The sequence below is a fragment of the Blautia pseudococcoides genome (assembly GCF_001689125.2).
Lineage (GTDB): Bacteria > Bacillota > Clostridia > Lachnospirales > Lachnospiraceae > Blautia > Blautia pseudococcoides.
In genome coordinates this window covers 1,944,939-2,056,859 of the sequence record NZ_CP015405.2, presented here as the reverse complement: position 1 = coordinate 2,056,859, position 111,921 = coordinate 1,944,939, and the positions used below count along the sequence as shown (strand labels likewise).

General features: G+C 43.5%; 123 protein-coding genes, 12 pseudogenes and 2 riboswitches (1 of these 137 cut by a window edge). Of the genes and pseudogenes, 104 read left to right on the top strand and 31 right to left on the bottom strand.

The window, feature by feature from the left end; genetic code table 11:
• Nucleotides 1-574: 574 nt before the first annotated feature.
• Complete coding sequence (locus A4V09_RS25340; RefSeq protein WP_157123491.1) at nt 575-1,318, bottom strand: hypothetical protein; 744 nt, start codon at nt 1,316-1,318, stop codon at nt 575-577.
• Nucleotides 1,319-1,352: 34 nt separating this feature from the next.
• Between A4V09_RS25340 and A4V09_RS25335 the strand changes: the two genes are divergently transcribed.
• The gene (locus tag A4V09_RS25335) at nt 1,353-1,637 is read left to right on the top strand and encodes a hypothetical protein (protein WP_157123490.1); all 285 of its coding nucleotides are present in this window, start codon (nt 1,353-1,355) and stop codon (nt 1,635-1,637) included.
• Between the two features lie 391 nt (nt 1,638-2,028).
• On the opposite strand, the gene A4V09_RS09850 is transcribed toward A4V09_RS25335, so the two are convergent.
• A complete protein-coding gene (locus A4V09_RS09850) occupies nt 2,029-2,391 on the bottom strand; it encodes a winged helix-turn-helix transcriptional regulator (RefSeq protein ID WP_065542183.1) in 363 nt (120 codons plus the stop codon).
• A gap of 181 nt (nt 2,392-2,572) precedes the next feature.
• On the opposite strand from A4V09_RS09850, the gene A4V09_RS09845 reads away from it, so the two are divergent.
• A complete protein-coding gene (locus A4V09_RS09845; RefSeq protein WP_065542182.1) occupies nt 2,573-3,472 on the top strand; it encodes a radical SAM protein in 900 nt (299 codons plus the stop codon).
• Between the two features lie 736 nt (nt 3,473-4,208).
• Here the strand turns inward: A4V09_RS09845 and A4V09_RS09835 are convergent.
• A complete protein-coding gene (locus A4V09_RS09835) occupies nt 4,209-5,138 on the bottom strand; it encodes an alpha/beta fold hydrolase (protein WP_065542179.1) in 930 nt (309 codons plus the stop codon).
• A gap of 592 nt (nt 5,139-5,730) precedes the next feature.
• Nucleotides 5,731-5,868, top strand: a riboswitch (FMN riboswitch).
• 67 nt (nt 5,869-5,935) lie between these two features.
• Here A4V09_RS09835 and A4V09_RS09830 point away from each other — a divergent pair.
• The 4 genes from A4V09_RS09830 (at nt 5,936) to A4V09_RS09810 (ending at nt 8,752) form a co-directional block, all read left to right on the top strand.
• The gene (locus A4V09_RS09830) at nt 5,936-6,598 is read left to right on the top strand and encodes an ECF transporter S component (protein ID WP_065542178.1); all 663 of its coding nucleotides are present in this window, start codon (nt 5,936-5,938) and stop codon (nt 6,596-6,598) included.
• A 15-nt stretch (nt 6,599-6,613) separates the two neighbouring features.
• A complete protein-coding gene (locus A4V09_RS09825) occupies nt 6,614-7,099 on the top strand; it encodes a pyridoxamine 5'-phosphate oxidase family protein (RefSeq protein ID WP_065542177.1) in 486 nt (161 codons plus the stop codon).
• A 189-nt stretch (nt 7,100-7,288) separates the two neighbouring features.
• Nucleotides 7,289-8,146, top strand: coding sequence for a tyrosine-type recombinase/integrase (locus A4V09_RS09820; RefSeq protein WP_065542176.1), 858 nt, complete (start codon nt 7,289-7,291; stop codon nt 8,144-8,146).
• A 345-nt stretch (nt 8,147-8,491) separates the two neighbouring features.
• A complete protein-coding gene (locus tag A4V09_RS09810) occupies nt 8,492-8,752 on the top strand; it encodes a hypothetical protein (RefSeq protein ID WP_065542174.1) in 261 nt (86 codons plus the stop codon).
• Here A4V09_RS09810 and A4V09_RS09805 read toward each other — a convergent pair.
• Entirely contained in the window at nt 8,749-9,093 is a 345-nt protein-coding gene (locus A4V09_RS09805) for a winged helix-turn-helix transcriptional regulator (RefSeq protein WP_065542173.1), read from the bottom strand. The genes A4V09_RS09810 and A4V09_RS09805 overlap by 4 nt on opposite strands.
• A 167-nt stretch (nt 9,094-9,260) precedes the next feature.
• Here A4V09_RS09805 and A4V09_RS09800 point away from each other — a divergent pair, with 167 nt between their 5' ends.
• The gene (locus tag A4V09_RS09800; protein WP_065544719.1) at nt 9,261-9,779 is read left to right on the top strand and encodes a nitroreductase family protein; all 519 of its coding nucleotides are present in this window, start codon (nt 9,261-9,263) and stop codon (nt 9,777-9,779) included.
• A 20-nt stretch (nt 9,780-9,799) separates the two neighbouring features.
• A complete protein-coding gene (locus A4V09_RS09795; protein ID WP_065542172.1) occupies nt 9,800-10,528 on the top strand; it encodes an L-2-amino-thiazoline-4-carboxylic acid hydrolase in 729 nt (242 codons plus the stop codon).
• Nucleotides 10,529-10,613: 85 nt separating this feature from the next.
• Here the strand turns inward: A4V09_RS09795 and A4V09_RS09790 are convergent, their stop codons facing one another.
• Nucleotides 10,614-11,573 carry an NYN domain-containing protein gene (locus A4V09_RS09790; RefSeq protein ID WP_065542171.1) on the bottom strand — a complete coding sequence of 320 codons (960 nt, stop codon included), beginning with the start codon at nt 11,571-11,573 and terminating at the stop codon, nt 10,614-10,616.
• A gap of 213 nt (nt 11,574-11,786) precedes the next feature.
• On the opposite strand from A4V09_RS09790, the gene A4V09_RS25330 reads away from it, so the two are divergent.
• The 5 genes from A4V09_RS25330 to A4V09_RS09765 all read left to right on the top strand — a co-directional run bounded on the left by A4V09_RS25330 (nt 11,787) and on the right by A4V09_RS09765 (nt 15,361).
• On the top strand, nt 11,787-12,002 hold the full coding sequence (locus tag A4V09_RS25330; protein WP_065542170.1) for a hypothetical protein: 216 nt from the start codon (nt 11,787-11,789) through the stop codon (nt 12,000-12,002).
• The gene (locus tag A4V09_RS09780) at nt 11,975-12,406 is read left to right on the top strand and encodes a DUF2383 domain-containing protein (protein WP_242964059.1); all 432 of its coding nucleotides are present in this window, start codon (nt 11,975-11,977) and stop codon (nt 12,404-12,406) included. Before A4V09_RS25330 ends, A4V09_RS09780 begins: the two co-directional genes overlap by 28 nt.
• 60 nt (nt 12,407-12,466) lie before the next feature.
• Nucleotides 12,467-13,486, top strand: coding sequence for an aromatic acid exporter family protein (locus A4V09_RS09775; RefSeq protein WP_065542168.1), 1,020 nt, complete (start codon nt 12,467-12,469; stop codon nt 13,484-13,486).
• An 85-nt stretch (nt 13,487-13,571) separates the two neighbouring features.
• Complete coding sequence (locus A4V09_RS25740; protein WP_274537197.1) at nt 13,572-13,700, top strand: hypothetical protein; 129 nt, start codon at nt 13,572-13,574, stop codon at nt 13,698-13,700.
• A gap of 371 nt (nt 13,701-14,071) precedes the next feature.
• Complete coding sequence (locus A4V09_RS09765) at nt 14,072-15,361, top strand: sensor histidine kinase (protein WP_065542166.1); 1,290 nt, start codon at nt 14,072-14,074, stop codon at nt 15,359-15,361.
• On the opposite strand, the gene A4V09_RS09760 is transcribed toward A4V09_RS09765, so the two are convergent.
• Nucleotides 15,327-15,899 (bottom strand): accessory gene regulator B family protein, encoded by a 573-nt coding sequence (locus A4V09_RS09760; RefSeq protein ID WP_065542165.1) that lies wholly within the window; start codon nt 15,897-15,899, stop codon nt 15,327-15,329. The two genes, A4V09_RS09765 and A4V09_RS09760, sit on opposite strands and share 35 nt — an antisense overlap.
• Nucleotides 15,900-16,013: 114 nt before the next feature.
• On the opposite strand from A4V09_RS09760, the gene A4V09_RS09755 reads away from it, so the two are divergent.
• From A4V09_RS09755 to A4V09_RS24350, 27 genes and pseudogenes are all read left to right on the top strand, one after another.
• Nucleotides 16,014-16,745, top strand: coding sequence for a LytR/AlgR family response regulator transcription factor (locus A4V09_RS09755; RefSeq protein ID WP_065542164.1), 732 nt, complete (start codon nt 16,014-16,016; stop codon nt 16,743-16,745).
• Between the two features lie 172 nt (nt 16,746-16,917).
• Nucleotides 16,918-16,998: pseudogene (locus A4V09_RS26775) on the top strand (IS200/IS605 family transposase); the annotation flags it as partial.
• A 636-nt stretch (nt 16,999-17,634) separates the two neighbouring features.
• Entirely contained in the window at nt 17,635-17,844 is a 210-nt protein-coding gene (tnpB, locus tag A4V09_RS26770) for an IS66 family insertion sequence element accessory protein TnpB (protein WP_084043526.1), read from the top strand.
• 637 nt (nt 17,845-18,481) lie between these two features.
• Nucleotides 18,482-18,646, top strand: a complete 165-nt coding sequence (locus A4V09_RS24360; RefSeq protein ID WP_157123489.1) for a hypothetical protein — start codon at nt 18,482-18,484, stop codon at nt 18,644-18,646.
• A gap of 149 nt (nt 18,647-18,795) precedes the next feature.
• Entirely contained in the window at nt 18,796-18,942 is a 147-nt protein-coding gene (locus A4V09_RS24355) for a hypothetical protein (RefSeq protein WP_157123488.1), read from the top strand.
• Between the two features lie 44 nt (nt 18,943-18,986).
• Nucleotides 18,987-19,133 (top strand): hypothetical protein, encoded by a 147-nt coding sequence (locus A4V09_RS09735; protein ID WP_157123487.1) that lies wholly within the window; start codon nt 18,987-18,989, stop codon nt 19,131-19,133.
• A gap of 109 nt (nt 19,134-19,242) precedes the next feature.
• Nucleotides 19,243-19,872 carry an ATP-binding cassette domain-containing protein gene (locus A4V09_RS09730; protein ID WP_065542162.1) on the top strand — a complete coding sequence of 210 codons (630 nt, stop codon included), beginning with the start codon at nt 19,243-19,245 and terminating at the stop codon, nt 19,870-19,872.
• A gap of 3 nt (nt 19,873-19,875) precedes the next feature.
• A complete protein-coding gene (locus A4V09_RS09725) occupies nt 19,876-20,583 on the top strand; it encodes an ABC transporter permease (protein WP_065542161.1) in 708 nt (235 codons plus the stop codon).
• A complete protein-coding gene (locus A4V09_RS09720) occupies nt 20,573-21,508 on the top strand; it encodes a radical SAM/SPASM domain-containing protein (protein WP_065542160.1) in 936 nt (311 codons plus the stop codon). The genes A4V09_RS09725 and A4V09_RS09720 overlap by 11 nt, the downstream gene beginning before the upstream one ends.
• Nucleotides 21,495-22,211 carry a zinc metalloprotease gene (locus A4V09_RS09715; RefSeq protein ID WP_065542159.1) on the top strand — a complete coding sequence of 239 codons (717 nt, stop codon included), beginning with the start codon at nt 21,495-21,497 and terminating at the stop codon, nt 22,209-22,211. The genes A4V09_RS09720 and A4V09_RS09715 overlap by 14 nt, the downstream gene beginning before the upstream one ends.
• A 14-nt stretch (nt 22,212-22,225) precedes the next feature.
• Nucleotides 22,226-22,996, top strand: coding sequence for an ABC transporter ATP-binding protein (locus A4V09_RS09710; RefSeq protein WP_084043524.1), 771 nt, complete (start codon nt 22,226-22,228; stop codon nt 22,994-22,996).
• A 138-nt stretch (nt 22,997-23,134) separates the two neighbouring features.
• Nucleotides 23,135-23,791, top strand: a complete 657-nt coding sequence (locus tag A4V09_RS09705) for a hypothetical protein (protein ID WP_065542158.1) — start codon at nt 23,135-23,137, stop codon at nt 23,789-23,791.
• 15 nt (nt 23,792-23,806) lie between these two features.
• On the top strand, nt 23,807-25,003 hold the full coding sequence (gene metK, locus A4V09_RS09700) for a methionine adenosyltransferase (protein ID WP_065542157.1): 1,197 nt from the start codon (nt 23,807-23,809) through the stop codon (nt 25,001-25,003).
• Between the two features lie 33 nt (nt 25,004-25,036).
• Nucleotides 25,037-27,166 carry a peptidase domain-containing ABC transporter gene (locus tag A4V09_RS09695; RefSeq protein ID WP_065542156.1) on the top strand — a complete coding sequence of 710 codons (2,130 nt, stop codon included), beginning with the start codon at nt 25,037-25,039 and terminating at the stop codon, nt 27,164-27,166.
• A gap of 58 nt (nt 27,167-27,224) precedes the next feature.
• Nucleotides 27,225-27,413: a hypothetical protein gene (locus tag A4V09_RS09690; protein WP_065542155.1), complete on the top strand. Its 189-nt coding sequence runs from the start codon at nt 27,225-27,227 to the stop codon at nt 27,411-27,413.
• Between the two features lie 46 nt (nt 27,414-27,459).
• Nucleotides 27,460-27,648 carry a hypothetical protein gene (locus A4V09_RS09685; protein WP_065542154.1) on the top strand — a complete coding sequence of 63 codons (189 nt, stop codon included), beginning with the start codon at nt 27,460-27,462 and terminating at the stop codon, nt 27,646-27,648.
• Nucleotides 27,649-27,730: 82 nt separating this feature from the next.
• Nucleotides 27,731-28,006 (top strand): hypothetical protein, encoded by a 276-nt coding sequence (locus A4V09_RS09680; RefSeq protein WP_065542153.1) that lies wholly within the window; start codon nt 27,731-27,733, stop codon nt 28,004-28,006.
• Between the two features lie 12 nt (nt 28,007-28,018).
• Nucleotides 28,019-29,314 carry a B12-binding domain-containing radical SAM protein gene (locus A4V09_RS09675; protein WP_065542152.1) on the top strand — a complete coding sequence of 432 codons (1,296 nt, stop codon included), beginning with the start codon at nt 28,019-28,021 and terminating at the stop codon, nt 29,312-29,314.
• A gap of 16 nt (nt 29,315-29,330) precedes the next feature.
• A complete protein-coding gene (locus A4V09_RS09670) occupies nt 29,331-30,584 on the top strand; it encodes a PqqD family peptide modification chaperone (RefSeq protein WP_065542151.1) in 1,254 nt (417 codons plus the stop codon).
• Nucleotides 30,585-30,600: 16 nt separating this feature from the next.
• Entirely contained in the window at nt 30,601-31,929 is a 1,329-nt protein-coding gene (locus tag A4V09_RS09665; RefSeq protein ID WP_065542150.1) for a B12-binding domain-containing radical SAM protein, read from the top strand.
• A 16-nt stretch (nt 31,930-31,945) separates the two neighbouring features.
• On the top strand, nt 31,946-32,794 hold the full coding sequence (locus tag A4V09_RS09660) for an ABC transporter ATP-binding protein (RefSeq protein WP_065542149.1): 849 nt from the start codon (nt 31,946-31,948) through the stop codon (nt 32,792-32,794).
• Between the two features lie 2 nt (nt 32,795-32,796).
• Nucleotides 32,797-33,450, top strand: coding sequence for an ABC-2 transporter permease (locus tag A4V09_RS09655; RefSeq protein WP_242964058.1), 654 nt, complete (start codon nt 32,797-32,799; stop codon nt 33,448-33,450).
• 47 nt (nt 33,451-33,497) lie between these two features.
• On the top strand, nt 33,498-33,683 hold the full coding sequence (locus tag A4V09_RS09650; protein WP_065542148.1) for a DUF4177 domain-containing protein: 186 nt from the start codon (nt 33,498-33,500) through the stop codon (nt 33,681-33,683).
• 471 nt (nt 33,684-34,154) lie between these two features.
• Nucleotides 34,155-36,752, top strand: a complete 2,598-nt coding sequence (locus A4V09_RS09645) for a lipocalin-like domain-containing protein (RefSeq protein ID WP_065542147.1) — start codon at nt 34,155-34,157, stop codon at nt 36,750-36,752.
• A 42-nt stretch (nt 36,753-36,794) separates the two neighbouring features.
• A pseudogene (locus A4V09_RS26995) lies at nt 36,795-36,944 on the top strand (YobI family P-loop NTPase); the annotation flags it as partial.
• A gap of 30 nt (nt 36,945-36,974) precedes the next feature.
• Nucleotides 36,975-37,196, top strand: coding sequence for a hypothetical protein (locus A4V09_RS26990; protein ID WP_242964056.1), 222 nt, complete (start codon nt 36,975-36,977; stop codon nt 37,194-37,196).
• On the top strand, nt 37,193-37,570 hold the full coding sequence (locus A4V09_RS24350) for a hypothetical protein (RefSeq protein WP_157123486.1): 378 nt from the start codon (nt 37,193-37,195) through the stop codon (nt 37,568-37,570). The genes A4V09_RS26990 and A4V09_RS24350 overlap by 4 nt, the downstream gene beginning before the upstream one ends.
• A 50-nt stretch (nt 37,571-37,620) precedes the next feature.
• Here A4V09_RS24350 and A4V09_RS09635 read toward each other — a convergent pair whose 3' ends face one another.
• Nucleotides 37,621-37,833, bottom strand: coding sequence for a cold-shock protein (locus A4V09_RS09635; RefSeq protein ID WP_018594431.1), 213 nt, complete (start codon nt 37,831-37,833; stop codon nt 37,621-37,623).
• A gap of 424 nt (nt 37,834-38,257) precedes the next feature.
• Here A4V09_RS09635 and A4V09_RS09630 point away from each other — a divergent pair, with 424 nt between their 5' ends.
• On the top strand, nt 38,258-38,668 hold the full coding sequence (locus tag A4V09_RS09630; RefSeq protein ID WP_065542145.1) for a hypothetical protein: 411 nt from the start codon (nt 38,258-38,260) through the stop codon (nt 38,666-38,668).
• A 108-nt stretch (nt 38,669-38,776) separates the two neighbouring features.
• Here the strand turns inward: A4V09_RS09630 and A4V09_RS09625 are convergent, their stop codons facing one another.
• On the bottom strand, nt 38,777-39,010 hold the full coding sequence (locus tag A4V09_RS09625; protein ID WP_065542144.1) for a kinase: 234 nt from the start codon (nt 39,008-39,010) through the stop codon (nt 38,777-38,779).
• A 176-nt stretch (nt 39,011-39,186) separates the two neighbouring features.
• On the opposite strand from A4V09_RS09625, the gene A4V09_RS09620 reads away from it, so the two are divergent.
• A complete protein-coding gene (locus A4V09_RS09620; protein WP_065542143.1) occupies nt 39,187-40,086 on the top strand; it encodes a DUF2935 domain-containing protein in 900 nt (299 codons plus the stop codon).
• Nucleotides 40,087-40,435: 349 nt separating this feature from the next.
• On the opposite strand, the gene A4V09_RS09610 is transcribed toward A4V09_RS09620, so the two are convergent.
• A complete protein-coding gene (locus tag A4V09_RS09610; RefSeq protein ID WP_065542141.1) occupies nt 40,436-41,431 on the bottom strand; it encodes an SPL family radical SAM protein in 996 nt (331 codons plus the stop codon).
• 28 nt (nt 41,432-41,459) lie between these two features.
• Complete coding sequence (locus A4V09_RS09605; RefSeq protein WP_065542140.1) at nt 41,460-42,317, bottom strand: AraC family transcriptional regulator; 858 nt, start codon at nt 42,315-42,317, stop codon at nt 41,460-41,462.
• 244 nt (nt 42,318-42,561) lie between these two features.
• Here A4V09_RS09605 and A4V09_RS09600 point away from each other — a divergent pair, with 244 nt between their 5' ends.
• A complete protein-coding gene (locus tag A4V09_RS09600; protein WP_065542139.1) occupies nt 42,562-45,144 on the top strand; it encodes a glycoside hydrolase family 3 protein in 2,583 nt (860 codons plus the stop codon).
• A gap of 149 nt (nt 45,145-45,293) precedes the next feature.
• The gene (locus A4V09_RS09595) at nt 45,294-45,803 is read left to right on the top strand and encodes a GyrI-like domain-containing protein (protein WP_065542138.1); all 510 of its coding nucleotides are present in this window, start codon (nt 45,294-45,296) and stop codon (nt 45,801-45,803) included.
• Between the two features lie 50 nt (nt 45,804-45,853).
• Here A4V09_RS09595 and A4V09_RS09590 read toward each other — a convergent pair whose 3' ends face one another.
• Nucleotides 45,854-46,819 carry a helix-turn-helix transcriptional regulator gene (locus tag A4V09_RS09590; protein ID WP_065542137.1) on the bottom strand — a complete coding sequence of 322 codons (966 nt, stop codon included), beginning with the start codon at nt 46,817-46,819 and terminating at the stop codon, nt 45,854-45,856.
• 203 nt (nt 46,820-47,022) lie between these two features.
• Between A4V09_RS09590 and A4V09_RS09585 the strand changes: the two genes are divergently transcribed.
• The 6 genes and pseudogenes from A4V09_RS09585 (at nt 47,023) to A4V09_RS25320 (ending at nt 50,286) form a co-directional block, all read left to right on the top strand.
• A complete protein-coding gene (locus tag A4V09_RS09585) occupies nt 47,023-47,367 on the top strand; it encodes a TIGR04076 family protein (RefSeq protein WP_065542136.1) in 345 nt (114 codons plus the stop codon).
• Between the two features lie 147 nt (nt 47,368-47,514).
• Nucleotides 47,515-48,066, top strand: a complete 552-nt coding sequence (locus A4V09_RS09580) for a hypothetical protein (RefSeq protein ID WP_065542135.1) — start codon at nt 47,515-47,517, stop codon at nt 48,064-48,066.
• Between the two features lie 43 nt (nt 48,067-48,109).
• Nucleotides 48,110-48,586, top strand: coding sequence for an RNA polymerase sigma factor (locus tag A4V09_RS09575; protein ID WP_065542134.1), 477 nt, complete (start codon nt 48,110-48,112; stop codon nt 48,584-48,586).
• Nucleotides 48,583-49,290, top strand: coding sequence for an anti-sigma-I factor RsgI family protein (locus tag A4V09_RS09570; protein WP_065542133.1), 708 nt, complete (start codon nt 48,583-48,585; stop codon nt 49,288-49,290). Before A4V09_RS09575 ends, A4V09_RS09570 begins: the two co-directional genes overlap by 4 nt.
• Before the next feature lie 102 nt (nt 49,291-49,392).
• A pseudogene (locus A4V09_RS26025) lies at nt 49,393-49,587 on the top strand (MerR family transcriptional regulator); the annotation flags it as partial.
• A gap of 132 nt (nt 49,588-49,719) precedes the next feature.
• A complete protein-coding gene (locus tag A4V09_RS25320; protein WP_242964055.1) occupies nt 49,720-50,286 on the top strand; it encodes a TipAS antibiotic-recognition domain-containing protein in 567 nt (188 codons plus the stop codon).
• Between the two features lie 100 nt (nt 50,287-50,386).
• Here the strand turns inward: A4V09_RS25320 and A4V09_RS09560 are convergent, their stop codons facing one another.
• A complete protein-coding gene (locus A4V09_RS09560; RefSeq protein ID WP_065542131.1) occupies nt 50,387-50,629 on the bottom strand; it encodes a hypothetical protein in 243 nt (80 codons plus the stop codon).
• Between the two features lie 175 nt (nt 50,630-50,804).
• On the opposite strand from A4V09_RS09560, the gene A4V09_RS26985 reads away from it, so the two are divergent.
• The 4 genes and pseudogenes from A4V09_RS26985 (at nt 50,805) to A4V09_RS09540 (ending at nt 51,733) form a co-directional block, all read left to right on the top strand.
• Nucleotides 50,805-50,969: a hypothetical protein gene (locus A4V09_RS26985; RefSeq protein ID WP_330396547.1), complete on the top strand. Its 165-nt coding sequence runs from the start codon at nt 50,805-50,807 to the stop codon at nt 50,967-50,969.
• A gap of 134 nt (nt 50,970-51,103) precedes the next feature.
• Nucleotides 51,104-51,406 carry a helix-turn-helix domain-containing protein gene (locus A4V09_RS26980; protein ID WP_440132451.1) on the top strand — a complete coding sequence of 101 codons (303 nt, stop codon included), beginning with the start codon at nt 51,104-51,106 and terminating at the stop codon, nt 51,404-51,406.
• A gap of 85 nt (nt 51,407-51,491) precedes the next feature.
• Nucleotides 51,492-51,584 (top strand): annotated as a pseudogene (locus A4V09_RS09545) (ATP-binding protein); the annotation flags it as partial.
• 8 nt (nt 51,585-51,592) lie between these two features.
• On the top strand, nt 51,593-51,733 hold the full coding sequence (locus A4V09_RS09540) for a transposon-encoded TnpW family protein (protein ID WP_084043523.1): 141 nt from the start codon (nt 51,593-51,595) through the stop codon (nt 51,731-51,733).
• A gap of 48 nt (nt 51,734-51,781) precedes the next feature.
• Here the strand turns inward: A4V09_RS09540 and A4V09_RS09535 are convergent, their stop codons facing one another.
• Complete coding sequence (locus A4V09_RS09535) at nt 51,782-52,003, bottom strand: hypothetical protein (protein WP_084043522.1); 222 nt, start codon at nt 52,001-52,003, stop codon at nt 51,782-51,784.
• 378 nt (nt 52,004-52,381) lie between these two features.
• On the opposite strand from A4V09_RS09535, the pseudogene A4V09_RS09530 reads away from it, so the two are divergent.
• Nucleotides 52,382-52,936: pseudogene (locus tag A4V09_RS09530) on the top strand (recombinase family protein); the annotation flags it as partial.
• A gap of 217 nt (nt 52,937-53,153) precedes the next feature.
• On the opposite strand, the pseudogene A4V09_RS26440 reads toward A4V09_RS09530, so the two are convergent.
• A pseudogene (locus A4V09_RS26440) lies at nt 53,154-53,772 on the bottom strand (response regulator transcription factor).
• Between the two features lie 231 nt (nt 53,773-54,003).
• Between A4V09_RS26440 and A4V09_RS09520 the strand changes: the two are divergent.
• The 13 genes and pseudogenes from A4V09_RS09520 to A4V09_RS25305 all read left to right on the top strand — a co-directional run bounded on the left by A4V09_RS09520 (nt 54,004) and on the right by A4V09_RS25305 (nt 63,749).
• Nucleotides 54,004-55,404, top strand: a complete 1,401-nt coding sequence (locus tag A4V09_RS09520) for an MATE family efflux transporter (protein WP_065542130.1) — start codon at nt 54,004-54,006, stop codon at nt 55,402-55,404.
• 89 nt (nt 55,405-55,493) lie between these two features.
• Nucleotides 55,494-55,943, top strand: a complete 450-nt coding sequence (locus tag A4V09_RS09515) for a DUF5058 family protein (protein WP_242964053.1) — start codon at nt 55,494-55,496, stop codon at nt 55,941-55,943.
• Between the two features lie 95 nt (nt 55,944-56,038).
• On the top strand, nt 56,039-56,323 hold the full coding sequence (locus tag A4V09_RS25315) for a hypothetical protein (protein WP_242964051.1): 285 nt from the start codon (nt 56,039-56,041) through the stop codon (nt 56,321-56,323).
• 2 nt (nt 56,324-56,325) lie between these two features.
• Nucleotides 56,326-56,705 (top strand): annotated as a pseudogene (locus A4V09_RS09505) (TnpV protein).
• Nucleotides 56,706-56,877: 172 nt separating this feature from the next.
• Nucleotides 56,878-57,063, top strand: a complete 186-nt coding sequence (locus A4V09_RS09500; protein WP_065542128.1) for a helix-turn-helix domain-containing protein — start codon at nt 56,878-56,880, stop codon at nt 57,061-57,063.
• 2 nt (nt 57,064-57,065) lie between these two features.
• The gene (locus A4V09_RS09495; protein WP_065542127.1) at nt 57,066-57,776 is read left to right on the top strand and encodes a LytR/AlgR family response regulator transcription factor; all 711 of its coding nucleotides are present in this window, start codon (nt 57,066-57,068) and stop codon (nt 57,774-57,776) included.
• Nucleotides 57,777-57,778: 2 nt separating this feature from the next.
• The gene (locus A4V09_RS09490) at nt 57,779-59,092 is read left to right on the top strand and encodes a sensor histidine kinase (protein WP_065542126.1); all 1,314 of its coding nucleotides are present in this window, start codon (nt 57,779-57,781) and stop codon (nt 59,090-59,092) included.
• A 371-nt stretch (nt 59,093-59,463) separates the two neighbouring features.
• Nucleotides 59,464-60,009 (top strand): hypothetical protein, encoded by a 546-nt coding sequence (locus tag A4V09_RS09485; protein ID WP_242964049.1) that lies wholly within the window; start codon nt 59,464-59,466, stop codon nt 60,007-60,009.
• Nucleotides 60,010-60,013: 4 nt separating this feature from the next.
• On the top strand, nt 60,014-61,513 hold the full coding sequence (locus A4V09_RS09480; RefSeq protein ID WP_065542124.1) for a hypothetical protein: 1,500 nt from the start codon (nt 60,014-60,016) through the stop codon (nt 61,511-61,513).
• A gap of 14 nt (nt 61,514-61,527) precedes the next feature.
• Entirely contained in the window at nt 61,528-62,217 is a 690-nt protein-coding gene (locus tag A4V09_RS09475; protein ID WP_065542123.1) for an ABC transporter ATP-binding protein, read from the top strand.
• A gap of 60 nt (nt 62,218-62,277) precedes the next feature.
• Nucleotides 62,278-62,448, top strand: a complete 171-nt coding sequence (locus A4V09_RS09470) for a hypothetical protein (protein ID WP_242964047.1) — start codon at nt 62,278-62,280, stop codon at nt 62,446-62,448.
• Between the two features lie 12 nt (nt 62,449-62,460).
• Nucleotides 62,461-63,279 carry a M20/M25/M40 family metallo-hydrolase gene (locus tag A4V09_RS25310; protein ID WP_242964044.1) on the top strand — a complete coding sequence of 273 codons (819 nt, stop codon included), beginning with the start codon at nt 62,461-62,463 and terminating at the stop codon, nt 63,277-63,279.
• A 5-nt stretch (nt 63,280-63,284) separates the two neighbouring features.
• The gene (locus A4V09_RS25305) at nt 63,285-63,749 is read left to right on the top strand and encodes a peptidase dimerization domain-containing protein (RefSeq protein WP_242964043.1); all 465 of its coding nucleotides are present in this window, start codon (nt 63,285-63,287) and stop codon (nt 63,747-63,749) included.
• Nucleotides 63,750-63,864: 115 nt separating this feature from the next.
• On the opposite strand, the gene A4V09_RS09460 is transcribed toward A4V09_RS25305, so the two are convergent.
• The 3 genes from A4V09_RS09460 to A4V09_RS09450 are packed head-to-tail and all read right to left on the bottom strand — an operon-like array spanning nt 63,865 to nt 66,583.
• Entirely contained in the window at nt 63,865-64,542 is a 678-nt protein-coding gene (locus tag A4V09_RS09460; RefSeq protein ID WP_065542122.1) for a methyltransferase family protein, read from the bottom strand.
• A 47-nt stretch (nt 64,543-64,589) separates the two neighbouring features.
• Entirely contained in the window at nt 64,590-65,453 is an 864-nt protein-coding gene (locus A4V09_RS09455) for an AraC family transcriptional regulator (RefSeq protein ID WP_065542121.1), read from the bottom strand.
• 23 nt (nt 65,454-65,476) lie between these two features.
• A complete protein-coding gene (locus A4V09_RS09450) occupies nt 65,477-66,583 on the bottom strand; it encodes a C45 family autoproteolytic acyltransferase/hydrolase (RefSeq protein WP_065544715.1) in 1,107 nt (368 codons plus the stop codon).
• Nucleotides 66,584-66,818: 235 nt separating this feature from the next.
• On the opposite strand from A4V09_RS09450, the gene A4V09_RS09445 reads away from it, so the two are divergent.
• The 5 genes from A4V09_RS09445 (at nt 66,819) to A4V09_RS25300 (ending at nt 69,709) form a co-directional block, all read left to right on the top strand.
• A complete protein-coding gene (locus A4V09_RS09445; RefSeq protein ID WP_065542120.1) occupies nt 66,819-67,259 on the top strand; it encodes a LytTR family DNA-binding domain-containing protein in 441 nt (146 codons plus the stop codon).
• A gap of 3 nt (nt 67,260-67,262) precedes the next feature.
• On the top strand, nt 67,263-67,760 hold the full coding sequence (locus A4V09_RS09440; RefSeq protein WP_065542119.1) for a hypothetical protein: 498 nt from the start codon (nt 67,263-67,265) through the stop codon (nt 67,758-67,760).
• Between the two features lies 1 nt (nt 67,761).
• Nucleotides 67,762-68,616 (top strand): ABC transporter ATP-binding protein, encoded by an 855-nt coding sequence (locus A4V09_RS09435; protein WP_242964042.1) that lies wholly within the window; start codon nt 67,762-67,764, stop codon nt 68,614-68,616.
• A 2-nt stretch (nt 68,617-68,618) separates the two neighbouring features.
• Nucleotides 68,619-69,317 (top strand): ABC transporter permease, encoded by a 699-nt coding sequence (locus tag A4V09_RS09430; RefSeq protein WP_065542118.1) that lies wholly within the window; start codon nt 68,619-68,621, stop codon nt 69,315-69,317.
• A gap of 62 nt (nt 69,318-69,379) precedes the next feature.
• On the top strand, nt 69,380-69,709 hold the full coding sequence (locus A4V09_RS25300; RefSeq protein ID WP_242964040.1) for a hypothetical protein: 330 nt from the start codon (nt 69,380-69,382) through the stop codon (nt 69,707-69,709).
• A 57-nt stretch (nt 69,710-69,766) separates the two neighbouring features.
• Here the strand turns inward: A4V09_RS25300 and A4V09_RS09420 are convergent, their stop codons facing one another.
• A complete protein-coding gene (locus A4V09_RS09420; protein ID WP_065544713.1) occupies nt 69,767-70,714 on the bottom strand; it encodes a LysR family transcriptional regulator in 948 nt (315 codons plus the stop codon).
• A 226-nt stretch (nt 70,715-70,940) separates the two neighbouring features.
• Here A4V09_RS09420 and A4V09_RS09415 point away from each other — a divergent pair, with 226 nt between their 5' ends.
• The 3 genes from A4V09_RS09415 (at nt 70,941) to A4V09_RS09405 (ending at nt 73,737) form a co-directional block, all read left to right on the top strand.
• On the top strand, nt 70,941-72,377 hold the full coding sequence (locus A4V09_RS09415; RefSeq protein ID WP_065542116.1) for an aspartate ammonia-lyase: 1,437 nt from the start codon (nt 70,941-70,943) through the stop codon (nt 72,375-72,377).
• A gap of 210 nt (nt 72,378-72,587) precedes the next feature.
• A complete protein-coding gene (locus tag A4V09_RS09410) occupies nt 72,588-73,475 on the top strand; it encodes a fructose bisphosphate aldolase (RefSeq protein ID WP_065542115.1) in 888 nt (295 codons plus the stop codon).
• Nucleotides 73,476-73,557: 82 nt separating this feature from the next.
• The gene (locus A4V09_RS09405) at nt 73,558-73,737 is read left to right on the top strand and encodes a hypothetical protein (protein WP_065542114.1); all 180 of its coding nucleotides are present in this window, start codon (nt 73,558-73,560) and stop codon (nt 73,735-73,737) included.
• Nucleotides 73,738-73,974: 237 nt separating this feature from the next.
• Here the strand turns inward: A4V09_RS09405 and A4V09_RS09400 are convergent, their stop codons facing one another.
• On the bottom strand, nt 73,975-74,505 hold the full coding sequence (locus A4V09_RS09400) for a hypothetical protein (RefSeq protein WP_065542113.1): 531 nt from the start codon (nt 74,503-74,505) through the stop codon (nt 73,975-73,977).
• A 205-nt stretch (nt 74,506-74,710) separates the two neighbouring features.
• Here A4V09_RS09400 and A4V09_RS09395 point away from each other — a divergent pair, with 205 nt between their 5' ends.
• From A4V09_RS09395 to A4V09_RS09370, 8 genes are all read left to right on the top strand, one after another.
• Complete coding sequence (locus A4V09_RS09395; protein WP_157766932.1) at nt 74,711-75,391, top strand: alpha/beta hydrolase-fold protein; 681 nt, start codon at nt 74,711-74,713, stop codon at nt 75,389-75,391.
• Between the two features lie 67 nt (nt 75,392-75,458).
• On the top strand, nt 75,459-76,133 hold the full coding sequence (locus A4V09_RS09390; protein WP_065542111.1) for a YkgJ family cysteine cluster protein: 675 nt from the start codon (nt 75,459-75,461) through the stop codon (nt 76,131-76,133).
• Nucleotides 76,134-76,246: 113 nt separating this feature from the next.
• Nucleotides 76,247-78,334 carry a glycogen debranching protein GlgX gene (gene glgX / locus A4V09_RS09385; protein WP_065542110.1) on the top strand — a complete coding sequence of 696 codons (2,088 nt, stop codon included), beginning with the start codon at nt 76,247-76,249 and terminating at the stop codon, nt 78,332-78,334.
• A gap of 17 nt (nt 78,335-78,351) precedes the next feature.
• The gene (locus A4V09_RS09380; protein WP_065542109.1) at nt 78,352-78,654 is read left to right on the top strand and encodes a hypothetical protein; all 303 of its coding nucleotides are present in this window, start codon (nt 78,352-78,354) and stop codon (nt 78,652-78,654) included.
• Nucleotides 78,555-78,788 (top strand): hypothetical protein, encoded by a 234-nt coding sequence (locus A4V09_RS27050; RefSeq protein WP_508297284.1) that lies wholly within the window; start codon nt 78,555-78,557, stop codon nt 78,786-78,788. Before A4V09_RS09380 ends, A4V09_RS27050 begins: the two co-directional genes overlap by 100 nt.
• A 56-nt stretch (nt 78,789-78,844) precedes the next feature.
• Nucleotides 78,845-79,801 (top strand): tRNA dihydrouridine synthase, encoded by a 957-nt coding sequence (locus A4V09_RS09375; protein WP_065542108.1) that lies wholly within the window; start codon nt 78,845-78,847, stop codon nt 79,799-79,801.
• A 2-nt stretch (nt 79,802-79,803) separates the two neighbouring features.
• Complete coding sequence (locus tag A4V09_RS24885) at nt 79,804-80,187, top strand: hypothetical protein (RefSeq protein WP_162291109.1); 384 nt, start codon at nt 79,804-79,806, stop codon at nt 80,185-80,187.
• 79 nt (nt 80,188-80,266) lie between these two features.
• Complete coding sequence (locus tag A4V09_RS09370) at nt 80,267-82,165, top strand: sensor domain-containing diguanylate cyclase (RefSeq protein WP_065542106.1); 1,899 nt, start codon at nt 80,267-80,269, stop codon at nt 82,163-82,165.
• A gap of 52 nt (nt 82,166-82,217) precedes the next feature.
• On the opposite strand, the gene A4V09_RS09365 is transcribed toward A4V09_RS09370, so the two are convergent.
• On the bottom strand, nt 82,218-84,068 hold the full coding sequence (locus A4V09_RS09365) for an ATP-dependent nuclease (protein WP_065542105.1): 1,851 nt from the start codon (nt 84,066-84,068) through the stop codon (nt 82,218-82,220).
• Between the two features lie 215 nt (nt 84,069-84,283).
• Between A4V09_RS09365 and A4V09_RS09360 the strand changes: the two genes are divergently transcribed.
• Together A4V09_RS09360 and A4V09_RS24880 are read left to right on the top strand one after the other, a co-directional pair.
• Nucleotides 84,284-85,186, top strand: a complete 903-nt coding sequence (locus A4V09_RS09360) for an RluA family pseudouridine synthase (RefSeq protein ID WP_162291108.1) — start codon at nt 84,284-84,286, stop codon at nt 85,184-85,186.
• Nucleotides 85,183-85,488, top strand: a complete 306-nt coding sequence (locus tag A4V09_RS24880) for a hypothetical protein (protein WP_065542103.1) — start codon at nt 85,183-85,185, stop codon at nt 85,486-85,488. The genes A4V09_RS09360 and A4V09_RS24880 overlap by 4 nt, the downstream gene beginning before the upstream one ends.
• Before the next feature lie 2 nt (nt 85,489-85,490).
• Here A4V09_RS24880 and A4V09_RS09350 read toward each other — a convergent pair whose 3' ends face one another.
• Nucleotides 85,491-86,378 (bottom strand): LysR family transcriptional regulator, encoded by an 888-nt coding sequence (locus tag A4V09_RS09350; protein WP_065542102.1) that lies wholly within the window; start codon nt 86,376-86,378, stop codon nt 85,491-85,493.
• Between the two features lie 305 nt (nt 86,379-86,683).
• Here A4V09_RS09350 and A4V09_RS09345 point away from each other — a divergent pair, with 305 nt between their 5' ends.
• From A4V09_RS09345 to A4V09_RS09335, 3 genes are read left to right on the top strand one after another with little or no spacing between them, the layout of a single operon-like run.
• Nucleotides 86,684-87,145, top strand: a complete 462-nt coding sequence (locus tag A4V09_RS09345; protein ID WP_065542101.1) for a MarR family winged helix-turn-helix transcriptional regulator — start codon at nt 86,684-86,686, stop codon at nt 87,143-87,145.
• Nucleotides 87,138-88,901, top strand: coding sequence for an ABC transporter ATP-binding protein (locus A4V09_RS09340; protein WP_065542100.1), 1,764 nt, complete (start codon nt 87,138-87,140; stop codon nt 88,899-88,901). The genes A4V09_RS09345 and A4V09_RS09340 overlap by 8 nt, the downstream gene beginning before the upstream one ends.
• The gene (locus tag A4V09_RS09335) at nt 88,901-90,832 is read left to right on the top strand and encodes an ABC transporter ATP-binding protein (RefSeq protein ID WP_065542099.1); all 1,932 of its coding nucleotides are present in this window, start codon (nt 88,901-88,903) and stop codon (nt 90,830-90,832) included. Before A4V09_RS09340 ends, A4V09_RS09335 begins: the two co-directional genes overlap by 1 nt.
• A gap of 60 nt (nt 90,833-90,892) precedes the next feature.
• Here the strand turns inward: A4V09_RS09335 and A4V09_RS26435 are convergent.
• Nucleotides 90,893-91,066, bottom strand: a pseudogene (locus A4V09_RS26435) (aldo/keto reductase); the annotation flags it as partial.
• A gap of 91 nt (nt 91,067-91,157) precedes the next feature.
• Between A4V09_RS26435 and A4V09_RS09325 the strand changes: the two are divergent.
• Nucleotides 91,158-91,442: pseudogene (locus A4V09_RS09325) on the top strand (DUF2200 family protein); the annotation flags it as partial.
• Here the strand turns inward: A4V09_RS09325 and A4V09_RS09320 are convergent.
• The 3 genes from A4V09_RS09320 to A4V09_RS09310 are packed head-to-tail and all read right to left on the bottom strand — an operon-like array spanning nt 91,422 to nt 93,129.
• Nucleotides 91,422-92,063: a hypothetical protein gene (locus tag A4V09_RS09320; protein ID WP_065542098.1), complete on the bottom strand. Its 642-nt coding sequence runs from the start codon at nt 92,061-92,063 to the stop codon at nt 91,422-91,424. The pseudogene A4V09_RS09325 and the gene A4V09_RS09320 overlap by 21 nt on opposite strands.
• Entirely contained in the window at nt 92,060-92,563 is a 504-nt protein-coding gene (locus A4V09_RS09315) for a flavodoxin family protein (RefSeq protein ID WP_065542097.1), read from the bottom strand. Before A4V09_RS09315 ends, A4V09_RS09320 begins: the two co-directional genes overlap by 4 nt.
• Nucleotides 92,560-93,129, bottom strand: a complete 570-nt coding sequence (locus tag A4V09_RS09310; protein WP_065542096.1) for a TetR/AcrR family transcriptional regulator — start codon at nt 93,127-93,129, stop codon at nt 92,560-92,562. Before A4V09_RS09310 ends, A4V09_RS09315 begins: the two co-directional genes overlap by 4 nt.
• Before the next feature lie 162 nt (nt 93,130-93,291).
• Here A4V09_RS09310 and A4V09_RS09305 point away from each other — a divergent pair, with 162 nt between their 5' ends.
• The 5 genes from A4V09_RS09305 (at nt 93,292) to A4V09_RS09285 (ending at nt 97,353) form a co-directional block, all read left to right on the top strand.
• Nucleotides 93,292-94,611 (top strand): replication-associated recombination protein A, encoded by a 1,320-nt coding sequence (locus A4V09_RS09305; protein WP_065542095.1) that lies wholly within the window; start codon nt 93,292-93,294, stop codon nt 94,609-94,611.
• Between the two features lie 160 nt (nt 94,612-94,771).
• Nucleotides 94,772-94,990, top strand: a complete 219-nt coding sequence (locus A4V09_RS09300) for an acyl-ACP--UDP-N- acetylglucosamine O-acyltransferase (RefSeq protein WP_065542094.1) — start codon at nt 94,772-94,774, stop codon at nt 94,988-94,990.
• 78 nt (nt 94,991-95,068) lie between these two features.
• Nucleotides 95,069-95,656, top strand: coding sequence for an SOS response-associated peptidase (locus tag A4V09_RS09295; protein WP_065542093.1), 588 nt, complete (start codon nt 95,069-95,071; stop codon nt 95,654-95,656).
• A gap of 90 nt (nt 95,657-95,746) precedes the next feature.
• Complete coding sequence (locus A4V09_RS09290; protein ID WP_171285436.1) at nt 95,747-96,994, top strand: Y-family DNA polymerase; 1,248 nt, start codon at nt 95,747-95,749, stop codon at nt 96,992-96,994.
• A 14-nt stretch (nt 96,995-97,008) separates the two neighbouring features.
• Nucleotides 97,009-97,353 carry a hypothetical protein gene (locus A4V09_RS09285; protein WP_065542092.1) on the top strand — a complete coding sequence of 115 codons (345 nt, stop codon included), beginning with the start codon at nt 97,009-97,011 and terminating at the stop codon, nt 97,351-97,353.
• A 1-nt stretch (nt 97,354) separates the two neighbouring features.
• Here the strand turns inward: A4V09_RS09285 and A4V09_RS09280 are convergent.
• Nucleotides 97,355-97,889: pseudogene (locus tag A4V09_RS09280) on the bottom strand (arylamine N-acetyltransferase family protein).
• Nucleotides 97,890-98,149: 260 nt separating this feature from the next.
• Between A4V09_RS09280 and A4V09_RS09270 the strand changes: the two are divergent.
• Complete coding sequence (locus tag A4V09_RS09270; RefSeq protein ID WP_065542089.1) at nt 98,150-99,250, top strand: DUF362 domain-containing protein; 1,101 nt, start codon at nt 98,150-98,152, stop codon at nt 99,248-99,250.
• On the opposite strand, the gene A4V09_RS26765 is transcribed toward A4V09_RS09270, so the two are convergent.
• From A4V09_RS26765 to pflB, 5 genes are all read right to left on the bottom strand, one after another.
• Nucleotides 99,219-99,407: a hypothetical protein gene (locus A4V09_RS26765; RefSeq protein WP_065542088.1), complete on the bottom strand. Its 189-nt coding sequence runs from the start codon at nt 99,405-99,407 to the stop codon at nt 99,219-99,221. The genes A4V09_RS09270 and A4V09_RS26765 overlap by 32 nt on opposite strands.
• Nucleotides 99,408-99,468: 61 nt before the next feature.
• The gene (locus tag A4V09_RS09260) at nt 99,469-100,644 is read right to left on the bottom strand and encodes an MFS transporter (RefSeq protein ID WP_065542087.1); all 1,176 of its coding nucleotides are present in this window, start codon (nt 100,642-100,644) and stop codon (nt 99,469-99,471) included.
• A 334-nt stretch (nt 100,645-100,978) separates the two neighbouring features.
• Nucleotides 100,979-102,406, bottom strand: a complete 1,428-nt coding sequence (locus A4V09_RS09255) for a PucR family transcriptional regulator (RefSeq protein WP_065542086.1) — start codon at nt 102,404-102,406, stop codon at nt 100,979-100,981.
• Between the two features lie 189 nt (nt 102,407-102,595).
• Nucleotides 102,596-103,363, bottom strand: a complete 768-nt coding sequence (gene pflA / locus A4V09_RS09250) for a pyruvate formate-lyase-activating protein (protein WP_065542085.1) — start codon at nt 103,361-103,363, stop codon at nt 102,596-102,598.
• Nucleotides 103,364-103,381: 18 nt separating this feature from the next.
• Nucleotides 103,382-105,607: a formate C-acetyltransferase gene (pflB, locus tag A4V09_RS09245; RefSeq protein ID WP_065542084.1), complete on the bottom strand. Its 2,226-nt coding sequence runs from the start codon at nt 105,605-105,607 to the stop codon at nt 103,382-103,384.
• Between the two features lie 327 nt (nt 105,608-105,934).
• Here pflB and A4V09_RS09240 point away from each other — a divergent pair, with 327 nt between their 5' ends.
• The 8 genes and pseudogenes from A4V09_RS09240 to A4V09_RS09215 form a co-directional block, all read left to right on the top strand.
• A complete protein-coding gene (locus tag A4V09_RS09240) occupies nt 105,935-106,288 on the top strand; it encodes an arsenate reductase family protein (protein ID WP_065542083.1) in 354 nt (117 codons plus the stop codon).
• Nucleotides 106,289-106,303: 15 nt separating this feature from the next.
• Nucleotides 106,304-106,768, top strand: a pseudogene (locus tag A4V09_RS26425) (YbaK/EbsC family protein); the annotation flags it as partial.
• Between the two features lie 105 nt (nt 106,769-106,873).
• Nucleotides 106,874-108,115 carry a sensor domain-containing diguanylate cyclase gene (locus A4V09_RS09235; protein WP_242964126.1) on the top strand — a complete coding sequence of 414 codons (1,242 nt, stop codon included), beginning with the start codon at nt 106,874-106,876 and terminating at the stop codon, nt 108,113-108,115.
• Nucleotides 108,116-108,403: 288 nt separating this feature from the next.
• On the top strand, nt 108,404-109,357 hold the full coding sequence (locus tag A4V09_RS25995; RefSeq protein ID WP_330396544.1) for an ATP-binding cassette domain-containing protein: 954 nt from the start codon (nt 108,404-108,406) through the stop codon (nt 109,355-109,357).
• Entirely contained in the window at nt 109,251-109,940 is a 690-nt protein-coding gene (locus A4V09_RS25990) for an ATP-binding cassette domain-containing protein (protein ID WP_330396575.1), read from the top strand. Before A4V09_RS25995 ends, A4V09_RS25990 begins: the two co-directional genes overlap by 107 nt.
• Nucleotides 109,941-110,061: 121 nt before the next feature.
• Nucleotides 110,062-110,170, top strand: a riboswitch (TPP riboswitch).
• A gap of 51 nt (nt 110,171-110,221) precedes the next feature.
• Nucleotides 110,222-110,999 (top strand): annotated as a pseudogene (gene thiM, locus A4V09_RS09225) (hydroxyethylthiazole kinase).
• Nucleotides 110,986-111,645, top strand: coding sequence for a thiamine phosphate synthase (gene thiE / locus A4V09_RS09220; protein ID WP_065542081.1), 660 nt, complete (start codon nt 110,986-110,988; stop codon nt 111,643-111,645). Before thiM ends, thiE begins: the two are co-directional and overlap by 14 nt.
• On the top strand, nt 111,642-111,921 hold the 5' end (the start) of the coding sequence (locus tag A4V09_RS09215) for an HAD family hydrolase (RefSeq protein ID WP_065542080.1). 371 nt of this gene lie beyond the right edge of the window; 280 of the gene's 651 nt are visible here — the first part of the coding sequence; the start codon lies at nt 111,642-111,644; its stop codon lies beyond the right edge, outside the window. Before thiE ends, A4V09_RS09215 begins: the two co-directional genes overlap by 4 nt.

The window sequence follows — 111,921 nt, the reverse complement described above, 5'->3', positions numbered from 1 at the left end:
GTGGATTCTGAACCTGAACGACCGGTTTTATTACCTTTTTCCAAACCTGGATGCGGCGGTGCAGGTTCTGTGATAAACTGCTGCAATAGAAGCACATTATCTGTAGAACGGGGAGCGCCCTACTTTGTATTTCAGGGATGTCCCGATGAAGTACGGACTGTATGCGGAAGACTTCTTATAGGTCCATTTCGCGTTTTGTCCAGTTTTTCAGGTCAGCCTAAGGTTACAGTTACACCATTCTGTAGCTGTGGAGAAGACTATTCTATGGCCTTTATGGATTTCTGCGGTAATCCCATTCCAAATCCTGTTATTGGACAGGAATTCTATCTTGCACTCCGCACATGCAGAAAATTTGTTTGTTTTACTGTGACGGCATCATTTTCAGGAACCATAACGCGTGTGGTCACAATGGAGGCACAAAGTACAGCACTAAATTATCAGCCCATAGGTACCTCCTTTGATGATGTTCAGGTTAATTTGCAGGCTGAAGTTTGTGTATGTGTGGAATACCCAGTCCCGGAATGCTATACTTCGCAGGAAGAGCGGGGATTACAGGGACAGTTGGGAATTAATATTAATAACAATAACAACAATAATAATTTATCGAATATTTACAGTGGGGGAACAAATGGATATCCACTGCCATTTTCATGTATGATACCATGTTATCCGGGCTGGGGTCCTGGATTATATCCACCATATCCGCCGTGCCCATCAAAACCGTATCCACCATACCCACCATACCCGTCGTATCCACCGAACCCATACCCACCATACCCGCCGTGTCCACGGCCGTGTCCACCGAAGCCATGCCCGCCAGAGCCACCGTGTCCACCGGAACCACCATACCCACCGAACCCATACCCACCATACCCGCCGAACCCGTACCCACCGAAGCCATGCCCGCCAGAGCCACCGTGTCCACCGGAACCACCATACCCACCGAACCCATACCCACCATACCCGCCGAACCCGTACCCACCGAAGCCATGCCCGCCAGAGCCACCGTGTCCACCGGAACCACCGTACCCACCGAACCCATACCCACCATACCTGACGTGTCCACCGAAGCCATACCCGCCAGAGCCGCCGTGTCCGCCGAAACCGTGTCCACCAGACCCATACCCACCGAAGCCATGCCCGCCAGAGCCGCCATGTCCGCCGGAACCGTGTCCACCAGACCCATACCCACCGAAGCCATGCCCGCCAGAGCCGCCATGTCCACCGGAACCACCGTGCCCACCGAAGCCGTGCCCGCCAGAGCCACCGTGTCCACCGGAACCACCGTGTCCACCAAAGCCGTGCCCACCAGAGCCACCGTGTCCACCGAAGCCATGCCCGCCAGAGCCGCCATGTCCACCGGAACCACCGTGCCCACCGAAGCCGTGCCCTTCAGAGCCGCCGTGTCCACCGGAACCACCGTGTCCACCAAAGCCGTGCCCACCAGAGCCACCGTGTCCACCGAGGCCGTGTCCGCCATGCTCATTATGTCCATCGAAGCCATGCCTCCCATGCCCACCGAAGCTGTGTTCCACATGTCCTCCAAAACAGTCATGCCAGCCGGAACATTTTGGAAAACAGGAACACTACTGCCAGCCGTGCTCACCGAAAAATACACCTATGTGATAGAGGAATAGTGGAACAGCAGAAAATCACGTCCTGTAGTGCAGCATGAAATTTGTGATAGTAAAAACAGAACGGGGATATAATTTTGAAAAACAGAACAATTAAAAAGTGATTTTTACAATACCGTTCTGCCCCGTCAGAAATATATCCTGGCATAAACGTGATGGAGAAATTTAAATGAACCCCAGGGGATATCCCAAATAGTATTCAGTTAGGCCACCCCACATCACTATAATGGTGATGTGGGGGTTTTTAATAAAAGTAATGAATTACAAATCGAAAGGAGTACAGAAAAGAAGCTGCCGCAAAACTGTGATAGCATCTTCAAAACCTCTTAACGGAATGCAGTTGGAAATATCCTTCTGGATTTTAACAAACTGTAAAATAAGATAAATTATAATTCTATTTATAAGGATTTTTATATTCAGGACATAGAAACCGTTCGCTCCATGCCATCATGGTCTGGAGTACAGGGATAAAACTTTCACCGAGTGCTGTCAATGCATACTCCACTTTTGGAGGGATTTCCTTATAGACTTCCCGGTGCAGAAAACCATCCTCTTCAAGTTCCCGGAGCTGTTTTGTGAGAGTGGACTGGGTGATGCCGTCAAGCCGGCGGCGCAGTTCACCAAAACGCTGTACTTTATAGAAGTATATATACCATAGAATCAGTATTTTCCATTTCCCTCCAATAACAGATTGCAGCTTACCCATAGGAATGCAACGTGCAATGTTTTCTTCACTGCTGAATTTATTTTCAGACATCTGATCACCTCTTTTCTGAGAGTATATCCCAAATATCAGAGGAAATCAAGTAAGACTCTTTTTCATACATAGTATTAAAAAATGTACTATATGCAAAAAAAGCCCGTACTTGTTTTTCTTCAGCGGTTTCAGTAAGTTAATAAAGAAAGATGCATCAAAATACAGAGAGGAGTCATTTATTATGCATTATACAGGAACCATCTGGAGGCCGCCTTATGAGGCGTCTTCCCTTTTACTTGAAGTTACGGCAGGATGTACTCATCACAGGTGTAAGTTCTGTACACTATATGAAGAGCTTCCCTTCAAATTCCGCATGTCCCCTTTGGCAGATATAGAAGAGGATTTAATGGAATTGAAAGAACAGTCAGAGTTATGGCCGGATCATCATGGGAGACGGGTCTTTTTGACTGGAGCCAATCCATTTGTTTTGAAATATGGCAGGCTGATGGAGATTGCTTCCCTGATTCACAGGTATCATCCCGCCATCGAAACGATAGGCTGTTTTGCCAGAGTTACAGATGTTACTGCAAAAACAGATAAAGAACTATCAAATCTTCGGCAGGCAGGTTATGACGGGATTACCATTGGAATTGAAACCGGAGACGATGAGGCGCTTATTTTTATGGATAAAGGTTATTTAGCTTCTGATATTATTCAGCAGTGCAGCCGTCTGGATAAGGCAGGCATATCTTACAACTTCTTTTATCTTACCAGTATATCAGGAGCCGGGCGGGGGGAAATTGGGGCAAAGGCGACTGCAGAGGTGTGCAATCAACTTCATCCGGTACGGATTGGAGCTAATATGCTTACCGTTTATCCCGAGTCCGGACTTTATCAGGAGATTCAGAAGGGTAATTGGAAAGAGGAGGGAGAGCTGGAAAGATACATGGAACTGCGGACGCTTGTAAAAAATCTCAAAATACCGGTCTATTTTGGTGCATTGGGGGCATCTAATGCATTTCAGTTACAGGGTATTTTGCCACGGGATAAAGAGAAACTGCTTTATACATTGGATCAGATAATAGAGACGGTAAGTGAAGAAGAACTGCAGAGATACCGCAGAAATCTGCCGCATCTGTAAAGGGGGAAGAAAAGCATGCATTTTAACGGAAGAATATGGCGGCCGCCTTATGAGGCTGACTCCTGCTTTATTGAACTGACAGCAGGGTGAACTTATGGTAAATGCAGTTTTTGCAGCTTGTATCAGGATGAACCGTTCCATCTGGCGAAGATGGATATATTTGAACAAGATCTGGAGGAATTAAAGTTATATCAGCCGAATGCCAGAAGGTTTTTTTTCACGGGGGCAGATCCATTTGCATTAAGCTATGAAACGCTGAGACCTTATATACTTACGGTTCGTGATTATTTGATAAAATGCCAGAGTATAGCTATGTTTGCAAGTGTTCGGGATATTAGAAATAAGGAAGTCTGGCAGCTGAAAAAACTTTGGTCAATGGGAGTCAAATCAGAATAAGGAAAAGACAAGGTATTTTTTGGGCATTCATGGGGGACGTTTCTGGGTGGGATTTATTCGGGAGAACACCCGGAAAAGGTATCCGCTTATCGGTCCATAAGTCAAATGCTGGATTAAAAAAATCAGAGCAGGTATCAGCGGAGGAAGCTATACGTTTGGCAGACAGGAAAGTTGCAGGGGATTGTTTTGCCAACATGCAGCTCTTCTCTCAGAATACGGCCTGCTGTTCCTGCAGCAAGCCAGATAAAGTAAAAGAGAATCCACACAGAGTCCGCGGATTCTCTTTTTCAGTTACAGTGAAAATTATGTCAAATCTCACATCTGAATAGGAAAAGTCCGGTCAAATGCTGATGATTCCATCCATAAATGCAATTATGCCGGCCTCGACTTCGTCCTTGATTTCACTGTAATTATGTATCTCGTGGCGGTAGCCGGAGTAGACTTTGGTGATCACATCATGCCCGGTTTCACACAGCCAGTTTGAGACTTCATAGATGCCCTTTCCGTATTCCCCCACAGGGTCCTGATCACCGCCTATATTGTAAAATGGCAGGGATACGGGAACCTTTTCAGCCCACTGCACGCCTTCAATTGCCATCATCATCTGAGTGAAATCATATAAAGAACGATTGCTGGTAGGTCTGGTAAAAGAGTCGAAAGGATCTTCCGCATGGTCACGCTGTACATATGGGTCGGAACAGATCCATTCATTTCCGATGGTAACATCATCACAGCGCTCACACATCCATCCCATCAGGGAACCTGTGAATTCCGGATCAAAATCATTTCCCAGCCCGTGGTCGATTGCTTTCTTTAAGAGCGCAGCAGCTTTGTCTGCTCCCCGAAAGATTCCTGTGGTGCCGCAGATTGTAACACCTGCCAGGTCGTTTCCATAATTCGCCGCAAAATCTCTGGCAATGAAAGAACCCATACTGTGACCGAAGATAAAATAGGGAAGGCCCGGATATTTTTCGCAGACCAGTTCTCTGAGGGTGTGTTCATCTTCCATCATAGTGTGGAATCCTGTATCCCCCCAATCTCCCCATACACCGCTGACCATGGCTGTTTTTCCGTGCCCCACATGGTCATCAGCAGCTACAATGTAACCTGCATCCATGAATTTGACGATCATATGCAGATATCGTCTGGAATGCTCGCCGAAACCATGGATAATCTGTACGATCCCTTTCGGTCTTGCGGCGGGTACATAAATCCACCCCTGTACCTGGTCGCGTTTGTTGTAAGATGAAAAACTTACTTCATGCAGCATAAATAACACCTCCGTTTTTGAAAAAATAGGACTCCATTGGGGGGCGATTCCCCCGTTTCCATGAATCTATAAGTTAATATTATAATTAAGTCAGACAATTTGCAAGGGAAAATAATTTGGACATCCAATGACACTTCCACTTATCTATTTGTTCTAATTAATGATATACTGGATAAGACAAAGATTGAGTGAAGGAAAATAGGACGGTACCAGGCTGCTTTTATACCACGGTGTGATTCCTGGATCAGATGTTTTAGTGGAAGGGGGACTGTTATGAGAGAAAAATTATGCGGTTACGGAGATTGCCGCAGGTACATTGTCAAAGGAGGAGTATGAGCAGCGGAGGGATTTGGCGCGGGTGGCTGGCTTTGAAGAAAGGTTTACAGTGGTTAGTCTCTTTCTGGCTTATCTGAACCGGTCTTTTAGAACATATACGCATATTGACGGAAATTCACACCCTGGCTCATGAATCCCTACACAGATGGGGGTTAAACTTTTATTTTGCATTTTCTGTTTACACATGGGAAAGTCTGGTATATAATCAATTGTAACAGATGATGTTACCTGCATTTCTGATTTCAAAAAAGAATATTGAAGTCTTTGTGGCAGGGTGTAAGTCCCTACCGATGGTATAGTCCATGACCCGCTTTGGCGGCTGAGCCGGTGACTCCTTTTGTATGATAGGGGAATTCCGGCACCGACGGTATAGTCCGGATGAGAAAAGACATTTTCTGTGAAACTACGCCCGGAGCATATATATTGTTCCGGGCTCATTTTTTTGAAGGAGGATACAAACTATGAACCAGACACAAGAAACAACCAATGCAGCTTTTGACAATGGAGTGAGGGCTCAGGCCGGTACGAAAATGCGGGCAAAGAAAATAGCCTTTGTAGGCCTGATGGGGGCAGTTAGTGCTGTTCTTATGCTTTTCAGGTTTCCGCTGCCTTTCATGCCGCCTTTTATGTCCTTTGACTTATCCGGTCTGATGGAGATGCTGGGAGGGTTTATGTTCGGTCCCGGTGCTGCACTTATGATCATTGTGGTCAAAATACTGCTGCAGCTTGTCATGCAGGGCAGCTTCTCTCTGGGAACGGGAGAGATACAGAATTTTATTTTGAGCTGCTGTTATGTTATGCCTGCACTGCTGATCTACCACAGACACAAGACGAAGAAGACGGCATTGGCAGGTATGGGGGTCAGCACGGTACTGGTTGGCATTGTGGCTGTTTTTACGAACCTGTATCTGATCATTCCCTTTTATATGCGGTTGTTTGGTATGACTATGGATGAAATCATTTCACTGTGCAGCGCAGTAAACCCAGCTATGAAAAATGCCTTTTCCATGGCAGTTTTAGGAATCCTGCCGTTTAATCTGATCAAATACGGAGTGACGTCAGTCCTGACATTTCTGCTATATAAAAGGCTGAGCAAAGTAATTAAAAGTATTGTAGAAAAATAAAGGGGGAAATCAAAAATGAAATTTTCACTGGACAAATCCATCAGTTATGAGGACGCTGTGGGGCGTATGTTTGAGATGCTGGGGAACAGCAAGATCATGGCACTGGCATCCAGTCTCAATGACTATGTAATGGTCAGAAATGTGAGCTGTCTCTTTTATGATGACAAGATTTATTTTAAAACGGACAAAAATTTCAGAAAAACAAAACAGCTTTTGGAAAATCCCAAAGTAGCCATGTGCTGGAGCGGCGTTCAGGTAGAAGGAACCGCCCACAATAAAGGACTTGTTGCGGAGGAGCCGGGACACCGGTTTGAGGAGGGATACAAAAAGTATCTGTGGGAGAGCTATAACAAATACAGCCATGAGGATACAGAAATCCTTATTGAGGTTTCACCAAAATATGTGGAAATCTGGGATACCAGTGAGGATGGGTATGCATATCAGCTTTTTATTGATTTTGACAAAAAATCTGTGGAAGTGATACCTTACGATAAAAAATGATAGAAAGCCCGCTCCGCCAACGCCCTATTGTCATGAAAAAAGATGTGGGTATCGCAAAGCCTAAAACTTTGTGATACCCACAATTTTGGCATCTTGGATATGGCTTACTAAATTCCTCCATGGTGATTGCGTTATTTCCTTTAAAAGCTATAATAATGGAATAATACTATATCTACAGGAGGTCTGCCTATGCAGAAAGAAAATACGTTTACCATGAAGACAGAACTGATCGAGGAATTTTCTTATCATTTATACAGCCAGGAAAAGACAGGGTCAACCATCAGAAAATATTCCACGGACTTAAAGACCTTTTTAAAATATCTGGGGCCTGACAGACAAGTCAGCAGAATACGTCTTCTGGAGTACAAAGAATGGTTGAGGCAGAAGTATGCAGTAAGCAGTACCAATTCCATGCTGGCTGCAGTCAACTGCTTTTTAGATTACATGTGTTTTCCGGAGTTAAAAGTAAAGAGCTATAAAGTGCAGAAACGGATGTTTCTGGATTCAGAAAAAGAAATGACAAAGAAAGAATACCGGAGACTGGTAGAGACGGCAAGAAAGAAGGAGAAGAACCAGCTTGCCCTCATACTGGAGGCCATCTGTGCCACGGGTGTCAGGGTCAGTGAACTGAAATATCTGACCGTAAAAAATCTTCAATACGGCCGTCTGGAAGTCTGTAATAAGGGAAAAACACGAATTGTCCTGATACCAGAGAGTCTGCGGAAAAAATTATTGTGCTATGCGGGAAAACAGGGGATCAAAACAGGTCCTGTCTTTGTCACCAGAAACGGAAAACCAAAGGACAGAAGTAACATATGGACAGAAATGAAAGTATTGGCAGAGCAGGCAGGGATTAAACCGAAAAAAGTTTTTCCGCACAATCTGCGTCATCTCTTTGCCCGCTCTTTTTATAAGGCAACAAATAATCTTGCCGCACTGGCAGACGTTCTGGGACACAGCAGTCTTGAAGTGACACGGATTTACACAGCAGATACGCTGAAGAAATTTCAGGGAATGATAGAACAACTGGATTTGATCGTACCATAAATAGAAGGACATTATTACAACATAATAAGAATTATGTAGTTGTTATAGGGGTCCATGCATCTGGTTTATAGAAATTTTAATACATATGGTAAAAAATGTCAACAATATATACTGGGTTTGTCTCCTTTGGGCAGCGAAGTATGGAAATTGTCTGTTATTATCAATTCTTATGCATATCAAAAAGAAGCCTGCGGACAGATAAATGCAGGCTCGAAAGAAAAGACAGCATATTCCGCTGTGCCTCTCATAAGATTCCTTAAGAAGATAATCATATCTTACCACATAATTCTTATTATGTAGTAATAAAACAAAGCAGGAAGGCCAGTGAGCCGGAGGGAGCAGGATATGATTGAGACAGGTCGAAAGAGGTTCCTCAAAAAGAATAAAGAAGTCAAAAGAAGAATGCCGAACCACGTGGAGGAGATGGGGCTTGGCAGAAAGCTGACGGATAAACTTATAAACCACAGGATCGAGTATGTCACGGACATCCTGTCATGCACAGAAACTGAACTGCGGGAAACAGCAGTGCTGAGCGACAGGGAGATGACTCTTCTGAGGGAAAGGATGAGAGAATTCCAGCTTGATTTCTGGGATGAATTGTTTTAGAAGGAACAGTCAGCATCACTTATTTTTTCCAGATATATGGTTCCCCAGTCGCACAAGGATTCCAATACAGGAAGCAGGGTTTGGCCGAATTCGGTAAGGGCGTACTCTGTTTTGGGAGGGACAACCGGATATACCGTGCGGCTGATCAGACCGTCGCTCTCCAATTCCCTTAACTGCTGTGTCAGCATCTTGGTTGTAGCTTTGGGGACAAGCCGATGGAGTTCACTGAATCTAAGCACCTGATTTCTCAGATGCCAGAGGATGACCGCCTTATATTTTCCTCCGATCAGATGAATGGTAGCTTCCACAGGACAGGTATAAGAACTGCTGCATGTTTTCATTCTCGTTTTTCCTTTCTTTTTCATTTGAAGTTTTTTTCTAAGATACCTACGGAACAGTTACTTTTTGGGTACTATATACCAAAAAAGTGCGTTCTTGCCAAAAGTAAAATCAGTGGTAAGATTATAGCATAGACAAAGAAAAATAGAAAGAGAAAGGAATGGATCATATGGAATTTTCAGAACTGGCAAAAAAGAGGTACTCTGTCCGCTCTTATAACGGAAAGAAGGTGGAGAAAGAAAAATTAGAAAAAATACTGGAAGCCGCCCACGTGGCTCCTACAGCCGCAAATCTGCAGCCTGTCCGCCTGTTGGTGATACAGCAGGAGGAAGGACTTGAAAAATTGTCAAAGGCGGCAAATATTTACCATGCACCCCTTGCCATAGTGGTATGTGCGGATCATGATAAAGCATGGGTTCGGCCTTTTGATAAAAAGCAGACTTGCGATATTGATGCGTCCATCCTTACAGACCACATGATGCTTCAGGCGTCTGAACTGGGCCTTGGAAGTGTTTGGATCTGTTATTTTAAACCCGATATCTTAAGGGAAGAATTCTGCATTCCAAAAAATCTGGAACCAGTTAATATACTTGCAGTGGGTTATAGTAAGGAAACGCCCCAGTCACCGGACCGGCATGAGGAAACACGCATAGCGGTTAAAAACCTGGCCTTATTTGAACATTTTTAACCATAGGGGAGAATTATAATATGACAGAAAACTGTGTTTTTAATGAAAAGGTACATGGGTTTTTGATTGGGCTGTTTTATCAGCAGTTGAAAGCCGCAGAAGGTCCGGCAGGAGAGGAATGTTTTATAAAAGCTGTCCAGAGAACAGCGGAACAGCGGGGACATCGCATGGCTTTAAGGGCAATGCGCCACAAAAGGCCTTTAGACTATAATACATATATGGCATACGGGGAGATATATGCCACTATTCCAGGCAAAATGGAAATGGCCGGGGAATATCCCGACGCAGAGATACGGGTTTATACCTGCGCATGGCATGACATTTTTAAAGAGATGGGACTTGAGGCGTGCGGTCTGGTATACTGCAGGGAGATAGACAAGGGGATTGTCAGAGGATTTAATCCGGACCTGCTGTTTGAACAGAAAAGCGTGCTTCACAATGCGCCATGCTGCCGGCTTGTATTCCGAAACGCTGCGCTTGATAACAGCGTGTTGGTCTCCAAAGAAGCGAAAAAGGACTGGGATTACCACTGCGGTCATTATTACAAAACCTTTGGGGAATACATACGGACCGTTTTTTTAGATGGGGAAAATATCATAAAGAGAGTAGACGAAAAATTTGCAGACAGATACGGGGCAGATTTTCTGAACACCCTGCACAGATATCTGGAAACAGATTTTGACCTTATCAAGGAAACTTGCAGCCGCCAATCCACAGAGCATGAGACGATAGGAAATGCAAATCTTTGACACGGGCTGCAGCAGTAAAAATGCGGGTACATGGAAGCGCTTATATCCATGTACCCGCATACTTTTCCATTAGGAAGAACTATACCTATACGTCGTAAACGGCCCAGTTCTGTTCCCCCTCCTCCCGGATATGTATTTCCGGAAAACTCTGTATATACTGCTTAAACTGTGAAAAACCGTAATCCCGCACCTTAAAGTCTCCGAAACGGTTCCGGATTTTGTTGCTGAGAGTTCCCAGTGGTACACCCTGCCGGCCTGCGTTTCTGACAAGCTGGATCACATATTCTTCCAGCATTTCTTTTTTACTCTTGTCCTCGTATAGCGTGACAGACACCTGGGTCCCCTCCTGCCGCAGTTTTAATTTGGGGAAAGATTCTAAAAATTTTGACAAGAGACTGTATCCGTAACGTCTCACATCAAAATCAGGATATAGCTTGACCAGACGGCTGCCAACTTCTCCCAGGCCTGTGATCTTATCATTATTCTGATTCTCGGTAATGATCTTCACCACAGCTTCCTCGATTTCCGTCTTGGAAACCACCTCGGCATTGTTTTGCTTCGTACATTTTTCCATTGCATGGATGGCAGGCTTTTCCTCTTTTTCTATGGCGTTATCCTCAAGCAGCAGTTCCAGTACCGTAAAAATATCACAGGCCTTCCTGAAGGAGGATGGTGTCTTGTCCTCCCCCATACCGATGACATTTTTGCCGCTTTCCCGCAGGCGGCTGGCCAGTTTTGTAAAATCACTGTCACTGGAAACAAGACAAAAACCCTCCAGTTCACTTGTATACAGCATGTCCATGGCATCTATGATCATGGCAGAGTCCGTGGCATTTTTTCCGTGTGTATAGCTGAACTGCTGAATGGGTGTGATGGAATTCTCCAGCAGAACATCCTTCCAACTGGAATTATAAGTGCTGGTCCAGTCACCGTATATTCTCTTGTATGTTACGTTTCCGTATTTGGAGAGTTCATCCAGAATAGGCTTGATGTATTTGGCTGAGACATTATCTGCGTCGATCAGCAGTGCGTATTTATCTTCCATATTTCCCTAACCTCTTATTCCGATGTTTTTTCACACATCATATAAAAAGTATAACATACAAAATTGCTTTTTGGTACAGGAAAAAAGCGCGTAAAATGACACAACTAGTAGTTTTTTGCAAAAATTATCTCCACTTATTGACTTTTTTGTGGGTTAGGAAGTACTAACTAATCTGGAGGCCAAATATCATCAGCAGCATCAGGAGGAGAAGACATGTTTTTGGAAGTGAATGATATGAAAAAAAGTTATGGAGAAAACGGAAGTTACATACAGGTTCTGAAAGGAATCAGCATGGTGGCCAATGTGTCATGCGCCATGGATTTGAGCATTTCCCGGCTGTTCCCGCATAAAATACACATAACTGCCCATACTAAATGGAAAAAGAAAGAAGGGCATGGAACGTGGAGACACATACCAAGAAGCTTTTAGAGGAATGCAACTCCGGATGTAAAATGGGAATCAACAGCATGAAGCAGGTCAGCGATTACATCAAAGATGATAAGCTGAAGGATTTGGTAAATGAATACATCCGCAAACATCAGGATTTGGAGAAGGAAACCTCCCGGCTGCTTCAACAGTCTGGTGAGGAGGAGAAAGACCCGGGCCCTGTGGCTGCTGCTTTTTCCAAGGTTACGACAGAAGTGAAGCTCATGATAAAGGATGACAGCAGCCAGATCGCAAAGCTTCTGACAGACGGCAGTAATATGGGCATCCAGAGTATCAGCAAGGCTGTAAATCAATATTGCCATGCGTCCACAGACAGTATCGCATTGGCAAAACGCCTTGTGAAAGCAGAAGAAAAATTCATGAGAGATTTACAACCGTTTCTATAAAAGGATCAGGGCTGCTGCACAGGAGATTCTGTGTGGGAGCCTTTTTTGTGAGGGTTTGATATGCTGAAAATGAAAGCCGGAAAATATTTGGCAATTGCTCTGAAAACAGCCATAGGAAGCTGTGTTGCCATACTTGCAGCGGAGCAGTTTCACCTGGAATTTGCCAGCTCAGCGGGGATCATCGCGCTGCTGACACTGATCAATACAAGATGGGATACCCTCAGGCTGTCTGCTGTGAGGCTTATCTCTTTTTTTGCTGCCGTGCTTCTGGCCTGGACGATTTTCAGCCATATGAGCAGGGAATGGATCACATACGGCGTGTTCGTATTTCTGCTGGTGGGCATCAGCCTGTTTGTGGGATGGCAGAATACCATGTCTGTCAATGCAGTCATAGGGACGCATTTCTGGACAACGCAGGACTTTGGCGCTGCTGCTATCTGGAATGAATTCTGTCTTGTCTTTATCGGTATAACAGTGGCGGTGGTGTTGAATTTGTTTCAGCGCAACCAGAGCAGGAAAAAACAGATTTTGCAGGATATGCGGTATGTGGAAGCCAGGCTGCAGGATATTCTGGAAATGCTGGCAGATTACCTGATGCAGAGAGAAAACGAGGCGGATGTATGGGAGGAGATCGCTCATCTGGAGGAACATCTGTCCCATTCCAAGGAGCGGGCCTATGAGTACGACAGAAATACATTTCTTCCCCACACGGAGTACTACAACCACTATATCGAAATGCGGACCAGGCAGTGCAGTATGCTGCAGAGCCTTCACTGGGAGATACAGAAGATCCGTACCATGCCCAGCCAGGCCCTGACCATTGCAGAGTACATGACTTATATGAAACGATTCGTGGAGGAAAAAAATGTGCCAAAGAAACAGATAGAAAGACTCCGCCAGGTGGAGAATGAATTTCACAGGGAACCTCTTCCGGTAACCAGGGAGGAATTCGAGGGAAGAGCGGTTTTATATCATATTATGATGGATTTGGAGGAATTTCTGCTCTATAAAAAGCGGTTTGTGGAATCCCTGAGTGAAAAGCAGAAGAAAATTTACTGGGAAACAGAAAAAATAGAATGAATTAGGGTCTTGCGTTGGAGTTAGGTCCATCACTTATGATAGAATAGACGTATGCATAAATATACGCAGAAAGGATGGACCTAATATGAAAAAAATTATATCTGTGGCCTTTTGCTTATTGATAGCATCACTGTCCCTGTCCTCCTGCGGCAAAAAAGAATCGGAAGATACTGCCGGGATGCAGGCATGTCCTGTAGTGGCTTTTAGATTATAATAAAGCAGAAGATTTTGAATATGTAAAGAATTGTGTAAAATTAAGTGGTTTGCCATATGGGGAAAATTCAAAAGATATATAATAATAATCTCCTAAATAAAAAGATACCTGTTCTAAATAGAAGAACAGGTTAAAATTTAAAGTAAAATTTTCTGCTTATGGAGTACTTTTTATGATATCCAAAGTAAATTAATTTTTATAGTTCAGTGTGAATTACAGCAGCATTTCTATGAATCGACTATTGATAGACAAAAGCCTATTTGGTATAATAACTTACTAGGTAAGTGACAATTTGTTGTCTTATATTTTCTGTAAATAGCATATATGAAATGAATTTAATACTATGATCACTTGGGAGTAGGATTAAAAGTATGGAAATTCAAGTAGTAATAACAAGTATCATTACATATTTAGTACTGCTTAACAGTAGTTTGACTTTTCGCTTAAAATTCTTACAAAATATTATAGTTACAATTATATTAGCCCTTAATATGGTGATTGTTGGAAATGAAATAGGAAGCCTATTTGTAATTCCAATGTTTGTGATGATAAGTTTATATATTGTGTATATTAAGAGAGAAGACTGGTTTTGGAACGTATTTCTCATATTGTTTTCATATACATTACTAGTTATAATAGATAATTTTATACATTTTGTCTGGAATATATTAGGACTTAATATGAGCATACATTGGCCCTTATATATGATTATTGCTTATCCTATATTTTGGAAAGTGTGCAGTTTTATATCAAAAAATGTTGTACGAATAAAAAATAAAGAAATACTTAATTTATCTTCAAAAATGATAGCTTTGATTGGCTCTGACTTGATCGTATGCATGCTAATTTTTGTTATACAGATAATGACAACAGAGCAGAAAGGTTATTTAACTCAAATTTTGATGATTGATATAGTGGTTTATATAGCTTATTTTATGCTGACGGCAATAATGATATATACAATCATTAAAGAATCTGAGATGAATGCTAAGATTACACTAAAACAAAATTCATATGACAATTTACAAGAATATATGTCGCAAATTGAAGAACTGTACCAGAATTTAAGGGTTTTTAGACATGATTTTGCAAACATTATGGTTAGTATGTCAGCATATATCGAAGAAAACAATATATCAGGATTAAAAGACTACTATGATAAACATATACTTCCAATAAGTCATTTACTTAATAAGGAAAAAGATGTATTGGCTAGACTACATAATTTGGATATTATAGAGCTTAAGGGATTATTGTCAGTAAAAATAAATTATGCTTTGGCATTGGGAATAAAAATAGAAGTTGAAATAGTTGAAAAAGTAGAAAAAATAAACATGGATAGTATTGATTTAGTAAGAATCATTGGTGTTTTGTTAGATAATGCAATTGAAGCTAGCCAGGACTGTAAAACCCCATTCATTAATGTTAGTATTATAAAAATGAATCAGGATGTTACATTTATCGTGAAAAATTCATATATAAAACAGAATATAGATTATAGTAAATTGGGAAGTTTAGGAGTTACTTCAAAGGGAGAACGACGGGGAATTGGTCTGTATAATATCAGATCCATAATTAATGAGTATGATAATGTAATTATGGATACTGAATATACAGAAGATTATTTCACTCAAGTACTCGAAGTCTATGGATCAAATTAGGTAATACTAATATAGCAGAAGTAATCATGGCAAATACAATTATTGTTCTGATTCCAGGCACGATAATGGCGATGAGTGTAAATAAAAAAGCAATCACTATTAAACGTTTTTTTTGCAGTTTGCTATAACTTTTTGAATATGGATTATTTTTAGTTCCTTTTGGGGTATAAAGGATAAATATTCCAATTGCAATAAAACAAATTAACATGCACAAGGATGCATTTAGGAGTATGTTATGAGAAAGTTTCCCTCCGCCAAGAATAATAATAGAAGTTGCACAAATACATTTGGCTATACTGTCAAAATGAAAGCCGCCGGCTATAATACGAAAAATGCCGAAAATAGATAACAGAAGAGTAGTTTCATATAATGAGTCAATAAGATATGATATAAATAGTATGAGAAGAGTGATAGAAACATTATATATTATTGTTTGTAAAGCAAAACACATTTGAAGTTTTTCCAGATTACTACATTTGTTTTCATCATCTAAAAAAGATATTATCTTTTGAGAAAGAGCATTAAAAATGTTTTCCATGTATAGGCACCTACCTGTTAATATTATTATTTTTATTATAATACAATAGTATTTAAATATTAAAAAAAATCTTAAACGCAAAAAAAAATTGCGTAAGCGTAAGGAGTGTTTGCTATGTTAGATGTATATGTTTGTGAAGATGTCCAAGAACAAAGGGAAGTAATTGCAAGATATATTAATGCAGCTATTCTGATTCAAGAATATGATATGAAACTGGTGATAGACACTGAAGATCCAGAAAAAATAATTGAAAAGCTAAAAAGTTCAAAAAATGTGGGACTGTATTTTTTGGATATAGATTTACATACAAATAAAAATGGATTAACTCTTGCAAAGGAGATTAGAGAGTATGATCCGAGAGGCTTCATTGTATTTATAACATCGCATTCTGAGATGTCCTTTTTGACTTTTAAGTATAAAGTTGAAGCCTTGGATTTCATTCTGAAAGATGAACCTCGACAATTACAACATAGAATTTGTGAGTGTATGGAGCATGTGAATCATAAATATAGTAAAATTACAAGAGGATATGGAAAAACTATAACAATCACAAGAAATGGGAGAAAAATAACATTGGAATATAATTCAATTATGTTTTTTGAAACCTCTGCAAATGAACACAAAATTATCGTTCATACTGAGAATAAAAGTATAGAATTTTTTGGAAAGATGAAAGATATAGAAGAAGAAGTAGGAGATGATTTTATAAGGTGTCATAGAGCGTATTTGGTAAATCGGAATAATATAAAAGAAGCAAATTATACGGATAAATGTATTGTAATGAAAAACCAAGCAATTTGTCCTATTTCACATAGATTACTTGGACAAGTGAAAAAGTATGTTTAATTGTAGCTATAAATATGCAAATATTATTAAAGATTTTTGCAAATAGAATAACAATAATTATGTTTAAGAGTGGGTTATATTATGCCCACTCTTTTTTCTTGTTGGGCCAGGGACCTGTTTCCCAATGTGGAGTTTTTCGTGTTCCGAAAAATGGAGCATTGGGAAACAAATTTTGGAATGCGACCAGATGACACTGAAGGAGTATATAGACCCGTTTACGGGTGAGCCAGTAAAACAAAACAATAAGAGATAAGTCCGTTAGGACTTTGTAAGGAAAAAGAATCTCATATGTACGGAAGTAAATACCGTTGCTTGCTTATTTGTCAGCAAAATGCCCATATTCCGTAAACGCCAAATATTCCTGCGGATTTTCTGATTTCCAAGTTTCGTCTATAATTGTAGCCGATAGATATTTAGACTATTTCACTACAATTATGGAGGATAGATTATGGCAGGTACTCGCAAAGCCCGGGTTCCGATGGCGGAACAGATTAGGCTTATCAATGAATGCCTCCACAGCGGTATGACAGATGCTGACTGTGCCGTGAAAACAACATTGCGGTAAACACCTTTTACAACTGGAACACTAGATGCCGGGAAGCGGTTGAGGGTTAGATTCCAGCAGCGAATTATGGGTGGCTTGAGGTTCCCTGCCTGAAGCAGGACGTGGTTCCCATTGACATTGTTCCGTATTATGTTCCAGAACAACATACAACATCACAAATGCAAAAACGGTATCTTTACAATTCACATACAATTGAAGCTGTTGTGAAGGATATCACGGTCCACATCAGCAATGATGCAAATCCTGTCTTGCTGACGACATTTCGTTTGCTTCTGTAGTTCTCATGTTAGGTGACATTTCTGGGCTTGAGAAGATTTACATTGTTTGCCATTGTCCAGTGCCCTCTTTCTTTTCTGTGGAAGAAGACGGGACAGGATTAAAGCCTTGTTTCGGGAACCTGACGGCTTCACTCAGATCTATAAGCGGTTGTCTGTCTGCGGGGCTATCCATGGGCCAGGAAGGAGTCAAGCATGGTATTCACAAGTTGCAAATCTCTCAACCAAAGAACGGTTCATCTTGTGCTCGAAAATATAGTTAATATTTCCAATATACGCATCTGGCTGGTGGAATTCCGGCATTGCGGATTAGGTGTTTCAGGCTGTTACCCTTACGGTTGCTGTGTTCTATGTTCACTAGCATCCCGAAACGGTCCACAAAAGGAATCTCCTCCATCTGCATTATATCCAGCAATTCTTCTACTACTATCATGTGTGACAATCTTAATATTTTTAGTATTCTTCAGCTATTCCCGTAGTGTATTTCTAGTTCTTCTATCTAATAATGTAATCGGTTCATATATCTTTCCGTTTACAATAATGGTTCCATAAGTATGCTGTTTCTTACACGCAAAATCATCTATCCCTATGGCATTACCCACTTCTAGACTCGGAAGAGATTTAGTCCATTTCAGAAGTAACATTAGGGTCTCCGCTGGTTTTAGTCTCCAATGTACGGCAAATATGTAGAAAACTTGCGTTTATCGGTATATTGGTATAATATGTGGTTTTTCTAAAAACAAGATACGTTTAAGCCATTTATATTTTCTTAAACGTAAAAAAAGGATATTGAAAATACGCTTAATTTGCATATAAGGCTATTTAAGAAAAAAAGAGCTATAGGATACGCTTGAATGATAAAGTTATATCATCAAAAGAGAACAAGGAGAAATAAAATGAAAGATTTGAAAAAAAAGAGTGTTAGTATTTTGTGTAACTTAGGAAAATTTGGAGTTGGAAAATCGCTTACGCTAGGTATGTATGATGTTCCGATTCCTAAAGAGATGAAGAGAACATCAGAAATAAATACAACACGAAATTGTGAAAAGAGTTTAACTTAGATAAGTTTTTAGGATACAGTTGATAAAATCTCCATCAATCCATGAAATGAATAATTAAAAATCATAATGTGGATAAAGGAGTTTTTATAAATACAAAATCTTAATATTAAGATTAAAGAAGATTTCAAAAAAGAAGGGAGGTCAATAAGATGAAAATTAGTGAGTTTAATGAAACCAATGCTTCTAAAAAGGCTGCTATGAATGAAAAACTTAAAGGTTTAAAACTGGAAAATATCAGAAGTTTATGGTATTTTGTACACGCAAAAGCAAAGGTTATTTTGGGCAGCAAAGGTTGAAACACAAAAAAATATTAAAAAAGAAATTAAGAAAGGAATTTATTATGAAAATTAACGATTTTAATGAGAAAAATGAAGTAAGAAAAGCAGAGATGAGTACTAAACTGAATGGGATGAAATTAGAGAATATTAGAAGCCTATGGTATTTTGTGCATGCTAAGGCAAAGGTAATCTTAGGAAGTAAAGGTTAACAACCGTACATAGATGTATAGAAGGGGTGTTGGAAAAATATTATGTGATGCATAAAGGTAGAGGTAGAGGCACCCCTTCTTTACATAAATATAAAGGAGGAATATGGATATGGAATTGAAAAATTTCACATTAAAAGTTGGAAATAAGACTCTATTCCATAATGTTAATATTACTTTTGAAAATCATACTATTAATCATATTTTAGGTGGCAATGGAGTAGGAAAATCGTGCTTGGCAAAAGCCTGTGTTGGGATGTTGAATTGTGGTGGGGATATTATTGGAAACAAGAATACTATTTTAATAGGAAGTAGCAGTAATATTCCGGAGGAGTTTTATATTGAGGATATAGTAGCGATTCTTAAAAAAAAGTATGGAAAAAAGAAGGTAAATGATTTATTTATGCTTTTAAAATTGAACACAGTATCAAATAGATTATGCATAAAAAAAATGAGCGATGGACAAAAACAAAAAATAAAATTACTTGCATTTTTGTGTGAAGATCCGGAAGTCATTATTCTTGACGAATTTACAAATGCTTTAGACAAAAATAGTTCTATCGAAATATATGACTTTATTAATAACTATGTGAAAGACTTTAATATGACTGTTATTAATATAACGCATAATTTATCTGATTTAGAATATATGAATGGAAATTACTATTATGTTTCAGGGAAAAATATATATAGAATCGAATCAAAACAGCAAATTATTCAAAAGTATATTCAAGGAGAATAGATAATGGAACTTAGAAAAAATCTTAGAAACAAAAATATAATTTTTTACACTTTTACTGTAATAATTTGTTTTTTACTTGGATATTTTCTCTTAGCCAGTTTGGATAAAATAATTAACCCTACCATTCAGCAACTTTATAATAGCATTTATACTGTTTATACGGAATTTGGAATGATTATTTTTCCTGTATTAATCTTACAGACTTTTTCTAACGATTATAAAAATAAGAACATATTGTTCTATAAACTTATGGGATATAATTGGTTGAAATATTTTTTAACGAAAGTTATATTGAGTTTTTGCTTGTTAAGTGTACCAACTATATTAGGTTTAGTTTTAGTCGGGGTAATATATAATAATTTCTCATATTTAGGTATTATGATATTTTACTTTGAAAGTGTAATTTGTTTTCAAGTCCTTTTGGAATGCTTATGGGGATTCATGTTTAAGAGCCTGATATTTGGTTATGTTGTTAATTTTGCTTACTGGCTTTTCTCAATCATGTTTGCAACGGCAAGTGAGAAAATGAGTTTTTTAGCAAGATATGATGCTGCAAATATAGTATACAAAGATTTGTCAGAATATTTTACTACTTTAGATGGCAAATATTTGCATATTGCGGGGAATTGTCTATATACTGCTGCTACATTTTGTGTAGTATTTATTATTATTTATTTTAGTAAAAGGAGATGGAGTAAGAATGGAATATAAGTCATGTGGAATTCTTTTAACGGAAAATTGTAATGCAAGATGCAAAATGTGCTGTGATTCTAGAGGTCATGTTAGAGGAAAAACATTATCAAAAGAAGAGTTGACACTTATTTTAGAGAATATTAAAGAGTGTAAAAGTATAAATGTAATTGGAATAACTGGTGGAGAGCCAATGCTTTATCCTGATTTAATTGAATATATTTTTAATTATAATTATGGAAGAAAGATGGATTTTACAATCAAGACAAATGGTTTTTGGGGTAAAGATACAGAAAAAGCTAGAGAATTCATTGTAAAATACAAAGATAAAATTAAGAATTTATCATTTAGCTATGATGAATTTCACAAGGAATTTATTGATATACAAAATATTATAAATATTATTAATATTGCAGATGAATTGGAAGTTTCAACAGAGGTGGTAGGATGTTTTTTGCGGAGTGGGATGACACCTGGAGAGGCATTAGATTTATTGGGAGACTGTGCATATAAAACTACTTTTGCATGGCAACCAGTCATAAAAACAGGCTCTGCATTAACTTCATTTTCAGATGATAAATTTTATAAAATTTTTAATACAGATAAGCATGAAGCAAGATGTATTGGCCTTCTGGATAGAACTCTTTTAATTAATCCACAGCTTAATGTGTATCCATGTTGCTCTCAAGTCATTGAAAACACATTGTTGCTAGTGGGAAATTTAAAAAATGAAAGATTAAAGGATATAATCAATAATATTAATTGTAATAAAGTGTTTTATGAAATATATACTAAAGGATTTGCTCCTTTTTTGGAACTTTTGGATAAAAAAGGAATTGAATATCCGCATCAGGTAACATCTGCATGTGAGTATTGTCAATTATTTTTCCACAATGACTGGTTTTTACATATGTTGAAAGAAGAGAAATACTTTGAAACTATATAAATATGGTGAATATACTATAGCTCAAGAAGAAAGATCAGATGAAGTAATTATTGCAGAAGGTCAGAATTTTTATAAAGTAGATCATAAGACAATGAATGAGCTGTTTGATCGAAATAAATTAGAATATATAACTACAAAAAAAGATAATCCGATATTTGCTATAGCAATGACTGTTGTAATATGCATAACTATATTTTTATATTTTTCCAGCCAAAAATATGTTCTTGTAAATACTGATTTTTTACAGGCAACTATGATTCTAATATTTAATATCGTAATACACGAAGCAGGACACATAGTATTTTTAAAGGGTTTCTATCGAAAAAGTATAGTAAAGGTGGGCTTTAAATTTGTATTTATTTATCCTGCATTTTTTGTAGATACATCCTACAGTTATTTGTTACCCAAATATAAGCGGATAGCTATTTACTTAGCAGGTAATTTTATGAATTGTGTGTTTTTGTTGCTGTGTATATTTTTCTTTTCACATTTATTACCATACTGCTATCTGATTGTCTCTAATATATTGATAAATTTTATACCTATTATCAAAAGTGATGGATATTATGCTTTTATAGCATTGATAAATAAAGTAAATAAAAGCCTCACTTTTAAAGGAGAGGTGGTAGAAGACTTTATCAGAGGTTCAATCATGTTTGCTTTTATGAGTGTTTTATCTTATGTTTCTAATTTTATTTTGTAGAGAGGAGGAACAAAATGGAATATGCTCTGCAAACAATAAATTTATGCAAGACTATTAAAGAAGAAAAAATAATTATAAACTGTGATATGCACATAAGAAAAGGTGAAATTTATACTTTGATTGGACCTAATGGAGCAGGAAAAACAACGATTATAAAATTAATTACAAATTTGTGGAAGCCAACGGATGGTGCGATTCAAATATTTAAGCAACCGCTATCATATAACACGCAGTTGGCATTACAAAGAATGGGAGTAATAGTTGACAAGCCTATTTTTTATGAGGAACTTAGCGGCGAAAATAATTTAAAGATTCATTGCGAGTATATGAACTATGATAACCAACGAAGCATTGAGAATGTATTGGATTTGTTTCAATTATCTGGGGTAGCACAGAAACCCGTAAAAAATTATTCTTTAGGAATGAGGCAACGTCTAGGTGTTGCCAGGGCAGTCTTAACAAAACCGGAATTATTAATACTTGATGAGCCAAATAGTAATTTGGATTCTACTGAGACTAAATACTTATGGGATTTATTACAAATGTTAAGAGAAGAATTGGGAGTTACTATTATGATTACCAGCAGGACTGCTTCAGGTATAGAGGATATAGCGGATTGTGTAGGTATTATCAACCGGGGAAAAGTAATTACAGAAGTTTCCATGAAAGAATTTAGAGAAAAGTCAGTTTCATATATTGATGTAAAGCTGGGAAAAAGACAATGTGTAGAGCCACTGCTAAAGGATGTTTTAAACCATATAGACCATGTTAATAGTGGTGGTTAAATTCATATCTATAATCATGAAGAAGTTCCACAAATTTTACTACAGAAATTGTTGGAGAACAAAATTAAAATAGTTTCTATAGAAAAAAGCAAAAGTTAGAGGAATATTTTATTCGACTCATAAGGGCAGGTGAGGCTGATGTATAAATTAGTTAAGCTGGAATGGAAAAAAAATATAGTAAGAAGAGATATAAAAATTGCCTTTTTATTAATGATATGCCTATTGTTGCTTACCGTAGGAATAGGCGAAATAACGGGGTTAAAGAATCTTTTTGGATATGATGAGAAAAGGTTTTTTGAAACTATCGAGGCATTCTGTAATATGGCATATACCATTATGACGGGTATTATGCTGGAGGAATACATTGTAAATGGATATGAAAATCGAAGGTTGGAATTGATGTATTTGTACCCAATTAAAAGATGGAAAGTCTTATTATCACAGATAATTTCGGTTGTTATCTTTAACGTAGGTGCACTGATTATAGCAAAATTTTTAATATACTTTATTGCTGTCTTTACACAGGGGTTGCCGATTTCTTGTTTTAAAACAGCTTCATTCTATATAAATGAAATAGGGGAGTCGATGATAATGATTAGTGCTTGCCTTTTAGCGCTTGGTATTGGGATGCGTCTGAAATCAGCAAAGGCAGTATCTATAATGACGCTGGTATTGTCTTTAGGCATTTTAAGAGAAATGTTAAACGGTGAGCCGATACATTACATAGTATTATTTATTTTTTCAATTGTAGCGGTTCCACTAATATTCAGCGGAATTGAAAAAGCAGATATTTAGGAAAAGGAGCGAAAAATGAACAGAAAATTATTTACAGCAGAATCAGTAACAGAAGGTCATCCAGATAAAATGTGTGATCAGATTTCGGATGCAATCTTGGATGCAGTTATGGAACAGGATCCTATGGGGCGTGTTGCCTGTGAGGTGTGTTGTACAACGGGATTAGTAATGGTTATGGGAGAAATTACAACGCAAGCTTATGTGGATATCCCTAAAGTTGTACGTGAAACTGTAAGAGAAATCGGCTATACAAGCGGAGAGCTTGGATTCGATGCAGATACTTGTGGTGTAATTACCATGATAGATGAACAGTCTCCAGACATTGCATTAGGTGTTGATCAAGCTTTAGAAGCAAAAGAGGAGAAGTTGTTTGAGAATGATGTTGAGTCGATTGGAGCAGGAGACCAGGGCATGATGTTTGGATATGCTTCTGATGAAACGGAAGACTATATGCCATATCCTATTTCCATAGCACATAAGCTGGCACTTCAGCTGGCCGAGGTGAGAAAAAAGGGAATCTTGTCCTATTTACGTCCAGATGGGAAGACACAGGTAACAGTTGAGTACAATGAAAATGGAATTCCAAAGAGGCTAGATACTATCGTGATTTCTACGCAGCATAATCCAGAAGTGTCACAAGAGCAGATTGAAAAAGATATTAAGAAATATGTATGCGATGCAGTGATTCCAAAAGGAATGACAGATAATCTAACGAAATTTTTTATAAATCCAACAGGACGTTTTGTTATTGGCGGGCCACATGGAGACAGCGGACTGACAGGACGTAAGATTATTGTGGATACTTATGGCGGCATGGCATGTCATGGTGGCGGAGCGTTTTCTGGAAAAGATTGTACAAAGGTAGATCGTTCAGCGGCTTATGCAGCACGCTATGCAGCAAAAAATATTGTGGCAGCAGGGCTGGCAAAACGATGTGAAATTCAGCTGTCTTATGCTATTGGTGTGGCACAGCCGACATCTATTTCTGTAAATACGTTTGGTACAGGAAAGATATCTGATAGTAAACTGGAAAAGATTGTGAAAGAAAATTTTGATTTCCGTCCAGCAGGAATCATTCGTATGCTCGATTTACGCAGACCGATTTACAAACAAACAGCTGCGTATGGGCATTTTGGACGGATTGATTTAGAACTTCCTTGGGAACGTATTGATAGAGTAGATTTATTAAAAAAGGTAGCTGAAAAAGTGTAACCTCATAAATGTTTATGAATAGAGAGAGGAGGAATGGATATAAAAGCAAGGGTATATCTGCAATCGAACCAAAATGAATGCGGGTTATGTGCAATTGCAGCGCTAGCATCTGTTTATGGATTCATTCAGCCGATAGAGTTTTATAGAAAAAAATTTTTCATAGGGAGAGACGGGCTTACACTTGCAAGTTTAAAGGAGATTTTGAAAAGTATTTATTTTATCCCTACAGTCGAAAAGACAGGGAGTTTGCAAGTAGAGGATTTGAAAAAAAAAGCCCCTTGTATTCTTTTTCTGAAGCATCATTATGTAATGTTTGAGAAAATACATAAAGAAATGTGCTATATCATAGATCCAGCTATAGGTAAGCAGAAAATAACGCTGGAAGAGCTTAATCACAAATTTGGCGGATACGTTATTACTGTAAAAAAGGAAACTGGATTTAAACAATATAGAACAAAAGAAAGCGATTTTAGATATATAAAAAAGATGTTCCAGGAACTTGCTATAGTTCTCTCAGGAGTTTCGTTAATCTCTATAATTAGCAATATAATTACCGTTATCATCCCTGTTTTATTACAAAAAATTGTTGATACTTTGCTATATAGCTCTGAAATGAATGCTATTAACCATAGAATTTATTTATGCTTAGTCCTGATGCTCATTGTTTATATAGCTATCATTGAGGCACAAAATCGTTCCTTGGTGTATCTCCAATGTAGAATTATGAGTAAGCTTTCATATGGTGTATCACAGCATCTTTTAAAAATAAAATATGCATTTTTTGATAGTAAAAATTCAGCAGATATTTTATTTCGTCTAAATTTGCTGAAAAATGTAGAGCAGACACTTTCCACAATGATACTTTCCTTGATTATGGGACTGAGTACAGTGTTTGTGATATTTACATATTTTTGTTTTTATGATACTCGTATTGCCTTAATATTAGGAATTACAAGCATAGGAATCGGTCTGTATGTTTATGTTATAAATGAGAAGCTTTCTAAAGTTAATGAAAAGTATATTTTAAAAAGTAGAAAATTTGAAGGGACACAAACAGAAATTATATTAAATTCCTTTCAAATTAAATCTATGGGGATAGAGCAGTACTTTTCAAAGAAAATAGACAGTGATTTTACAAACTATAAGAAAGCATATAAAAGAAATCAAAATGTGGTTATGAGGTTTAATGCGAATATTAATACGTTAGAAATCTTTTTCCCAATTGTATTAATTGCAGCATACGTTTGTACAGGAATGAGGATTAAATCACTAGGGGAATTACTTGTGATTTATATATTAATTAGTTTTTTCGTAAAGCATGAGGCAATCACAATTAATTCTCTTATCCAATTAGCGAGATTGAAACCTAGTTTGTTTTTTATCAATGATATACTGGACGAACATGAAATAGAACTTGGAGGGAATGAAACGATTGAAAAATTTGAAAAATTAGAAGTAAAGAATCTTGAATTCAAATATAATGACAATCAAGAATTAATATTAAAAGATATTAATTTGACAGTGAAAAGAGGTCAAAAAGTTGCGATTGTAGGAATATCGGGAGAAGGTAAGACAACATTGATTAAAATTTTGTGCCGATTATATGATGCCATTTATGGAGATATACAGATAAATGGAAAAGACATATCCGAAATTATTCATAAGTCATATTTTGATATATTTAATATTGTCAGCCAACAGGCAGTCATTTTTAATGCAACAATAAGGGAAAATATTTTATTAGGGTTACCAGACATCACGGATGATAGAATATTAAATATTTTGCAAACTGTAAATTTTTATGATGATGTGAAGAATATGCCGATGGGCCTAGATACAGTTATATCAAATCAAAATAATAATTTGTCAGGTGGGCAAATCCAAAAAATTGCAATAGCAAGATGTTTAATACGAAATCCGCAAATATTGATATTAGACGAAGCAACCAGTTCTTTGGATATACAGAATGAAATGGAAATTCATAGAAATTTGAAAAAATTAGGAATTACTTTGTTGGTTATTTCGCATAGGTTATCCACAATTGTTGACTCAGATATGATTTATTATATGAGAAATGGTAGGATTCAAGAGAGTGGTACACATGAGGAATTGATGTTGGCACAAAGAGGATATTATTCATTATATTGTAAAAGTATAAATTAATTTATGGCATTAATGTAGGCAGCAATAATACACAAATAATTTGGAGGTTAAAAATAATATGGAAAATAAAAATGAAGTGAAAGGAATCTTTGAAACCCCTGAAGCAAAAAAAGTAGGATTAGATGAAATTAATGATGCAGAAGCAGTAGGCGGATCCTATGCAGAAGCGGTAGTTGGTGGAGTTGCCAGTGGTGTGTCTGGAGCGATTGTAACTGTTATGATTCCCGGACCAGGAATTCCAGGTTGATTAAGATTTTAGAATTAGAAAATTTAGATAATAGGGAGGAACGATTATGTTAAAGACAGAAGAAACAAAAGGAATTTTTGAGACGCCAGAAGCAAAAAAGATTGGTGCAGAGGAGATTAATGATACACAAATTACAGGAGGTTCATATGCGGAAACTGTAGTAGGAAGTGTTGCCAGTGGTGTAACTGGAGCGATTGTAACTGTTATGATTCCCGGACCAGGGATTCCAGGATAATAGTTTTGAAGTGATTTAATAATTGTTAGTATATTGCTGCCTATATTAATATATATGAGATAACTATTGAGGTGATAGATAGATGAAGATTATAACGATTGAATGTGCTAGTTGGTATGAGAGAGAAGATGGACTAATTCAGGTGATAACCATACGAGGAAAAACTGTCATATTAAATAAAACCTATTCAAAGATTTGGTTAGCCATTGACGATGAAATATGTATAGAGGAATTAATCCAGAAGGTGGCTGACATCGTACCAAAGGATCGTTTAGTTCATATACTGAGTGAATTAGAAGAACAGGGTATGGTAGGTATAAAAAATGAGTCAGATGAATTTAATACATTGTTTGGCTGATATGGAGGGAAAATGAGTAAGGTAGATGTTTTGTTATTAAATCTTCCTACGGGAACATGGTATAAAAAGAAATTAGCAGAAGGTAATTCAATGCCGCCATTAGGTATTATGTATATTGGAACATATTTAGAGAAGAATAATTATACAGTAAAGTTGATTGATTTGGCGGTCGAATGTTTAAACGAAGAGGAATTTTTTAAAATCATTGAGGAATATAATCCTTCGATTATTGGGATGAGTACATATAACGAAGCATGGAAGGTACAAAAAGTATTATGTAGAAGGATAAAAGAAAAACATCCCAACATAGTGATTGCTGCTGGAGGTGCTTTTGCCACCTTCTGCAACGAGCAGATTTTAAGAGAAAGCATGACGGATTTTGTTTTGCGAGGTGAGGGGGAATACGCATTTTGCCAGTTATGTGATTATGTAATACGAGGAACAGAGGAAAAAGAAAATATAAAGGGATTATGCTATAAAGGTTCAGAAGGAAAGGTAGTTGCTAACCAAAATGTTGACAGAATAAAAGACTTGGATTTATTACCGTTCCCAAATAGAGCACTTATTAAGAGGGAGAAATATGTTTTGCCATATACTATTTCGACATCCAGAGGATGCCCTGGTCAATGTATCTTTTGTTCTTCAAAATCTTTTTGGGGTAAAGGTGTAATTATGCGTTCCGCAAAAAGTGTGTATGATGAAGTAATAGATATTTATAATAGATATGGTTCAAATATCTTTTACATTACAGATGACACATTTACGGCATCAAGAAAGCGTTGCCTAGAATTTTGCAAGATGTTAAGAGAATCTGGTATTTCTTTTGTATGGGGTTGCGAATCAAGAGCAGATGTTATAAATGAGGAATTTATTAAAATTCTTTATGAATCGGGCTGTCATAAGATTCAGTTTGGTATGGAGAGCGCTGATAATGAAATTTTAAGAAAGATAAAAAAACATGTGACAATAGAGCAGATAGAAAATGCTGTTATTTGTGCTGCAAAGTATAATATGCATATTCAGGTGTCATATATTGTAGGCCACGCTTTTGATACAGAGGAAACGGTTAAGAAAACTATTGCGTTTGCAAAACATTTAAGTGATGATTATGGGGCACGTGTAGTATGCAGTGTGAATACACCTTTCCCAGGAACAGAACAATTTGAAAAAAGAAAAGAACTGGGAATTGAAATCAAAACAGACCAATGGGAAAAATATCTTTTGAACTCACCAATTATAAATACAAGTCATTTGTCAATTAATCAGTTAAGATATTACTTAGGTGAAGGGCAGAAATTAGTACAGTAACGGGGGTGAAATATTGATGGATAATAATGAGTTTTATATTTTTGACAAGAATCATTTTAACACGATGCAATTAAAAGACAGAATTTTATTATACAATAATACAGACTGCCAAGTAATATGGGCAAACGAATCTGGTAAATCCATTTTAGATAAATTGGATGGTAATAAATCAATAAGTGAAATTATTTGTGAAATTTCAGAAGAATATGATTTGCCAGAAAATGTGGTCGAAACATACGTCAATGACTTTATTGAACACTTAATTCTAAATAAAATGGTTGTTCTAAAACGTGAATATAAAAGAAATACAGATAGATGTATTCGTGGAATTAACCGACTATACCTTGAAGTGGCTAAGGGGCGTTTGGAAAGAAGTATAAAAGATACAAGAAAAATTCTTGATAAAGTAGCTGCTGCTTCTCAAGAAAAAGAGATTATGTTGTTTCTAAACTGTGAAGAGTTAGACAGTAAAAAAATATACGATATTCTTTCTGTTACGATGGAATACAACCGTTTTTTGGTATATACTAGAATTAAGCCAAATAAGCTATCCCTAGATTTGCTCCGATTGTGTTGCAATAATAAGAAAATTAAATTTATAATTCCATTAGTCCATAGTGATGAATTTCAAAATGATAAATTAACATATCCGGGTTATTATAGAAACTTTCTCGAGTGTATAAAAGATTGTATATCCAATTCCATTACATGTTATCTGGGATTGAAAATAACTGGCGAAAACGTAAAAGTATTAAATGATATGCAGCAGCAGGCTTTTGATCTTGGGATGGCTGGGATTTTTTTAGATGATTATGATATAGACGATGAAGCTTGTTTAGTGGAGCTTTATCAAAATAATACATTTTTAAATTCGTGGAAAAATAACCGAATTAAAAAGCGTAGTAATTATTTTTCTATCATAATGTATAGGGGATTTTGCCAGAATAGTATTAGCAATCTCCAGAAAAAGAAGCATTGTGGAATAGGTCTGGAAGAACTATATATTGATATTAACAATCGGGTATTTCCTTGTCATAGGTTACAGGAAACTGAGTATTACTATCACAGCCTTGACGAATATCTGAAAAGCAGAGAAAAGGACTATTCGGATCAGATTATTTCAGACAAGTGTAGGAATTGTTTTGCATGGTGTATTTGTTTGGGAGGCTGCAGGGCTAAAAATATATTAGAAGGTTCTCATATAAATGCAATTGCTACTGACTGCGCAATAAAGAAAAAGAATATTAAAAAAATTTTCTTTGATGAATAAATAGGGATAAGTGTATATGAAAATTAAAAAAGATTCGGATGTTTTATTAATAAATGTACCTCTTGACAGGACGATAAAATATAGAGAGAAATTATCAACTTTAAGCTCAATGCCACCATTAGGGCAACTGTACATTGCGACCTATTTGGAGCAGCATGGATTTAAAGTGAGTTTTATTGATTTAGCTGTAGAATTGTTTGAGATGGAAGAATTCGTTGAATCTTTATCAATCAGTGCGCCTAAAATCGTTGGCTTTGCAACTTATGTTGAATCCTGGAAAATACAGAATATGCTTATAAAGAAGATAAAAGAGATATTGCCTGGTGTTATCATCATAGGAGGGGGGCATTGCGCAACTTTTGAATATGGCAAGATGCTGGATATAGGGTTTGACTATCTTATTAGAGGAGAGGGAGAAGAGGCATTTCTTAATTTTTGTAACTGGAAAATAAAAAAACAAAAGGTTGCAGTAGAAGATATATCTGGGTTAGTATATAAAAAGAATAACGTCGTTCTAAAAAATAAAATTAAGAGAATCAACAATTTAGATGTGCTGCCCTATCCTGATAGAAGATTCTTAAATTTAAAAAGATATAGTTACCCATTTACAATTTCAACAGCAAGAGGGTGCCCTGGAAGGTGTATATTTTGCTCATCTCATGCATTCTGGGGAAACAAAGTTATCATGAGAAGCGCCCAAGATATATATACTGAAGTGGTTGAACTAAACAAACAATATTCCATGACGGATTTTTTTATTATCGATGATACCTTTACATTGAAACCTCAACGGACAAAAGAATTTTGTGAGCTTATTATAAACTATCAACAGGAAAAAAATATGGAATTTTCATGGGGATGTGAATCAAGGGCAGATATTGTAAAGGAAGAGCTGTTATTAAAAATGAAAGCTGCCGGATGCAGAATGATACAATTTGGCATGGAGAGTGGTAATGACGAAATTCTGAAAACAATTAACAAGCATATTACATTTCAACAGGTATATAATGCAGTAGAAATTGCATATCAGTGTGGAATTAAGACAAATGTATCTGTTATGATTGGACATCATGCAGATACTTGTGAAACAATTGAAGAGACCTTGATGAAAGCAAAGTCATTACAGGATAAGTTTGAAGCAAATATATTATTTGCAATTAATACGCCATATCCAGGAACAGAACTGCGCAAAAAACTGAGAGAATATGGTGCTGAATTGATCGTTTCAGAAAATTCAAAATTGAGGGTTGACCGTCCTAGTATGAGGATTAAACATGTTGAAGTAAATAAAATAAGACAATATTATGATATGGCGGAAAGAATGTTCAAAATGAGAAATCTATAATTGTGGAGTTGGTCAGATGAATAGTACTTTAGTGGTAAATCAATTGTCAAAATCTTATCCAGGATTTGAGCTGAGAAATATTTCCTTTGAAATACCTAAAGGTAAAATTATGGGATTAGTTGGTGAAAATGGGGCTGGTAAAAGTACTACAATTAATTCTATACTTAATTTAATAAAGGCCGATAGTGGAACTGTAACTTTTTGGGGACAGAAATTGACAGAAAATAAAAAGCTTAAAGAAGATATAGGAGTTGTGTTTGATGGAATTAATTTTTATGAAACACTTACCCCTAAAAAAGTTGGAAATATTGCAAAAGCGGCTTATACAAAATGGGATACAGCTGCATATACGGGCTATTTAGAGCGGTTTAATATACCTGCAGATAAAGAAATAAAAACATTGTCAAAAGGAACAAAAATGAAATTGTGTATTGCGGTAGCACTTTCTCATAACCCCAAATTATTAATTTTAGATGAGGCTACCAGTGGTCTTGATCCGATTGTACGTTACGATATTTTGGAAGTGTTTTTAGAATTTGTACAAAACGGCGAGAATTCTATATTGATGTCTTCACATATTACGACGGATTTAGAAAAAGTAGCTGATTATATTACTTTTATCCATGAGGGTAAATTGCTTTTCTGTAAATCCAAAAAGGAATTATTGAATCAGTACGGGATTATAGAATGTGAAACAAAAGATTTTAATTTATTAGCTAAAGAAGATGTCCTTGTTAGTCAAAATAGAGTTTCTAGTTGGAAGGTATTGGTGGCTGATAGAGATAAAATAAAAGATAAATACGGCTTAAAAGTCAAAGATATTACACTAGAAGATATTCTTTTGTTATATGTGAAGGGAGAGTAAAAATGATGAAAAGTCTAATTTTAAAGGATTTGTATAATATTGGTCATAATACCAAATCTATGTTATTTATTCTCATCATTTTTGCAGTTGCTATCATTCCTTTTTCTGGTGTAAGTAGCTATATATTTATATGTTCGATTTTATGTAGCATGATGATTGTAACTACATTTTCATTTGATGATAATTCTAATTGGATAAGGTATGCGTTGATACTACCTATTTCTAAAAAAAATATTGTATTAGCAAAGTTTGTAACTTTATTTATTTTCTCTGCCTGTGGTGCTTTGACTGGATTGGTTATTGGAACTGTAGGAGGGAGAATTACCAAAATTATAGATTTTAGTTTGTCAACCTTATGCGAATTGTTATTTTTAACATTGGCTGCATTAGTGATAGCTATGATTTTTGGGGGAATATCAATTCCGCTTGTATATAAATTTGGAGCAGAAAAGGGAAGAATGCTTCTTTTAGTATCTTTTTTGTTGCCAATCGGTCTTTGTTGGGTGATATATCAGCTTTTAGGGGCATTAGGAATTGAACTGACAGAAAAATCAATTTTTGTATTGCTGTGTTGTTTTCCCATTATAGCGCTTTTGTGGGACTATGTAATGTATAGAATAAGCTACAAGATTTTTTACAATAAAGATAATAATTAGCTTAAAGGCGTTTGTAATAGTAAGCAAGAATAATGAGGTGATTTATAATGAAAAAATATGAGTATGTAAATGTCGATTATTTGGCTAAAGGGGTTGTCTTTTCCTCTATTTCGGAATATCAAGGAATTATTAGCAGATATGCGAGTGATGGATATAGATATGTAGGATTTATTCCTACGGAGGTAGGAGCAAATGGATGTCTGCGAAAGATTGACTTGATTTTTGAAAAATAACTACTGCTTGGTAGAATATTGGATAGAAATACTTCCTATATAAGTTGAAATTCTTAATGAAATGGTATAAGACGAAAATATGAACGGATGGAAGACACAATCGACGAAATTTTAGAAGAAATGTGGATATGAGGAATTTTACAAGAAATGTAAGCCCAAAGAGAGAACAGATACATTATAGTCTATATACGCATTACTCATTAGATAATAAAACTGAAACATATTGTCTTTATAGCTTTATCGACAATATATGACAAAAGTAGACAAAAATGAAGTGAAAAACAATAAGAAAATTATTGAAATTAAACAAAGTTGATTTTATAATAAGGATAGAAGTCACATGCTAGAATTTTATAATATCCGTGATCACAATCCTGCAGGGGATCATCTAGCTGTGCTTCCCTGAAAGCAAATAAAAAAGGAGGACATGCAAAATGATGCTTTCATCGAAATGATTCGCATGACAAATGTATGAAAAAAAGAGAGAAATTGAAAAAAATCTTTTCTGGGATAGTCACAGCAGTATTTGCTGTAACACTCATTCCCGCTTCTTTGCCAGAAACGGTTTCAGCTGCTCCACCGGCTTCCCGTGTCTCTGTACATGACCCTTCTATTTTCAAGGATCCCGTGGATGACACTTATTATGTCTTAGGCTCCCATATCGCCTCCGCCAGTTCTGAAGACTTAATCGACTGGGAACAGATAAGCACAGACTATGGAGATACCTCCGCAGCGCCTTTCTATGGAAACCTTCAGGAAACTTTTGCGGAACCTTTCCAATGGGCCGGATATGATGACGGTGACTGCAGCGGTGGAAATTATGCAGTCTGGGCTCCGGACATTGTCTATAACCCTCAGTATGAGTGGGAAGACGGCAGCAAAGGCGCTTACATGATTTACCTGTGTACCTCCTCCACCTGGAGACGTTCCTGTATCGGCTACATGGTCTCCAAAGAAATGGATGGACCCTATGACTACATAGACACCCTGATTTATTCCGGCTTTACCACCAACGGAAATCCGGATGGAAACAGTACCAGAAACACAAAATGGGATAACGATTATCTAAACCTGAAAGAACTGGTAGAATTAGGCCCGGAAAACGGCGGAATCAGCGAAGTCAGCGACAACTGGTTTACTGACAACGGAGACTGGGACAACAACTATGCACCTAACGCTATTGACCCAACGGTATTTTTTGATGCACAGGGGGAACACCTGTATATGACCTACGGCTCCTGGTCCGGCGGATTATTTATTCTGGAATTAAATCCGGCCACAGGAGAAGCCTATTATCCTGGTGTGGATTCTGTAGATGAAGTATCGGGAAATTACACGGACCGGTATTTCGGAACCCATATTGCGGGAGGGAATCATCAGTCCGGAGAAGCTCCTTATATTCTCTATGATGAGGCAACCGAATATTATTATCTGTACGAAACCTACGGCGGCCTTACCGCAGACGGAGGTTATAACATGCGGCTTTTCCGCTCAGAGAATGTCATGGGTCCCTATCTGGACGCAGCAGGAAACAATGCAGCAAACAGCGGTTCCGGAAATTCCTCCTATGGTATTAAGCTGATGGGCAATTATGAGTTTTATGACCAGTTAGGCAAAAAAGCAGCCGGACATAACTCTGCTCTGATTGATGATGACGGGGCTCATTACCTGGTGCATCACCAGCGCTTCAATATTTCCCCTCAGACAGAGCAGCACGAACTGCGCATCCATCAGCAGTTCCTCAATCAGGACCAGTGGCCGGTAACTGCAGTGTACGAATACACCGGCGAAGAAATTGCCCATTATGAGAATTCTCAGGTAATCGGTTCCTATGAATTTATCAACCACGGAACGGATTCCAGCGGGAACATGCTGACTACACAGTTTGTAAATTTAAACGAAGACGGAACAGTTTCCGGGGACTACACCGGAAACTGGACAAAAACCGGTGCTTCCGACGCTCAGGGGAATGATTTAGGATATGATTATCTCACCTTAAATATAGGAGACATCGTATACAAAGGAGTCTTTTTCCAGCAGACAAACGAGGCTGGTTCTCCCCAGTCTGTTATGACTTTCTCAGCCTTTGGAAATGACAATACTTCTGTATGGGGAAGTATGATGCCCAACTCTGATGAAAACCGGGTAAACGCAGCCGCAGCTTCTCTTGATACCTATATCCCCTCTGCAACAGCAGAAAGTATCACACTGCCCACTTCCGTTATGGGCGCAGAGGTAACCTGGTCTTCCTCCAATTCCTCTGTAATGGATGAAAGCGGCAATGTACAGCCTCCCCAGGAGGAAACCGTTGTGACCCTTACGGCCACCGTATCCTTTGGCACAGCCTCTGTGAACAAAGAGTATAATATTACGGTAAGGGCCAGAGCCTCTTTGATTTACGGCTTTGATTTTGAAACTCCGGCCTCTGAAGGGGGACTTTCTCCCACTGAAGCATCTGCAAAAAGCGGAAATGCTTCCTTAATGGGAACCGCCGCTTTGGTGGACGATTCTGAGAGAGGAAATGTTTTGGAGATTACCAATGAAGCGGGCGCCAAAGGTGTAAACTTCCTGAGACTTCCGGAAGATACTTTCTCCACAGTTACAGAACGGGGCTATTCCGTCAGCATGTGGGCCAAGATCTCCGCAGACTCCTGGGAACACAGTGCTTTGTTTGAAGCAGACAACAGCGCCACTGCTCCCAATTATCCTATGACCCGTATCGGTGTCAACCTGATTGCTCGTATCAACGCCAACGGATACAGCGATGTGCAGGGCGAGCTTCTTACCAGCAACGGTGTCAGAGACCAGTGGGAACACATTGTCTATACAGTCAACCCTGACGGCATTAAAGTTTATCTTAACGGACAATTGGTTGGAGAAGAGAAAAAGAACATCGCCTCCTGCTTTGATGCTTCTAATGCAGCCAGCATACAGAAGGCTGTAAATGTATCTGTAGGAAGCGGATTTATCTGGAATGATGAAGATGTGAGAAATGCAAGATTTGATGATGTTAAGGTATATGATGGAACGCTTACTGCAGAGGAAATCATGAGCGCATATCAAAATTAAGGTTGTTTAAGTTAATAGGAAGAAGATAAACAGATCTAACATATGTTAGTAGTGTTAAGGACGGAGCCTATATGTTGTAGGTCCCGTCCTTACTTGCATTATGATAATTTTGTTTATGCAATCAGGGATGATATATTTACGGATACAGACCGGACGAAATTCTTTGATTTTATTATTCCTGTGATACCAATTATTAATTCTACGAATTCAGGAGAGATTTTTTTGCAGAAACTCCAGAAATCACTGGTCCGTATGGCCAAGGTCACGGCCTGGATAGCGGGGGATGACTTTGTATCCCCTGCGGATGTGTCCGCCCAGTTCATTCCTGTGGTCAATCACAGAGTGAGGCTTGGAACCAGGGCGCGTATGGACGGCGCGGAAAAAGAAAATGTGCAGGCCGAGATACTGGAGCGTGAGGAGCAGCCGTTTTTTAAGGGGAGATGACAGATGAGAAAATTGCTGATAACACTGGTACTTCTTTTGTTTTTTTATCTGGCAGGCCTTTACCGCTCTTCTTCGGTTATGGTATTTATCCTGGCATTTCTGGTTTTTTGGCGTGTATAGAGGCCATGGGGGCAGATTTTCAGAAAGTCTGTCAAATGCAGTACCGTCTGTCACTAAAAAAGAAGCCGGACAGATACAGAGGGCTGCCCTTCAGGAGAGTTTCGGCAATGAGGAATTGTCCGGAATGCAGGGGAGAGATGCACGGCGTGTGTATAAGAAGGTCTGCTCTGCTATTTATGAGAGACTGCCTTGGTATAAGAAGATTTATTTCCGGTATGGGAAAGTGTACAGATAAGGGAAGAAAAGATGGTTAAAAAAGAGGCCGTGCATTTGGCTGCACGGCCTCTTTTCATGCAATCAGGAATTATGCTGCACAAACATTAACTGCTTTCAGTTTTCTGCTGTCTTTCGGATCCTGCTCTGTATCAAATGTTACTCTCTGTCCTTCGTCAAGGCTTTTGAAACCATTGGAAACAATAGCGGAAAAATGTACGAATACATCCTCTCCTGTATTGGAATCAGTAATAAATCCGTATCCCTTCTGAGCGTTAAACCATTTCACTGTACCGTTATTCATAATCAGTACCTCCATATATAATATTTGGTCGTAATAAAATAGAAAAAAGCCAACACAGCAATGAATTAAATGGAATCATTGTCTGGTCGGCTCTAAATTCAAATTAATCACTTTTTGTATCATAGCATGATGGGAGGGAAAAGTCAATAGGGAAAAAAATATTTTTTTGCGTAGGGGACGGGAGAAGCGGAGGTGCCGGGAGGGGCGGCGGGGGTGTATCTGTGGCCGCTCGACGTTGCGGAACCTGTGAGCTGACCAATAACTGCGACTAAGACGTTCGCCAATGGGCTCTCGCCTAAGTCTCTGTAATTGGTGGATCTCACAGAACCCTCCACTTAACCGCGCTGCCACAGATACACCCCCGCCGCCCCTCCCGGCACCTCCGCTTCTCCCTGGTTTTCTCTGGCGGTCCACGGAAAAATTGATGAGTGATTATGCAGTTTCAACAGGCAGCAGGATCAAACAACTACTATCAGAGATTGGTGAATCTCTGCTTGAAGATGGTGCAGCAGTGAAAAAAGAAGGCGGCTTGTTCGGTAATAAAGCCGTATATATTCCTGATAGAAGCTACAAGGATGCATTGGCCGGAATCATGAAGGCGGAGGTGGCGAAAGACGAAATTTCTCCTCACGATATATCTCTTGTGTACATTTTAAGCAAAACAAAGAATTTGAACCAATATTTATCAAAACATGAATTTGATGATTTGAAAGCTAAGCTGAAAGAAATGAAGAAGAATCCCCAAAATAAACAATTGGGGGATATGATAAACTATGTGGTTGACCTGACTACTATGTTGATGGCTTGTATTCTTATTGTAACAAGTGTAAATTAAGCGAATGGAAACAGGGCTGCAGGCCAGTTTGGACTGGACACGGAAAACGGACTCATATGAGCCCGTTTTTTCGTTCATGATAATAGAGATCACGCGGGAGGCTGTTATTCACCAGTCTTTCATGACCTGAAGGATTTCTTCTTCATAGTCACCGGTAAGATCCTCATTGCATCCCCCGTGTTTCACATTCGTCTCCACGCCCCAGCCGTTTTCCTGGTATTCCCAGATGTGATAAGGGACACCTCTGTAATCAAAGTCCAGGCTGCCGCAGCCGCCCACCTCATTATATTGAAACTCCAGGGATTTTTCTTTCAGAAGATTTTGTATTTTTTCCAGACGCATATGCATTTCCTTCCTTTGTGGTTATTTACATGTACTATTGTAACAAACAGAAAGAAAAATAGCCAGCAGTCACCCTAAAAATAAGAGAGAAAATTCATGCAGGGTAGGATATGGATCCAAAAGAGACCATTTGCTGTCTTATTTCATATAATATAAAAAACTTAATGGATATATAGATGAAAGATTATGCAGTAATATCACTGGAACTTCACTTGTTTTTTATTAGGATCATGAAGGAACATTCACTTTTTCTTGAGGCCGGATTTCAGATAAAGGATTCAGCCTGCATAAAAAAAGCCGGATGGTTCAGAGAACAATTTGAGAAGATTTTAGGGGAAGTTGTGCAGTTAAGCGACGGCCTGGTGGGATGCGGAGTGCTGAAATCACAGGAAGTGGTGACAGATTTTACAAGGCAGTCAGAGAAAAAGACATCACAGCTTACAGGAATACCCATTGATACATGTATTACGGTCAGGGAAGAAAAGCTCACCGCCGGAAGCGGATGCAGCAGCAGGCAGACAAGGAACGAGGTAAGGATGCTCAACCAGAAAGTTCTGCATTTGCTAAACGGACTGATCGAGTTTAAAGAAGGGATCCTGGCAGATATGGAAGGGTGCAGATTGTTTGCAGCCAATTATCCGCTGCTGATAAAACACATTATAAGGGAGGCAAAATTATATCGTTCCTTTTTATCGGAACTGGAAAGACGCGGTACGATCAGTGCAAAAAGCATGCGTGAGACCGAAATGTTCTGGAATCAGATCATGATGGAACATGCCTTATTTATCCGTGGATTACTGGACCCGTCGGAGGAAGAGCTGATCGCCACTGCTGATGAGTTTGCAGGAGACTATAAAAAACTTTTGTGCGAAGCCAGGAATAAAAATAACAGGACCATGGGTGATCTGACGAAAAAAACATTACAGGAAACAGAAAAATATAGAGATTTCAAGATGGCAGGCACAAAAGGAATTAACGACTGTGAGATCTCATCTATTATCCTGCCTCTGCTTGCAGACCATGTGCTGCGGGAAGCAAACCATTATCTTAGGATTTTAGAGAATACATGTGATTAAAATATATAAAGGTATTTGACACTGGCATAATGCGAAGTGACAAAGGTTTAGAGCTTTTCAATGTATCACCACTTGTTCGCTTGTTTGCGCATGAATATGCCGCCGATCTCCACCATTTCCATGCGGTCTATGCAGGGAGCTTTGATTTTATGGCTTGTTCGTATGATCGCAGGGGCTAACAGCCGCAAACCTGCAACACCAGAATAAAAACAGCAATCAGTGAGCAGAGAATTTTTCTTTTCCGTCGAGCAGCAGGCAAGAAAAACGCCGTCCATTGTCTCCAATGGCGGCGTTTTGATGTAGGTTGGCACCTGTGTTTTCGTTTGTTTCCGGCAATCATCTGATAGATTCAGCTAAAATACAAAATTTCCATATGCGGAAGTTTTCTGGTAAGCTCAGTCCGGAAAAACAGTTCCCCTTCCTGCCTGGAAGGCTGATCATAACCGTATTTACCCCGGCCCCTGACCTGCATTTTTTCTTTGTCATAAAGGTCTGGAGCATCCGGGAAGGCCTCCTCATTGATTTTTCGGTGGACAAAGCTATAGCTCATAAAAATAATTTCTATAAATGCGGTTTTCTTCACTTTTTCGGAAAGTTTTTCAGAAAGAACCGTGATCAATTGACTGTACATATCCTGCCATCCGGGAAGAAATATGACAGGTGCAATGAGGATTCCGCAGGGATATCCTGCCTCACACATTTGGTTGAGAGCTTCCATCCGTTTGTTCAGAGGTGAAGTGCCCAGTTCAATCTGTCGGATGATTTTATCGGGGTTTACGCTCATGCGGAAAATGACCTTTCCGCCGTGGTGCAGGGTAAGCAGGGGAGCCACACTGGCAAATTTGGTTGGGAAAGTCAGACGGCCTTTTTCACTTTCGGCAAAGCGTTCTATGGTCCATTCCAGGTTGTGGGTGATGGTGTTTTCCAGGACCAAGTCACTGTTGCTGCCAATCTCAAAGGTCAGATTTTGGGATGAACGGTTTGCGGTTTTCATGATCTTGTCAAGCATCTCTTCCCGGTTTACGAAAAGACGGAGATAAGAGCATTTATTATAGTTGCAGACCAGATAACAGTACAGACAGGCAGCAATACAGCCGGATGAGGTATAAGGTACAAGAAAATCCGAGACTTTGGCATTGGGTACATGACGGTGGGTTTTGCGGATGCCGATAATGAGATACTGCTTCATTTCTCTGAAAGCAGAGTTGGGCCTTGTGCGCAGTTCGTCTATTTTATTGTGGCTGTCAATGGGAATCCAGGTTCTGTCCTGGTATTTTTGTTTCAGGTATTTTCCGAGTTCATAGCCCATGGCTGCTTCTTCATAGTAGATTTTGTCTGGAAACATATATGCGGACCTCCATGATAGTATAAACTTAGGATGGCAGTTCCGGAGAAAAATATTCCCTGTTTCCGCTTCGTATTCTCTGAGGTGTATCACCATACAGCTTCTTAAAGGTGCGCATAAAAACTTTATAATTGCTGATTCCGTTTCTTTCCATCAGTACAGTGATACTTTCATCCGTATTTTTCAAATCATCATATAAATGCATGGTGCGGACAGAATTCAGATACTCCAGAAAGGTCTGTCCTGTGTATCTTTTAAACAGACGGCAGAAATATTCACGGCTCACGGCAAGGCTTGCGGCGGCGTCATCCAGTGTCAGCGGTTTTTGAAAATGGTCCCGGACCCAGTCCATAACCTGGGTAACCCGCTCTAAATCTCTGTTAGTTCTTACTTCCGGCGCAGCGGGGGAGAGGGAACAGTAATTCTTATACAAGTGGTACAAAAATTCATAGAGATTGGCAGCAAAGAAGAACTGATAGCCATTTTCCTGATAAGTATAGGCATCCAGCATCTGCTCCAGGCACAGACGGAGGTTTGAAAAGCCTTCCGTATGCGCTCTCGGTGAGATCATTGTCTGAAAGTGCAGGTTTGTGCCGGAGGGCAGGAAATTTTGGAGCTGTTCGGCAGAAATCTGCAGCAGGATATAAGAAACTGAGCCATTGGCCCGGGTCATATGGAGTTCTTTACTGTTGATTATCATCAGATCGCCGGGGGTGAGCAGATAGGAACCCGCCTGCACAACCGCGGTCAGTTCCCCTTCCATCATATATAAAACCTCCAGATAATCATGCCAGTGGGCAGGAATGGTCAGGTCTGTACATTGGGACAGCATAAATTTTGCAGGCAGACCATTTGTCTCCCGGACTTTCTCATATTGGTACGGCATGTTTGCCTCCTTTAGATAACGTTGTTTTATCATCAGTGCCAGTGTTCCATCCGGTTAGAAACAAGACCGACAGCACTAGAGTGCGTTTGTCAATACTGACAGAGAACCTTCGGATAATATTCTAGCAAACCGGGGGAAAAATATCAATATCAGCCTATAAATAGCTAAAAAGAACCGTAGAAATTTTGAGGGTTGTTGGTCATAATAGTACATAAAGAAAGACAAGTTATCTGGGAGGAAAACCATGCAGTTAAAAAAGAAAACATTTACGGGAACAACTTCAAATGAAGTGACGGTAAGAGAGACTGAAAACAGAAAAACGGCCCGCCAGGCAGCAGCAGAAGGATTTGTCCTTCTGAAAAACCAGGAGCATATCCTGCCTTTAAAAAAAGGTATAAAGCTTGGCCTGTACGGGGCAGGTGCTGTGAAGACAATAAAGGGCGGTACAGGCTCCGGTGACGTAAACGAGAGAGAATGCATCAACATCTGCCAGGGCTTAAAAAATGCCGGGTATGAGATTACCAGCGATGCCTGGCTGGAGGCCTATGCATCTCTCTATGAGGAGACACGGCTTAAATGGCGGGATGAAATTTTAGGAAAACTGAAAGCATACCATGACAATTTCTTTGAGGCATACTCCACAACTCCCTTTTTCATGCCCTGCGGAAATCCGGTTGATATGGAGAAGGCTTCTGCAGACGGTGCGGACACGGCAATCTATGTGCTGAGCCGTATTGCAGGTGAAAATGCGGACCGCCATGATACAGAGGGGGATTATTTCATTTCCGCTGAGGAAAAAGCGCTGATCGCCCAGTTGTCAAAAGCATATAACTCCCTGGTGCTGGTCATCAACACAGGAGGCCTTGTGGATCTGGCATTTGCGGAGGAATTTGACAATATTAAAGCTGTTCTCCAGTTTGTACAGGCAGGACAGGAGGGGGGAAACGCTTTCGCGGATGTGATATCCGGCAAAGCAGCACCAAGCGGCAAACTGGCGGATACATGGGCTCTTGCTTATAAAGATTATCCCAACAGTGATACGTTCAGCTTTAAAAACGGGGACGTGAATACAGAAAAATACCAGGAAGGCATTTATGTGGGATACCGTTATTTTGATACTTTTGACGTGCCCGTGCGCTATCCTTTTGGTTATGGACTGTCTTATACAGACTTTTCAATCAGCACAAGGGATGTAAAAGCAATAAATACAGAAAACGGCAAACCGGAGATCGCGGTAACTGTGGAGGTGAACAACACGGGAGATACATACTGTGGAAAGGAAGTTGTGCAGATTTATGTTTCCTGCCCCCAGGGGAAGCTGGAAAAAGAGTACCGCCGCCTTGCCGGATTTGCCAAGACAGAGGAATTAAAACCGGGAGAAACCTGCCGCATGACCATTACCTTCCCAGTCTATCAGCTCGCTTCCTTTAGTGAGGAAAAAGCAGCCTGGATCCTGGAACAAGGAACATATGGTATCTGGGTCGGAAATTCCATTCAGGACGCGGAGCTGGCCTGCAGTCTATGCCTGAACCAGGATGCTCTTCTGGTACAGTGCCAGCATATCTGTCCTCTGAAAGAGGAGTTGACGGAACTGGTACCGGACAGGGAGAAGATGAAAGCGAAGGAGGCCGCCTGGCTTGAGCTGGCAGCAGGACTTCCCTCTGTACAGATTCATGCGGAAAAAATTGCGAAAGAAACGGTGGTATATGCGGAACTGCCCAAACATTTTAATGGCAGGGCAGGCGAAATTGTGGAATCTCTTTCCGAAGAACAGCTTGTGCAGATGGCTTGCGGAGACCCGGGGAAAGGCCAGGACGCTGTTATTGGTTCCGCGGGAATCACTGTACCGGGAGCAGCGGCTGAGACTTCTTCCGCTGCATCCAAAGACCCCTGGAATCTGCCGTCCATGGCTCTGGCAGACGGCCCTGCGGGGCTGCGCCTGAACCAAAAATACCAGGTGGTAGACGGGGAAATTGTGCCCGAGAATTTCATGAAATCCATAGAGAAGGGCTTTTTTGCAGAGCCGTCCGAGGAGAAGGGAACTGCTTACTATCAGTATTGTACAGCAATTCCGGTGGGGACACTGCTTGCCCAGACCTGGAATGCGGAACTTGTAAAAGAAGTGGGCGAGATGATAGGAAAAGAGATGGAGCTTTTCCAGGTGACGTTATGGCTTGCTCCGGGTATGAATATCCACAGAAATCCGCTTTGCGGCAGGAATTTTGAATACTATTCCGAAGATCCGCTGTTGTCAGGCATGATGGCTTCTGCCATGACTCTTGGCGTGCAGAAGGTGCCGGGATGCGGGACTACGATCAAACATTTTGCCTGCAACAATCAGGAGGATAACCGTATGGGGTCTGACTCCGTGCTGTCCGAACGGGCTTTGCGGGAGATTTATCTGAAGGGATTTGAGATTGCAGTGAAGAATTCCCAGCCCATGTCCATTATGACATCTTATAATATGATCAACGGTGTACACGCTGCCAACTGCTATGATATCTGTACCAGGGCAGCCAGGGACGAATGGGGCTTCGCGGGAGCTGTCATGACAGACTGGACAACCACCTTTGCGTCTCCCAGAGGGGAGTGTACAGCCGCCGGCTGTATACGTGCAGGCAATGATATGGTAATGCCGGGGATTCCAAAAGACCATGAGAATATCCGCCAGGAACTGCAGGCAGGGACACTGGATATCCGGGAATTGAGACGCTGTATCTGCAATACAGTGAAGCTGATTCTGCAGTCTAACCAGTATGAGGACGCGGTCAGCTACCTGGAGCAGTTTGAAGGTCTGGATACTTACCTGAAAGCAGAAAAATTTTAAAGCTTCCGTAGATGATCTATTTACGAAAGTCCATGTGGAGTGCCGGAAATAAGGTGGAAACGCATAGGGAAACATGGTATAATAAAGCATCAAAATAAACAGGCCATTTTATGTAATGGGATAAAAATCGAAAAGAATGGAGATTACTTATGGCTGAAATTAAACGTGTATACCGTCAAACAATTCCGGCAGTGAAGCTGGTGGGCAGATGCTACAGGGAAGAGGATAAAGAAAACGGTGTATTTGCAAACAAGTGGGGTGAATGGTTTCAAAACGGCCTGTTTGCACCGCTTCAACTGTCCGATGCGGGGGAGGAGCCATTTGAGGATTGCGATGCCTGCATAGGCTTATGCCGCTGCAAAGAGGGAGAGCCGTTTCAGTATTGGATCGGTGTGTTCATGCCGCTGGATGCCTCAGTACCGGATGGATATGACAGTGTTGTATTAGATGCGGGTGATATTGCTGTATGCTGGGTATACGGCAAGGAGCCGGATATCTATACCCATTGTTGTATGAGCCGGCTTGAAGAGGAAGGTTTTGCGTGGAAAGCAGATAAGAATGGAGTAAAGTGGTGCTTTGAGCGATATAGCTGCCCACGTTTTACTACGCCTGACGAAGAAGGCAATGTAATACTTGATATGTGCTTTTATGTGAAATAAATTGGAGACGGAGCAGGGAGCAGGGGCAGAGGTGTCCCGCTCCCTATTCTTTATTTTCGTACGGGTCTGATGTACTTGAAACATTGTGCCGGATCATAATAAAAGTACATGATTCTGCCGGGCGAGGTATCCATGCAGTGATCCGTCTGAGAAAAATCAAAAGATGCCATTGCATGTTCGATTTTATCCTCTACACTGCGGTTTTCCTGTTCATAATCAAATGGTCCATGTTCAAAAACAATATATTCGGCTTCGGGAACATCAGCCACGTACATTTGCGGCGGCACTTCCCCTTCAAAATCAAAAGGAAGCCGTACCCCCCAACATTCGGAACGTAGAAAACCCCAGTCGCAGAGCCTGCCGTCCGGATCGTTCATGTACGCCATGATCTGACCGCTTTTGCAGTTGGGTTCGCTCCCGCCATCATCATCCAGTTTGCCCTTGATACTATCCAGCAATCCGCAGATTGTGTCATGATCCTGCCCTGGAATAAGACTTTGCTTTTGCCAGAAATCCCAATACCCATTACTTTCACGGTTTCTAATGTACAAAAATTTGTGCCGGGGAATGGTTATGTAATAAATTTTAACGCCGTCTGTTGATTTTATCATACCAATCTCTCCTAATCCGAAAAAGTAGCGGTCAAATGCATTTATCTTTGTACGGAGAACAAGAGGTTTCGGATTTTTCCTATAGTCACTGGGCGTGATGCCGTATGTTCCTTTGAAAGCCCTGGTAAAGGCTTCATGTGAGGAAAAGCCATGATCAAAGGCAATATCCAAAAGACTTTTTGTACTGTCCCGCACCTCTTTCAGAGCAAAGGTTAATCTTCTAAGCCGCAGATAATCCCTAAACGGCATTCCCGATATTTCTTTAAATTTCCTGGTTGTGTAGAATTCGGAATATCCCAGCTTATGGGAGAGATTATGAAGTGTTAAGGCTTCATTATCATAATTTTTGATACAGTTGTCAATTTCATCAACGATTCTTTGAATTTGTTTTTGCCACTGGTACATGCGCTTGCCACCTCATGGATGTCACTCTGCCTGCGTGTTTGTGTTTGTCTTATAATGCTACATTATATCATATAGCAAGGATTGTGGTATAAAAAATAATGACAAGTAAAATCAAGCAGTAATTTACTTGTTCCTTTATAATAGGGATTGTCCCCATATTGTCATATTAAAGTGTTGGGGAAATAAAAAGTTGGAGGCTAAGCATGAAAAAATGGTATAATGAGGAATATGAATGGGAAATTGAGGTAATAGGGTTCCTTCGCGGTGACCATACAGAACGATATTGCCGAAACGGTGAGGAGATCGGGGATAAGTATACCTGTACTTACGGTTGTCCTGTAAATGCAGATGGACAGGGGATTTGCTCTAAGGTCATGATGATGTTGTTTCCGGTCATGGAGGCTGTCAGGAGCGGCGGGGATTTAGAAAACATTGGCGGCAGCAGTAAATACTGCAAGGATATTGTATGTCCGGATGGCTGCGTTTTGTTTCGGATGACGGCTAAGAAACTTGAGAATGAAAATTTTTTTAAGGGAAAGTTTTTTTAATTTTTTTAAATTTTTGAAAGGATTTCTCCATTTCAATCGTTTTATTAATATAACGAGGATTTTTCCACTGACGGATTTTTCGGCTGGCGTGGCGGGAAAAGTAATCGGAGAGAATAAAAGGTATGATAAAGAATCGGAGGAATGAATATGAAATTTAATAAGAGAAGAGTTCTAGGGGTAACTGCAGCAGGTGTGATCTTGGCGGGGACTATGAGTACAATTGTTATGGCCGGCGGGAAGGATGACAACAGCCGGCTGCGGTGCAGGGATACTGTGTGCAGCCAGCATGGAGCGGATTGTCAGAATCGGGAAGACTGTGTATCCGGATATAACTGTCGGAATCAGGAAAATTGTGTAAACAGTTTAACCGGACAAAGCCAGGGAAACGGAATAGATAATACGGGAGACCTCTCAATAGTAGATGCTGTAAAGGAAGCTGACAGCCAAAGTGATGCAGACAGTGTAAATGACGCGTCCGGTCAGAATAAAACACAAGTTATATACGGAACGAATCACTGGAATCATGAAAATTGCGTGAATGGTACCAACTGCGAAAATCGGGAGGCCCATATGGATACAGAAGGCTGTCAGAACCGGGAAGAATGTGTGAATTCCCAGTACAGCGGCTCCGCTTCCGGTACAGCAGGAGGCCATGGTGCGCGTCATGGCGGAAACCGTGGAAGCCACCACGGAAAATAATGTGGATTGCTTGATCATATAAAGCCGAAAGGATTTTATTCACATGATGACAAAATGGGACATCAATCTAATAGTGGAAGAATACGCAGATACCATAACCCGTATCTGCTATTCTTATGGAAAAAATTATGATGATACCCAGGACATTATGCAGAATGTATTTTTAAAACTAATGCGTGCCAATCCGGAATTTGATTCAAAAGAGCATGAAAAGGCCTGGATCATCCGGGTTACCATTAATGAATGTAAAGATTTTTTGAAGAACATTTTCAGAAGGCATGCTTCTTTGGAGGAAATACAGGAAATACCCATAGAGGAGGAAGAGGATTTATCTTACATCCGAGAGGCGGTCCTAAAACTGCCGGACAAATACAAATCGGTCATCTATCTTTTTTATTATGAGGGCTACACGGCAGTGGAAATAGCGGGTATCCTCCATAAAAAAGAGAACACAATTTATACCTGGATGAACCGCGCCAGACAGATGCTGAAAGAAATGGTGGGAGGTGACGTGGAATGAGCAGGAAAATCAGAGATGCATTCGATTCTGTAAAAGCGGATAAACAGATGAAGGAAAAAACCAAAGAAAATCTGACCGCCCAACTGGAGCACTGTTCTAAACGCCGCTTTTATCAAAGACCAGTGTTTTACAGAACGCTGGCCGGAGCTTTGCTGCTGGTCCTGGTGTTTGCGGGGAGTATGAAGGCTTATGAGATAAAAGCTGAGGCAGCTTATATCACTATGGAAGGTCCGGTTGAGATTGGGCTTTCCGTAAACGGGAAGGATACCGTGATCTCAGCAGAAGGGCTGAATGCCGACGGAGAAAATATTGTCTCTCAGGTGGATGTTACAGGAATGCATTACCGGGAAGCCCTGCAGGCTATCATGGGAACAGATTCCTATCAGGAGTGCCAGGGAGGAAGGGCAAAGGTAAAGGTTTCCTGTCGTGATGACAAACAGGAAGCGGATATGCAGCAGAGTGCTGATGAGACGTGTCATTCCTATGGCCGGCAATACCGCGAACATCACGGTCAGGAACATGAGGAAGAGACAGAAGGCCACCGGGATAATCACAGCGGGCAATACGGCAGAAAACATGGGGATACCGTTCAGGAGAATCAGCCGGGAGGTCAGCAGGAGAATCGACAGAGAGTCCGGTCATATGATGCTGCGGGAAAGGAGAATGGGGAGCATGGGCACAGAAAGGGACATCTAATTCCTTAAATTAACCATTGACTCTCACGCTCCGTGATAGTGTATGATAAAATCATCAAAAAAATTTGATACAGAACAGCAAAACATACAAACAGAAGGGAGTGGAACCGTATTAAGACAGTAAAACAGGTTTCTGAGCTTACAGGAATCAGTGTCAGGACCTTACAGTATTATGACGAGATAGGGCTTCTGGCGCCAACGAAGCTGACGGATTCCGGCTATCGGTTATATGATGAGGATGCGCTGGAGACATTACAGCAAATACTTTTTTTCAAAGAGCTGGATTTTTCCTTAAAAGAGATCAAAGGGATAATAGAAAATCCCTGCTATGACAAGATAGCAGCGTATAAGCAGCAGAAACGACTATTGGAAACGAAACGAAAACGGCTGGACAAAATGATTTGTCTGCTGGGGAAATTAGAGCAGGGGGAAACGTGTATGAGTTTTAAAGAATTTGATACAGAAGAATATTTTAACATGTTGTCCGCATTCAGGAAAGAGCATGAAGATTCTGTCATAAAAAGTTTTGGCAGTGTAGAGGCCTTTGATGAGTGGGTGAGTAAATGGAAAGGAAAAGAATCCATACTTGCTGACTCGGCAATGAAAAACTATGGGAGCATGGAAGAATTTATAGAGGCCATGAAAAACAACCTGGAAAAAATGCCTGATTTGATGGAAAAAGGAAAGAAACTCAGAGAAGGCGGGGGACTGGAGCGAAACAAAGAACTGACCCAGGCTTTGATGTCTGATCTGACGAGAGACCCTGGATGTGAGGAAGTACAGGAGATTATAAGGGAATGTGTGGAAATTACGGAAAAACTGTACGAAGGAATGGAGATGGGAAATAATTTCTGGGAAAACATGGTGGACAGTTATCTGCATGAAAAAGCCCTGATAGAAAGTCTGGATAAGATGTACGGTAAGGGAGCCTCCGAATTCACGGGCAAAGCCTACCGGTATTATTTTCAGAACAGAACAGAAAAGCATAGGATCAATATAACATAAAGAAAAAGTTTTGAGGGAAGTCTGATAAAACAGCCTTCCCCCAAATAGCATTCATACGCATAGAAATTTGCGGAGTGTGGGTTCTGTTCTTTACTCCAATTCAGGCGTCTTTTGCGCCGACATGATAAGTAGCAATAAAGTAAATCAGATACACGCCTCCAAACAGCAGCAGTGCAAGCCCGAAATAAGACCAGGAGGGCGCCTGAATACCGGAGTATTTTACGAAGTTATGACTGATAAAGCCAACAATGCCTCCGCTTAGCAGAACGGCTCCTGCAAAGGGACAGATATAGTAAATGACAAGCTGCCGGAATATTACCTGGTTTAACTCCTTTGCGCGCATGCCCAGTTTGCCCAGAAGCTGATTCGGCTCTTACAGAGCCGCCGTTGACAGCCCCGCTTGTTTTCGCTGTTGGGTAATCAAGGGGCGACAGCAAAAAGTGCTGCCGCCCTTTGTCATCATAAAAAAGCAACTATCAACCAGCACAGCCATTTGTGGAGGAAAGGGGGAATTTTCTATGACTTGCACAGAAGAATACAAAGAGCATATCGAGTACACATTCCACGCTTTTTGTAAAATCGTTATTCGCAACGCCAGCTACACAGCGTTAAGGACATGGAGCAGGAAGCACAAAAGAGAAATATCCCTTGACTACATTACAGATAAAAGCACTACCCTTTAGGCACGACAGATGAATATTTCAAAGCCCCAGAGCCGGACGAGGAATACATACTCCACCTTTGCGGCGATGCCGTTATCTTAAACAACGGTCTACTGGTACAAGCCCTCTCCCGTCTGCCAGCGCAGAAGCAGGAAATGCTCTACCTGTCCTTTTTCAAGCGTATGCCGCAGCATGAAATCGGCAGACGGTACGGACGCAGCCGCAGCGCAGCGGGCTACCATATCCGAAAAGCCATACAGCAGCTTTACGAGGAAATGGAGGGACGAATGAGGAATAGCAGGCTTCTCCCCTATGACACAATCGTACAGGCTACCAGCGGCGAGCCGGAAGCGGTCAACACCGTATTGCAGTATTATGGGCAGCGAATACGCCATGCTTCCCGTATCAAGGGTCAAGCCGACAAGGAAGCGAGGACTTCATCACGGAAACGCTGCTGAAAGCATTATTTAAGTTTCGCTTTAGCCGAGTATCCCCGCCCGTTACAACTGAATAACCGCCGCCCATTACAGCGGCACATAGAAGCTTGCCGGTTGCATTGCAAACGCCCTCATGGAGAAAGAAATCTCCGTAAAAATGACGAACTTTGCCCTTATCCTTAATGACCTTGCCGCCACCCGGACTGCGTGACGGAAATCCGCATGGGAAACACCGTCCTTGTTGTGTCCGGCTTTTTCAAGCAGGGCGCAAAGGAAACCGCAGCCGACAAAATGGCGAAGGTGCTGGAAGCGGAGGCTGCTACGCAAAAATCGTCTTATACGGTGTGAGGGCATGGAAAAGCGGTCATGCCCGGAAGCATGACCGCCTTTTCAGTCTTAGATTTTTGATTTTTTACGAAAGACGATGGTCAATACTACGCAAATAACAATCCCAATTAAATATGGAATTGCATAGACGAAAGCTGTACTTGCAGGTGCGCTATATCCAGCAGTTTTAGCTCCCCACAATATATCGCAGTAGTTGAAAGCCACAACAGCGCACATAATGTCGGACAGCATGATTGCCAATGCGCCAAAAATAAAAGATAAAGTTTTCACGTTTGTTCCTCCTGTTTACTTTTTCTTTGAGCCTTTTAGGAGTAAACCCGCACCAACAACGATAGCGTTAAGCATATCCAAAACAACCGTAGAACGCTATATATTTGGATATGCAATCCCGCAACTGCCAGTTGCAGATGTTAATGAACTATATTTTAACAGGAAAAACACTTTTTCCTCTTTGTATTTCTATTTTACCTTATGAACATGAATAAATCTACCATTATAGTTTTACGATAACTCTTATTTTGAAAAATCAGCAATTTGATGGGCGGTAAAGAAGCACTTTTTACACTTTGCCGCTATACAAGCCGCCCCGCTGTATGGTACAATTTAAATACGGAATAGTGGGGCTGGCTGTCGGAAATGGAGGACATTATGTTAAGACAGACAACCCAAACCCTGATTACCGCCCTTTATCCGAGATTATCCCACGAAGAGGAACTGCAAGGGGAAGGCAACTCTATATTCAACCAAAAGCGCATTTTGGAAACCTACGCCAAGCAGAACGGCTATACCAATCTCTGCTGGTACACGGACGACGGTTATAGCGGTGCGAACTTCCAAAGACCCGGCTTTCAAGCCATGCTTGCGGACATTGAAGCCGGGAAAGTCGGCACAGTCATAGGCAAGGATATGCCACGGTTAGGGCGAAATTATCTCCAAGTGGGAATGTACACGGAAATGCTTTTCCCACAGAAAGGCGTCCGCTTTATCGCTATCAATGACGGAGTGGACAGCGCACAGGGGGACAACGATTTTACCCCGCTGCGCAATCTTTTCAACGAATGGATGGTGAGAGATACGAGCAAGAAAATCAAGGCGGTCAAGAAAGCCAAAGGCCTAAGCGGAAAGCCTGTTACCAGCAAGCCCGTGTACGGCTACCTCATGGACGAGGACGAGAATTTCATCATTGACGAGGAAGCCGCCCCAGAACGAAGTACGCCGCCAGCGCATTGATATTTATTACAGCTTTGTCGGCAAGATTGACTTGCCCGAAGAATAAGCCCGACCTATCCGACACCCTGCGCAAGTGCCGGATAGGAACGGCAAAATTTTTTACACTTCTATTGCTTCTTTACACATCAGCAAATGCACAGGATATGCAGCAGTATGGTCAGTGTCTTGTCCTTTAAATAATCCGCAAAATTCATATTCGGTAGCCCTGTCCTCTCTTTGTTTCAATCAGATGTTCCACACCGATTTCACGCAGTTTGCTGCGGATGCGGGTGATATTGACACTCAGTGTATTGTCGTCAATGAAAATCTGATTGTCCCACAAATCATCAATAATGTCCTCCCTGGGTACAATTTCACCGCACCGGGAAAATAAATTCCAGCAGATGCGCAGCTCATTTTTGGTAAGCTCCGCTGTTTTGCCGCCGCAGGTCAGTGTGCTGTTCAAAAGATTAAGTCTGCATCCCCTGCAGGTCAGGATACAGGAATCAGATACCGCATTATCCCGGCCCGAGCGCTTCAGGACTGCCGCGATTCTGGCCAGAAGTATGGGGGGGGTACATATGGTTTGGTGATGTAATCGTCCCCGCCCATCATTATGCCGTTCCGTTCATCCATGGAAGACTGCGGCTTGTCACAAAGATGATAGGCGTGTCTTTTGTTTTACGGATCTCCCTGCACAGGGACAGGCCGTCAAGCCCCGGCAGCCGGATATCCAGAAGGATCAAGTCAGGGGAAAGCACCTCCACCTGGGCGGGAACATCGGTGAAATTTTCTATACTGTCTGCATGATACAGAGCGTTTTCCAGCATCAGTTTCAGTTCACTGCGGATGTCGGTATCGTCTTCAATGATCAATAGATGGTACAAGTTCTGGCCTCCTGCTGTCTTATGTTTTTATTCCTTGTAAAGGTTTGCAATGAAAAGGAAAATCCATTGCGTGAATTGGGAAAAACAGGTATAATGCTTAGAAAAGAAAAACTATGGAAAGTGGAGCATCGGGGCTTAGAGGTTCATGGATAAAAGAGGGATGGAGACAGTGAAATGACTGGAGTACAGAGGACAGAAAACAGAAACCTACATATCAAGGTAAATAAAACATTTTATTACAGCTTTTTTTCTATTTACGCGGCATTGGTGCTGCAGAATGTTATCACCCTCAGCGTAAATCTGGCGGATAATATGATGCTGGGGGCTTACAGTGAGACTTCGCTGGCAGGTGTGGCGGCGGTGAACCAGATTCAGTTTGTATTTCAGCAGATTCTCATGGCACTCGGAGACGGGCTGGTGATTTTCTGCAGCCAGTATTGGGGGAAAAAGCAGACCGGACCTATGAAAAAAATAGCTGCCACAGCCATGCATGCCGGACTTGTAGTGGCAGTCCTTTTGTTTGTGGGGGTCAGCCTTTTTCCGTACCAGGCTGTGGGGATTTTTACCACAGACAGGCATATTATTGAGGAAGGGGTACAATATCTGAATATCATCCGGTTTACTTATTTATTCTTTGCGGTTACCCAGCTTTTGCTGGCAGCCCTTAGAAGCGTGGAGGTGGTAAAAATTGCGTTCTGCCTCTCCATTATGACATTTTTTATCAACTGCGGAATCAATTATGTGCTGATATACGGAAATTTCGGCGCACCGGAGATGGGGACAGCAGGCGCCGCGGTGGGGACGCTGACTGCCAGAATCGTGGAGTGTGCTGTACTGATCGTATACATAATAAATAAGGAAAAGAACCTGAATCTCAGGTTAAAGGATTATCTCCAGTTTGACAAGGTTTTCTGTAAGGATTATTTTAGGATCACAGCCCCTATGGTGGTGGTGCAGAGTCTTTGGGGAGTCAATACTGCGCTGCAGACTGTAATTCTGGGCCATATGACATCAGCGGCGATCGCTGCCAACAGTGCTGCCTCCACTTTATTTCTGATGGTAAAATCCACAGCCGTGGGGGCGGCCTCCACGGCGTCCATTATCATTGGAAAAACCATTGGAACAGGGGATATAGCGCTGACGAAAGTCTATGCAAAAGTAATGCAGAGAATGTTTCTGGTAATTGGGATTTTGTCGGGTATCCTCCTGTTCTTTATCCGTATTCCCATTCTGAACCTTTACGATCTGTCATCTGCCACCAAAGATATGGCAAATACATTTTTGATCATTCTCAGCATAGTCTGCATTGGAATGTCCTATCAGATGCCCACTAACAATGGAATCATAAGAGGCGGGGGCAATGCCATGTTTGTGGTGAAGATGGATTTGATCAGTATATGGCTTATCGTCATACCGTTATCTTTCTTTATGGCGTTTGTTATGAAGGCATCTCCGGCAGTGGTGGTATGCTGCCTGAATGCGGACCAGATATTTAAGTGCATTCCTGCATTTTTAGAATCGCACTATGGGAACTGGATACGAAAACTGACCAGGGATGAAAGCCCTGCATCGTAAAAATTCCCCGCCGGCAAAGGTAGTTCAGGAATCCTGCCTGCGGCTGTGTGGAGACGGAACCAAAATCTTGAAATGAGGGAGGAAAGAGAATGAAATTTCAACCAAACAGTGCATTTTTGTTTACCCTGGCAGGGCTGGTGATATTGTTTGTCATTGTACAGTCCATATTTTTTCTGGTACGGGCTTACAGACGGGGGAAAAGCCTGGGTATCGAGACGGCACAGATGAAGAAAACTATTGTGTCAACAGCCGTTTTTACCCTTGCGCCGGCGGTATCTATACTGCTGGGAGTTATCACTTTGTCAAAGTTTCTGGGACTGCCGCTGCCGTGGCTGAGGCTTAGTGTGATCGGGGCTATTACATATGAACTTCCTGCGGCGACTTCCACAGCAAATGCGCTGCATATTTCCCTGTCGGAGACAATAACAGACCCAAAGGTTTATACAGCCATCTGCTGGGTTATGACTCTCGGTATTTTTCCGGGGCTTATATGGGTACCGCTTTTCATTAAGAAAATCCAGGGCGGTCTTTTGAAATAAAAAACAAGGACAGCAAAGGCTGTTACCACATAAGGAGGTAATTTGAAAAACAACAGTAAATAACCTTATGGGCAACAGCAAAGGCAAAAGATAGCGTGGAAGGCAGAAATGCTTTTTACGCTGTCTTTTTCAAAATAGAAATCGCACATTCGCAAAGAAAAACTTCTGTTGCTACTAAGGCAAAGGGGGGGCAGCCAGATATGCGGAATCAAAAATATTACATAGCAAATGACGAGTATGAGCGAAGAATTATCATTAACAGCTTGAATAATTTGAGAAACAGGCTGATAGCCGATGGAAGATACAGCGATGCTATTGACGAGATTCTTGTTAAATTTTTTAAAGCGTCAATCAAAAAAATAAAAAGAAAGGCGGATTGATTATGAAGAAAACAATTTTTGAAGAAATGGGAGGAACTTATGTACGTTACGTCAAGGAGATTATTTCATTCCCTGCCTTACCTTACCAACCGAAAAAGAAACAGCTATCAACATTTGGGGACAGCGGCACTTGAGGTATCTGAAAGAATACCACAGAATTACATACACAAATCTTCTTACAAGCGGCAGGCTTAATGCTTACCTTGCAGACATTGATAGACAGGCACAGAAACGCTTTGAAACGCTCGCAGAGCAGATGAAACAGGCACAGGGTATCACAGAGCAGTTAAAGGATGAAAACGCCTTAGAATGGGTCGGAAGAATGAATTACATTCGGGCGTGTGCGATGGAGATTGTTGAGAAGGAAATCATCTTTGCATAAGCAGACAAAGACGGCAGGGAGAAATCTCTGCCGTTTTTCTCTTTCGAGGAGTGGTTATAGAACGGTCTAAAAATTCTTAATATATAATCTCTTGCTTGTGAATTATACTTCATAATTCTCCATTTGTATTATTCCGAGAAACGAAGTATAATATAAAAACGAGGTGATTTGGATGGATTTCATTACAACGAAAGAAGTTGCTTCTAAATGGGGCATATCGGATCGAAGAATATTGCAATATTGTACTGCTGGAAGAATTGACGGTGCTGAAAAAATTGGACATGCATGGCTAATACCTAAATCTGCCTCAAAGCCTGTTGATAAAAGATACAAAACCAACAAGAAAGAAGTGAAATAGTTATGGCCGTATTAGTAGTTGAAGATAATCTGCCGGCTGTAAAGCGTATCAAGCAGTTTATTGGTAATATCAATCATGAAATAGAAGTCGTTTCCTGCCCGGAAGCCGGCAAAGCACTTTCTATTGCAAAACAGGAGAAAATAGACCTCTTTATACTGGATATTCAGCTAACGGATTATAAAGGAACAAGCCTTGCCAAGCAAATCCGACGATTGCCACAATATCAGTATACGCCTATTATATTTGAGACTGCTTTAGCAACAGAGGAGCTTGCTGCATACAGGGATGTGAAATGCTATGGTTTCCTTATAAAGCCATATGCTGAGGCGGAATTCAAAAAAACATTTAGCGAAGCTATGGGACTTGCAGATAATTTAATGGAATCTGGCAGAAAAATACAAATAGTACAAAAACAGTTTATCCTGGAGTATGATATAGAAGATATTGTCTATATTGAATCCTGTGGGAAAAAAGCGATTATACATACAAACCGTATCGGCATCGGGGTAAAAGAAGATACCATATCAGGTTATACACTTTACAAATTGGTCGAGATGATTGACAGTCCCGTGTTTATACAGTGTCATAAAAGTTATGTTGTGAATAAATCACATATCTTGAAAATTGACAAAACGGAAAAGCAGATTTATTTAAGGGGATTTCAGAACACGATTCCTATAGGAAACAAATATCAGGCAGAGATCTGGAGTTAGCTATGAACATTGTAATTCAGGCGTTATTAGACGCAGGACTTTTATTCTTGTGCGGAGAAATGATATTTTCGCAAAATAAAGGGATAAAAGCAAAAGACTTAATTTTACTTCCGTTTCAATTTTTGCTGTGCATTGTGTCAAGGATGAGCTTTTCCGTTGGTTCTGCATCTGAACTGATCTTTGAAAAGCAGGGCTTTGAAATCGCTCCCGCAAACAACCTTTTTCTTTTGATTTTTTTCATTTTGTTGGTCATGCTGATAAACAGCGTTTATTATAAACCTCAAAACAATGACTTTGTAATCAGCGGAAGTATGGCAGTCATCTCGATATATTTAGGCGTAAAAGTGTGTTCTGTTCTCTTTCTTTCGGTATGTGGCGCAACAGGCCGGGTTCTCGTATTCGGAAGCAGAATGATGGCATTGATGCCCGCTGTATTCTGTGTGCTGAGCTCCGTGCCAAAATACTTGCGGGAAGTAATTCGGAACGGAGGATTTGCCGCAAAGCTTGTAACCATAAATGTTACAGTTGTTCTTGTGACAGTTCTCACTTTCTTTCGGTTTGAAAGCACCGCTATTATTGAGCATACATGGCTGTGTGCAGGTATTTTGGCTGTTCTGCTGGCTGTGGACGCTGTGCTGTTGGCGGCAAGCTGGCGAAAAATGCAGGAACGGAAAAACATACGAATGATGGAACAGTACATCCCTATCGTTGAGGAGCTTGTATCACAGGTTCGTTCCAGACAGCATGAATTTAACAATCGAATATTTGCAATCGAAACGGCGGTTGCCTGTGCCAATTCGTTAGAAGAGGCAAAGGCGGCGGTTGCAGAGCTGAAAGAGGGCGTACTTATGGATCAGAGCAGCCGGGAGCTGCTGGTCTGCGATAGCAAGGTCATTGCCGGACTTCTCTATGAAAAAAGCAAACAAGCTGAGATGGCAGGAATTAAAGTTGAAATTGAATTGCAGGGGCTTTTCCGAAAGAGCGTAGCGTCCGAAACGGACTGGATAGAAATTTTAGGAATCTATGTGGATAATGCGCTGGAGGCTTCCAAGGCAGGAGACACTGTTTTTATCCAATGTTATCAAAAAGACAGGTTTCTTGAACTTACCGTAAAAAATCCCGCTGATCCCCTGTCGAATACGGAGTTTATGGCGCTTTTCCACAGGGGATATACCACAAAGACGGATAAAGCGGCGCATGGATTTGGACTTTATAATATTTCCCGCATTGCGGAGAGACGGCACGGAAAAATCATAACAAGAAACGAAACAATCCATGAAAGGAATTATGTTGTATTTGGCGTTATATTACCATAGCAAAAAGGTATGAACGAGGGTTTTAAGGGTATGAAATTTGTTTGACGCCCTTAAAACCCTCTCTTGTTTCCAAACCATTGTTTCTCATTTTACGGGCTGTTATAATACAGACAGCAAAAAGAAAGGAGATGTTTCTAATGTTGCATCTTATGAAAATTGAATGGCGAAAAGTCAGAATACCTGTATTTCTTACGATAGCCCTACTCAGTACAGTAACTTGCATTTTAACCTGTACTCTGTATAAAGGATATGCACTGAATTACGATTTGGAGGCATGGGAAATCGGCACAGAAATTTTCGGGATGCTCTATCCGCTGTTCGTTGTGATTCCTCTGTGCTGGAATCTTTATTATGAAAGGAAAAATCACTTTTTGAACTATGTTATTCCGAGGGTTAGCATAGGACGGTATTTGATGAGCAAGTGGACACTTCATGCTGTCTCAGCCTTCTGTATCATTTTTATACCGTGGTTTTTATCCGCAGTTTTTGCATTATATGTGAAAGCTCCCATTGAACCGACTTCGCCTATGATTACAGAAGAAGCCACTAATTTCAGCCATGTTTTTCAGAACGTGTTTACAACAGTGCCCCTTTTGTACGCACTGCTTTTATCTGTATGGAAAGGGTTCTTAGGGGTGCTGGTGATGACGCTGGGCTTTGTGCTGTCGCTGTATGTAAAGAATATCTTTATTATCCTCACCGGACCTTTTATCTATGCTGTGCTTGAAAATTTTGCGCTTGCGATCCTGCGTCTTGAGCAATACCGTCTCGTGACTGCTTTTGAACCAACCTCAATTGCAGGAAACGCTTTTTCTGTATCTTCATTTTACGTTGGTCCTGCAATTTTGCTCCTGTTTATATTGGGATCCATGGTTTACTTTACGAAGGTGAAAAAGATACCGATTGCAGAGGTGTGATATTATGTGTGCTATCATCAGGAAAAATTGGAAACTTGCGAAAATTGGAAACTTTCTGCTCCTGTTTATCGTCTGCCTGTTTTTTTCCGTATCCGCAAAGTCGAGTGGGTGCTTGTCTTTTGAGCAGCATTTGTTATCTGCCGGAACGGATCATTACTACTTGCTTTATGCTATGATTCCAATTACGCTGTTCTGTTTTTTTCCGTTTTTAGAAGACGACAGCGAAATTGTAATCGGCCGTTTCAAAAGCTATTTTGCCTACTTTTTCAGCAGATGGAGCAGTATGGGATTGATAGCAGTTTGTTTGGTTATAACACAGACAATTGCAATTTCAATTTCAGCAATAGGACTTCCTCATCAAAATGATTGGCTGATTCCGGCTGACGCACCGACAGCGGAACTGTTCTCTCATTTTGAAAGCTGCTTTCCAAACCCGTGCATTGCATTTTTAGCCATAATTGCCTATCAATGTTTTGGAAGCTGGTTTGTTTGCGGATTCCTTATGTGGATCTGTCATTTCGGCAAAATCCGTATGACGCTTTGGGTTCTGCTGCCAATCTATGCTTTTTCGGCGCTGTGGATCAAGATTCCAATATTGCAGGCTCTGCCTATTACCGGCTTTAATCATCTTATGATCCTGCATCATAATTTCGGAGATTCTTTTAGAATGATCCTGACCGCAGGAACCGGTGCAATACTCTTTATTGCTGTTATACTGACGTCAAAGTATTGCTGGCGAAAAACATTAGGCTTTCCATCAAAAAGACGATTCGGATTAACAACATACTATTTAAGGCTGCTTTTTTCAAGACGAAATTTGATTGTCGTAGCAGCAGTTGTTGTCTTAATCGTCGCCTATAAGGCTTTGCGTGGTATGGCTGTCTCCTCCATGGATGAATGGATAATAGAAGTTCTTTCGGGACATGGAATCGGTAATTTCCGACCGATTGTATTTTTGGAAATGCTGTTAGTGAACGGAACGCCGTTGTATTTCATGGCAAGCTTTTTGGAAAAGACGGTCAGCGGGCAATCCTTATTTGTTCCAATCCGGGCGGGAAGCCGTATAAAACTTACCGCAAGTACATTGTATGCATGCCTTTCGTTTTTGTTTGTGTATACTCTGTTTTTAGGTGTTATTATTATGGGAAGCGGATACCTTTTCGGGATTCCGTTGGTTGGCAGTCAGTCAATATCTCTATTGTTTAAATTTCTTGCCCTGAAACTGATTGACTGCTGTATTCAATGCTTTGTTCTGATGCTTGTGCATGGCATAACAGGACAGGTGATCGCAGGCTTTATATTGCTCATAGGCGGAAATATGTTGTGTATGCTGCCTGAATGGATATCGTGTTTCCTTCCCTTTGGAATTTCAAGCACTGCAAGACTTATTACTTCATCTGGGAGTAAGTCGTCTATGATATTGGTGTTTATTTTTATGGCGCTATTAGGTGCTTTGCTGATTAGCTCATTATTTTGGGCAAGTAAGAAAAAAGAATTTAATTAAGTGGAGGTATTGTGATGACTGCATTTATTGAAATGAGATCTGTCTCAAAGAGATTTGGAAGTAAAGAGATTTTACAGGACGTTTCGTTCTCTGTAAGGGAAGGAGAAACAGTGGGGATTGTCGGTGCAAACGGCAGTGGCAAGTCGGTACTGTTTAAACTTCTTTGCGGTTTTTTGAAGCCGGACAGCGGAGCCGTTATTTTCCGTGGAAAAGAGCTTGGTAAAGGGCATGATTTCCCTGAAAGTATAGGCGTATTTATTAACTCCCCCGGATTTGTCGGGCTTTACAGTGGTTTCCAAAATTTGAAATATCTTGCGGATATTCAGGGGAAGATTGGAGAACAGGAAATTAGAGAGGCAATGTCCAAGGTTGGGCTTGATCCTGATAATAAGACGAAGGTAGATGCTTACTCGCTCGGTATGAAACAAAAACTGGGTATCGCACAGGCAATTATGGAAAACCAGGATACGATTGTGCTTGACGAGCCGTTTAACGCATTGGATTACAAGACATACAGAGATATAAAAGAGATTATCCGTATGCTGAAAGCAGAAGGGAAAACAATCTTTTTGATTTCCCATAACTACACGGATATTGAGCAGTTGTGTGATAAAATCTACACGATTGAAAACTGTCATTTGATTTCGATGACAGATGATCTCGCCGAGCAATATAAGAAAGCAAATGGCGAAATTAGAGAGTAAATAGAATTATGCGGACAGAATGGATACGATATACTTCCGTCCCTGTTCGGCGGCCTGGCGGTGGTGTATGTAAGCAAAAACTGGAAGATTTCCGTTGCGCCGCTGTTATTTATGGTCATTCTGTTTCTTCTGGTGCCTTCCCTTTCAGGGTCTGTGGGAGTGCTGGTTCCGGTTGGGGCATTGATTGCCATTGGCTCTGCAAGATTTTTATATAAAAATGGGAAATTATAGGAGGGAATGGAAATGCTGGAGATCATATTATGGATTTTGCTGGCAGCCGTGGTGGCATTTTTGGCCGTTATATTTGTGCGGGCTGCTATGTTCAAACCAAAACCGGAGAGAAAGTCTTCCGGAAAACAGGTAATAGTAAATGAAGAAAAAACAGTACAGGATATGGTGGAAATGATACGTTGTAAAACCGTATCTTATAATGACGAAAGCCTGCTTGACAAGGCGGAATTTAAGAAGTTCCAGGAACTGCTCCCTAAAATCTACCCGGAGATCCACAGCCGCTTGAGCCGCCAGTTTATTGGGGTGAACGGTATGCTGTATCACTGGAAAGGAAAAAAGGAGGGGCGCCCGGTTGTGCTTATGTCCCATTATGACGTGGTGCCTGTGGAGGAATCGCAGTGGGAAAAACCTGCTTTTGAAGGAATCGTGGAAGATGGCGTTCTCTGGGGCAGAGGAACTTTGGACACGAAAGGCACTCTCTGCGGAATTATGGAGGCAGCGGAACAGCTTTTGAAGGAGGGGTATGTGCCGGAACATGACATTTATTTTGCTTTTTCCGGTCAGGAGGAGATTAACGGACCAAGCTGTCCATCTATTGTGGACTGGTTTGAGAAAAAGGGGATTTCACCGGCAATGGTAGTGGACGAGGGCGGTGCTGTGGTGGAGAACGTGTTTCCGGGTGTGGCACGGGAATGTGCGCTGATCGGCATAGCAGAGAAAGGGCTTACTAACATTGAATTCCATGCAAAAAGCAATGGCGGTCATGCTTCTATGCCCCCGGTCCACACCATTGTGGGGGAATTGGCCCAGGCAGTGCCGGCGGTGAGCTGAATGCCATGATGCGGACCACCTGTGCCATGACAAAAATGGAAGGGGGAAAGGCCTACAATGTGATTCCGCCGAAAGCTTCCGTGGGCATGAACCTCAGACTGATCGGAAGAGATACTGTGGAATCTGCAAGGGAATATCTGGCGCGCACCATACATAACCCTAATATTGAAGTGTCTGTCGTGGAGGGAAGAAACCCCTCAGCGGAATCTGACACGTCCTGCGAAGAGTGGGAACTGTTATCCCAGGCAGTATGCGATACCTGGCCGGAAGCATTGGTTTCGCCCTATCTCATGATGGCCTGCAGTGATTCCTGGCACTACTGTAGAATTACTGACCGGGTGTACAAATTTTCTGCTATGAAGCTGTCCAAAGAGGAGAGAGGAATGATTGATGGAAATAATGAGAGAGTTCCGTTAAAAACGCTTGTAAAGACAGTAGAATTTTATATCAGGCTTATGAAAAGCTGCTGATAAGCAATTGTTCTGTTAAAGAATCACATATAGATTTTGCAGATGATTCTGGACAGGCGGTATAAATGCCATTGCCATTTCCAGGGGCAATGGCATTTTAAGTTTAAAAATATATTTACCATACAAACGGGATTAACCTGCTGCGTACTTTTTGACAGTAATCCTTATATCCTACCAGTTGAGTCTGCAGCATTCGGTCCTCCAGGGCAGTCCGTATTATAATGATAACTGCCACCGCAAGGGAAGCGATACCTACAAATAAAGTTGGAAAAATCAGTATCATAGCAATACACCAGATGAGAAGCGCTGTATAGACAGGGTGACGGACCAGTTTGTATGGTCCGCTCTGACAGACTGTCTGATGACGTTCCTCTTGTATTCTGGCCGTAGATTCTGCAAATGTATTTACCATCAAAGCCCGCAGTGTGAGTATGGCAGACAGGGTATAGAGAATTATGCCCAGCCAGCCGGGTGAACCAAGAGATTCGCTCCCATGCCCGGACTCCAATCCGGCCAGCAGGTAAATGATGAAATAGGCCAGCAGCCAAAAAAGCCCCAGCAGAATCTTATCCCACAAAGGGGAATCGGTAATCTTTTTGTTCCGCGCGGCAAGTGTCTGCGGTGCAGTGCAAAGCATTACACCACAAGACAGCAGGGAGAGGACAATATAGAAAAGAAAATAAACAGCCGCCCGCTGCTGCAAAATCCATCCTGCACCGAGCAGATAAAAGAACAGACCCAATCCGCGCTGAATAAAAAGATTGATAATGTAAAAAAAGGTTTCTTTTCCCATTGCAACATCCTCCTTTGTATGTCCACAAACTTGGTTTCTGCCTCTCATCATTGAATCGGAAAATAGATATCAATTTCTGAATTCTCATTATCCGGGCCTGTAAATCGTTCTGTATAGCATTCAAAATCATCCCGCCGGGCAAGTTCAAATCCGCTTTTGGGAAACCAGACACCCCAAATGTAATGATATGTCTGGATCAGGGTGTACACAGTTCCTGTATGGATAAATTTTGCATATGTTCCGCCGGATAACTTTTTAACTTCCATATCTTTTACAACAGGATAATTCTCCGGGATCTCAACGCCCACAAATGCGGTAGATTCGCTGTCAATATGAAAAATATCGGAGGCGCAGGTATGGCCGGATTCATAGACGCCATACCGCTTATTTAAATACAGTGCCGGGGGAATCTGCTTATTGAACTGCTGCCATACAGCCAAAGATTCGCTGCCGCTGATCGTTGTGCAAAAGCGGATCCCCATAATATATATGGCAGGTATGGTAACGATGTTTGGACTTAAACCGGCATAAGTGACGATAGTATTATCAGGCATCTGTGCGGACTGCCTGTTTCCGATCAAAACGTCGATCCCGTGTTTTCTGTACTCTGTAGGTGTCATGGAATATCTGTCTTTAAAAGCTCTGGTGAAACCTTCTGCTGACCCAAAATACAGAGAAAGTCCAATATCAATAATCTTTTTTTTACTGTGGGTCAAATCCCATGCGGCCTGTGTTAATCGTCTGCTTCGGATATAACTTCCGATGGTTTCCCCCATGACTGCGCTGAAATAGCGGTGAAAGTGGTAATAAGAATAGGAAACCGCCTCTGCAACATCCCGCGCAGTGATCGTTTCATATAAATGATTCTCAATGAAGACAATAGCCTGCCCAATGATATGCTGGTCTTTCAAAGACGGCTTCTCCTTTCCTTTGATCACAATATTTTATAAAAATCCGGGTTTGCTTTTTCCTGGGGCAAAAGAGCCTGCATTTCCCCGGCATTCAGCATTCCAACTGAAAATATCTGCCATTCATTGGCCTGTGGGGAGCCGAATGTCATCTCAATGGTTTTGTCTGTCACATCAAATACCATAGAGCGCAGTGTGCCGAAAAATTCCTTGTAATAGTGACAGCAAAGTCCATCCGGATAAGAGGCTGACAGTAGTTCCTTTATTTCCTCTTTTGAAATACGTTTATCCTTTTCAAACAGTTCCACTATAGTATCATTGCGGATAACAGAATTTTCAATCACCATTTTTTCGTATGGTTTGATTTCTTCAAACAGGGTATGGTTTGTGGATGTGAGATATTCTTTGCCGTTTTTGCCATCCAGGATCTCATAAGCCTTATGTCCGTCGATGCATTGTAATAATGCTATTTTATCACAGCTGTCAGCTAACATCAAATTAATATTAAAACCGATAGGCGCATCCATGGCCCATTTCACCGCTTCGTCCACTGTCCGGCAGTTTTCCAGTATGCTGCGGATGGCGATCCAGAGCTGAAATCCTGTTACGCCTGCTTTTTGCGCACTCTCAAAATTGCCTACCGGAAGTCCGTTTCCGGCCTGGCACACAGCAAGGCCGTGTTCGTTCATGCCGTCGCCTCTTCCGAACAGATGCAGGGTAGAGCCTATATAACGGTATTTCCCCTTGATATCAGTATAGGCGAAACACATTTCCTCCATTTCATTGTGGAAGTCATAGTTTCTGGCCATCATTGTATGATGATTGTCAGTCTTTGACGGCAGTGCAGCCATCAGACTGCATCCCCGCTCCAGGTAGGTCATTGCATAGAAAATGATCTGCTCTGCATTTACGCCCACAGTGTCCGAAAACCCTCTGATCTCTTGGTTGATCCCCGGACAATAGCTGTCCAGCAGAGCTGTGATCTGTTCAAATTTGTCATGTGGATAAGTATCCGGCGGAAGCAAAGCCCGCTGCAGCAAATCAGGAGAGGATAAAATCCAGTTTCCAATCTGCGTACCCACCTCATAACTTGTGCCAGTAAAATTTTTTAGATATACATTTGTTTTTTCCATATTGATACCATTCCTTTCTTTTGTAAAATGATTATAATAGGAACCAGGAATATAAACTTGATATTTTTTGCTGTTTACCGGACTTGGTTCTGAAAACTGTCTGCGGGTGTATTTTGCGAAGACGGCGCTGTATCCTGGTAACTTAGCTGCCATATCCGGCAACTAAGCTTTCATGCTATTGCGTATCCCCACGGAGTCTGGTAAGGTTTAGGCAGATGGGAAAGGAGCTGGCAGTTTGAAGATAACAGTGCACACGGGCACAGAAGAGAAAGAGATAAAAATCAGCATAACCTGCCAAAGTATGACACCTGAAGTTGAACGGATCCTCTCCATGCTGCACATGCTGAACAAACAACTGACCGGATATAAGGCAGGTGAGATGTATCTGATCGAAGCGGCTGATGTATTGTATATTGATACGGCAGATAAAAGGACATTTCTGTATACGAAAAATGAAATATATGAGACCACACTTAAACTTTATGAACTGGAGGAACAGTTGGAGGACGCTGATTTTTTCAGGGCAAACAAGTCCTGTATCATTAATTTCCGGCACATTGTCTCCCTGAAGTCTGAACTGAACCGGCGGCTTTTAGTGACTATGACAAACGGAGAAAAACTGATTGTATCCAGACAATATGCAGAGTATGTGAAAGAAAAACTGGAGGTTCGGTAGAGTATGGAAAAAGATAAAACGATATTTGATTTTTTGGGAAATGTTTTCTGCATGTATGGAATCACCACAGCATTGCTGATCTTGTTTGCTTTGCTGTTTGGGGAATCTGCAAAAAAAATTTCAGGAATGTTCTGGCTTGGAAATGAGGGGATTCCTTTGGATGTCCTGGCAGAGTTTTTGCTGACTTCATTTTTGATCACAGGTATCCAGTATTTGTTTTTTTCGGAAAAAGTGTTCAGACATATGTCAGTAAATTGGCGGACAATCTGCATGCTGGGATCTATTTTGATCGTAACCAGCTTGGCAATCTGGAGATTTGCATGGTTTCCCATAAATATGTGGCAGCCATGGGTATGTTTTTTGCTGAGTTTCCTCATCAGTGTGGCAGTAAGTATAGGCGTCATGTACCTGAAAACAAAGGATGAGGACCGCAGACTGAAGGAAGGCCTGGAGCGGATGCAGGAAAAGTGGAAAGAGGAAGAGACAGGGGAGGAAGAATAAAGTGAATTATGACAGCAGTATTAAAATGATGGGTATCAGTCAAACGTTTGGTGATAAGACCGTGCTGAAGAATATTGATCTGACGTTGGGAAAAGGGGAGATCTTTGGGCTTCTAGGCCCTTCCGGGGCGGGAAAAACTACGCTGATCAAAATCCTCACAGGCCAGCTTGTGCAGACAGGAGGAAGCGCGGAAGTGCTGGGGACAGACACCAGAAAACTCACCAGCAGCATCTACACAAAAATGGGTATGGTACTGGACAACACCGGCCTTTATGAGCGTTTGAGCTGCCGTGACAATCTGGCATTGTTCGCACAGATTTATAGGCTGCCAAAGGGGAAGATTCGGGAGATCTTAAAGGATGTGGGTCTTTTGGAAGCAGAAAAACGTCCGGTCAGCAAGCTTTCAAAAGGAATGCGGCAGCGTCTTGTCATGGCAAGAGCCCTGATGCACAATCCGGAAATCCTATTCCTGGATGAGCCAGGCAGTGCCCTGGACCCATCCACAGTAAATGAAATCCATAATCTGATCCGCAGGGAGCAGGCAAAAGGTGCTGCCGTTTTTCTGACCACCCATAATATGGAGGAAGCTGCTAAATTGTGTGACCATGTGGCACTTCTTCACGAAGGGAAGATCGTGGAATACGGACAACCGGAAGAAATCTGCAGGAGATACAATCATCAGAACAGAATCAAGATCCTTCTGAAAAACGGCAGGGAAGTGACCCTCCAAAATGAGAGTAATGCTGCGGATAAAATACGGGAATTTTTTGCGTCAGAGCAGGTGGAGAGTATCCATTCCACAGAGCCAAATCTGGAAACGGTATTCCTGGAACTGACCGGAAGGAGGTTTGAATAGATATGGATTGCAGAAAGATTTATGCCATATGGAAAAAGCAGATAAAAGACACGTTGAAGAATAAAGAGATACTGATTCAGTTTATTTTGTTTCCGTTACTGACTGCAGTGATGCAGCGCAGTATGAACATAAAGGGAATGCCTGAGAACTCTTTTATTTTCCTTTTTGCCACCATGTACATCGGTATGGCGCCGCTCACAGCCATGGCTGCCATACTCTCAGAGGAGAAAGAGCGGGGTACACTGCGTGTACTGCTCATGTCCAATGTAAAAGCAGGGGAATACCTGATCGGAACCGGTGGTTATGTACTTATGATATGCACATTAGGGGCTTTGTTTTTCGGTATCCTGGGCGATTACCGGGGAGCGGATCTGGCTGGTTTTGTGCTTGCTATGTGTGTTGGCATTTTGATCTCCCTGCTTCTGGGGGCAGCAATTGGGGTTAGGAGCAAAGGGCAGATGGCAGCCACATCCATTGCGGTTCCGGTTATGATGGTACTTTCTTTCCTTCCCATGCTGGCATCCTTTAATGAAAAAATAGCAAAGGTTTCAAAATTTCTTTTTTCCCAACAGTGCAGCAAGATTATGGAAGGGATCGGATCACATGCGGCAAAGGCGGAGAGTATGGTGATCATAGGCGCTAATTTCCTGGTGGTGATTCTGCTTTTTACATTCTGCTACAGAAGGTACGGGCTGGAATAGAAAGCAGGTATGCAGGTGTAGCGTTAATAACCTTAATGGAGATTGCCATTAAAGAAGAACGAATGGACGATGCTGAAGCTACAAAAAACAGAGTCAAATTTTTGAAACTACTCTTGCCTATGTTGAAATCACTCGCCAAAAATGGGATAGTAACAAATCACCACTATTTCGACATATACAAACAAAAGAAGTTGATAAGGCATTCGGACCCAAACTTCAAAAAGCTATTACTTAGTCAATCAACACAGATGAAGATGGCTTTCCATTTCTCGGAAAGTCCTCATAAATATCTGAACATCGGGATAACCGTCCTCTTTCAGAATATCGGGCAGCTTATCCAGCTTGGGGGAGAACAAGCTAAGGACGGTGTTATCACGCCCACAAGCCTATGAGGACTTATGAAAAGAGTTCCACCTATAAAATCAATAAAAAATAGCGTATTTTTATATCTATACCGAAAAAGCGGAGTCTGCGATCTTTAAGAATTCCTCCATAGCTCTTGTCACATACCGGGAACGTTTGTGGTAAAAATAGATGTTTCTCTGGGAAATTGCTGGCTCCAGTTTATAAAAAACAATATTGGAATCAACAGGCACATGCCGGATCAAGGTATCCGTGACAAAGGCGATTCCCATGCCGTAACAGGCCAGATGGTATGCAGTGACCTGCTGGTCCAGCTTCAGGGGCACACTGGGCGTAAGACCTGCGTTTTTTAGGAGCAGGTCAGAGCGCTCACGTGTGTCATTGCCTGCCCGCAGGAGCAGAAAAGGGGCAGTTGCAAAATGCTGTAAGATAGAAGGGCAGACGGCACTGTTCTCAAAGGAGCCGTCTTTTATGGAAGAAGCATCCAGGCAGAAGGCTTCCGGCTGCTTTCCATGGACAAGTGCAGCCGGAACTGCTAAGAGAAGCTGTTCCCTGCAGAAAAAATGGCGTTCATATATGCTGTCTGAAAAAGGATAGTTGTCAATGACCAAATCCAGGCTGCCGGAAAACATTTGTGTTTCCAAGTCATTGGTTGTGGATTCAGTCATTTTCACATCAACAGAAGGATACTTCCCCATAAATTCGGAGAGCAGAGGCGGCAGGACATAGGAGGCGAAGAGATTGCTCCCTCCCACGGACAGATGCCCTGTGCGCAGCGCTTCAAAGTCATTCAAATAATTCTCAAATTCATTTTCCATATCCATGAGATGTTCCGCGTAATGTATGTATTTTTCCCCACATTCCGTAAGTTGTATGGGGCTGGTACTCCTGTCAAAAATAGGTGTCCCGAGCCGGGTCTCAATTTTCTTAATGGTAGCACTCAGGGAAGGCTGGGAAATATACAGATTCGATGCGGCTTTTGAAAAACTTCTTGTTTTATAAACCTCATAAACATATTTTTTTCCTTCAAACATAGGTTCACCTGCATTTCTTATTTTCATTTATCTTATCATAAATTTTCCTGTATATAAATCGTTGTTTATAATAAATATATACATATATGTATTAGCTTCTAATGAAGGGCCATCTTATAATGTAGATAACAAAAAATGGCTGGTAATTGAAGATGCCGGAAATATACATGGACAAAAGTAAGACAGATAAGATCCCAGGAAAAAGACATAAAGAGGTAAGGAATGTATGGAAACGAAAATAAAGAACCCTAAGACAAGACAGGAACATGATTCAATCGGAACTAAAGACGTGCCGGCAGAGGCTTATTACGGAGTTCAGACAATCCGTGCCGCAGAGAATTTTTACATAACAGGCATGAATATGCATCCGGAATTGATCAACAGTGTGGCGCAGATAAAAAAGGCTGCGGCTATCACTAATTTTGAAGTAGGGCGGCTGGATAAAAAGAGGACGGATGCTATAGTTCGGGCCTGTGATGAAATTATTTCCGGCAGGCTCCATGATCAGTTTATCGTAGACCCGATCCAGGGGGGAGCAGGGACATCCCTGAATATGAATGCCAATGAGGTGATCGCGAACAGGGCGATTGAAATTCTGGGGGGCCGGAAGGGGGATTATTCCATTGTCAATCCCAATGACCATGTGAATTATGGGCAGTCAACCAACGATGTATTTCCCTCCTGTGGAAGGATCACAGCGCTGAAGCTTCTGAATCGGGCAAAAGAACAACTGGAACGGCTTTACAGAGCCCTTATGGAAAAAGCGGAGGAGTTTGATGATGTGATCAAGATGGGAAGGACACAGCTTCAGGATGCAGTGCCCATCCGTCTCGGGCAGGAGTTTCGGGCCTATGCAACGGCGATACGACGGGATATTACCAGATTTGAACATGCAAAAGAGGAGATGAGTTCCCTGAATCTGGGCGGAACCGCCATAGGTACGGGATTAAATGCAGATGTGCAGTATCTTCAGAAAGTGGTGAAGAATATAGCTCTGGTATCCGGCCTGGATCTGGTCCAGTCCTATGATCTGATTGATGCCACACAGAATCTGGATGGATATACATCCGTATCCGGTGCAGTGAAGACCTGCGCAGTGAATCTCTCTAAAATGTCCAATGACCTTCGCCTGATATCATCCGGTCCGAGAGCCGGTCTCGGAGAGATCAATCTTCCGGCAAAACAGAATGGGTCTTCTATTATGCCGGGTAAAGTCAATCCTGTCATTCCGGAGGTGGTCAACCAGGTGGCTTTTAATATCATTGGAAACGATATGACCATTGCTATGGCTACAGAGGCGGGACAACTGGAACTGAATGCGTTTGAACCGATCATCTTCTACAATCTGTTCCAGTCTATTGAGACACTGACCTTTGCTGTATGCACATTGGTTGACAACTGCATCACAGGGATAACGGCAAACAGGGAACACTGCAGGGATATGGTGGAAAACAGTGTGGGTATCATAACAGCCATCTGTCCTCATGTGGGATATGAAAAAGCCGCTGTGATCGCAAAAGAAGCAATTTTGACAGGGGCTTCTGTGCGCAGTCTGATCGTAAGAGACGGTCTTCTGGGGGAAGAGGAATTGAATGTGATATTAAATCCTTATTCCATGACCGAACCTGGAATTTCCGGCGAACAATTATTGGATAACATTTGACAAATCTGATAAAAAGTGATATGTTTTTGTTATGGATTTAGTAAATATTACTATATTCCGGGTATTGCAGACAACATGACAATACTGGCAGCAGCAGTCTGGCTGTCAGAACCGTAAGACCGCGCAGCCAGCCGGTTTGCCTGCGTATGAGGAGAACAGATATCACCGTATGCGGAGCATGGGTACTGACAAACGGCGAAAGGAGGTAGCATGAACACAGAACAGGTAAATCGAATGAGTACAGGCAGAGGATTTATTGCAGCACTGGATCAGAGCGGCGGCAGCACACCCAAAGCGCTGAAGCTTTATGGCATTTCCGAGGACAGCTATCACGGGGATGATGAGATGTTTGACTTGGTACACGCTATGCGGACAAGAATCATGACCAGTCCGGCATTTACTTCAGAGCACATCCTGGCTGCAATTTTGTTTGAGAAAACTATGGAGCGGGAAGTGGAAGGAAAGCTGACTGCAGATTATCTGTGGGAAGAGAAACATATCCTGCCGATTCTGAAGGTAGATAAAGGACTTGCGCCGGCAGAGAGCGGTGTGCAGCTTATGAAACTAATTCCCGGACTGGATGAATTACTGGAACGGGCAAAGAAACGTCATATATTCGGGACCAAGATGCGTTCTGTGATCAAGGAAGCCAATGAGGCGGGAATCCGTGCTGTTGTAAAGCAGCAGTTTGAACTGGGAGTTCAGATCGCAAAAGCCGGTCTGGTTCCCATCCTGGAACCGGAGATTGACATTTTCAGTGTAGATAAAGCGGAATCAGAAAGAATCATGAAAGGATATCTGAAAGAGCATCTGGAAAAACTGGATGACAGTATCCGGATCATGTTCAAGCTTTCCATTCCGGATGTGGATGGGTTTTATTCCGAGATTATGGAGGATGCTCATGTGGTGCGCGTGGTGGCTCTCTCCGGGGGATACAGCAGAGAGGAGGCAAATGAGAAATTAGCCCGTAATCCCGGCCTGATTGCCAGTTTCTCCAGGGCACTTACCCAGGGGCTGCATGTGAACCAGACAGAGGAAACGTTTAATGAGATGCTGAAGGAGTCCATTGATTCCATTTATAGGGCTTCCATTGCCTGAATATAATCATGTGACAGTATTTCCTGCAATTGCAGGGTATATTCTATGATGGGGTGCTGCGTAGTTTGCAGCACCTTTTATAGTGAGCGGTATAGTAAGCCGGGGGCAGTGGCAGTTCATCCCTGGGGACTATGGAAGCGGTGGAAAAAATGCCCTATACTGTGAGGGTACGATCTCAGACGTGAAAGGAAACTCTGTTACCATAAAAGGCAGTGACGGAACTGTCTATATAGAAGGAACCGGGAACTGTAACACCTATTAGTATCGAGTTTAGGGATGGCTGGTTCCTGTTCAGAAAATCTGTGACAGAACAGGCCATGACATTTCGGATAGAGGCGTCGGACAAAGAGGCATTGGGGAGGATAAAAGAGGTGGTGGAGAAGGCAGTACCGGAAATAAAAAAGGCTCAGACAGAATAGGCCAAGAGAGGGAAAAAAGAAAATGGAGACTGGAGTCAGTGGAGATACTCTCCGCTATAACAGTCTCCATTTTGGCATCCTTACATTTTCGCAAGAACCCCAGCCCCCATCACAATTTCAGGGCACCCATCCACCTCATTTTCAGGCATACATAAAAAGATACTTTTCCGCCCCAGAAAGGGCTGCAGATTTCCCCGGGTCCTTTTCTCATCCAATATAACGGCATCCTTACCCAGCAGGCAGATAACCAGTTTGGATCTGGCATGAAACCGTTTCAGGGTATCGGTCAGGGCATCCAGAGATTTTTTTCCGGGCAGGGTTTCATAATCCTCCAGTCCTCTGCCAAGCTGTAGCATAGGGAGGGGGACCGGCTGGTTTGTGAGTACGCTGTCTGCCTTCCAGTGCAGCAGGTTCAGCCGGACATTCTGGAAGACCTGGCTGTGGGAGCGGAGTAAAGCGGCTGTCTCTTTTGTCACAGATACGGCAGTTTCTTTTGGAAGCGCGTGATCCACCGCAAATGTCATCTCCAGAATACCACCCGTATAATTATGCGGAACATGAAGGACACGTTCCACGGCATTTTTCATATTTTTTCGGAATATCAGATCCATTTTCAAGGAACCTCCCATGCAGTTTTCTGTTCTTTGGTCCGGCAGTTGGGAATTTATCCGGACACTCCTTATTATACTACATTTTTCGTGGTCTTCAAGTGGCCTTTAACGGACACACGCTAGCAAGAATAAAAGGATTGCGGTTTTGCATCCCTTCCTTTATAATTAAAATAATCGTTACACACAGAAAGGTATGATGGCTGTCATGAAGAGCTGGAGAGAAGAAGGATATGAAATCTTTCTTTGGGGAGAGGAGACAAAAGAACCGGTTCCAGTGATCTGGTGTCATATTTTTTCCCGGGAGGAAGGGGAAAAAATATGGTGCCGGATCACAGAACCCTGCATTTTTGCCTGTGTATCAGGGAGAGACTGGAACCGTGATTTTTCTCCCTGGAAGGCGGAGAAGATTTATGGGAAGAGTACGGATTTTTCAGGCGGTGCGGGGGAGTATATGCAGTATTTTGAACATGTAATTCTCCCGGAAGCAGAACATGCCCTTTCTTTTGAAGTAAAAGACAGAGGCATGGTGGGGTATTCCATGGCCGGCTTATTTGCCGTATATGCCATGTATCATTCGGAAAAGTTTGGCAGAATCGGAAGTATTTCCGGATCCCTCTGGTTTGATGGCTGGGCGGATTACGCATTGAGCCACACCATGAAAGCGGAAAAGCCGGTCATATATGTATCTCTTGGCAGCCGGGAGCATAAGGTGCGTAATGCGCGTATGGCTTCTGTGAAAAAGAATACAGAACTTCTGGCTGCCCATTGGAAAAAAGCATGTCCGGTTATCCTTGAGAGCAATCCGGGCGGGCATTTTGATGACCCGGAGGGGCGTGTGGCAAGAGGGGTTTCCCGGCTTTTGACATCTAATAAAGCGCTGTACTAGTTCCATGAGACTGCCGGGCAATGGAAGGCTCCAATACAGAAATACATAAGACAGAGAGGTTTTACACATGGAGAGAGAAGTTCTTGCAGAGGACTTAAAAAAATTATATAAAGCAGGAGATATGGTAAAAGCTGACTGCGGAGGCTGCCAGGGCTGTTCCGCATGCTGTCAGGGCATGGGGGATTCCATTAAGCTGGACCCGCTTGATGTATACAGGCTGGAAACGAACCTGGGCCTTACCTTTGAGGAACTGATGAACCGCCATATAGAGCTGCATATAACAGAGGGAAGTATTCTGCCAAATCTGAGGATGCAGGGAACAAAAGAGCGCTGTATCTTTTTGAATGAGGAGGGGAGATGCGTTGTCCATGGGTTCCGCCCGGGGCTTTGCCGCCTTTTTCCTCTGGGAAGGTATTATGAGGAGGGAGAGTTTTCCTATTACCTTCAGAGTCAGGAATGTCCAAAGAAAAATAAGACCAAAATCAAGGTGGGAAAATGGCTGGATATACCGGACTTAAAAAAATACGAGGAGTTCGCCGCAAAATGGCACTTTCTGTTGAAAGATATCCGGAATCTTCTGGAAGAAAAGCAGGATGAGCAGCTTACAAAAGAGCTGAACATGTATGTCCTGAATCTTTTCTATACAAATCCGTATGAAAGCGGAGCGGATTTTTATATACAGTTTGAGGAGCGTCTGGAGCAGATGAGAAAATTGTTGTCAGTGCTGCGGCAGAATGCATGAGACTTCTGGAGCCTGGCTGCTGCCGGGCTTTTTCCTTTCCGTGCAGGAATGGTTTAAGACAGGAGGAACCGCGCTGACTGATGACGTAAGATTATCCGGGGAGGGATGGCAATATGAATGATGAACTGCAAAAGTGGATACCTACAGATGAGGTGGAAGGATTTCAGGTCTGTCCGGGCCTGTATGGCAACTATGGTGCCACGGTCTTCCAGACAGCCGTCAATTTTACAGTGCATTCCAAAGGGGCTGAATTCTGTGAGCTGCTTCTGTTTCACAGGACCCAGGAGGAACCTTATGCGGTCCTTAGATTTCCGGAACACTTTAAAATCGGGGATGTTTATTCTATGATGGTATTTGGCCTGGATATCGGGGAGTTCGAGTATGCTTACCGGCTGGGGGGAGTCTGGGACAGGGAAAAAGGGCTGTTGTTTGATGCAAACCATATTCTTCTTGATCCCTATGCGAAGGCGGTGACCGGCCAGAGTGTATGGGGCAAAAAGGTAAATGAAAACGGCTATCGCGCCAGAGTGGTGAGAAATGATTTTTTCTGGGGCCGGGAAAGGCGTCCCCATGTGCCTATGGATGAGCTGATCATCTATGAAATGCATGTCCGGGGCTTTACGAAAATGGCAGAAGATGTGGAACATCCCGGAACTTTTGCGGGGATTAAAGAGAAAATTCCCTATCTGAAAGATTTGGGCGTCAATGCTGTGGAGCTTATGCCTATCTTTGAGTTCGACGAACTGCGGGAGCGGAGAATGGTGGATAACAAACAGGTTATCAATTACTGGGGGTATAATACAGTGGCATTCTTTGCGCCAAATACCAGTTATGCAGCCACTAAGGAATATAACAGGGAAGGGCTGGAGCTGAAAGAGCTGGTGCATGCGCTGCATGAAAACGGAATGGAAGTCATTTTAGATGTGGTGTTTAACCATACCGCGGAGGGAAATGAGAACGGTCCGTTTATTTCTTTTAAAGGGTTTGACAATAACATTTACTATCTTCTGACCCCGGATGGCCACTATTACAATTTCAGCGGATGCGGCAACACCCTGAACTGCAACCATCCCGTAGTGAGAAGAATGATCCAGGAATGTCTCAGGTATTGGGTGGCGGAATATCATATTGATGGTTTCCGGTTTGATCTGGCATCTATTCTGGGCAGAAATGAGGATGGTTCTCCCATGGATAAACCGCCTCTTGTGGAGGCGCTGGCCTATGATTCCCTTTTAAGCAGCACAAGGCTTATTGCAGAGGCGTGGGATGCCGGGGGATTGTACCAGGTGGGACAGTTCCCTGCCTTCCGCCGCTGGTCAGAGTGGAACGGAAAGTACAGGGATGACCTGCGGGAGTATTTAAAGGGCGGTCTGTGGGCAGCCCAGGCGGCAGCCATGCGTATAGCAGGCTCCACGGATATTTATAACCCCCGGATACGCGGCAAAAATGCCTCCGTCAACTTTCTGACTTGTCATGACGGTTTTACCCTTTATGACCTGTACTCCTATAATTGGAAGCACAATGAGGCGAACGGATGGGAGAACCGGGACGGTTCAGATGACAACAGAAGCTGGAACTGCGGTGCAGAGGGGGAGACGGAGGACCCACAGGTCATTGCTCTGAGAATGCGTCTGATAAAAAATGCCTGCGCGGTACTTATGTGCAGCAGGGGTACCCCCATGTTTTATGCAGGGGATGAATTCTGTAATACCCAGTATGGAAACAATAATGCCTACTGCCAGGACAATGAAATATCCTGGATAGACTGGAACAGGCTGGAGACACACAGGGATGTATATGAATTTTTCCGGTTTATGATCCATTTCAGAAAAGAGCATAAGAGTATCAGCGGTAATCTGGGCAGTAACCGGTTCGGCCTTCCGGAGATCAGTTTCCACGGGGAACATCCGTGGGTGAAGGGCTTTGGAAAGGAATCCAGGGTTACGGCTGTCATGTTCGCGGGTTATGATGAGAAAAAGGGGAAGGATGATATTGTCTATCTCCTGATCAATGTTTATTGGGAGCCGGTTACAATCAGCCTGCCTGAGCTTCCAAAGCCACTGTTCTGGCATGTATCTGTGAATACAGGGGAGGCAGGCGCAGAATGGAAAAAACAGCCGGTCCGTCTGGATGGTGGCAGTGTGCTTGCAGGCCCCAGGAGTGTACTGGTGCTGACCGGATGTGAGTTCTGTACCTTGTAAAGAGAAGGAGACACAAGATGAGATATATAAAACCCCACTACTATGATGCGTTTGTCTGTTTGGCAGGCAGTCGTCCGGCTACCTGCTGTGCGGGATGGCAGATTGTCATTGATGAGGAGTCCTTAGACAGATACGGGAATGTAAAGGGGGATTTTGGCGGCAGGCTGCATCTGACTGTGCCTATGGATATGAGAGCAGCAGACGCGGGGCGTGGGAGCGCATGGGAGATTTCTGCGGAGCCGTATATGATGATGCAGTCTATTCCAAAATGGCGCTGGCTGTATTTTCCACGGAATGGATACAAGAGTTTGTCATGCTGAGATGGCTGAAAAAGAGGAAAAAGCTGGAATATCGGGATGTGACGGAGATTGCTTATCGTTATGCCAGGGAAGTGGAGCATTCCGATTTGAATCTGGAAGTGCTGGAGCGATGGCTGGAGAAAAATAAAACTTGAATCTCCCCTGGGTTTACTTTATGATGAAGTAAGACCAAGAGGAGACAGAACAAATTATGAAATTTTACCTTGCACCAATGGAGGGGATCACAGGGTACATTTACCGAAATGCCCTGCGTTCCTGTTATGATAATATAGACAGATATTTTACACCGTTTATCATGCCAAACCAGAACCGCTGTTTTAATTCCAGGGAGTTAAAGGATGTCCTTCCTGCCAATAACCGGGGAATGGATACGATACCCCAGATTCTCACCAACAACGCAGAAGATTTTGTGAAAACAGCGCTTGAACTTCAGAAAATGGGGTATAAAGAAGTCAACCTGAATCTGGGATGCCCGTCCCGGACCGTTGTAACGAAAATGAGAGGCGCGGGATTTTTGGCGGAACAGCAGCTTCTTGAAAAATTTCTTGATATGATTTTTGACAGGCTGGATATGAAAATTTCGGTAAAGACCAGAATCGGTATGGAGGATGCAAAGGAGTTTTACGAACTGATAGAGATTTACAACAAATATCCTATGGAGGAACTGATCATCCATCCGAGACTGCAGACGGATTATTATAAAAACAAACCGAATCTGGATGTTTTTGCAGATGCCTTGTCCCTGAGCAGGAATAAGATCTGTTACAATGGAGACCTTTTCACCCGGAAGGATTATGAGGCCTTTACTGCCGGGTTTCCCCAGGTGGAGGCTGTGATGCTGGGCAGAGGGGTCCTGACAGACCCGGATCTTGTGGGACATATTACCAGGGGGACACTGCCGGATCAACAGCGGTTTAAAGGATTTCATGATTTACTCTGTTCAGAGTATGAGAAAGTCATGTCAGGGGACAGAAATGTACTTTTTAAGATGAAAGAACTCTGGTTTTACATGATACATATGTTTCCGGACAGTGAAAAATACGCAAAGAAAATAAAAAAAGCCCAGCATCTGAGGGAATACAGAGCAGCGGTAGATGCCCTGCTTCGTGACAGAACCATGCAGATGCCCGGCGGAAGTGAGGGATGACCATGAAACTGAGACTGCAGGAAGCGGTACAGGAAAACGAGTATTATTTCAAAGGGTTTGTCAGCATGGCGGATTTGGCGGTGCTGTTTGCAGAGTATCCTTTTGAGGAGGATACATTGGAAAAGGCAGCCATACACAGGCGCAGTATGGAGCGGGGCGTAACCCCGTTTTCCGTGACACTCCGGGCTATGCCGGATACCGGCTGGTCGGCAGAGGGAGAAGACCTGATCTTTAATGATACCTGGTGGGAGATCAGGGATGGAAAAAGCCGGGTGGCTGCTGTCAGCAAAATGGCAGAGAAAAACCTGGCTGATCACGAGGCGGAGGTCAAGATATTCCTGCTTACAAAGAAAAAAATGGAAAACATGGAGCAGAACCGCATCTGACAGAGGAAAAGACAAAAGAAAAATATGGAATACTAGTTGTACAAGGAAATATGAGCGGAGGAAAGAGTATGGTACATGTATGACGAAGAAAAGAAAACATACACGGGCAGAGTTGACGCTGTGGGTGTTTGTCGTATTGACAGTTTTTCTTGCAGCGGCAGTCATTAATTATAATCAAAAGACAAACCGCCGGGTCAGTGAAGAGATTCACGGGACTCTGGAAAGTTATGCACAGCAGCAGGCAGAGCACGTGGGAACTGTGCTTGCCGGTCAGTTCAATTCCCTGAATGCCTTTGCAAGTTATCTGGGGCAGGAGGGAATGGAGAATACGGAAACTTTTCTGAGTGCAGCCAATGCTATCAGGAGGACCCAGGAATTTGACCGCATCACCATGGCTGATGTGAATGGAAATGGGATGACAAATGATGGGATACAAAGAAATATTCAAGACCTGACAGAGTTTCAGGAGGCTGTAAAAGGGGAGCAGACAATCTCAGAGCCATTTCTCTCCAGTATGGAGGACGGGTATCTTTGTGTCCTTCTGGCGGTTCCCATAAACAATCCCCAGCAAGAGATCATAGGTGTACTCTGCGGGTCTTATACGGCGGAACAGTTCGGAGCCTTGTTTCTGCATGATAATTTTAAACGGAATGATGCCTGTGTGCTTATCAATGGGCAGGGAGATGTCATTGTGGCGTCCCAAGAGGAACGGATCGTTGTGGGGGATAAGAGCCTGGAGAACGTATTTGAGAAAACACAGAAGGAATCCTTTCTGGACGGCCACTCTGTGGAGGATATGCAGCAGGCGGTTCTGAATGGCGAGAAACTGGTATCCCTCATACAGGATGGATCACAGGAATATTATGTGACGCAGACACCGTTTGGGTATAATGGATGGACACTTTTGTCTGCCATAAAGCGAAGCGAGGTGGATTCCGCCTATGCTTTTGTCAGAAGCTATGCCGTAAAGCTTAATATGGCTTTTGCCGTATATTTCCTGTTTTGTTTTCTGTTGATGTTTTATCTCTTCCGGTCAGAGAGAAGTTCTTTGAGGGCACAGACCCAAAAGCTTATGGAAGAAAAGGAGAAGCTGGAGGTTTCGGAGGAGAGATTCCGGCTTTTGGCAAGGGATTCGGATGTACTGGTATTTGAGCTTAATTACCTGGAACATACATTGGAATTCAATGAAAACTTTGAAAAGATACTGGGGATAAAACCAGACTACCAGTCCTTTTTAGACGGAAAATGGGTGTATCCTGAGGATGTCAGTGCATTTTCCAGGATACTGCCCCAGTCCAGTAGCAGAAAAGGGGTTATGACCCGGAATATCCGTTTCTGCAACCTGGATGGTGTTTATATCTGGTTTTCTGTTCTCACCAGTATCTTTGCGGATGACAGGGGAAGAGTTGTCCGCATTCTGGGGAAAATGATGAATATTGACGAGAGTATGAGGGAAAAAGAGGCTCTCAGGCTGCGCGCCCAGACAGATTCCATGACAGGGCTTTATAATAAAATGGCCACAGAGGAACTTGTCACCCATGCGCTCAGAAAATATAAGGACAGTGTCTGCGCACTTCTCATTGTGGATATGGATAACTTAAAACGAATCAATGACACGCTGGGACATACCCAGGGGGACAGGGCAATTGTGGGATTTGCGGATGCCCTGCAACGGACCTTCCGGTCTTCCGACATTGTGGGCAGGATTGGCGGGGATGAATTTATGGTGTTTCTTATCAATGTGCAGAGCAGTCAGCAGCTTACGCTTATTTTAGATGCCATTGTAAAGAAATGGGACTTCCTTTACACGGGGGAGAAAGATGACTACCCGGTACACGGCAGCATAGGTGCTGCCCTGACAAACAGCAGTGAGAATTTCCAGGAGCTGTACCGTAAGGCGGATATGGCCCTTTATAAGGCAAAGCGGGGTGGAAAGGACGGGTATGCTGTCTATTCTCCCGAAATGGAAGAGAAATGAATACAGGCGCCGCGGATATTTGCATCCGTGGCGCCTGTGCGTTTGCCGGGGGCTATATTTTTCTGCTGTCAAAGTAAATAAAATGGTCCACAGCATTCAGGATATCCCGGAAATCGTCCCTGGGAGCCAGGTCAATATAGCGTTTCAGCAATTCCTGTTCCCCCGCTTTATAAGGCCCATAGAAAATGTCGAACAGATTGTGGCCCCGCATGTATATTTTGAATTCTTCCATGTGGTTTTTAAGATCCTCCTCAGTCTGTATTTCAAATCCGAGTATCTCTGTGAGATGACGCCCGCTCTTGATCTTATAGAGATATGCCTTCCATTTTTCCAGAAGGATCCTGTAAAAATCCTCTTCATTTTTTAGGACTCCGATCTGAACCATGACGGCGGGATTGAGAAAATAGTTTTCAAAAGAATAGTATTTGAGGATCAGCACATTTTTCGGCATGACTCTGGGAAGACGGTCCACGTCCTCTAAGCTTCTGGCCTCATAATAGCGGCAGAGCTGGGAGGCCAGTTCGGTCCTGTCCTTACCGTCCCCGTCCCGGATCATCAAAAACTGGTCACGGAGGTAAATTTGGTTCATATATTTCAGATTGGCATAGGTCTTGATATTGGTGCAGCTGTTGGTGGTGATGATGGCAATTCTGGAAAGGCTGCCGTCCGAAGCAGTGATCTCTGAATAGTATTTCCGCAGAAGCAGGGGAAGACGGCTCTTATCCTGCTTGCCTTCCACAATGAAGACAAAGCTCACGTTCATAAGGTCACTGGCATTGAAGCCCAGATCATCTAAAATCCGGTTCATATCTGTCCGTTCCCGCAGTATGGTGTAGTATTGTTCATCCAAAACCACCTGCCGTATCTGGTGGCTGCTGAAATTAAAGATCATATCCGGAGAATGGGTGGAGAACAGAATCTGATTCTTTTTGGACAGGCGGTACAGGATTTCCCCCGCCTTTTTCTGCAGCTCAGGATGGAGGAAGGTCTCAGGGTCTTTGACCAGGATCACACTGGGAATCCGGTTGCTGTCCTGGGTGTAGGCTTCCAGCAGGGAGAGCATGTAAATGCTGCGCATACCTTCCCCCATATGCTCCACCAGAGTGGCAGTGCTGCGCTTCGTGTTGTAGGCCTCTGCCGTGACGGAACACATTTCGTCAATGTTGCAGCGCATGGTATAGCGGATCTCGTCGAAGCCACCGTTCCGGTGAAAGCAGGTGTTTACCCGCCTGGCAAAATCCGTCAGGTTCATCCGGCAGAGCTTATATTCCAAAAGCTTTGCAGTCTCAAAGGCAGTCAGATCTTCCGGGCGTTTCTGGTTGATCAGGCCGATGCACTGGAAACAGCGGCTGCAGTGCTTGCCGCTCTCGAACAGACATACATCCAGACGCATCCTTTTTAACTGTTCATCCTCCTCAAAGGCCAGTAAATCCTTTTGGAGTGCTTCCAGGCGCCTGTCAGTTCCGATGTAATAAATCTGGGGAAGTACCTGCCGGATATATTTGTTGTGCTTTTCATGACCGTCACTCAAACGCTCCTGCCCAAGTACATTGATGGTGTAAGTGAAAGTCAGATTTCCATTCTGGTAGGAGGGGAGCTTTCTGCAGAAATCCTCGTACCAGGCAGTATACCTGCGGTAGACGCTCACACGCCCATGATGGTGGAGCATCTGCAGGTCTTCCCTGGAGATGGACAGAGACATGGAGATCTCCACTCTTTGTTTTTTCTCGTTGAAATCCCTTTCCCGGACTTGGTAAGAACCGTTCACTGCCCGTATGGCGTCCAGAACAGAGGTTTTTCCCGTATTGTTTTTCCCCACCAGGATCAGGGCATTTTCAATGTCCCGGATTTCCATATCCCGTATGTATTTAAAATTTTTGATATGAAGGCTGTTAATGTGCATAAAATATCCCCTTTTGTCAGGACGGCTTTCAGGTCCTGTATTGATATATTTTCATTCTATCACGGTAAGGAAAGTTCTGAAAGTGGTTTTGAACAGTTACTTCTGAATTAGGGGGTAAACAGCAGGGATTTGTCTTTACGCGGTCCGGGCACTCTGCTAGAATGAGAAGAAGACAGACGTGATAGGACAGTAAAAATGATACAGGGATGAGAAATATGGAAAAGATATGGAAAAAAAGAGCGGAAAGAGATGGTATTCTATCGGACTTTCTGCTTCATGATATGGGACTTACCAGGCGGCAGGTAAAGCAGGCTAAATTCAGAGACGGCGGAATCTGCGTGAACGGTGCCAGAGTCAGGATCACCCACAGGCTGGGCGCTGGAGACAGGGTGGAGGTAAAACTGGAGGAGGAGCTGACAGCCTCTATGCAACTTGTACCAAGGAAGGGCGAACTGGATATTTTGTATGAGGATGAGGACCTGCTTTTTGTGAATAAACCGGCAGATCTGGTGGTGCATCCTTCCCACGGGCATTACACGGATTCCCTGTCCAATATGCTGGCCTTTTACTTTCAGGAGGCAGGAGCGCATGTGAAGATCAGAAGTGTGGGGCGGCTGGACAAGGACACCTCAGGTATTGTGGTATTTGCCAAGAACCAGACAGCAGCGGGAAGACTGGCCAGACAGAAACAAGAGGGAACGTTTAAAAAGGAATATCTGGCCCTTGTGGAGGGCATTCCTGAAAAAGAGGAGGGGATCATCACAGAAAAGATAGGTAAAAGGGAGGGGGAACTCATGCGGATGTGTGTGACTTCCCATGGAAAGGCGGCTTTCACCAAATTTCAGGTCCTGGAGAAAATGCAGGACTATGCCCTGGTCAGCCTTGCACTTGCCACAGGGCGGACACATCAGATCCGGGTGCACATGGCATGGATGGGCCATCCCCTTTTGGGTGACAGTCTGTACGGAGGCCATTCAGAACACATAAAGAGGGCTGCCCTGCACGCTTCCTGCGTATCTCTTATCCAGCCCTTTACTGGAAAAGAGATACAGGTGCGTGCAGAACTCCCGGAGGATATGCAGAGGTGCCTTGGAACAGGGCGGAGGGAGACGAGATGAGTGTTACTGTCGAGGATTTGCTGAAGCTGCCTTCTCTTTTGGGAGCCGGTGTGGCGGCGGGAAAATCGGGGCCGATCCTCACAGTGGCCTGCGGGCCTACCAACTCTGTCCGGGGTGCCGGCTATCTGAGCAAGAGCCAGAAGTGTGGGATACCGCATGATATGGTTCCAAGAGAAGAGGCCCTGGCCGGGGCCAGGAAGGAAGCCATAGCTATGGCGGTGGAGGCAGGCGCCATAGAGGAGACTGCGGAGATCATTGATATGGAGGATGTTCCGCTTGCCTGCTATCCGGGAAACACGTAATGTCATTTCAGTTGTTGTGAATAGTCTTTTATGATTCGTATAAAACTGCGCAGCACCGGATTATTCTGGAGGGTTTTGTAATAAAGCCCAAAGGAGGCCGGTGCTGCGTTTTTTACGGGAATATAACACAGCTCATCACTGCGCATAAGGGGCATATCCGGTAAAATAGTAAAGCCAAGGCAGGCCTTCACAAAGGTCAGTGCGCATTCTATGTTCTCACTGAAGAGTATCCGGGAGGGAGGGCGCGTGCTGATGAGCCTGCCCTGCATTTCTGTGATTACGGGGGAGGATTTGTGGGGGTCGCACAGAACCAGGCGGCCCTGGTGCAGTTCTTCCAAAGTGACAGCGCTTTTTTCTGCCAGAGCATGGCAGCGGGCCGCCACACAGACAACCGGTGCCCTGGTCAGCTCCACATAAGTGCCTGTTTTTTTCTTTTCTTTTTCATCACCGAATCCCAGCATCACATCCAGGGTTTCCTCCTGCAGAAGGTTTCGCAGGGCCTGAAAGGGAACCATCTTGATCTCAGGGTGCACCTGAGGATAGTCTTTTGCAAGCTGCTGCAGTACCTCCGGGAGCAGGGTCAGCTCAAAGGGGCTGTGGCATCCGATGACAAAAGGCTGTATCTGATCTTCAAAGTGCCCGGCAAGCCTGTTTTTTGCCTGGGCTGTCTTTGCCAGGATGTCCTTGGCGTATCCCCAAAAGACCCAGCCGGGGGCGGTCAGTTCCACTGTTCGGGTGGTGCGCCGGAACAGTTTTACGTCCAGCTCTGCTTCCAGGGAATTGATTTGATGGGTAACGGCAGGCTGTGTAATGTGAAGCTGTTCGGCAGCTCTGGCAAAATTCAAATTCTCGGCGACCGCCATATAACATTCCAATTGAACGGTATTCATAAATGCTCCTTTCTGCACACTGTTTCTACATATAATAAAAATAGAATAAGGATATTAATTAATATTCTTTATTAATGATAACATTTTTCTAATTCACATTCAAGGTAAATTGGTGTAAAACTAGTTTGTAAGGAAACAGTCTGTAATCGAACTTGTGTGACGGTTCAGTACCCTCAGTTACAGGCAGAAACCATGCAGATCGCCCTGGGTGATGGGATGGCTGCGGAATACTTTTTTATGGTCAGCGCAGCGAATGTGCAGACCTGCTGAATAGTCACAAACTTGTTTCGGATAAGGAGAAAAATATGCAGAAGGAAAAGGATGAAAATGTGATGCGTCTGCTGAAAAAGCTGAATCTGGCTATGGAGTCCATCGGCAATGCCATGATGGTAAAGCACGGGATGTCTGCTTCCCAGTGTAATGTTCTGGGATATCTGACAGACCATGAGGAACAGGATATTTGTGCCAGGGACCTTCATATATCCCTGGGCTTGTCAAAGGCAAATGTGTCATCTCTCCTGAAAAAACTGAAGAATGGAGGATACATAAGCTTTGCCTCTGATTCATTGGATGAGAGGCTGAAGCATATCCATCTTACAGAGAAGGCGGATGAGTTAAAGGGTGAGATAGAACAGGGATTCAGAGACCTGGAAGGCTGTATGTATCAGGGATTTACCGAGGGGGAAAAGCTTCTTCTCACAGAACTGCTGGGAAGAATGATAAAAAATTTAAAGCAACAAGGAACAGGAGGCTTACAACATGATTAAGACATTACTCTCGCAGGTGAAGCAATATAAGAAGGCTTCCCTGCTGACACCGCTTTATGCCGCCCTTGAGGTGGTGATGGAGGTTTTGATCCCATTTATCACAGCGGCTATTATTGATGAGGGGATTGAGGCTGGCAATATAGGAAAGGTGTACCAGTACGGTGCCGTTATGCTGGTATTTGCCATGCTCAGCCTGCTTTTAGGAGTTCTGGCTGGCCGTTATGCGGCAAGCGCATCCTCAGGTCTGGCCTGTAATCTGAGGGAAGCTATGTACGACAATATACAGACCTTTTCTTTTTCCAATATTGACAAATACAGTACCGCAGGTCTGGTGACCCGTATGACAACAGATGTCACCAATGTACAGAATGCGTATCAGATGATTTTAAGGATTGCGGTCCGCGCGCCGTTTACCTTGATCTGCAGTATGTTCATGTGTTTTCTTATTAACGCCAGGCTGAGCCTGATTTTTGTGGCTGCCATTGTGGTCCTGGCCGTGGTTCTGATCTTTGTCATGAGCAGGACTACGAAGATCTTTGATGTTGTGTTCAAAAAATACGATGAGCTGAATGCCAGTGTCCAGGAAAATGTATCCGCCATCCGGGTAGTCAAAGCCTATGTACGGGAAGATTACGAGAATGAGAAATTTACAAAAGCAGCAGGAAACCTGTACCGCCTCTTTGTAAAAGCGGAGAAGCTGCTCTCCCTGAATGGCCCTGTGATGATGTTTGTTATTTACTTCTGCGTCATTGCGCTTTCCTGGTTCGGAGCAAAGTTTATTGTTGTGGGGGATTTGACAACAGGTGAGCTGACTTCCATGTTCAGCTATATTATGGGAATCCTCATGTCTCTGATGATGCTCTCCATGATTTTTGTCATGGTTACCATGAGCGCGGCAAGCGGAAGACGTATTGCTGAGGTTCTGAATGATGAGGCGGATCTGGTCAATCCCAAGAATCCGGATAAGGTCATACCGGATGGCAGGATTGATTTTAACCATGTGAATTTTTCTTACAAACACGGCAGCGGAAAGGCCACTCTGACAGATATTGACCTGCATATCAGAGCAGGAGAGACAATAGGGGTCATCGGGGGGACCGGATGCGGAAAATCAAGTCTAGTGAGTCTCATAAGCCGTCTGTATGATGTGACGGAAGGTTCTGTGGCCGTAGGCGGCAAAGATGTGAGAAGTTATGATATGGAGGAACTGAGAAATCAGGTTGCTGTGGTGCTTCAGAAAAATGTCCTCTTTTCAGGGACTATACTGGATAACCTGAGATGGGGAAATGAGAAGGCTGCCAAAGAGGAGTGTGTGGAGGCATGCCGTCAGGCCTGCGCAGATGAATTTATCGAACAGTTCCCTGACAAATATGAGACCTATATTGAACAGGGAGGAACCAATGTGTCCGGAGGGCAGAAGCAGAGGCTGTGTATTGCAAGGGCGCTGCTTAAGAAACCTAAGGTACTGATTCTGGATGATTCCACCAGTGCCGTGGATACTGCAACGGACGCGAAGATCAGAAGCGCCTTCACAAAGGCCATCCCGGGAACCACCAAGCTGATCATTGCGCAGAGGATTTCCAGTGTGCAGGATGCAGACAGAATCCTGGTTCTGGATGAGGGCAGGGTGAACGGTTTTGACACGCACGAAAATTTGCTTGCCACCAATAAGATTTACAAAGAAATTTATGACACCCAGATCAAGGGCGGCGGTGATTTTGACCAGACCGGAAATAAGACAGGAGGTGCAGCATAATGGCAGAAAATGTAAAAGCTGTAAAAGGCCCGGGCATGAATACCCATGGCCCCAGACCAAAAGTAGACAATGCGGGAAAGGTTCTGAAACGGACACTGGGATACATGATGAAAAATTACAAAGGGCTTTTCGCTGTGGTAGTGGTCTGTATTGTGGCTACAGCGCTGGCTACCTTGTGCGGAACCCTGTTTATGCAGAAATTGATCGACGATTATATTATTCCTATGACGAAAATGTCAGATCCCGATTTCGGGCCTCTTAAAAAGGCACTGCTTACACTTGTTGGGATTTATGCAATAGGTGTATTGTGCGCGTTTGCCTACAACAGGATCATGGTATACATCAGCCAGGGGACTCTCAGGTACCTGCGCGTGGATCTGTTTACACATATGGAATCCCTGCCGATCAAGTTTTTTGACACACACGCCCACGGGGATATTATGTCTGTTTACACCAATGACGTGGATACGCTCCGCCAGTTGATCAGCCAGAGTATTCCACAGGTGGTAAATTCGGCAGTGACCATTGTTATCACGTTTGTCAGCATGATCGTCCTGGATGTTCCGCTGACACTTATGACGCTGGTGATGATAGGTATCATGATGGCGGTCACCAAGAGATTAAGCGCCAAGTCAGGCAGATATTTTGGAGAACAGCAGAAAAACCTGGGCCAGGTAAACGGTTATATAGAGGAAATGATGGAAGGACAGAAGGTAGTAAAAGTGTTCTGTCATGAAGAGAAGAGTGTGGAGGACTTCAGGAAACTGAATGAGAAGCTTCGCGACAGTGCCGATAAGGCCAATACCTTTGCCAATATCATGATGCCTGTGAACGGCAATCTGGGCAATATCAGCTACGTGCTTTGTGCTGTGCTGGGAGCGGTTCTGGCTTTGAAGGGATTGGGAGGCCTGACGCTTGGAACCCTGGTGTCCTTCCTGACACTGAATAAGAACTTTACCCAGCCTGTTACTCAGATCAGCCAGCAGATGAACAGCATTGTTATGGCTATGGCAGGTGCGGACCGTGTCTTCAAGTTTCTGGACGCTGAGCCTGAAGTGGACAATGGTTATGTAGAGCTGGTCAATGCAAAAGAACAGCCGGACGGGAGCCTTGTGGAAAGCGAAGCCAGGACAGGAATGTGGGCTTGGAGGCATCCCCATAAAGCCGATGGAACCGTCACATATCAAAGGCTGGAGGGGGATGTTACCTTCCATGATGTGGACTTTGGATATAATGACGCCAAGATCGTGCTCCATAATATAAAACTATTTGCCACACCCGGACAGAAAATAGCGTTTGTGGGAAGCACCGGTGCGGGCAAGACCACGATCACCAATCTGATCAACCGTTTCTATGATATCCAGGATGGAAAGATCAGATATGACAATATCAATATCAATAAGATCAGAAAATCAGACCTGCGGCGCTCTCTGGGTATGGTGCTTCAGGATACGCATCTGTTCACCGGAACCGTTATGGAAAATATCCGTTACGGCCGGCTGAACGCTGACGATGAAGAGTGCAGAGCAGCCGCAAAGCTGGCAAATGCAGACGGATTTATCCGCCGTCTCCCGGACGGGTATGATACCATGCTTACCGGGGACGGCTCCAACTTAAGCCAAGGACAGAGGCAGCTTCTGGCTATTGCAAGAGCCGCGGTGGCTGACCCTCCGGTGCTGATCCTGGATGAGGCTACCTCCTCCATTGATACCAGGACAGAAACCCTGGTGCAGCAGGGCATGGACCGACTGATGAAGGGAAGGACGACTTTTGTCATTGCCCACCGGCTTTCAACGGTGCGGAATTCTGACTGTATTATGGTTCTGGAGCAGGGAAGGATTATCGAGAGAGGAACCCATGACCAGCTCATGGAGGAGAAAGGCAAGTATTACCAGTTGTATACAGGAAACTTTGCCGAGGAAACTGCATAGGTTATGGGCAGAAACGCCCCGTCTGTCGGTGTCCGCAGTGAGAGAGCAACGTGTGCATTCTCATTGCCGCATACCATCAGGCGGGGCGTAAATGATCCGGTGACGTTTACTCCGCTTTCCTTTCAGGGCTTTGCCCACAATCTCTTCGCTGTGGCCTATGCCGTAGACAGGAGATGTATCGAACCAGCAAGTGCCATAGTCCATGGCCTCTTCAATCGTACGGACAGAGAGGGCGTCATCGTTCTCGCCCTACCAGATACCGCCGCCGATGGCCTAGGTTCCCAGCGTTTTGTCATTACAAGTATTATGAAAATTTGCGGAGGGACTGTCAATGATCATCCGCTGGCTTACAGGTTACAGCCAAAGCGAGATTGAGACCATGGCTGAAAAGACTGTAACCTACGCCGGTTTTTTTGAAAACGCACCTCAAATGAATCCAAAGAGAAAGCTGATCAAAGGCACAATATGCGGTGTCAGAGTGGAGGACATCGAAGAGCCGCTGATGCAGGATATCAGATATCTGGATAAACTGATAGACGAGCTTGCCAAAGGAAAGGCAATGGATGAAATACTGAGGAACATTACGGATTCAGACTTGTTTGTTCCATAAGTCCCGGCGGGCCAGCCCATTATTTTTCACTGCCTGCCGCCAGCCCATCTCACCTGCCAGCTTATATAAAATCCGGGGGAAATTAGGGGAAAAGCATATATTTTCTCCGGTTTCCTTATGGGAAATCCTATCCGACAGTGTATGCAGTGCACAGGAAAAGTTCTTTTTAGGTCCCTGTCCGGCAGTCATACCGCCTATCATGGGAAGCATTCCTCCTGCACCGATCCCAAGGCCTCCGCCCCAGATAACACCGGCTCTGGCACACCAGCTTTTCATGATGTCCAGGGCAAGTGTATTTTGATGTCCTTCGTAAAATCCACAGTTTGCCATGGCATAGACAGTACAGGTTTGAGAAAAGGCGGCATTTTTCAGATATTCCTCCAACGAAATCAGGCATGATAACAGGTGTGAAGGAAGAGAATCTACATAGAGGGGAAATGCATAGACCATCACATCGCAGTCCTGCAGAAGTTCCAAATCATTTCTGCCGGGCTGTTTCTTTGTGAAATGCAGATTTACAATTTCATGTTCAGGGGAAAGAAGAGTCTGCAGCTCTTTTAATATCAGGCCGGATGCGCTGTCCTTCACTTTGGGACTTCCGTTTATCATGGATATTTTCATAGTTTTAATGCCTCCATTTCTTGAATGGAATCCAGAAACGTGACGGACTCCACTGTAGAGTAAAAATTGACTGCATTTGCCTTCACTAATTTTTCCGCGGTTTCTTTTTCTTTGGGAGTGATATCATTTCCATAGAAAATGACCTTCAAGTTAAAGTCTCTTTTATACCGCTGCTGGTGATGCATTTCTCCGTTTTTGACAGTAAAATATGGATGGATATAGGAGATACTCCTGTCCAGAACATTTTTGACAAAGGGGCTGTAGCTGCCGTAAACGCATTGGCTGATGACCAGCATCTCACTGCACATTGCAATGTTTTTTCCCATCTGTCCATAGGTATCCTTGATGATACAGGCTCCGGGTGTCTTCAGCCAGCATCCGAAACATCCGATACAGGGGTGTATGTTTTCCTTGTCCGTTATCACCATATCCTCAGCAGTAGTTTGCGGAAGGACCCTCCTAAGGGTATCTTCGGCCAAATCATGGATGATCAATTTCATTTCAGTTCTTCCTCCTTTATCTCATTGAGAAATGCATAGAATGCCGAGTTGACCAGTTCATGGAGTTCCTCATCCGGAATATCCGCGGCCCCGGTAGCTATCATGGAAGCGATGCCGTGTGTGTACAGCATCATATGCAGATAAAGCCGCTTGGCAGCCGCTTCACTGACCGATAATGTTTTCATGATATCCTTGGTGACATCCTGCCTTGCGCATTGCCTGTAAATACCTTCTACACTGCTGACATACATATATTTCGATAAGAACAGGAAGCAGAACAGATGTTTTTCATCTCTGGCCAATCCAATATGGCATCGTCCAATAGACGCAAAATAATAGCTTTTGTCCGCATTTTTTTCTATATATGCAGTCAAATATTGCTGTGTATACAGAAATAAATCCTGCATAAGCTCCGACATATTGGCATAGCAGCTATATATCGGCTGTACGGAACAGCCGGCCTGGGTGGCAATGCTCCTGGCATTCACAGCTTCATGCCCCTGTGTGCGGAGAAGGGTAAAGGCGGCATCCAGAATCATTTCTTGTGTGATTTTTTGTTTTGGCATCTTTTCACCTCTAATATTACAAATGTTATATAATTCATGTTATACAGTGCTATGGGCAATTTGTCAAGTTGTTATGAAACAAAAAGATTGCCAACCAAACTGATGTTTGGTAAAATGATAAATAGAGTCAAATAGGTTCGTGTACAGGTGGGAGGTACGGATATGGAACAGATGACATTGTTTGATGACAGGGGACAGAGCGCTCCTCTTGCCAGCCGGCTGCGGCCGGAGCGCCTGGAAGATTTTGCAGGGCAGGAACATCTCCTGGGGAAGGGGAAGATGCTGCGCCAGCTTATTGAGCGGGATCAGATCTCATCCATGATCTTCTGGGGACCTCCGGGCGTGGGAAAGACCACTTTGGCAAGTATCATTGCAGGCAGAACAAAAGCTGATTTTATTAATTTCAGTGCCGTGACCAGCGGGATCAAGGAGATTAAAGACGTCATGAGCCATGCGGAGACCAGCAGGCGGATGGGGATACGCACGGTTTTATTTGTGGACGAGATCCACCGTTTCAACAAAGCCCAGCAGGATGCGTTTCTTCCTTATGTGGAGAAGGGCAGTATCACACTGATTGGAGCTACCACGGAGAACCCTTCTTTTGAGATCAATGCGGCGCTGCTGTCAAGGTGCAAGGTTTTTGTGCTGAAGGCCTTGGAGGAAAAGGATTTGGTGAAGCTTTTAAAACATGCCTTAGAGAATCCGGCAGGGTTCGGCGGTCAAAACGTGGATATCACAGAGGACCAGCTCACAGCTATTGCGGCTTTTGCCAACGGTGATGCCAGAACCGCCCTCAATACCCTGGAAATGGCAGTTTTGAACGGAGAGATCACGACAGAGGGCATTACAGTGACCAGGGAAGGGATGGAGCAGTGTATAAGCAGAAAGTCCTTGTTATACGATAAAACGGGGGAGGAGCATTACAATCTCATATCTGCCCTGCACAAATCCATGCGGAACAGTGACCCGGATGCAGCCATTTACTGGATGTGCCGGATGCTGGAGGGAGGGGAAAATCCCCTTTACATTGCCAGAAGGTTAATACGTTTTGCCAGTGAAGATATCGGAATGGCGGACAGCCATGCCCTGCAGGTGGCAGTGGCAGCTTATCAGGCATGTCATTTCCTGGGAATGCCTGAATGTGATGTGCATTTGACACATGTGGTTACATATCTTGCCATGGCACCCAAATCCAATGCCTTATATGCAGCTTGTGAGCAATGTAAGGAAGACGTGAAGAATAAAAGAGCGGAACCGGTACCCTTACAGCTTCGCAATGCGCCCACAAAGCTTATGAAGGAGCTGGATTACGGGCAGGGCTATGTTTATGCCCATGATACACAGGAAAAATTGAGCACCATGCAGTGTATGCCGGATTCTCTGAAGGACAGGCGCTATTATCATCCTACAGAACAGGGGGAGGAGAAAAACGTCAGGGAGCGTTTGGAGTCTGTGCTCCGGTGGAAGAAAGAACATTCGTAAGTGTTCAGCTCCTTTACCGTTACAAAGATTCATACAAATAACGGAAAAACTAAAAAACTGAAAAATAAAAAAGAAGCTTTGTAAAAATCGGCAAATTCGTTTATAATAGAGATATAAAAACTGGTGAATACAAGATTATTATACTAGGAGGTAATTGTGTATGAAACATTATGAACTGATTCATGAGATTTATAACTTGTGTGACGGACATCCGGATTCTCACATCAAAGAAGTGGACACCGATGACCTGGATGTTTACATGGAAGGTATGACCAGCAAAGTTTCCACCTGTGAAAAGACAGAGCGTGAGGAAGGATCCGTTGTGTATGAAGTTGTGACCAACGGCGTAAAGGAGAGATATACCTTTACAGAGGTGTGAGAACAGGGGAGATGCGAGAAATCGCATCTCCTTTTCGCACGGGGAATCAAGAGGAATGGAAATGGTCAGGAGGGCCTTATGTGCGGCAGATACTATATTGATGAGGATACGATCAGGGAAATGGAAAAACTGGTGCGCCAGATTGATAAAAAACTGCTGGAAGATCATAGCCGGGATGTATTTCCCTCCCAGAGCGCACCGGTGGTTACAGGAAGGGCCGGGGAACTGTGCGGCGAGGAACTTGTCTGGGGATTTCCCGGGTTTGAAAAGAGCCGTGTGATCTTTAATGCAAGGCAGGAGACAGCACTGGAAAAGAAAACCTTTCGTGACAGTCTTCTTCTCCGCAGATGTGTGATCCCGGCCAAAAACTTCTATGAGTGGAATAAGAAGAAAGAAAAATATACCTTTACAAGACCTGACGGCAGAATGTTATTTTTGGCCGGCATTTACGATCAGTATGGGGAGGAGGAGCGGTTTGCGATCCTGACCACTGAGGCAAATGACTCTATGAGCCTGATTCACCACCGAATGCCTTTGATCCTGGAGGAACGGCAGATCCAGGACTGGATTTTCAGCAGGCAGAAAGCAGAGGCTATCCTTGGACAGACGCCGGTTTTGCTGGATAAAAGTACAGAATATGAACAACAGACACTGGACCTGCAGTAGCAGGTCCTTTTTCCATGAATCACCTATTTAAATCGGAACATATGTTCTGATATAATTTATCCAGGAATAGAATGTAATGAGGTGATAAAAATGGAGAAGGTCATATTTCATGTGGATGTGAATTCTGCCTATCTGTCCTGGGAGGCGGTTTACAGGAGAAAATACAGAGGTGAGACCCTGGATCTGCGGGATATCCCCTCTGCGGTGGGAGGGGATGTGAACCAGAGACAAGGGATTATCCTGGCAAAATCCATACCTGCAAAGGCATATGGTATCCGTACCGGGGATTCTGTCTGGGAGGCTCGGCAAAAATACGGGCCTCTCACGATCGTGCCTCCGGACTACAGCCTGTATGACAGAAGTTCCCGGGCCCTTTTAAAGCTTTTAAGAGAATACTCTCCGGATGTGGAACAGTATTCCATTGATGAGGCTTATATGGATATGAGCGGAACTGAGAAACTTTTTGGACCTCCAATGCAGGCGGCAGATACCATCCGCCAGAGGATTGGGGAGGAACTGGGATTTACGGTCAATATCGGCATATCAGAGAACAAGCTGCTGGCAAAGATGGCTTCGGACTTCAAAAAGCCGGACAGGACCCACACACTCTCTGTAAATGAAATTCCGCAAAAGCTGTGGCCCCTTCCGGTCAAGGAGCTGTTTTTTGTGGGGAGGGCCTCGGCGAGAAAACTCTATAATCTGGGTATTTACACAATCGGGGATTTGGCACAGACAGATGTGGAGATTCTGAGAAGGCATATGAAAAAACAAGGGGAGCTTATCTGGAATTTTGCCAATGGGAGAGATTTTTCCCTGGTGGAGGCTGTGCCGCCGCCGAACAAAGGATATGGAAATTCCACCACCATTCCCGTAGATGTGACAACATCCTCCCAGGCCTCCCTGGTGCTGCTGGCCCTGGCGGAAACAGTGGGAGCCAGGCTTAGAAAGGATGGGAAGAAGGCGGAAGTGCTTTCTGTGAGTGCCAAGGACTATCTTTTCAGGACGTCCTCCCATCAGTGCAGGCTTCCGGCTCCCACCAATATTACGGAGGAACTGCATTTCCATGCCTGCAGGCTTTTTCTGGAACTCTGGGACGGGTGTCCCGTCCGGCATCTGGGTATACACACTGGCAGGATCCTGGACTGGGATGCCATGCGGCAGATGGAGCTTTTTGACACAAGGGATTACGGAAAATTGGAGCGGCTGGACCGGGCTGTGGATACCATACGCAGGCGGTATGGCATGGATGCGGTAAAGCGGGCCGTGTTCCTTGATTCGCCTATTGACCATATGAGCGGCGGGATATCCAGGGAGAAGCGTTACCGTTGCGACCACTGAAAGGAGAGGAGTTTATGGCATTTGGCACAGATATTCATATGGAAAAAGCCGATGCGGGAAGTATCCGGGGAGAACAGGAGGATATTGCTGTGGGCTGCTGGTTTACCAGCAGAGGGGATACCAGCCTGCAGCTTTTAAAATACCAGGATGAGGAGGGGCAGATCCACACCATCCGCCATATCCGTGTCATGAGCAGAGAAGAAAAGCATTATAATGGCATCCCCACACTGGAGTATATCTGCAGGATAGAGGAAGGGGGATATGAGGCGGAAATAAAACTCCTCTTTTTTTTGGAGGAGCATCGCTGGGCTATGATCAAGCAGACGGAGAAGGGGGCGGCCGGGGGATTTCTGACGTAAATCAGGAGATGCAGAGATGAAAATACTGTTCCAGTATAGGCAGGAATTCTTCCTCTGTGATCTGCCGGACGGTCTTATTCCCATTTTCCAAGAGGGTGAAGGTATCCCCGATCAGAGAGACGCTTCCCTGAAGTGTTCGCAGATTCACCATGCGAAGACGTGGAAAAACGGACTGTTGGTGGGTGGAGGCAAAGGCATATAAAGCCACAAAATCAACAGGCTCACAGGGAACCGGGGAAAACCGCATAACAGTGGAAAAAGTGTCTTTGGAGGGGCCCGCCGTATCCCACGTCGCAGAAATACTGCTGTCCGTCCATTTTAACAAGGTTGATACGGTGGGAGATGGGAGGAACAAACCCGTCATCACATTCCCTTAAGATCCTGGACATACACGGTGTGACTTCATAACCGCAGGCAGTGAGCAGTGAGGCGAAAAGGGCATTCAATTCATAGCAGTATCCGCCCCTTTTTCTCAGTATGATTTTTTCATACAGGGAGGAGATACTTAAGGAGGTCAGCCGCAGGCACTGCGGCAAGTCCCAGACGCTTTAGGTAGGGCTCTTTCTGGGGAAGAGGTTCATACAATTCTTCGTACATAGCGATACGATCCTTTTCTCTTATTGTATTTGCATACCGCGGGCCTGAAGCTGCAGAGCCATTTGGTGACACACCGGGCCGGACTGCAGAAAACAGGTATTTCCAGCGGAAGATCCATAAATCAAGTATAGCATATACGCAGAATATATGATACTATTTTGATGACTGTCAACAGGAGAAAAAAGGAGCTGGATCAGCAATGAGAGACAATGAAATTCTAATGATACATGGAAAAGATCACAAAGACATGACAAAGCGCCTCCTTACAGAGGCGGAGCTTGCTGCGCGGATACCGGACAGGAGATGCCGTATTGGCATTAAGCCTAATCTGGTATCTCCCACGGAGGCTTCTTACGGAGCTACCACACATCCGGAGGTGGTAGCCGGGATCGTGGAATACCTGCAGGAGAGAAAATATGAAAATCTGGTGATCCTGGAGGGCTCCTGGGTGGGGGACCGGACCGCTGAGGCATTCCGGGTGTGCGGATATGATATGCTGGCAGAGAGATACGGAGTGGAGCTTCTGGATACCCAGAAGGACAGTACCACCTCCTGTAACTGTGCAGGAATGGACCTGCAGATCTGTGACAGTGCCCTGGCGCTTGATTTCCTTATCAATGTGCCTGTGCTGAAAGGCCATTGCCAGACAAAGATCACCTGTGCCTTGAAGAATATGAAAGGCCTGATCCCCAATAAAGAGAAACGGCACTTTCATGCTATGGGACTGCACAAACCTATCGCCCACCTGAACACAGCGCTGCACCAGGATTTTATTGTGGTGGACAACATATGCGGGGACCTGGACTTTGAGGACGGCGGCAACCCGGTGGTGATGGACAGGATTCTGGCAGCCGCTGACCCGGTGCTCTGTGATTCTTATGTATGCCATCTGCTGAACTATGAGACGGAGGAGATTCCGTATATAAAAATTGCGGAAGGACTTAGTGTGGGGAGCGCGGACTTCCGAAAGGCAGTGTTCAGAACCTGCAACGAACAGGAGCATTCTGTCCATGTGCCTGCCAAGAGAAAGATCGTGGAGCTTCAGGACGCTGTGGAGGAGGTGGAATCCTGCAGTGCCTGTTATGGCTATCTGATTCCCGCGCTGGATCAACTGAAGGAGGAAGGGCTTTTTGGTAAACTGAAGACAAAAATTTGTATCGGCCAGGGATTCCGGAAAAAATCAGGAGAATTGGGGATAGGCAGCTGTACCGGATGCTTCCGCCACTCCCTGAAGGGATGTCCGCCTACAGAGAAGCAGATCTATGAGTTTATAAAAGAGTATATAGAGAAACAGGAATAAAAGGAGGGGCGCCCTTGCAGACAATACTGCAGGGCGCCCGTTTTATGGATATGCCCCAGTCATCGTGATGGAACAGGGCATCCGGTTTTAAATACATACAGATCTCCTCCGCAAGGGACAGTTCATATTCGGTCAGATAATCAATCAGCTCATGCATATGTTCCGGTTTCCGGGGAATTTTCTCTTTTTGTCAGCATACAAGTTCCTCCTGTAGTGTCTTACTGTTCTGTGTGTTTCGGGAAGGGGTTATAAATCAGGAATACAACGCCAAGAACCGCAATGACCACAGTTTCCACCAGCAGAGGAGAGTAAATATTTTCACCGCAGATGGTTTTCAGCAATGAAAGCCAGAAGCTGCTCAGGAAACCGCCCAGGTTCATCAGTGCCATGATAATAGAGGTTCCGATAGCCACTGTGGAAGGCGGAGTGCGCATACCAACCAGTGTGAAAGCAGCAGGCATAATGACTGAAAATGCAAATCCGATCAAAATAGTACCTGCGGACATAACTGCCATAGTTTTGCCTATGTAGATACAGTAAGCGCCGATCGCCCAAAGGAAGAAGGCAATAGGAAGGCAGAAACGTTTCATCATCTTAAATATAGTACCGAACAGGAAACCAGCCACACATCCGGCAACCGTATAGAGAGACAGGGCAGTTGCAGCCATGGTTGCACCGCCGGCACCCTTCATTTCAAACATCAGAGACATATTCAGCATTACAGGATAGTTCAGTACGTTGAACAGCAGGAACAAAATGGCAATGGCATAAACAAATGGTGATATTTTGTCTTTTGCCGCCGGTTTTCCGTTGGTTTCAGGCTGAACTGGCGCTTTTGCCGGTTCAGGCAGGAAGATCAGACATACGATGGAGATAATTCCCAGAAGGTGTCCGAAAAAAGTGGTTTTCCAGCCCATATCAGCCAGTGCGCCGCCAAGCATCTGCAGGACAATTCCGCCGCCGTTCATGAGCAGTGTGCCGTATCCCAGGTAAGCCGCCTGTTTCTGGCCCTCATACAGGCCGATGATCAGAGCGTTTCCAAGAGGAGCCATAAGGCCAAGGCCGATGCCTACCAGTGCCCGTGTCACTAAGATAAAGGCAAAGGAGCCGCCCACGATCGCGGGAAGTGTACCGGAAACAGTGAAGATGATACAGCCGGTCAATGCCAGGGTGCGGTATTTTACCTTTTTTCCTGCCACAGTACCTGCCCATAAGGTAGCAAATACCACAAAGAGGGTAGGCATGGTGGAGATCAGGGAGAAGTTATTATCAGGAAACGCGGCTGCCAGTTTCGCCATGGCAGGCGTTACCACAGTGAATCCCATGGATATAAAATAAAGAGATAATATGGCTATGGTCTCTTTGAGGCCAACCTGGTTTTTAGAAGTGCTCATATGTAAATCCTCCTTTTTCTTTTCGCTCTCTTATTTTTGTGTTGTGGACAGTTGGTTTCGCATTTTTCCGGAAAGTGCAGCAAAATCGTATTTCTGCAGCTACTGTTTGAAAGTTGTGCAGAATTGCCGTGCAACTACTATACATAGATTATAAGAAAGTGGGAAAAGAAAAACTACGGTTGGAAAATACGAATTTTTATCAAAAAGAGGTAGATTATTCGTACTGTAAAAGAAAAATAGCGGATATGTATAAAAAACTCAAAAAATTGCAGGAGTCCGTTAGAAAAAGATATGGACTCCTGCAAAAATGCCGGCAGATATCCGGTGTGAAAATTCACCCAAAAAGTTTTAAGATACGGATGGAGAGCTTCATATAATCCCTGGTGTAGCCTTCCTCCAGATTACAGCTCAGTTCCTCCGTCATCTTTTTGATCCGGTATACCAGAGTGTTCCTGTGGACAAACAATTCCTCAGAGGTGTGCAGAAGAGAACGTTCATTGTTCAGGTAAGCTTCCATGGTGCGCACCCGGTCCGTGGGCTGCTTCAGATCCAGACGGTGGAACCGGAGGATGTCCGGATGGCAGGCTGCCAGGAGAACATCGGGGGTACTGTTTTTGATAATATAATCAATGGCTCTGGGATAAAAATCATAATAATGTTTGTCAGGCTGCCTCTCTTCCAGGGCAAAGAGTGCCTGTCTGTAATGAAACCGGAGATCTTTTAAAAAACAGGCCGGAAGACTGATGCCTGCTGCCATGTGGTTGTGGCGGACAAGACGGCTCAGGCGGTGCTTCAGGGTATCGGAAGTCTCTTTCTTTTCATTATAGAGAAGCACCACGCCGCCGTCCAGACAGAAAATCTCACAGTGGGGAAGCTGTTGGGATATCATATGGGCAGCCAGAAGAAGTACCTGTTCTTCCAGAACCCCGTTCTCCCCGTGAAAAAACCAGAGTCCGTAGGTGTCCTCAGTGGACCAGTCATTGACTTCCAACTGTCGGTCAAGTTCTCTGTCACTGACCGGTATTCCCTTGATCAAATCACGGAAAACACTGTAGTGGTCACTGTCCGGAGGGGCCGCGGGACCTGTTTTTCCCATGGAAACAGCCAGAAGCCGCGTGATGTGGTCCAGAAGCTGACAGTCCCCGTGATTTAGTCTCCGGTTCCGTTCCACTAAGGTGATGCGTCCGCACTGGGCATGGTCATAATAGATAAAGGAGGAGAGGCAGTCAGAAAGGGCCTTCCGGTCAAAATGGTATTTGGTGGCACCCTGATTAAAGAAATTCTGGTCTGTGCAGTCACGCCGCATGAAACGAATGCTGTCAATGGAACTGCAGCCATATTCCATAAGATGCGCCCACTCCTCATCCACATAGACCTCTTTATATTGTCTGCTGTATGCCAGAACATTGCAGTTGGCATCAAGAAGGACCATAGGATTGTGAAAGCAGTGCCAGCTCTCATCCAGGATCTTCTGATAATCACACTGTTCGGCAGCGGCAGTTATAGAAGCATCCCAATCCTCATAGAAATCAAAAATACCCTGGATAATTTCAAATGCTTCGTCAAATTGTATGTCTTTCAGTTTGATGATGTCATTTTCCCATTGGCAGATCACATCATTTCCGCTGGGAAACACATAGACACAGTTGGTAGCATAGGCACGCCGGGCACTTTTTAAAACAGCAGGCGTGTCGTCACTGATCTGAGATTCCGGATTCAGCGGCTTGAGCCTGTTGGCGATCATCCACATACTTAGTTTCATAATAAAAACCCCCCTGTTCTGCATAGGCCGGTCACACTCTCGCTTATATTACGCGGGAGTTTTCCTGATGAGGTGAAAATGCAGCTTTGTATCAAAGTATAATACAATCTTAAAAGAATGTCGAGAGTTGTCGAAAGAGAAAAGGATAAAAAAGGCCTGCCGGATTTTATTTCTCCGGCAGGCGCAGTGTCAGGTGTAATGAGAGAGGAACCTTGTATGGGTTACATTTTCCATTCCGTCCAGAATGATCTCGTATGCTGTCCGGGCCTCTTCTTTTGTGAGCTGTCTTGTGTCACACAAAGGATATGGAAGTCCCAGGTTATCGTATTTGACTTTTCCCATGGAGTGATAGGGGAGCACTTCCACAGCTTTTAGATTTTTCAGGGAACCGAGAAAACTACCCAGGGCAAATAGAGAGTCCCGGTCAAAGGTAATACCTGGTACAGCTACATGGCGGACCCAGAGAGGAACCCGGTGGGCGTCCAGATACCTGGCGAAATCCAGAATGTTTTTGTTGGAATGTCCGGTCAGGCTTTTGTGCTCATCCTCCCGGATATGTTTAAGGTCCAGCATCACCAGATCGGTGGCTTTTAAAAGCCGCTCCACCTTTTTCAGATAATCCGGACTGTCAGCCCTGAATGTGACGCCGGAGGTATCCAGACAGGTGTGGATACCCTGGGCTTTGGCCTTTTCAAACAGTTCTGTCAGGAAGGGAAGCTGTAAAAGAGGCTCTCCTCCGGTGGCGGTCAGTCCCCCTGTGGCGTAAAAGGCACGGTTCCGTTCCATAGATGCTATGATCTCCTCTGTATCTATGAGGGTGCCTTCCCCGGACTTCCAGGTATCGGGATTGTGGCAGTACAGGCAGCGCATGGGACAGCCCTGGAAAAATACAACATAGCGGACACCCGGCCCGTCCACGGTTCCGAAACTCTCCTGGGAGTGGATATATCCTTTCATGTGGACACCTGCCTTTTCCTATATATTCTGGTGAAAGGTTCTGGAGATCACTTCATCCTGCTGTTCTTTTGTCAGTTTGATAAAGTTTACGGCATAACCGGATACGCGGATCGTGAGCTGGGGATATTTTTCAGGATGTTTCTGCGCATCCAGAAGCGTGTCCCTGTTAAACACATTTACGTTCAGGTGATGCCCGCCCTTTGCTGCGTAGCCGTCCAGCAGTGCCACCAGGTTTTTCGCTGCATTTCCGTTTTTGCCAAGAGCATCCGGTATGATGGAGAAGGTGTTGGAGATGCCGTCCTGGGCATCCATAAAGGGCATCTTAGCCACAGTCGCCATGGAGGCAACCGCACCGTTGGTATCCCGCCCGTGCATGGGGTTGGCTCCCGGTGCGAAAGCTTCTCCGGCTTTTCTTCCGTCCGGGGTGGATCCTGTGTTCTTACCGTAGGACACATTGGAAGTGATAGTCAGGATGGATGTGGTGGGAACACCTCCCCGGTAAGTGTGGTTTCCTTTGATGTACTGCATAAAGGTGTGGAGCACATCCTGGGCAATCAGGTCTGCGCGGTCATCGTCGTTTCCGTATTTCGGAAAATCCCCTTCAATCTCAAAATCAACGGCAATCCCCTGTTCATTGCGCACGGGTTTTACTTTGGCGTAACGGATGGCTGAGAGTGAGTCTGCCACAACGGAAAATCCGGCGATCCCGGTGGCGAACCAGCGGCGGACCTCTTTGTCATGAAGGGCCATCTGCAGGCGTTCATAGCTGTATTTGTCGTGCATGTAATGGATGATGTTCAGGGCATTTACATAGACGCCTGCCAGCCATTTCATCATATCCCTGTATTTTTCCATCACTTCATCATAGTTAAGATATTCGGACGTAATGGGACGGAATTTGGGTCCCACCTGCTGGCCGGAAATCTCATCCACGCCGCCGTTGATGGCATAGAGCAGACATTTGGCCAGGTTGGCACGAGCGCCGAAGAACTGCATCTCTTTGCCAATGCGCATGGAGGATACACAGCAGGCAATACCGTAGTCGTCTCCGTGTACCGGGCGCATCACATCATCGTTTTCATACTGGATAGCAGAGTGGCGGATGGAAATCTCGGCACAGTATTCCTTAAAGCTCTCAGGAAGTCTGGAGGACCATAAAACAGTCAGGTTCGGTTCCGGAGCAGCGCCCAGATTGTCCAGGGTGTGAAGGTATCGAAAAGACATTTTTGTCACCAGGGGACGGCCGTCCAGCCCCATGCCGCCGATGGATTCCGTAACCCAGGTAGGGTCTCCCGCGAAAATCTGGTTGTAGTCAGGTGTGCGGGCAAAGCAGACAAGGCGGAGTTTCATAATAAACTGATCAATGATCTCCTGTATCTGGGACTCTGTATAGGTTCCATCCTTTAAATCCCTCTCTGCATAGATATCCAGGAAGGTGGAAGTACGGCCAAGGCTCATGGCGGCTCCGTTCTGCTCCTTCACGGCTGCCAGGTAAGCAAAATACAGTGCCTGTGTGGCCTCAAGTATGTTCTCGGCAGGCCTGGAGATGTCACAGCCGTAAATGCGGGCCAGTTCCTTCAGCATTTTCAGCGCACGGATCTGCTCTGACAATTCCTCCCGTTCACGGATCACATCAGAATACATGATGCTGCGGGTGGTGGCTTTTTCTTCCTCTTTCTCCTCGATCAGGCGGTCTACCCCGTAGAGGGCAGCCCTTCTGTAATCGCCGATAATGCGCCCTCTGCCATAGGCATCCGGAAGTCCGGTTATAATGTGGTTGGAACGGCAGGCCCGCATTTCAGGGGTGTAGGCATCAAATACACCGGCGTTGTGGGTCTTTCTGTGTGCGGTGAAATACTCCACTACTTCAGGATCCACATGATAGCCATTGTCCTCGCAGGCTTTGACCGCCATTCGGATACCGCCGTATGGCTGCATGGAGCGCTTCAGCGGTTTGTCTGTCTGCAGTCCCACGATCTTTTCCTTGTCTTTATTCAGATAACCGGGGCCGTGGGATGTGATCGTGGATACGATCTTAGTGTCCATATCCAAAACTCCGCCCTTTTCCCGTTCTTCTTTTGTAAGGGCAAGAACCTGCTGCCACAAATCTTTTGTGTCCTCAGTGGCTGATTTGAGAAAGGTTCCGTCCCCCTCGTATGGTGTATAATTCTGCTGGATAAAATCCCGTACATTAATTTCTTTTTCCCAGGCACCGCCTGTAAAGGTTCTCCATTCTGTTCTCATAAAGTATTTACCTCCTGCTGTAATCATGAATCAAAGCTGGCAAAATTATGTGCAGCAGCCTCAAAGAAAAACAAGTTACCAAATATTTCCAAATTGTATATTGTATACAAAATGTAACCTGTGCTATATAAATATCACAGTCGGAAGCCTCTTGTCAATCTGGATTAAAAAAGTATTGAATAAAATACAAAAGGAGGAGGCAAAGAAGGCTTTTTGTAGTTGAAAGCGGCAAAGTATAATGATAAACTAGAACCATGAAAAAGGGTAACCGTTCCGTACCTTCACAGTTACAAGGCAGATGGTTACAAAAAAGGAGGCATTACACATATGTTATTTATAGAGTATCCAAAATGCAGTACCTGCCAGAAAGCAAAGAAATGGCTTACAGAGAAGGGAATAGAGTTTGAAGACCGCCATATCATAGAGGAAAAACCTACGAAGGAGGAACTGGAGACATGGTACCGTGCAAGCGGTCTGCCGCTGAAACGTTTTTTTAACACCAGCGGCATGAAGTATAAAGAGCTGAACCTGAAAGAGAAGCTGCCGGACATGAGTGAGGAGGAGCAGCTTGCGCTGCTTGCCACGGACGGTATGCTGGTAAAGCGTCCGGTACTGGTGGGAGAATCCTTTGTTGTCACAGGATTTAAGGAAAAGGAGTGGATGGAGAAACTCGGTCTGTAAAAATGAGGTGCAGAGATGGCAATTGAAAATGTAAAGGAGTATTTTAGCGGTTTCGGCATAGAGGGACGTATACTGGAATTTTCTCAGTCTTCAGCCACCGTAGAGCTGGCAGCCCAGGCCGCAGGATGTGAACCGGCCCGCATTGCAAAAACCCTGTCCTTTCTGGTGGACGGCAGGACTGTGCTTGTGGTGATGGCAGGAGACGCCAGGGTGGACAATAAAAAATTCAAAGAGTATTTTCACACGAAGGCTAAAATGCTTTCTCCCGATGAAGTGGAAGCCAGTACAGGACATGCAGTGGGCGGGGTATGTCCCTTCGGAATCCCGGAGGATGTCCGGGTGTTCCTGGATCTCTCCATGAAAAGATTTAAGACGGTATTTCCGGCCTGCGGAAGCGCCAACAGTGCCATAGAACTGTCACTGGAGGAGATGGAGCAATACGCAAAAAGCCAGGGATTTATAGATGTATGCCGGGGATGGCAGCCGGAACCCTCGTCTGTTTCGGAGCCGCTGCCTGTTTCGGGGTCCGCGTCCGTTTCCCCGTTCCCGCCCGTTCCAAAGCAGCCGCAAAAGTATCTTGCCCGTATGCCGGGCGGTTTTTTTATCTATGAGGCTGAGGACGGTGAGAAGATCACTTATGTCAATGACAACATATTAAAGCTTTACCGATGCGAAGATATGGAGGCTTTTGTAAAGCTCACCAACGGTTCTTTTAGAGGCATGGTGCATCCCAAGGACCTGGAGCGCGTGGAAAGCGAAATCAAAAGGCAGATCGAATCCGGTACATACGACTACGTGGAATACAGGATCTGCTGTCAGGATGGTACTGTTTTGTGGGTAGAGGATTACGGGCGTCTGGTGGAGGATGAGAGCGGCAGACATTATTTTTATGTTTTTCTTGTGGATGCCACGGAAAAGATCAGGCTGAGAAAGCAGGTGAACCGCAGGGATCACCTGCAGAGAATTCTCACCATACTGGCGAATGACGTGGATTTTGACATCCGCTGCAAAAACTGTACCGTTCATGTCTACGGCTGTTTTGAACAGCGATTCGGAAGACCGCCCCGGAAGAAAGACTTCGTACCTTTCCTGTGTGAGAATTGTGAGAAAAAGGGAGAACTCAAACTGATGGTCCACAATCATCCCATGGAGGAACCGCGTTTTGATAAGGAAGAACAGGATGTGGTCGTGGTGGACGGGGAGGGCAATAATCTGTGGACCAGATGCCAGATCGCCCATTTCAAAGGGCAGGATGACGGTTTTGACAGAAAAATAGGCAGGATGCTGGACACCCATGAACAGACCATGAGGGAAATCTATTACCGCCAGGGAGCGGAAAAGGACTGCCTCACCGGTATCTACAACCGCAGGTCAGGAGAGCGTCTTATCAAACGGCGCCTGAAAAATATGGAGCATACATCCTCCTGCATGATGATCATGCTGGATGTGGATGGATTTAAAATGCTCAATGACACCTACGGGCATCCGTTTGGGGACAACATTCTTCTTCAAGTGGCATGTGCCCTCCAGTCTACCTTCCGGAAAAATGATATCTGTGCCCGTATCGGCGGAGATGAATTTATGGTGTTTTTGGAGGGTGTGAGGGACAAAGGCGTTTGTCTGAAAAGGCTGCAGCAGCTCGTTACCTATACACTGCAGGATGAGAGTGTGGAACAGTATAACGTGACACTCTCCGCAGGGGTATCTTATCAGACAGGAAATAAGCTTTCCTATGAGGAGATGTACCGGCGTGCAGATGAGGCCCTGTATCAGGCAAAGCGTGCAGGAAAACGTTCCTTCAGGGTATATAGTGAAAATGATGCTTGACAGAAAGTTTTGTGTCGTTTAGAATGATATCTGCAGAGTGTTCTGCAAGAGAATGTAAAGAAAAGAGGGATAGGATGATTCAGTAGTTTATGATTCGGAGCATAGAAGACAGAGAGTAACCTGCGCGTCAGGTCTGTTTTCGTTGCCGGAGAGTAGACTGACTGAAGAGTGGTATCATATCCTTTTGATGATATCTTTGCGGGTCCTGATATAGGTGCGCATATTTGAGAGTCTGTTTTTCCGGTGGAGAAACAGGCTCTTTTTATATCAGGAAAGAAGGGATGCAATATGATGCAGATCAAAAATCTGACGATTACACATAAAAAAGATATGAGAACCCTGGTGGAGAATTTTTCCTTTGTGCTGAATCCCGGTGACAGAGCTGTCATGATCGGGGAAGAGGGAAACGGCAAATCCACACTTTTGAAGCTGATCTGTGACCCGGCCCTTGTGGAATCCTATGCGGAGTTCACAGGAGAAATCATTAAAAACCAGCGAAAGACGGGGTATCTGCCCCAGGAATTGGAGGAGCAGAATCTGGAGAAAAGCGTCTGGGAATATTTTACCGGGAACACAGGTTTTTACAATATGTCACCAAAAGAACTGTCAAATATGAGCCGGGAACTGGGAATACCGGCGGATATTTATTATTCCCAGCAAAAGATGGGCGCGCTTTCCGGCGGGGAGAAGATCAAGCTGCAGATGGCCGGGATCCTAATGGAAAATCCGGATATTCTTCTGTTGGACGAACCGTCCAATGACATTGATATCAGGACATTGGAGTGGATGGAGAATTTTATGAACCAATGCCAAATACCCATTCTCTATATTTCCCATGATGAGACCCTGATTGAGCGGACAGCCAATGTCATTATCCATCTGGAGCAGATTAACAGAAAGACAAAACCCAGATACTCTGTTGCGAAGATGGATTACAAAACCTATATGGAAAACAGGGCAAGAGGACTTACCAATCAGGAGCGCATTGCGAGAAAAGAACGGGAGGAGGCCAGAAAACAGGAAGAGCGGTTCCGCAGGATCCAGCAGAAAGTGGAGCGTGACCAGAACAATATCAACCCGGCAGAACCCCCACGGCGGGCAGTTGCTGAAAAAGAAGATGCACGCCGTAAAAGCCATGGAACGCCGCTATCTAAGAGAAGCGGAGGACAGGACAGAGATACCGGAGACAGAGGATGCCATATTTATCCGGTTTCCAAAAGATACTTCCATTCCAAACGGTAAGACAGTGCTTGCATATTTTCTTGAAAAGCTCTGTATCGGGGAACGGATGCTCTCTCAGCAGATCGTCTTGTCTGTTAAGGGACCAAAAAAAGTTTGTATCACAGGAGCAAACGGCATTGGAAAAACCACACTTCTGCGGAAGATAGCGGAATCCATGCAGGAGAGAACAGACCTGCATGTGGCTTATATGCCTCAGAATTACGAAGAAAAAATGGATGGCAGTAAAACCCCGGCAGAATTTCTGCAAAAAAAGGGAGACAAAGAGGAAATCAGCAGGATCCGCACGTATCTGGGCAGTATGAAATACACGGCAGATGAGATGGACCACAGTATCTCTCAGCTTTCCGGCGGTCAGAAAGCAAAACTGTTTTTCCTGAAAATGAGCCTGGACGGCAGCAATGTGCTTCTTTTGGATGAACCTACCAGAAATTTTTCGCCCCTGTCCGGGCCTGTTATCCGAAGACTTCTGGCAGATTTCAAAGGGGCAGTCATCAGTGTCTCCCATGACAGAAAGTATATGGATGAGGTATGTGACACCATCTATGAACTGACAGAAAATGGTCTGGAAAAGAGAAAAGGATAGATAAGAACTTTGCGGTACAGTGATATCTTTCAGGCGCCGCCACGGAGAAGAAAGCTGACAGAATTTGACAGGAACAGGTAAGTGTGGTATCCTGATAACCAGTTAAAGTAAAAATATGAATAAGTTTCATTGGGGGAGCTTGTAGCGGCAGGCTGAGAGGAAGTCACCAACTTCGACCCGTTAACCTGATATGGGTAATGCCAGCGTAGGGAGAGAGCAAGATTCCGGGAGACGTGTTGGCGTCTCCCTTTTTATGTTTCAGGATGCAGAAAGGAGAAAAAATGCTGGGAGAAATACTGGAAAACGTCAGGAGTAAATCGCCTATGATCCAGAACATCACCAATTATGTTACTGCAAATGACTGTGCCAATATTACGTTGGCCTGCGGCGCTTCCCCAACCATGTCGGACGGGGAGGAGGAAGCAGAGGAGATGGGACGCCTCTGCGACGGTCTGAACATCAATATGGGGACCTTGCATCCCCGTTCCGTGAAAGCCATGCTTTTGGCGGGGAAAAGTGCGGGAAGCTGCGGACATCCCATTGTACTTGACCCTGTGGGGGCGGGGGCATCCACATACCGCAGGAAGACAGCGGAACAATTGCTCAGGGAAATTTCTTTTACTGCCATCCGGGGAAATATTTCTGAAATTAAGACCATTGCCGGAGGAGGAAACAGTTCCAAGGGAGTGGATGCTGATGGGGCGGATACTGTGACAGACGAAAATCTGGAAAAGACCATAACATTCGCAAAGGATTTTTCAAAAAAGACAGGGGCAGTGATCGCCATCAGCGGTTGGGAACCCTGTCATGGCAAAGATCACAGGCTGCGGCTGTATGCTCAGCTCCCTCACTGCAGCATATCTGGCAGCCAATCCTGACAGAAGGCTGGAAGCTGTGGCTGCTGCTGTGATCTCCATGGGCCTGTGTGGGGAAAAGGCATTTGAGAAGATGGAAAGTGAGCGCAGGGGCAACGCATCCTGCAGAAACTATCTGATTGATGAGGTATATCATTTGACCGGCAGCGAGCTGGAGAGAGGAGCAAAATATGAACTGCGCTGAGAAAAGAGAAATGGTGAGACGTGCCCTGCTTCTGTATGCCGTTACGGACCGATCCTGGGTGGGGGAAAAGACAATTTATGAGCAGGTAAAAGCATCTCTGGACGGAGGTATTACGCTTTTGCAGCTCAGGGAAAAAGAGATGCCGTATGAGGATTTTCTGCGTGAGGCAAAGGATATAAAGGCTCTTGCCGCCAGTTACCGTGTCCCCATGATGATCAATGACAATGTGGACCTTGCCCTGGCTGTGGATGCGGACGGCGTACATGTGGGGCAGAGCGATATGGAGGCGGGAAGCGTCAGGGAAAAACTGGGCCAGGATAAGATCATCGGCGTCTCCGCCCGGACTGTTTTAGAGGCTTTGCGGGCAGAAAAAGCGGGGGCGGATTATCTGGGCGTGGGGGCAGTGTTTTCCACCTCCACCAAAGAAGACGCGGATGTAATCGCATGGAATACCCTGAAAGAGGTCTGTCAGGCGGTATCCATCCCTGTTGTGGCGATCGGCGGAATTAAGAAAAATAACGTGATGCAGCTTGCCGGAAGCGGTGCGGCAGGCATTTCCGTCATATCCGGCATTTTTGGACAGCCGGATATCAGAACCGCCTGTGAGGAACTGCTGGCACTGGCTAAGGAGATGATAAAAAAATGAGAGGGATAAAGGGTGCCATATTCGACGCGGATGGCACACTCTTTGATTCTATGGGGCTGTGGGACCAGGCAGGAGAGCTCTATCTGAAACGAAAGGGAATCAGGCCCCGGAAGGATATCCGCCAAAAACTGGAGACCATGACAATGGAAGAGTCTGCAGAATATTTCCGCACCAGCTATGGGATTTTGCTCCACAAGGACCAAATCATTGACGAATTTAATACCATGATATATGACTATTATAAAGAGGAAATCCGGATCAAACCGGGACTGCTTT

Bases quoted from the DNA above. Each gene is read 5' to 3' on its own strand.
- A4V09_RS25335 (WP_157123490.1), top strand. From the start codon at position 1,353: ATGTCCACCGGAACCACCGTGCCCACCGAAGCCGTGCCCTTCAGAGCC.
- A4V09_RS09850 (WP_065542183.1), bottom strand. From the start codon at position 2,391: ATGTCTGAAAATAAATTCAGCAGTGAAGAAAACATTGCACGTTGCATT.
- A4V09_RS09845 (WP_065542182.1), top strand. From the start codon at position 2,573: ATGCATTATACAGGAACCATCTGGAGGCCGCCTTATGAGGCGTCTTCC.
- A4V09_RS09835 (WP_065542179.1), bottom strand. From the start codon at position 5,138: ATGCTGCATGAAGTAAGTTTTTCATCTTACAACAAACGCGACCAGGTA.
- A4V09_RS09830 (WP_065542178.1), top strand. From the start codon at position 5,936: ATGAACCAGACACAAGAAACAACCAATGCAGCTTTTGACAATGGAGTG.
- A4V09_RS09825 (WP_065542177.1), top strand. From the start codon at position 6,614: ATGAAATTTTCACTGGACAAATCCATCAGTTATGAGGACGCTGTGGGG.
- A4V09_RS09820 (WP_065542176.1), top strand. From the start codon at position 7,289: ATGCAGAAAGAAAATACGTTTACCATGAAGACAGAACTGATCGAGGAA.
- A4V09_RS09810 (WP_065542174.1), top strand. From the start codon at position 8,492: ATGATTGAGACAGGTCGAAAGAGGTTCCTCAAAAAGAATAAAGAAGTC.
- A4V09_RS09805 (WP_065542173.1), bottom strand. From the start codon at position 9,093: ATGAAAACATGCAGCAGTTCTTATACCTGTCCTGTGGAAGCTACCATT.
- A4V09_RS09800 (WP_065544719.1), top strand. From the start codon at position 9,261: ATGGAATTTTCAGAACTGGCAAAAAAGAGGTACTCTGTCCGCTCTTAT.
- A4V09_RS09795 (WP_065542172.1), top strand. From the start codon at position 9,800: ATGACAGAAAACTGTGTTTTTAATGAAAAGGTACATGGGTTTTTGATT.
- A4V09_RS09790 (WP_065542171.1), bottom strand. From the start codon at position 11,573: ATGGAAGATAAATACGCACTGCTGATCGACGCAGATAATGTCTCAGCC.
- A4V09_RS25330 (WP_065542170.1), top strand. From the start codon at position 11,787: ATGTTTTTGGAAGTGAATGATATGAAAAAAAGTTATGGAGAAAACGGA.
- A4V09_RS09775 (WP_065542168.1), top strand. From the start codon at position 12,467: ATGCTGAAAATGAAAGCCGGAAAATATTTGGCAATTGCTCTGAAAACA.
- A4V09_RS25740 (WP_274537197.1), top strand. From the start codon at position 13,572: ATGAAAAAAATTATATCTGTGGCCTTTTGCTTATTGATAGCATCACTG.
- A4V09_RS09765 (WP_065542166.1), top strand. From the start codon at position 14,072: ATGGAAATTCAAGTAGTAATAACAAGTATCATTACATATTTAGTACTG.
- A4V09_RS09760 (WP_065542165.1), bottom strand. From the start codon at position 15,899: ATGGAAAACATTTTTAATGCTCTTTCTCAAAAGATAATATCTTTTTTA.
- A4V09_RS09755 (WP_065542164.1), top strand. From the start codon at position 16,014: ATGTTAGATGTATATGTTTGTGAAGATGTCCAAGAACAAAGGGAAGTA.
- A4V09_RS24360 (WP_157123489.1), top strand. From the start codon at position 18,482: ATGAAAGATTTGAAAAAAAAGAGTGTTAGTATTTTGTGTAACTTAGGA.
- A4V09_RS24355 (WP_157123488.1), top strand. From the start codon at position 18,796: ATGAAAATTAGTGAGTTTAATGAAACCAATGCTTCTAAAAAGGCTGCT.
- A4V09_RS09735 (WP_157123487.1), top strand. From the start codon at position 18,987: ATGAAAATTAACGATTTTAATGAGAAAAATGAAGTAAGAAAAGCAGAG.
- A4V09_RS09730 (WP_065542162.1), top strand. From the start codon at position 19,243: ATGGAATTGAAAAATTTCACATTAAAAGTTGGAAATAAGACTCTATTC.
- A4V09_RS09725 (WP_065542161.1), top strand. From the start codon at position 19,876: ATGGAACTTAGAAAAAATCTTAGAAACAAAAATATAATTTTTTACACT.
- A4V09_RS09720 (WP_065542160.1), top strand. From the start codon at position 20,573: ATGGAATATAAGTCATGTGGAATTCTTTTAACGGAAAATTGTAATGCA.
- A4V09_RS09710 (WP_084043524.1), top strand. From the start codon at position 22,226: ATGGAATATGCTCTGCAAACAATAAATTTATGCAAGACTATTAAAGAA.
- A4V09_RS09705 (WP_065542158.1), top strand. From the start codon at position 23,135: ATGTATAAATTAGTTAAGCTGGAATGGAAAAAAAATATAGTAAGAAGA.
- metK (WP_065542157.1), top strand. From the start codon at position 23,807: ATGAACAGAAAATTATTTACAGCAGAATCAGTAACAGAAGGTCATCCA.
- A4V09_RS09695 (WP_065542156.1), top strand. From the start codon at position 25,037: ATGGATATAAAAGCAAGGGTATATCTGCAATCGAACCAAAATGAATGC.
- A4V09_RS09690 (WP_065542155.1), top strand. From the start codon at position 27,225: ATGGAAAATAAAAATGAAGTGAAAGGAATCTTTGAAACCCCTGAAGCA.
- A4V09_RS09685 (WP_065542154.1), top strand. From the start codon at position 27,460: ATGTTAAAGACAGAAGAAACAAAAGGAATTTTTGAGACGCCAGAAGCA.
- A4V09_RS09680 (WP_065542153.1), top strand. From the start codon at position 27,731: ATGAAGATTATAACGATTGAATGTGCTAGTTGGTATGAGAGAGAAGAT.
- A4V09_RS09675 (WP_065542152.1), top strand. From the start codon at position 28,019: ATGAGTAAGGTAGATGTTTTGTTATTAAATCTTCCTACGGGAACATGG.
- A4V09_RS09670 (WP_065542151.1), top strand. From the start codon at position 29,331: ATGGATAATAATGAGTTTTATATTTTTGACAAGAATCATTTTAACACG.
- A4V09_RS09665 (WP_065542150.1), top strand. From the start codon at position 30,601: ATGAAAATTAAAAAAGATTCGGATGTTTTATTAATAAATGTACCTCTT.
- A4V09_RS09660 (WP_065542149.1), top strand. From the start codon at position 31,946: ATGAATAGTACTTTAGTGGTAAATCAATTGTCAAAATCTTATCCAGGA.
- A4V09_RS09655 (WP_242964058.1), top strand. From the start codon at position 32,797: ATGATGAAAAGTCTAATTTTAAAGGATTTGTATAATATTGGTCATAAT.
- A4V09_RS09650 (WP_065542148.1), top strand. From the start codon at position 33,498: ATGAAAAAATATGAGTATGTAAATGTCGATTATTTGGCTAAAGGGGTT.
- A4V09_RS09645 (WP_065542147.1), top strand. From the start codon at position 34,155: ATGAAAAAAAGAGAGAAATTGAAAAAAATCTTTTCTGGGATAGTCACA.
- A4V09_RS24350 (WP_157123486.1), top strand. From the start codon at position 37,193: ATGACAGATGAGAAAATTGCTGATAACACTGGTACTTCTTTTGTTTTT.
- A4V09_RS09635 (WP_018594431.1), bottom strand. From the start codon at position 37,833: ATGAATAACGGTACAGTGAAATGGTTTAACGCTCAGAAGGGATACGGA.
- A4V09_RS09630 (WP_065542145.1), top strand. From the start codon at position 38,258: ATGAGTGATTATGCAGTTTCAACAGGCAGCAGGATCAAACAACTACTA.
- A4V09_RS09625 (WP_065542144.1), bottom strand. From the start codon at position 39,010: ATGCGTCTGGAAAAAATACAAAATCTTCTGAAAGAAAAATCCCTGGAG.
- A4V09_RS09620 (WP_065542143.1), top strand. From the start codon at position 39,187: ATGAAAGATTATGCAGTAATATCACTGGAACTTCACTTGTTTTTTATT.
- A4V09_RS09610 (WP_065542141.1), bottom strand. From the start codon at position 41,431: ATGTTTCCAGACAAAATCTACTATGAAGAAGCAGCCATGGGCTATGAA.
- A4V09_RS09605 (WP_065542140.1), bottom strand. From the start codon at position 42,317: ATGCCGTACCAATATGAGAAAGTCCGGGAGACAAATGGTCTGCCTGCA.
- A4V09_RS09600 (WP_065542139.1), top strand. From the start codon at position 42,562: ATGCAGTTAAAAAAGAAAACATTTACGGGAACAACTTCAAATGAAGTG.
- A4V09_RS09595 (WP_065542138.1), top strand. From the start codon at position 45,294: ATGGCTGAAATTAAACGTGTATACCGTCAAACAATTCCGGCAGTGAAG.
- A4V09_RS09590 (WP_065542137.1), bottom strand. From the start codon at position 46,819: ATGTACCAGTGGCAAAAACAAATTCAAAGAATCGTTGATGAAATTGAC.
- A4V09_RS09585 (WP_065542136.1), top strand. From the start codon at position 47,023: ATGAAAAAATGGTATAATGAGGAATATGAATGGGAAATTGAGGTAATA.
- A4V09_RS09580 (WP_065542135.1), top strand. From the start codon at position 47,515: ATGAAATTTAATAAGAGAAGAGTTCTAGGGGTAACTGCAGCAGGTGTG.
- A4V09_RS09575 (WP_065542134.1), top strand. From the start codon at position 48,110: ATGATGACAAAATGGGACATCAATCTAATAGTGGAAGAATACGCAGAT.
- A4V09_RS09570 (WP_065542133.1), top strand. From the start codon at position 48,583: ATGAGCAGGAAAATCAGAGATGCATTCGATTCTGTAAAAGCGGATAAA.
- A4V09_RS25320 (WP_242964055.1), top strand. From the start codon at position 49,720: ATGAGTTTTAAAGAATTTGATACAGAAGAATATTTTAACATGTTGTCC.
- A4V09_RS09560 (WP_065542131.1), bottom strand. From the start codon at position 50,629: ATGCGCGCAAAGGAGTTAAACCAGGTAATATTCCGGCAGCTTGTCATT.
- A4V09_RS26985 (WP_330396547.1), top strand. From the start codon at position 50,805: ATGACTTGCACAGAAGAATACAAAGAGCATATCGAGTACACATTCCAC.
- A4V09_RS26980 (WP_440132451.1), top strand. From the start codon at position 51,104: ATGCTCTACCTGTCCTTTTTCAAGCGTATGCCGCAGCATGAAATCGGC.
- A4V09_RS09520 (WP_065542130.1), top strand. From the start codon at position 54,004: ATGACTGGAGTACAGAGGACAGAAAACAGAAACCTACATATCAAGGTA.
- A4V09_RS09515 (WP_242964053.1), top strand. From the start codon at position 55,494: ATGAAATTTCAACCAAACAGTGCATTTTTGTTTACCCTGGCAGGGCTG.
- A4V09_RS09500 (WP_065542128.1), top strand. From the start codon at position 56,878: ATGGATTTCATTACAACGAAAGAAGTTGCTTCTAAATGGGGCATATCG.
- A4V09_RS09495 (WP_065542127.1), top strand. From the start codon at position 57,066: ATGGCCGTATTAGTAGTTGAAGATAATCTGCCGGCTGTAAAGCGTATC.
- A4V09_RS09490 (WP_065542126.1), top strand. From the start codon at position 57,779: ATGAACATTGTAATTCAGGCGTTATTAGACGCAGGACTTTTATTCTTG.
- A4V09_RS09480 (WP_065542124.1), top strand. From the start codon at position 60,014: ATGTGTGCTATCATCAGGAAAAATTGGAAACTTGCGAAAATTGGAAAC.
- A4V09_RS09475 (WP_065542123.1), top strand. From the start codon at position 61,528: ATGACTGCATTTATTGAAATGAGATCTGTCTCAAAGAGATTTGGAAGT.
- A4V09_RS25310 (WP_242964044.1), top strand. From the start codon at position 62,461: ATGCTGGAGATCATATTATGGATTTTGCTGGCAGCCGTGGTGGCATTT.
- A4V09_RS25305 (WP_242964043.1), top strand. From the start codon at position 63,285: ATGATGCGGACCACCTGTGCCATGACAAAAATGGAAGGGGGAAAGGCC.
- A4V09_RS09460 (WP_065542122.1), bottom strand. From the start codon at position 64,542: ATGGGAAAAGAAACCTTTTTTTACATTATCAATCTTTTTATTCAGCGC.
- A4V09_RS09450 (WP_065544715.1), bottom strand. From the start codon at position 66,583: ATGGAAAAAACAAATGTATATCTAAAAAATTTTACTGGCACAAGTTAT.
- A4V09_RS09440 (WP_065542119.1), top strand. From the start codon at position 67,263: ATGGAAAAAGATAAAACGATATTTGATTTTTTGGGAAATGTTTTCTGC.
- A4V09_RS09430 (WP_065542118.1), top strand. From the start codon at position 68,619: ATGGATTGCAGAAAGATTTATGCCATATGGAAAAAGCAGATAAAAGAC.
- A4V09_RS25300 (WP_242964040.1), top strand. From the start codon at position 69,380: ATGGACGATGCTGAAGCTACAAAAAACAGAGTCAAATTTTTGAAACTA.
- A4V09_RS09420 (WP_065544713.1), bottom strand. From the start codon at position 70,714: ATGTTTGAAGGAAAAAAATATGTTTATGAGGTTTATAAAACAAGAAGT.
- A4V09_RS09415 (WP_065542116.1), top strand. From the start codon at position 70,941: ATGGAAACGAAAATAAAGAACCCTAAGACAAGACAGGAACATGATTCA.
- A4V09_RS09410 (WP_065542115.1), top strand. From the start codon at position 72,588: ATGAACACAGAACAGGTAAATCGAATGAGTACAGGCAGAGGATTTATT.
- A4V09_RS09400 (WP_065542113.1), bottom strand. From the start codon at position 74,505: ATGGATCTGATATTCCGAAAAAATATGAAAAATGCCGTGGAACGTGTC.
- A4V09_RS09395 (WP_157766932.1), top strand. From the start codon at position 74,711: ATGAAGAGCTGGAGAGAAGAAGGATATGAAATCTTTCTTTGGGGAGAG.
- A4V09_RS09390 (WP_065542111.1), top strand. From the start codon at position 75,459: ATGGAGAGAGAAGTTCTTGCAGAGGACTTAAAAAAATTATATAAAGCA.
- glgX (WP_065542110.1), top strand. From the start codon at position 76,247: ATGAATGATGAACTGCAAAAGTGGATACCTACAGATGAGGTGGAAGGA.
- A4V09_RS09380 (WP_065542109.1), top strand. From the start codon at position 78,352: ATGAGATATATAAAACCCCACTACTATGATGCGTTTGTCTGTTTGGCA.
- A4V09_RS27050 (WP_508297284.1), top strand. From the start codon at position 78,555: ATGGGAGATTTCTGCGGAGCCGTATATGATGATGCAGTCTATTCCAAA.
- A4V09_RS09375 (WP_065542108.1), top strand. From the start codon at position 78,845: ATGAAATTTTACCTTGCACCAATGGAGGGGATCACAGGGTACATTTAC.
- A4V09_RS24885 (WP_162291109.1), top strand. From the start codon at position 79,804: ATGAAACTGAGACTGCAGGAAGCGGTACAGGAAAACGAGTATTATTTC.
- A4V09_RS09370 (WP_065542106.1), top strand. From the start codon at position 80,267: ATGACGAAGAAAAGAAAACATACACGGGCAGAGTTGACGCTGTGGGTG.
- A4V09_RS09365 (WP_065542105.1), bottom strand. From the start codon at position 84,068: ATGCACATTAACAGCCTTCATATCAAAAATTTTAAATACATACGGGAT.
- A4V09_RS09360 (WP_162291108.1), top strand. From the start codon at position 84,284: ATGGAAAAGATATGGAAAAAAAGAGCGGAAAGAGATGGTATTCTATCG.
- A4V09_RS24880 (WP_065542103.1), top strand. From the start codon at position 85,183: ATGAGTGTTACTGTCGAGGATTTGCTGAAGCTGCCTTCTCTTTTGGGA.
- A4V09_RS09350 (WP_065542102.1), bottom strand. From the start codon at position 86,378: ATGAATACCGTTCAATTGGAATGTTATATGGCGGTCGCCGAGAATTTG.
- A4V09_RS09345 (WP_065542101.1), top strand. From the start codon at position 86,684: ATGCAGAAGGAAAAGGATGAAAATGTGATGCGTCTGCTGAAAAAGCTG.
- A4V09_RS09340 (WP_065542100.1), top strand. From the start codon at position 87,138: ATGATTAAGACATTACTCTCGCAGGTGAAGCAATATAAGAAGGCTTCC.
- A4V09_RS09335 (WP_065542099.1), top strand. From the start codon at position 88,901: ATGGCAGAAAATGTAAAAGCTGTAAAAGGCCCGGGCATGAATACCCAT.
- A4V09_RS09320 (WP_065542098.1), bottom strand. From the start codon at position 92,063: ATGAAAATATCCATGATAAACGGAAGTCCCAAAGTGAAGGACAGCGCA.
- A4V09_RS09315 (WP_065542097.1), bottom strand. From the start codon at position 92,563: ATGAAATTGATCATCCATGATTTGGCCGAAGATACCCTTAGGAGGGTC.
- A4V09_RS09310 (WP_065542096.1), bottom strand. From the start codon at position 93,129: ATGCCAAAACAAAAAATCACACAAGAAATGATTCTGGATGCCGCCTTT.
- A4V09_RS09305 (WP_065542095.1), top strand. From the start codon at position 93,292: ATGGAACAGATGACATTGTTTGATGACAGGGGACAGAGCGCTCCTCTT.
- A4V09_RS09300 (WP_065542094.1), top strand. From the start codon at position 94,772: ATGAAACATTATGAACTGATTCATGAGATTTATAACTTGTGTGACGGA.
- A4V09_RS09295 (WP_065542093.1), top strand. From the start codon at position 95,069: ATGTGCGGCAGATACTATATTGATGAGGATACGATCAGGGAAATGGAA.
- A4V09_RS09290 (WP_171285436.1), top strand. From the start codon at position 95,747: ATGGAGAAGGTCATATTTCATGTGGATGTGAATTCTGCCTATCTGTCC.
- A4V09_RS09285 (WP_065542092.1), top strand. From the start codon at position 97,009: ATGGCATTTGGCACAGATATTCATATGGAAAAAGCCGATGCGGGAAGT.
- A4V09_RS09270 (WP_065542089.1), top strand. From the start codon at position 98,150: ATGAGAGACAATGAAATTCTAATGATACATGGAAAAGATCACAAAGAC.
- A4V09_RS26765 (WP_065542088.1), bottom strand. From the start codon at position 99,407: ATGCATGAGCTGATTGATTATCTGACCGAATATGAACTGTCCCTTGCG.
- A4V09_RS09260 (WP_065542087.1), bottom strand. From the start codon at position 100,644: ATGAGCACTTCTAAAAACCAGGTTGGCCTCAAAGAGACCATAGCCATA.
- A4V09_RS09255 (WP_065542086.1), bottom strand. From the start codon at position 102,406: ATGAAACTAAGTATGTGGATGATCGCCAACAGGCTCAAGCCGCTGAAT.
- pflA (WP_065542085.1), bottom strand. From the start codon at position 103,363: ATGAAAGGATATATCCACTCCCAGGAGAGTTTCGGAACCGTGGACGGG.
- pflB (WP_065542084.1), bottom strand. From the start codon at position 105,607: ATGAGAACAGAATGGAGAACCTTTACAGGCGGTGCCTGGGAAAAAGAA.
- A4V09_RS09240 (WP_065542083.1), top strand. From the start codon at position 105,935: ATGTTATTTATAGAGTATCCAAAATGCAGTACCTGCCAGAAAGCAAAG.
- A4V09_RS09235 (WP_242964126.1), top strand. From the start codon at position 106,874: ATGCCGGGCGGTTTTTTTATCTATGAGGCTGAGGACGGTGAGAAGATC.
- A4V09_RS25995 (WP_330396544.1), top strand. From the start codon at position 108,404: ATGATGCAGATCAAAAATCTGACGATTACACATAAAAAAGATATGAGA.
- A4V09_RS25990 (WP_330396575.1), top strand. From the start codon at position 109,251: ATGGAACGCCGCTATCTAAGAGAAGCGGAGGACAGGACAGAGATACCG.
- thiE (WP_065542081.1), top strand. From the start codon at position 110,986: ATGAACTGCGCTGAGAAAAGAGAAATGGTGAGACGTGCCCTGCTTCTG.